Here is a 114,102-nt window from a genome sequence, read left to right as displayed (position 1 = left end):
CGAATGTCAGCGACCGCTGGGTGGTGCTCAAGGGGTTGCAGAACCCGCAGGATTTCGAGGCGCACGTGGTGGCGCTGGCCGAGCGGCAGTTCCTCTCCGAGATCACCCATCCCGGCGTTGTGAAGATCTACAACTTCGTCAAACACCGCTCCCATCGCGAAATCGCCGACGGCTATATCGTCATGGAGTACGTCGGCGGGCGTTCGCTGAAGAAGATGCTGGATATGACGGCCCCGGAACGTATTCCGGTGGCCGAGGCGCTGGCCTACACCATGGAGGTGCTGCCCGCCCTCGACTACCTGCACTCCTTCAACCTGGCCTACAACGATCTCAAGCCGGACAACATCATGGTCACCGACGACGAGGTCAAGCTCATCGATCTGGGCGCCGTGGCGGCGATGGAGTCCTACGGCAGTATCTACGGGACACCCGGCTACCAGGCTCCGGAGATCATCGAGACCGGCCCGACGGTGGCCTCGGATATCTACGCGGCGGGTCGTACGCTGGCCGCGCTGGTGCTGGACCTGCGCAAGGACGCCCAGGGCAACTATCGCCCGGACGCGCCGACCGCGGAGGACTATCCACTGCTGCGGCGGCATCCGTGCCTGCAGCGGCTGCTGGTCCGCGCCACCCATACCGATCCGGGCCGCCGGTTCCCGTCCGGCTACGCCATGTACTGCCAGCTCGCCGGGGTGCTGCGGATGGTGCTGGCCGCCGACTCCGGCCGCGAACACCCGCAGGCCTCGGTCGAATTCGGCTCGCTGCGCGGTGATTTCGGTATCGACACCCTGATCGGCCAGACCGACGGGATGGTCGACGGCGGCCATCGCAGCCTGGGACTCGACGCGGCGGCCGTGGTGGCCGCGCTCCCGGTCCCGCTGATCGACGCCGACGATCCCAGCCTCGAACTGCTGGCCCCGCTGTTGCACGGGGACGCGCGCCAGACCCTGGACTCGCTGCGCCAGACCTCCGAGCGCATCGCCGCGGGCACGATCGACGCGCCCGAGACCTTCGAGGTGGAAGGCGCGCTGGCCGCGATCCGCGCGCATCTGGACCTGGGTGATCTGGATACCGCGCTGGCCCTGCTCGACGCGCTGCGGCCGCGCGCGGTGACCGACTGGCGTATCGAATGGTTCTCCGGGGTGACCGCCCTGCTGAACGGGCGGTACGAGGACGCGTACCTGCACTTCGACGAAGTGCACACCATGCTGCCCGGGGAGATCGCGGCCGCGCTGGCCCTGGCGGCCACCGCCGAGCTGGTGCTGCAGTCGCTGTCGGATCCCGCCGACTCCGAGCGCTGGCACCTGGCCGCGACCGAGTTCTACCGGCTCGTCTGGCAGACCAACCACGGCGTGGTGAGCGCGGCCTTCGGCCTGGCGCGGCGCCTGGCCGCCGATGGGGAGCTGCTGCAGGCGGTACAGGTACTCGACGGCGTCCCGGATACCTCCCGTCATCACGGCACCGCGCGGATGACCGGCAGCCTGCTGCTGGTATCGCGGCCGCACCGTGAGATCACCGAGGTCGACCTGCTCGAGGCCGCCTCGCGGCTGGAACTCCCCGACGAGCCCAGAGCCCTGCAGATGCAGGTGGTCGTGGTGGGGGCGGCCCTGGAATGGCTGCGGTCGCGGTTGCGCCCGGCCGCGGCCGACACCACGCTGCTGGGCTACCCGCTGACGGTCGCGGGCCTGCGCGGGGGCCTGGAATCACGGTTGCGCGCCCTGGCGCGCACGGCCCCGGGCAAACTGCATCGCTACCGCCTGGTGGACCTGGCGAACAGCGTGCGCCCGCATACCCGGTGGTAGCGGGTCAGAGCTGCCCGGTCGCCCGGCGCCGATGCAGGACCGCGGGCAGCAGCGGCGCGGAGACCAGCACGATCACCAGGAGCAGCAGCCACAGCCACCCCCCGAACACGAGAGCGAGAATCAGCGCGAAAACGGCCGCGATCCCGGCCATGACGGCGAACCCGGCCGCGGGATCGGCCGCCGGCGGCGGGGCGGCCGGAGCGGGCGCGGCCGGAAGATCGGTGAACAGCGAGGCGAGTTCGGGGGTGGTGGTGGCGGCCGTCGCGGCCGCCGATCGTTGTTCGTAATCGGTGAGTGTCAACCGGCCTGCCCCCAGATGCTCGGCGAGTTCTCGTAGCGCCCGATCGCGCTCCGTGACGGTGATCCGTGCCCCCGGTAACTCACTCATACCCGCAGCATAGGACGGTTTCCGGGGTCCGGGCCGGGCCGGTGTTCGCCACTGCCGGGAAGCCCCGGCGCCCCGCTGTGGACCCGATTCCCAGATATGGGGAGTAATTACGCTGACCTTGGAGATCCGGCGGCAGAGGAGTTGTGTATGACGACCGTGACTCGGCATCGGCGTCCGGCCGCCGAGGCCTGGGACTGGCAGTTGTCCGGCTCCTGCCGCGGACTGGAGTCCACGGTGTTCTTCCATCCGGAGGGCGAACGGGGCCGGGCCCGGGCCGCGCGGGTGCGGCGGGCCAAGCAGATCTGCGATTCCTGCCCGGTCCTGGACCGGTGCCGCAACTACGCGCTGGCCGTGGGGGAACCCTACGGTGTCTGGGGCGGTATGTCCGAGGACGAGCGTCGCACCCATACCGAACGTGCCACCGTTTCGCGATCGACGAATTAGCAAATCTCGCACCAACTTGCGCTGAATCGGACGTTTCGGTCGTGTCCGCCGCCGGTCGCGACCCCCGCCGTGTGGTTTCCTTGATATATGGCTGCTGGTGACGAGTACACGATCGATGAACTGGCGCGCGCTGCCGGTACGACCGTGCGCAGCCTGCGGGTTTATCACGAACGGGGGGTTCTGCCCCCACCGCAGGTCAAGGGGAGGACGGGCTACTACAGCCCGGAGCATCTCAACAGGGTGCGAACGATCAGCCGGTTACTGGATCGGGGGATCAAACTCAACGGGATCAAAGAACTGCTCAACGCCTGGGACCGGGGCGACGACCTCGGGGACATCCTGGGTGTCGGCTCGTTGCTCAGCGGTTTGGAACCGGGTGAACCGCCGGCCGGCGAACCGGTCGCGGCCGGGGATACGATTCCGGCCACCGAGCTGCAGGAACGCTATGCGTCGGTGCCCAACGGCCTGGCGCGTATCGTCGCCGCCGGTTTGTACGAGCCGGTGGATGCCGTCACCTATCGGCCCGCCGACCGGCAGCTCGTGCGCATGGCCGACCAGCTGGCCGCCGCCGGTGTCCCGGACGCCGAGGTACTGGGCGAGCTCGAGCGGATGCGGGCCGACTGTGACCGGATGGCGCGCCGGTTCGTCGACCTCTTCCACCGCACCGCCTGGCAGAAGTACCGGGAATCCGAGCGCAGTTCGGCGGATCTGGCCGAGCTGACCGGTCAGCTGCAGCTGGCCCGGACGCTGCCCGGTAAGGCCGCGGCCGAGCTGGTCAACCGGTTCGTCGCGCACTACATCGAAAGCGACAGCGAACTGTCCGAGGTCGCCACCGAGGGCTGAGGCCCCGCATCGCGCGGGTTGCCCGCTGTGGGAAGTCACGATCGGATATTTCGCCGGATAACGGTACATTCGATGGCGGCTCTTCCACCGGCCCCTGAATGCCCGGTGAATTCCTACCTAAGTAGGTTTATCGCCCATTACCGATGCGCGGCGCCCGGTTCGGATGCAGAATCTGCTCCTTGGTACCTGACGCGGTAGATGAGGCTGGGCATGGGAAGCGTGACACTCTGGATGCAGATCTCACTCGACGGATTCGCCGAGGGGCCGGACGAGGCGGTGCACTGGCCGGTGGTCGACGAGGAGATCTGCACCGAGTACCTCGATGAACTCCGGCGGGCCGATGTGCTGCTGTGCGGCCGGAAAACCTACGACATCATGGCGGCCTTCTGGCCCACCGCCGATCTGACGCCCGTCTCCCCGTTCTATGTCGAGTTCGCCCGGTTCTGGCGGGCGGCGCCGAAACTGGTCGTCTCCCGGACCCTGCGCGATCCGTCCTGGAACACCCAGGTGATCGGACCCGACCTGGTGGAGGAGGTGACCCGCCGCAAGGCCGCGGGCCAGAACATGGTGCTGCTCGGCGGGGTCGAGACGGCGGCGGCCTTCCTCGAACACGATCTGGTCGACGAGTTCCGGCTCTTCGTCCACCCGCTGCTACTCGGCGGCGGTGTGCCGCTGTTCCGCTCGCCGGTCGACACGACCGGTCTGCGGCTGCTGGACGTGCTGACATTCGACAGCGCCGTGGTCCAGATGCACTACCGGCAGACCGCGCACGCCTTGTGCTGAGCGGTACCGGGATTCGGGAAACCGGTGCGTCCGGAAACTCCGCCGCCGGACGGTGAATGAACGGGTTCACCCGACGGCTGTCGGTGACGTGCACTAATTTACGTTCCTATGGCGGTGATCTACCCGGACGGTGCGGCACCCGCCGCGCCCCCGGCCGAGTTCTTCGGCCGGGACCGGGAACTCGTGCGCCTCCAGGACCTGCTGCGACCTGGGCGGGCGCGCCTGGTCACCCTGGTCGGGCCCGGCGGGATCGGCAAGACCCGCCTCGCGGCCGAGGCCCTGCGCCGGGCGCAACGTGACGATCCGGCCCGGCCGGTCTACTGGGCGCGGCTGGCCGAACTCGAACACGATTGCGACGAATCCCCCGAAAGTGTGCTGCGGTCGGTGGTCCGCACCGATATCAGCGATCCCAGCGCCCCGGATGTGGCCACCGGCGCCTCCGCGGCGGTGGTCGCCGACCGGGCGATCCTGGTGCTGGACAACTGCGAACATGTGCTCGCCTCGGTGAGCCGGGTCGTGATCGACCTGCTCGCCACCACCGCGGGCCTGACCATCCTCGCCACCAGCCGCGAACCCATCGGCTGGGCCGACGAATACATCCTCACCGTGCCGCCGCTCTCGCCCTTCGAGGCGCTGGAACTGTTCCGGCAGCGGGCCGAACTCACCGGCCGGCCGGTGCCGGACGAACCGGCCCAGCTCGCGGTCGTACGGCGGATCTGCCGCCGGGTCGAGCACAGTCCGCTGCTGATCCGGCTGGCCGCGGCGCGGTTGCGGCACCGGCCGCCGGCGATGCTGCTGACCGAACTCACCGGCGATGCCGACGACCAGCGGATGCGCTGGTCGCACGGCGACCGGTCGGGAACCGAGCGGCGCCACCGCGGGGTGTTCGATGTGATCGCCTGGTCGTTCGACCTGTGCGATACCGAGGAACAGTTGCTGCTGGCACGCCTGTCGGTGTTCGCCGCCGGGTACGAGACCGACGGTGTGGAACCGCAGCGCAACGGCGTCGAATTCGCCGCCGTCGTCGCGGTGTGCGCCGACGAGCGCCTGCCCGAATCGCGGCTGGCTCCGCTGCTGGAGCGGCTGGCCGAGCGCTCCCTGGTCTCGACCTTCCGCACCGCGACGACCGTGCGCTGGTACCTGGTCGAGAGCGTGCGGCTGTTCGCGGCGGACCGGTTGCGGGCCGATCCCGGCGAGGCGGCCCGCCTCGCCGGACGGCACCGCCGCTACCACCGGGATCGAGTGGTCGCGGCCCGGACGCTCTGGTTCGGGCCGGGGGAGCAGTCCTGGATCGATTGGGCGCGCACCTCGTGGGACGACATCCTCATCGGAATCGAGTCCGGGCTCACCGATCCGGACGAGGCGCTCATCGGGCTGGAGACGGCGTCGGTCCTGCTGTCGGTATGGGTGCCGTTCGCCAACGGCGGCAGCCGGATCCTGATCCGGCTCACCGAAGCGGCACTGGAGGTCACCCGGGAGACCGCGTCCGGGGCGACCCGGCATCACATCCGGGCGACGGCGCTGCTCGGCTGGTACCACCTGTGGCAGGGCGCGGACGAACGCGCCGCCCGGTTGCTCGACGAATGCGTGGCCGGCTGCCTTCCCGGCGGTATCGCCGGCGGTTCCTGGCGGGACTCGCCCGAGACCGATACCGGTCTGCCGGCCTCGGTCGAATGGATCTGGGGATTGGAACTCATGCTGTTCCGCCGGGATCCGCGAGCGATCCGGGTCCTCGAGCGCGCCGGGCACAAGTTCACCGCGATGGGCGACCGGGTCGGCGTGGAACGCGGCTCGGTATTCGCCGCGCTGGCGGCGTCGATGCTCGGCGAACCGGCCGAGGCCGACCGGATGACCCGGCGCCATCTGGATCGTGCGCTGGCCTCGGAATCGGCATTGTCCGCGCATTGGGCCCGGGTGGCCCGGGCGCTGGCGCTGGCCCGGTCCGACCGGCCCGCCGCCGCCCTGGAACCGGCGCGGGAGGTGCTGTCGGGTCCGTGCGCGGTTCGCGACACCTGGATGACGTCGTGGTCGGTGGCAGTGTGCATGGTGGTGCTGACCCAGGTGCTGGCGGGCGATCCGGCCGCGGTGGGCGCGGTGACCGGGTTGCGGGTGCGGGCCACCGAGCTCGCCTGGCTGACCGGTGTTTTCCGGGCCTGCCATCACTCCATGGGGGTGTGCGTCGAGCGGGTGCCGATGATGGTGCTGGGAGTGCGGCGCGCGACCGAGGTGGCCGCCGCGATCATCGGTCCGGCGGAATTCGCCGCCGCCCAGGAGCGCGGCGGCGAATTCCGGCCGGGAACCGGTGTGGTCGAGCGGTATCTGCGGGACCGCTGGCCGATGCGGGAGGCCGAGCTCTTCCCGCCGGCCGCCGGAGGCACGTCACGCTGGGATGCCCTGTCCCCGGCCGAACGCGAGGTCGCGCTGCTGGCCGCCGCGGGGTGGCCGAACAGCGCTATCGCCGAACGCCGGAAGAGTTCGGTGCGGACCGTGGACGCGCAGGTCGCGAGTATCCGGCAGAAGCTGCTGATCTCCTCCCGCCGGGATATCGCGGGCCATGTCCCGGCGGAACTGGCCGATGCGGTCGGGGCGGAACGCGCGTCCACCACCGGTAACCGGCGGTACCGGCGGCGGACGGCGGGGTAGCCCGGCCGCGGGGATTACCGGCAGGCGTAGAAGAACGGCTTGTAGGCGCAGACGTCGTAGTAGCTGCCGTTGCCCTCGTAGGTCTCGCTGCGGTTGGCCGGGATCGCGTGCACCGGTTCGCTGCGGTTGCTCGGATCGCTGGGGAGGCTGTGGGTGTCGTTGTACGTGCCGTTACCCGGGTGGCTGTCGCCGCGGGTGCTGTGGCCGACGTCGGCGGAGGCCATCTGGGGGGCCAGGGCGGCCGGGGCCACGGCGAGGGCGCCGACGAGGGCGGCGGCCGCGGCGAACTTCTTGGCCAGGGCGTGGGTGCGGGTGATGGTCATGGTGGGCTCCGTTCCGTTCGGTTCGGCGGCTAGAACTTCTACGGCGGATCAATGTCTGTGGGTCCGTAGTTCTATGTGCCGCTATGTAACGGTACGGTACACGAGTGTTCGTATTCGGGCGGTTTGGTTTTTCTCCGTGGTGGGAATAGTTGAAATCAGCGCGGTTCGATTGCCCGACCGCCGCGGTGGTCCGTGAATGCCCAGGTAGTGGGCTTCTGTCCGGTCGTCACCGCGATCGGTCACCGGGGCGATTGCCCGGCAGGGCGGTCACACGCAAGGTCCCGGAGCGCACCGCGCACCGGGACCTTCCCGCTGAGTGTTGGTTTGTTCGGATGGGTCGGCCGCCGAAGGTCAGGCGGGCCAGCTCCAGTTCGCGATCTCCGGGATGTCCTCACCGTGGGCCCGGGTCCAGGTCCGGGCCCGCAGCCGCGCGTCCACCATCTCCTGGCGCAGCCCCGCCGCCTGCTGACCCAGCGCGGGCACCCGGTCGATCACATCCATCACCAGGTGATACCGGTCGAGGTCGTTGAGCATGACCATATCGAAGGGGGTGGTGGTGGTCCCGCGCTCCTTGTAGCCCCGGACGTGCATTCCGGCGTGATTGGTTCGGCGATAGGTCAGCCGGTGCACCAGCCACGGATAGCCGTGGAAGGCGAAGATCACCGGCGACTCGCGGGTGAACAAGGTGTCGAATTCGCTGTCGGGCAGACCGTGCGGATGTTCGTCGGCCGGTAGCAGCCGCATCAGATCCACCACATTCACCACCCGGACACGCAGCCACGGCAGTTGCTCCCGCAGGATGGCCGCCGCGGCCAGTGTTTCCAGCGTCGGGACGTCGCCGGCGCAGGCGAGCACCACATCCGGCGTGGTGGCCGGTTCGTCACGGTTACCGGCCCAGCCCCAGATACCGATCCCGCGCGCGCAGTGCAGGGCGGCCTCGGTGGCCGGGAGCCAGTCCGCCTGCGGCTGCTTACCCGCCACCACGACATTGACGTAGTGCCGCGACCGCAGACAGTGGTCGTAGACCGAGAGCAGCGTATTGGCGTCCGGCGGCAGATACACCCGCACGATTTCGGGCTTCTTGTTCAGGACCACATCGAGGAATCCGGGATCCTGATGGGTGAACCCGTTGTGGTCCTGGCGCCACACATGCGAGGACAGCAGATAGTTCAGGCTCGCCAGCGGCCGCCGCCACGGCACCTCGGCGCTGGCGTCGAGCCATTTGGCGTGCTGATTGAACATGGCGTCGACGATGTGGACGAAGGCCTCGTAGCAGGTGAAGACCCCGTGCCGGCCGGTGAGCAGGTACCCCTCCAGCAGGCCCTGGCACATATGCTCCGACAGCACCTCCACCACCCGGCCGGCGCGATCGAGTTTCTCGTCGTGGACACCGATCTCGGCCTGCCAGTTCCGGCCGGTGACCTCGAGGATGTCCTGCAGCCGGTTGCTCGCGAGTTCGTCGGGGGCGAAGGTCAGGAAGTTGTCCGGATTGCGCGCGGTGACCTCGCGCAGCCAGCCGCCCAGTACCCGGGTCGCCTCGTGCGCGGTGCGGCCCGGCCCGGGAACCTCCACCGCGTATTCGCGCCAGTCGGGCAGCCGCAGATCGCGTACCTGTTCGCCGCCGTTGGCCACCGGGTTGGCGCTCATCCGGCGGATACCGAGCGGGACCAGCTCCAGCAGTTCCGAGACCGGCGCACCGGATTCGTCGAACAACTCCTCGGGCCGGTAGGAGCGCAGCCACTGCTCGAGTACCGAGCGGTGCGCGGCATCGTCGCGGGCGGCGGGCAGCGGAACCTGATGGGCCCGGAAGGTGCCCTCCACCGGCTTACCGTCCACCCGCGGTGGGCCGGTCCACCCCTTCGGGGTACGCAGCACGATCATCGGCCAGTGCGGACGGCTGGTATCGCTGCCGTCCCGGGCGGCCCGCTGGATCTGCGCGATCCGCTCCAGGCAGGCGTCCATCGCCGCGGCCATGTCCTGGTGCACCTGCGCGGGCTCGCGACCCGCGACGATCAGCGGTTCGTATCCGTTGCCCCGCAACAGCGAAACCAGCTCGGACTCCGGAATCCGGGCCAGCAGGGTCGGATTCGCGATCTTGTACTCGTTGAGGGCGAGGATCGGGAGCACCGCGCCGTCGCGGGCCGGATTCAGGAATTTGTTGGCATGCCAGCTGCCCGCCAGCGGGCCGGTCTCCGCCTCGCCGTCCCCGACCACGCAGAACACCGTCAGCTCCGGATGATCCAGCGCCGCGCCGAACGCGTGCAGCAGGGAATAGCCCAATTCGCCGCCCTCGTGGAACGAACCGGGCGTCTCCGGGGCGCAGTGACTGGGCACCCCGCCGGGGAAGGAGAACTGGGCGAACAGCGCCCGCATCCCCTCACCGTCGCGCGGGATATGGCTGTACAGCTCCGAATAGGTGCCCTCCAGCCAGGCGCAGGCATTGGGGCCCGGGCCGCCGTGACCCGGCCCGGCCACGAACACCGCGTCCAGGTCGCGCGCCAGGATCGCCCGGTTCGCGTGCACCCAGGCGAGATTCAGCCCGGGAACGGTGCCGAAATGGCCGAGCAGCCGCGGTTTGATGTGCTCCGGCGCCAGCGGTTCGCGCACCAGCGGGTTCCCCATCAGATAGATCTGCCCCACCGACAGATAGTTGGCGGCCCGCCACCACGCGTCCAGTGATTCGAGTTCGTCGGGATCCAGCGGGCCCGTCGCCGCCGCGGACAGGACATAGGGCCGGGGTGCGAGGGATTCGCCGCCCCCCGCTTCCACATTGTCGGCGCCCGTATCCCCGCCGCCGTTCGCCAACTGCGTCATACGCCGAACCTCCTGGAGGTCGTATCGCAACAGCCGCCCCACCCACCGAGTGCGGTATTGCCACCACGATAGCTGGAGGTGTGCCGCGACGTGCCGTGTTCGGTGCCCGTGAACGGCGGCGTTGCCCTCGAATCGCTCTCGCGCGGCGGCATACCCACCCCGCGACCCGGTAATCGGCCCGCCTGCGCACCGCCGGGCCCGGCGCGGTGCCGCGCCGGGCGGCGGATTAGGGTCCCCGCATGCAGACAATCGGCAGGATCATCGCCGTCGCCGCGGTCGGCGCGGCCGCGCTCGGCCTCACCGGGTGCGGCTCGGACGACAGCTCCGAGAGCAGCACCCCGACCACCACCGCGGCCGCCCCGGCGACCGCCCCCGCCCAGGCCGGGCCCACCACCTCGAAGGGGCGGGAATGCGGCGCGGACGATATCGGCGTCACCGGCGGATACGGCGAGGTCCCGCAGATCACCCTCCCCGACGACTGTGACCCGCCGAAACAGCTGATCGTCAAGGATCTGGTCCCCGGCACCGGCCCGGGCGCCGCCGCCGGCCAGCAGCTGACCATGAACTACGCCCTGGTCACGTGGTCGGACGGCCAGACCCTCGACTCATCGTTCGAGCGCGGTGAGCCCTTCGAGCTGACCCTCGGCTCGGGCATGGTGATCCCCGGCTGGGAGCAGGGTCTGGAAGGTATGCAGCAGGGTGCCCGCCGGTTGCTGATCATCCCGCCGGAGCTGGGCTACGGCGCCGGCGGTAACGGCGTGAAGCCGAACGAGACGCTCGTCTTCGTCACCGACCGGCTGTAATACCGCCACCGGCCTGCAGCGCGGGCGGGCCGGTCAACTACCCTGGTCGGGATGCGTATCCCGGGCGCGTGAAACCGCAGGTGCTCGCCGCTTCGGACGGTACGCCGAGGGCGCGTACCCGCGTGCCGTCGCCGACCACGCGCCATCATCCGGTGACCAGCACGTATACGTGCGGGGCCGGTGAGAACACGAACCGACGAGAAACAAGGAGCATGTCCGTGAAGAGCACCGTCGAGCAGCTGAGCCCGACCCGGGTCCGGATCAATGTCGAGGTGCCCTTCGAGGAGCTGAAGCCGGACTTCGATCGCGCCTACAAGGCCCTGGCCAAGCAGGTGCGCATTCCCGGCTTCCGTCCGGGGAAGGCGCCGGCCAAGCTGCTCGAGGCGCGCCTGGGCCGCGGCGCGGTGCTGGAGCAGGTCGTCAACGACGCGCTGCCCGGTCGCTACAGCGAGGCCGTCACCACCTCCGAGGTGAAGGTGATCGGCCAGCCGGAGATCGAGATCACCAAGATCGAGGACGGCGCGGAGCTGGCCTTCACCGCCGAGGTCGATGTCCGCCCGGAGATCACCCTGCCCGAGGACTACAGCACCATCGCGGTGACCGTAGACGCGATCGAGATCACCGACGCCGATATCGACGAGCAGCTGCAGTCGCTGCGGCAGCGTTTCGGCACCCTCACCGGTGTCGAGCGCGCCGTGCAGGACGGCGATTTCGTCTCCATCGACCTGTCGGCCACCGTCGGCGGCGAGGAGGTCCCGGAGGCCGCGACCACCGGGCTGTCGCACGAGGTCGGTTCGGGCCAGCTCATCGAAGGCCTCGACGAGACCCTGATCGGGATGTCGGCCGGTGAGTCCAAGGAGTTCACCTCCACCCTGGTCGCCGGTGAGCACGCCGGGCAGGAAGCGACCATCACCGTCACCCTCGGTTCGGTGAAGGAACGCGAACTGCCCGAGGCCGATGACGAATTCGCCCAGCTCGCCAGTGAATTCGACACGATCGACGAGCTGAAGACCGATCTGCGCGCCCGCGTCGAGCGGGTCAAGAAGGTCACCCAGGCCGGCGAGATCCGCGACAAGGTCCTCGAGCAGCTGCTCGATACCGTCGAGGTGCCGCTGCCCGAGGCCGTGGTGAAGGCCGAGATCGACGCTGTCGAGCACGACGCCGTGCACGGTTTCGATCACGACGAGGCCAAGTTCGCCGAGGCGCTCGAGGCCCAGGGCTCCAGCCGGGAAGAGTTCGACGCCGACACCAAGGAAGCCGCGGAGAAGTCGGTGAAGACCCAGCTGCTGCTGGACGCCGTCGCCGAGGCCGAGGGCACCCAGGTCGGCCAGGAAGAGCTCACCGAGCGGATCCTGTTCCAGGCCCAGCGCTACGGTATGGCCCCCGAGCAGTTCATCCAGCAGGTCCAGCAGGCCGGTCAGCTCGGCGCCGTCTTCGCCGACGTCCGCCGCGGCAAGGCCCTGGCGGAGGTAGTGCTCCAGGTGACCGTCACCGACTCCGAGGGCAACACCGTCGACACCGACGAGATGTTCGGCACCAAGGCCGACGAAGACGCCGACGCCACCACCGAGGAAGCCACCACCGAGGCGGAGTAACCCCTCGCGGGGAGCGCGCAGAGGAGCCCTGGGACCTGAGGCGGTGTTGGCCATCCGGAGACAGCAGACGAACGACAGCTGTCCTCGGTATGCCCACACCCCGAGGCCCGGGGCTTCTGTCGGCTCCGGCCGGCCGCATCCGGTCATCGGGGCCCGCCCCGGAGTCGGAGCGACCGAGCGAGGAAGCGCAGCGACATCCCGCGTTCATCCGTATGGTCAGCATGCGAGGTTCGGGGCCCGTCTCGGTTCTGGAGCGACGGAGCGAGGGAGCGCAGCGACTGAGCGCAGGAGTGAAGAACCGAGACACAAGGGGGCCCCGAACCCCCGCGCCGCCGGAGGCGGCGCCATAGATATTGCGCTCTGAGCGAATCGGGGTGGTACCGGAAGATCGGTGCCGCCCTGTTTCGTTAGTGTTTGTGACAGCAACGAGCCGGCGAAGAGAAGGCAGGTATCCGTGACAATCAACAAAGCCGAGGTCATGACAGCTCCGACCGCTGGGCTCAATCTCAGTGATTCGGTGTACGAGCGCCTGCTGCGTGAGCGCATCATCTTTCTCGGCACCCAGGTCGACGATGACATCGCGAACAAGATCTGCGCGCAGATCCTGCTGCTGTCGGCCGAGGACCCGACCAAAGATATTTCGCTCTACATCAACTCGCCGGGCGGCTCGGTGAACGCCGGTATGGCCATCTACGACACCATGCAGTACGCGGAATGCGATATCGCCACCACCGCGATGGGGCTGGCGGCCTCGATGGGGCAGTTCCTGCTGACCGCCGGCGCGCCCGGCAAGCGTTTCGCGCTGCCGCACACCCGGATCATGATGCATCAGCCGTCGGCCGGTATCGGCGGTTCGGCCGCGGATATCGCGATCATGGCCGAGCAGTTCGCCTACACCAAGCGTGAGCTGAACGAGTTGCAGGCACAGCACACCGGTAAGCCGGTGGAGCAGATCAATGCCGACGCCGACCGCGACCGCTGGTTCACTCCCGAGCAGGCGCTGGAGTACGGCTTCATCGACCGTGTGATCAGCAATGCCCGTCAGGCGGGCGGCACGGGCAGCAACTAGGGCGTCGCCGCGAACGCGGACCGGTTGCGGTTCGATTCGCGAATCCGTCCGGCGGAAAGCTCACTCACAGACTTGGAGACGAATATGGCCAACCCGATCGATCCTCGCGGCCTGGGCGGTGTCGCCCCGGCGGGTCCGCAGTCGCGCTACATCCTGCCGTCGTTCATCGAGCATTCGAGTTTCGGCGTCAAGGAGTCCAACCCGTACAACAAACTGTTCGAGGAGCGCATCATCTTCCTCGGTGTACAGGTGGACGACGCCTCGGCGAACGACATCATGGCGCAGCTGCTGGTGCTCGAATCGCTGGATCCCGACCGCGACATCACCATGTACATCAATTCGCCCGGTGGTTCGTTCACCTCGCTGATGGCGATCTACGACACCATGCAGTACGTGCGCGCCGATGTCGCGACCGTCTGCCTCGGGCAGGCCGCGTCGGCGGCGGCGGTGCTGCTGGCGGCGGGTACACCGGGTAAGCGGGCCTGCCTGCCGAACGCGCGGGTGCTGATCCATCAGCCCTCGGTCGAGGGCGGCATCCAGGGTCAGGTGTCGGATCTGGAGATCCAGGCGGCCGAGATCGAGCGGATGCGCCGTCTGATGGAGACCACGCTGGCCCGGCATACGGGTAAGGAGGCGGACACCATCCGCAAGGACACCGATCGCGACAAGATCCTGACGGCCGAGGAGGCCAAGGAGTACGGGATCATCGATACGGTGTTCGACTACCGCAAGCTCAGCGCCCAGAAGTAGGGTGCGTCCGGGTCCGGCGGCCGCGCGAGCGCGGTACGCCGGACCGGCCGGGGTGGGCCTGCGGCCTATTCGGATACCGGGGCGCGTCGCCCGACACGCCCCATTCGGCGCGGCGCGCGAAAAAAGGCACCGCGACGAGGTATCCGCGTGAATCCCCGCACAACCGCGACGAGAAACCTGCCCGAGTTGTCGACCTCCATCGCGCACACCGGGTACGGTCAAACACAGGGACCTTTGTTCCCGGTTGACAGCACCGCCCACAGATCCGGGTGAAACCGCCGGATTCGCTCCACCTCAGGCGGCGGCCGGCTGACAGCTGGACGGATGGTTGCACGCGAACAAGGAAGTAGGGACCCACGAGATGGCGCGCATCGGCGACGGCGGCGATCTGCTGAAATGCTCGTTCTGCGGAAAGAGCCAGAAGCAGGTCAAGAAGCTCATTGCGGGACCAGGGGTGTACATCTGCGACGAGTGCATCGATCTGTGCAACGAGATCATTGAGGAAGAGCTGGCGGAGTCGAGCGAGGTCAAACTCGACGAGTTGCCCAAACCCGCGGAGATCCGGGATTTCCTGGAGAATTACGTGATCGGGCAGGACACCGCCAAACGCACCCTCGCGGTCGCCGTGTACAACCATTACAAGCGTATTCAGGCCGGGGACAAGGGCCGTGATGCGCGCGGGGAGAGCGTCGAGTTGGCGAAGTCCAATATTCTGATGCTCGGTCCCACCGGTTGCGGTAAGACCTATCTCGCACAGACTCTGGCGAAAATGCTGAACGTTCCGTTCGCGATCGCCGATGCCACCGCGCTCACCGAGGCCGGTTATGTGGGTGAGGATGTCGAGAACATTCTCCTCAAACTCATCCAGGCCGCCGATTACGACGTGAAGCGCGCGGAGACCGGGATCATCTATATCGACGAGGTCGACAAGATCGCCCGTAAGAGCGAGAACCCGTCGATCACCCGTGATGTCTCCGGGGAGGGTGTGCAGCAGGCCCTGCTGAAGATCCTGGAGGGTACGCAGGCCAGCGTGCCGCCGCAGGGCGGGCGTAAGCATCCGCATCAGGAGTTCATCCAGATCGATACGACCAACGTCCTGTTCATCGTGGCGGGTGCGTTCGCGGGTCTGGAGAAGATCATCTCCGATCGGACGGGGCACCGCGGAATCGGTTTCGGCGCCGAGGTCCGGTCCAAGGCCGAGATCGACACCACGGATCATTTCTCCGAGGTGATGCCGGAGGATCTGATCAAGTTCGGTTTGATTCCCGAGTTCATCGGGCGTCTGCCGGTGGTGGCGTCGGTGACCAACCTGGACAAGGATTCCCTGGTGAAGATCCTGTCCGAGCCGAAGAACGCGCTGGTCAAGCAGTACATCCGGCTTTTCGAGATGGACGGGGTGGATCTGGAGTTCACCCGGGACGCGCTCGAGGCCGTGGCCGATCAGGCGATTCTGCGGGGCACCGGTGCGCGCGGGCTGCGCGCCATCATGGAAGAGGTGCTGCAGCAGGTCATGTTCGATATCCCGAGCCGCGACGATGTGGCCAAGGTCGTGGTCGACGCGGATACCGTGAACGACAATGTGCTGCCCACCATCGTGCCGCGTAAGCGGGAGCGCCCGGAGCGCCGGGACAAATCCGCCTGACGGCACTCGCAATCGTTCCGATGCCGGATCGGGGCATTTCCGGATCCGGCCCGCAGTACTCTCGGTGACCACCCGGCATTCGTGCGATGTAGGAGCAGGTCATGGCGATGCAGCGACGATACGCACCCACACGGACGACCCGTGTGGGTGCTTTCGTATCGGTGCTCGGCGCCGCGGTGGTGGCGGCGACGCTCGCCGCGCCTCCGGCCGGCGCGACCGTGCGCCAGGTGAGTGTGGCACCCGATATGAACGCCGGCATCCGGACCAACTACGGCACCGGCTGCACCTATACCGTGCGGGCCTGGCTGAGCGAGGCGGTGTCACCGGTGACGTTCTTCGACAACGGGGTCCCGTTCCTGACCGTTCCGCCTCTCGGGGGTGGGCTGGCGCTGGCGCACTGGGTGCCAGGGTACGAGGGTGATCACACGCTGTCGGCGGTGCAGGCCGGCGGTGACGGCGGGGCGCCCGGTGTGCGGGTCTTCGTCGGGCGCGGCGAGCATATCGGCTACGCCTGCTGGGTCATCTGAGGTCAGGCCCAGGGCACCCGGCAGGAGTCGGTGCTGAACCCTTGAGCCGTGATGCCGAGGGCGTGGTTGCCGCGGGCGCGGGAGTTCTCCAGCGCGATCTGATAGGTCAGTTCGACCACGCCCGGCCGGCCGAATCGGCGTTCGAGATCGGCGACCTGCTCGTCGGTGACCGTCATCGGGGTGGCGGTCATGGCGTCGGCGTAGGCGATGGCGGCGCGTTCGTCGTCGGTGTAGTGCGGGGAGGTCTCGTAATCGGCGATGTGCTGGAGTCGGTCGATATCCAGGCCGTCCAGGCGCTGCAGCATGGTGCCGAAATCGACGCACCACGAGCAGCCGACGGTCCAGGCCGTGCGGTACACCGCGATCTCGCGGATATTCGCGGGCAGTTTCCGGGAGACGCGCTCGACGAGAAGTTCGTGGACACCGTTGGCGACCATGATGCCCTGGTGGTGGGCGGCGACCGCGAACGGTTCGGGGACTTCGCCCATCCTCCGGCGGGCGAACCAGTACATCACCCGGGCCAGCGGTCCGGCGTCCTGCGGTGCGACTGCGGGGATGCGGGTTGTGCTCATCGGTGCTCCTCGTGCCGGTGGTTATCGGTCTACAAGGGGGACGAGGCGGCGGCGCCCGGCGTGACGCGTCGGGACCGGCAGCGTGACGTGCTCCACACGTCCGGCGCGGAATCGGGTTGTGGCGCCCGGGACGCCCACGATCTCGGCCCGACGCAGCCGGGACTTGTGGGCAGGTACCGGCTGCGTGATGGGGGCCAGGGCCGGTCGTGGGCGACCCGGGCAAGCGATGCGGACGGCTCAGCGCAGTCGAGTCGCCGCACCGCCGCTCATTCGGGTTCGACCGACATATCGTCGGCGCCCCAGTAGGCGCGCATCCGGATGATCCGGCCTTCGTCGTCGAACTCCATGGCATCGATCGGGCTCAGCGTCATGCGCTGCCCGCCGGCCCGGGTGACCAGGGTGAAGACGAAGGCGGCATGGCGTCCGGCGATGCGGACGGTTTCCGGGGCGAGGCTGGTCTCCCGATCCAGGCTCGCGATCACGTTGTAGAACTCGCGGATGGCGTCGTGGCCCTGTTTCGGCTCGGTGCCGATGGGATCCTCGACGATGGCGTCCGGAGCGTAGAGAGCGACGATCTCCTCGGTCGGACCCGAGCCGACCAGTTTCACATACTGCTCGACCACATCGCGGATCTCGCGTGCCATCACCACTCCTACCGAAATGAAACGTGTTCTAGGTCCGGCAGCGTAGCAGTTGTGTCGGGATTCGTCAGTGGAAACGCGGTGCGCGACCTCGGGCCCGGTAGCGGCCTCCGCCTCGTTGTCAATGGAAAACTGCAGGTGGACGCGGTTGCCGCTGCCGACGGGCGGGTATCGCCGCTGACTCCCTCGATTCGCCGTTGAATCGCCGCCGTGCAGAGTATGCGTCTGCCCGGATTGTCGGTATGCCGGCTGTGAGTGTTACGTGTTCCAGTATTGGATCGCGCAGAATTCCCGATCACCTGCGGGCGTTTCCGTGGCCCGCGGCGCGGTCATCAGTGAGAAATCATTGCTATGACTGCAGGTCCGGCCGGTGTGTCTGCGGTTCGGTGTCGGTATTGTGATGTTGAATCGACCCGATCAACCAGATGTTCGAGCGACAAGTGGAAGCGGAGGAAATATGGCACTGCCAACGATGACCGCGGAACAACGCACGGAGGCTCTGGCCAAAGCGGCGGCGGTGCGCAAGGCGCGCTCCGAACTGATCGGTCAGGTCAAGGACGGCAAAGTGTCCGTCGCCGACCTGCTGCGCAAGGCCGACAGCGACGAACTGGTCAAGAAGACCAAGGTGGTCGCCGTGATCAAGGCACTGCCGGGCGTCGGCCCGGTGAAGGCCGCCAAGCTGATGGATCAGGCGGATATCCCGGAGGATCGCCGTATCGGCGGCCTGGGTGCCCGGCAGCGCGCCGCGTTGCTGGAGGCGCTGGCCAACTGAGGAGTAGGGAGCGTCCGGCGCCGGACGCTCCGAACTCCGGTCGCGGGCCGAGCCGGTCGTCTCGAAACGACCGGCATGGCCTGGGCGGGAGCGGGGGAAGGGGTGGTTACTGTGGCGGTATGGCCGTTCGTGACGAAATCGAATCGTTCCTGGACGAGTACCAGTCCACGCTGAGCAATTACGACGCGGAACGCGCCGCGTCGCTGTGGGGGACACCGGGCACCATCGTCGGAGACGAATTCGTCGGCGCCCTGCATTCACGCGAGGATATGGCCCAGGGACTGGCCCAGGCGTATCCGGTGTATCAGATGCTCGGGCTGGCCCGCGTCGATCACACGGTCGTCGAACTGGCCGAATTGACTCCCGCGCTGGTCCGGGTCCGGGTGCGCTGGCATTTCTTCGACGGTGACGACACACTGCTCACCGATAGCGATTATGAATATGTGCTGCGCCGTGATGACGAGGGGTGGCGCGCCTACGTCGCGATCGACATCGACGCCGCGGAGAAACTGTCCCGGCTGGCCGCGGAGAAGGGGGTCCGGCTGCCGGGAATGTGACCGTTCTCGGGGTCGGCCGGATTCACGACCCGCTGTCACAGCGTTCGGCCAGCAGCGCCGCGACGCCGTCGAGAATCCGGTCGATGCCGAATTCGAGGGCGGCGTCCTGGCCGGGAGCGCCCGCCGCCGGGGGTTCCGAGAGTGCGGCGAGGACGGCGGGGAAGCGATCACCGGCCAGGTCCAGGGAGGCGGCGATGCCCTGGGCGAAGATCTTCTCGTTACCGCCGGGGCTCATCAACTGCTGGGCCAGGCTGCGCACGTGGCCGTTGAGAACGACCAGGGTGTCCAGGCGTTCCGGCCCGGTCAGGGCGGTGCCGGCCAGGGTCCGCAGGGCGAGATCCATCCAGCCGAGTTCGCAGGGGCCGATCGGCCGCGCACCGGTCAGCAATTCCATGGCCCAGGGGTGGCGCCGGTAGCGCTCGAAGGTGAGCAGCGCCCAGGACCGCAGACCGGACCGCCACCCGGCCGCCTCGTCGATAACCGATTCCGGTGGTGGCCCGAGTGCTGCCTCGAGCATCAGCGCGGTCAGTTCCGATTTGCCCGGTAGATGGCGGTACAGCGACATCTTCGTATAGCCGAGCCGTTCGGCCAGGCGCTGCATGGAGAGCCCGGCCAGGCCTTCGGCGTCGGCCAGCTCGATCGCCTCGGTGACGATCGCGGCGCGTGTGAGCGTGGGTTTAGGGCCCCGGGTGGGTCGCCGGTCGATCCCCCAGAGCAGCTCCAGTGCGGTCGGGGTCGCCATCGCGGGCCCTTTCGAAAAGTTGTTGACGTGCCACTGTGTCTACCATACGCTGATCGGCGTCCGACGGAAACAGTTTACGTCGGACGCAAATTGGAAACGGAGTACGTCATGCAGAACCGCACCGTTCTCGTATCCGGCGCGAGCATCGCCGGTCCCGCGATCGCCTACTGGCTCGACCGCTACGGCTTCGAGGTCACCGTGGTCGAACGCGCACCCGCCCTGCGCCCGGGTGGGCAGGCCGTCGACTTCAAAGGATCCGTGCAGCGCACGGTGCTCGAGCGTATGGGCGTCTACGAGGAGATCCGGCGGCGCAGTACCGGGGCCACCGATATGGTCATCATGGATACCGAAGGCCGGGAGCGGGCGCGCATATCCGGCGATTTCACCGGCGGTGATATCGAAATCCTGCGCGGCGATCTCGCCGAGATCCTCCACGGGCTCACCGCCCGGCGCTGTACCTATCTGTTCGGCGATTCGGTCAGCGCGCTGCGGGAGACCGACGGCGGTGTCGAGGTCGAATTCGAACACGGTCCGGCGCGCCGGTTCGACCTGGTGATCGGTGCCGACGGTATCCATTCGCGGGTGCGCCGCCTGGTCTTCGGGCCGGAAGCCGAATTCGTACAGCATCGCGGGTACTACTACGCGATCGCCGGGGAACCGCCGGCGAATGAGCGCGCGGACGGTCCGCGCCGCGGAATCGCCTATGCCTACAGCGCCCCGGGCCGGCTCGCGGTACGGGGCGGCCCGAAGGCGCAGCACATGTACCTGTTCGCGGCACCCGAGACCGGGTTCGCCGACGATGCCGCGAAGCGTCGCCTGCTGGTCGACCGATTCACCGGAATGGCCGGGGCGGTACCCGAGATGCTCGCCGAACTCGCGGACTACGACGATGTCTACCTGGACGCGCTGGCCCGGGTGCGCATGCCCGCCTACACCTCGGGGCGGGTGGCGCTGGTCGGCGACAGCGCGTACGGGAATACGCTGGCCGGGTTCGGAACCGGTCTGGCGCTGGTGGGGGCCTATGTGCTGGCCGGTGAACTCGCCGCGGCCGCGGGCGATCACAGCACGGCGTTCGCTCGCTACGAGCGAATCATGCGCCGGTACGCGAAACTCGGCGGCAGCAGCAGCCCGGGGCCGTTCCTGGCGCCGAAAACCGCGTGGGGCCTGCGATTGCGGAACTGGTTCCTGGGGTCGCGGTGGTTCGGCCTGATGGACAAGTTCGCCGGAGACGCCAAGGACGATATCGAGCTCACCGACTATGCCGCGGTCGCGCCGCGATAGCGGCCGGGGTCAGCCGGCGAGAGCGGATCCGCGGATCCGCTCGGGATGGGTGTAGATGTTCATGGTGTCGCCGCGGACGAAACCCGCGAGGGTGAGACCGGATTCCTCGGCCAGATCGACGGCCAGCGAACTGGGCGCCGATACGGCGGCCAGGACCGGAATTCCGGCGAGGACCGCCTTCTGCGCCAGTTCGAACGATGCCCGCCCGCTGACCACCAGGACGAGATCGGACGCCGGGACGCGGTTCTCCCGCAGCGCCCAGCCGATCACCTTGTCCACGGCATTGTGGCGGCCGATGTCCTCGCGCACGGCGAGCAGGGTGCCGTCCGGGGAGAACAGCCCGGCGGCGTGCAGACCCCCGGTGGCGTCGAACAGCGACTGCCTGGCGCGCAATATCTCCGGAAGCCCGGCCGCGACGGCGGCGTCGAGCAGCGGTTCCGGTGGCGGGATGGGATGGCGGCTGCGCAGCCGGATCTCCTTGAGCGCGGTTCGCCCGCACAGCCCGCAGGCGCCGGTGGTCAGGAAGGGCCGGGCCGGAAGCGCGACCGGCGCGCGCAGATCCACGTCGAGCACGTTGTAGGTGTTGCGGCCCTCGTCGTCGGTACCGGCGCAGTAGCGGGCGGCCCGGATATCGGCCGCGTCGGCGATCAGGTTCTCGCCGAACAGGAAACCGTGCACCAGGTCGATATCGTTGCCCGGGGTGCGCATCGTGACGGTGAGCGATTCCCCGCGCACCCGGATCTCCAGGGGTTCTTCGACGGCCAGGGTGTCGGGGCGGATGATCTCGCCGGACGGCGTGATGCGCCGCATCCGGCGTCGCGCGGTGACTCGGCTCATCGCGGCCCGGGCCGGTGGATATGGGCTTCGAGCCGGACGGTGACGGCCTTGGACACCGGGGTATTGGACCGTGCGGCCACATGGTCCAGCGGTACCAGCGGGTTGGTCTCGGGGTAGTAGGCGGCCGCGTTACCGCGCGGAGTGGAGTAGGGGACCACCCGGAAGCCCTCGACCCGGCGTTCCACGCCGTCGGACCATTCCGACACCAGATCGACGAGATCACCGTCGTGGAAACCGAGTTCGGCGATATCGGCGGCATGCACCAGCACCACCCGGCGGCCGTGGTGCACACCTCGGTAGCGGTCGTCGAGCCCGTAGATCGTGGTGTTGTACTGGTCGTGGCTGCGCAGGGTCTGCAGCACCAGCCGGCCCGGCGGGACCGGGACCCAGTGCAGGTCGTTCACCGCGAAATTCGCCTTTCCGGTGGCGGTGCGGAACTCGCGGGCGTCGCGCGGCGGATGCGGGAGAACGAAACCGTTGCGCTGCCGGACCCGCGCGTTGTAGTCCTCGCAGCCGGGGACGACCCGGGCGATCGCGTCGCGGACGCGGTCGTAGTCGTCGCGGAACTCCTCCCAGGGCACCGGATGATCCGGGCCCAGCACGGCGCGGGCGAGTTCGCAGACGATCGCGACCTCGCTGCGCAGTTCGGGCGACACGGGGGTGAGGCGGCCGGTGGACAGATGCACCATCGACATCGAATCCTCGACCGAGACCTGCTGGCGGGCGCCGTCGCGCAGGTCCAGATCGGTGCGGCCCAGGGTGGGCAGGATGAGCGCGGTGGCGCCGTGCACGATATGGCTGCGGTTCAGTTTGGTGGACACCTGGACGGTGAGCGCGCAACTCCGCAGCGCCGCTTCGGTGACCGCGGTGTCCGGGGTGGCGGCGACGAAATTGCCGCCCATCCCGAAGAACACCCTGGCCCGGCCGTCCCGCAGGGCGCGGATGGCGGCCACGGTGTCGTAGCCGTGCGCGCGGGGGCTGGTGATATCGAATTCGCGGTCCAGGGCGGCGAGGAAGGATTCGGGCATCTTCTCCCAGATGCCCATGGTGCGGTCGCCCTGCACATTGGAATGCCCGCGTACCGGGCACACCCCGGCGCCCGGTTTGCCGATCATGCCGCGGGCCAGCAGCAGGTTGGTGGCCTCCTCGATGGTGGCGACCGCATGGGTGTGCTGGGTGAGGCCCATGGCCCAGCACAGGATGGTCTTACCGGATCCGGCCAGCAGCGCGGCGGTGCGGTCGAGGTCGGCCCGGGTGAGGCCGGTCGCCTCGAGCACCGTATCGAGGTCGACGGCCCGGATATGCCGCTCGTATTCGTCGAATCCGGCGGTGTGCGCCTCCAGGAAGGCGCGGTCCAGGACGGTGCCCGGCGCGCGGTCCTCGGTGTCGAAGAGCAGCTTCGCCAGACCCTGGAACAGCGCCATATCGCCGCCGAGCCGGATCTGCAGGAAATCGTCGGCGATATCCACGCCGGTGGTGAGTCCGCGCACGGTCTGTGGATCCCGGAAGCCGATCAACCCGGTCTCCGGCAGCGGATTGATCGCGATGATGCGGGCGCCGGCCTTCTTGGCGTCGGCGAGCGCGCTGAGCATCCGGGGGTGATTGGTGCCCGGGTTCTGCCCGGCCACCAGGATCAGATCGGCGGCGGCGAAATCGTCGATGGTGACCGACCCCTTGCCGATCCCGATCGACGCGGTCAGCGCCGTCCCCGAGGACTCGTGGCACATATTGCTGCAATCGGGCAGGTTGTTGGTGCCGTAACTGCGGACCAGCAGCTGGTACAGGAACGCCGTCTCGTTCGCGGTGCGGCCGGAGGTGTAGAACACCGCCTCGTCCGGAGATTCCAGCTCCCGCAGCTGACCGGCGATCAGGCGGTAGGCGTCGTCCCAGGAGATCGGGGAGTAGTGGGTATCGCCGGGACGCAGCACCATCGGGTGCGTGAGCCGGCCCTGGCGGCCCAGCCAGTAGCCGCTCTTCCCGGCCAGGTCGGCGAGCGAGTGCTCGGCGAAGAATTCCGGCCCCACGGTCTCGAGGGTCGCCTCCTCGCCGACCGCCTTCGCGCCGTTCTCGCAGAATTCGGCGGGCCGGCGGTGGCCGGTCGGTTCGGGCCAGGCGCAGCCCGGACAGTCGAAACCGTGCACCTGGTTCACGCGGGCCAGCGAGCGGGCGGTCCGGACCACCCCCATATCGGAGACGGCCCGCTGCAGAGCGACCCCGACCGCCCGCAGGCCCGCCGCCTGCGTTTTCGGCGGTGTGACGGTGAGTTCCGTCTCGTCGATATCGTCGGCCGGGCTGTTGCGGTGCATACCGCCATTGTGCCCCGGACCCGCCGGCGGCGCGGCCGGGGCACCGCTCAGGACGAGGTGCTGCCGGAATCCTGGTAGGTCAGGACCTGTTCGCTGATCCGGATCCGGCCGCCGGGCGGCAACTCGGTGGGCGACTGGCTGATCCTGGTCCACCGGGGTTCGCCCGGGGTGGAGACGAAGGTGCCCGCGGCGGTCCCGGCGTCGCGCAGGAAAACTTTGCCGGCGTCGACCGCGAGGTAGGCGTGCACCCGGGAGATATGCCGGTCCCGCTGCAGGACCAGCGGCGCGGCCGTGTTGCGGCGCACCGATTCGTCGACCGACGGGCCGCGTCCGATGACGTAGGCGCGATCCAGTGGGTAGGCGGTCCCGTCCTCGGCGACCAGGACCGGGGCGGTGGGGTGCCCGTCGTCGCTCCCGCGCGCACCGTACGGGCGCTCCCGTTCCTTACCGAGCCGGACGGGTTTCGCCTCCGCGCCCGACCGACCCGGCGCCGCCTCCGCACCCGATCGACCCGGCTTCGCCGATACACCGGCCCGGCCCGGGTTCGGCTGCGGGCCGGAGCCGTACGCCTTCGCCGTGGTGCCGGTGCGGGACCGATCGGGCTCGGGGTGGATCCGGACCGGTTCCGCCTTGGCGCGCTGCGCCGGGGCGGCGGACCAGGCCCGGGTCCCCGGTAGCGGCTCCGCGGCCGATTCCGCGAGCCCGGTCGGCGGACCGGAATCCGACTCCGGCTCCGGTTCGGCGGCGGCCAACCCGGCCGGGGCCGTGGCCGCGGGTTCGTACGAGGCCGCGCGGGCCGGCGCGGCGGGCTTGTCGGCGCGTTTGGCGCGGCGCACCGCGGCGTGGATCACGAACCCGCCGCCGGGCACCACCCCGGCGCGCAGGTCGGTGCGCGGATACGGGGTGACTCGGGCCTCGGAGCCGGGACCCACCGCGAGCGTGCGCACCGGATCGCGCAGGATCTCGTCGACCCAGGTGAAGGCGCGCGCACCGACCAGGATCCGCGTGCCCTCGGCACCGGAGACGGCGGCCGACACGGGACCCCGGAGCAGCACGAGCGTGCCGTCGGCGGCCGGGGCCACCAGGCCGAACGGGGGCGGTTCCGATCCGGTTCCGAACACCACGGACGCGAGCCGCTGCGCGATGGCGGCGCCCGGATGTTCCGCGTCCGCCACGGCCTCCACGGCGCCGAGTATCCGCTCGGTGGACGCGTTGGCGCCCACCAGATAGATCACCACCTCACCGAAGCGCGCGACCAGGCCTTCACCCGGCGCGATACCAATGGTGGACGTATCGACGCGCACCCGCGGCTCCTTCCTGGCACAGCACCGGATCCAGCATAGATGCGAACCCGTTACCGGGCGTGTGAGATGGGGGACGACAGGAGCGCCGGTACCGGGCAGGATCACCGCATCGGTCCGGCTCGGGAAAGAGGAGATATGCCGTTCATCGCCGCGAGTGCCGACGGCCGGGCGGGCGCGGGGCGGGGTGGCCGAATCGTCCGATTCGGGACCGGCCCCCGAGAACCGCGGTGCCCCGAGCGGACCGCCTCGTGATCCGCGAGGCGACCGTCACGGATATACCGGTCCTGCGGGATATCGAGGTGCGTGCCGGGCGGCCCTTCGCCGAGGCGGGGATGCCGGCCGTGGCGGACGACGAACCGTTGCCCGCCGAGACGCTGGGCGAATTCGTCCTCGACGGCCGGGCGTGGGTATGGGATCCCGGTGACGGCGTACCGGTGGGGTATCTGATCGCGAGCGTCGTCGACGGGATGGCCCATATCGACCAGGTGTCGGTATCGCCCGAGCTGCGCGGCGCCCGGATCGGGCGGCGGCTCATCGATCACGCGGTGCGCTGGGCCGTCGCCGGGGGACTGCCGGCGATCACTCTCACGACGTTCACCGAAATACCGTGGAACGGGCCCTACTACCGGCGTCTGGGATTCCGGTACCTCGATCCGTCCGAGGAGACACCGCGGCTGCGCGCCCTGCGCGCCGAGGAGGCCGCGCACGGTCTGGACACCTGGCCGCGGGCCTGTATGCGGGCCGAAACCGCGACCTGGCACTACGCCTGATCAGCCGGTCCAGCCGGCCACGGCGGCCTCGGCGGCGGCCTCGGCCGCCGCGCGGTCGGCGGAGACCAGCCCGATCCTGGTGCGGCGGTCCAGGAGATCGCCGGTATCGAGGGCGCCCTCCTGGGTGAGCGACCAGGCGAACTCGGCCCCGATCACATCCAGCCCCGGCGCCACCGGTCCGGCCAGTTCCGGATTCGCCGCGGCCAGCGCGGCCACCGCGGGAGCCTCGGCGCCGTACCGTTCGATCAGCAGCTGCGGCGCTTCGAGCCGGTCGCGGGCGGCTCCGGCCACCGCGCCCGCCAGCGGCAGATCGGTGGTGCGGCACGGTCCGGCGACCAGCCCGCGCCCGGTGACCGCCGCGTCGACCGCGTCCTCGGCCATCTTCCGGTAGGTGGTCAGTTTGCCGCCGACCACCGTGATCACACCGTCCGGAGAGGTGAGTACCGCGTGCTCGCGGGAGATATCGGCGGTGCTGTCGCCCGCGGTCCGCAGCAGCGGGCGCAGGCCGGCGTAGGAGCCGCGGATATCGCTGTGGGTCAACGGGATACGCAGGACTGTGTTCACCGTTTCCAGCAGGAAGCCGACCTCCGATCCGGACGGGCGCGGTGCGTCGGATACCGGGCCCGGCGCGTCCTCGTCGGTCAGTCCCAGATACACCCGGCCGTGCGGGGCGGGCAGCGCGAAGATGAAGCGCCCGACCGTCCCGGGCACCGGAACCGTCAGCGCCGCGGTCAGTCCGCCGAACGCGGCGGCGTCGAAGACGAGATGGGTACCGCGGCTGGGCCGCAGCCGGATACTGGGGTCCACCTGATCCGCCCAGACTCCGGTCGCGTTGATCACCGCGCGGGCGCGGACGGCCAGCGTCTCACCGGTCAGGGTGTCGCGCAGAGTGGCCCGGTCCCCGTGGACCGATTCGGCCGCGACCCGGGTCAGTACCGTCGCGCCCCGCGCCGCCGCCGTCCGCGCCAGCGCGACCACCAGGCGCGCGTCGTCGACGAGCTGTCCGTCCCAGGCCTGCAAACCCCCACGTAACCCGTCGCGCCGCACCGTGGGCGCCAGGCGCAGCGCTTCGGCCCGGGTGACCCGGCGCGACCGCGGAAGCAGCGCGCCCGGCGTGCCCGCACCCGCCCGCAGGGCGTCGCCGGCCAGGAAACCGGCGCGGATGAGTGCGCGGGCCGGGAGGCCGATATCGGGCAGCAGCGGAACCAGTTGCGGGAGCGGCCGCACCAGATGCGGGGCGTTACGGGCCAGCAGGATCCCGCGTTCCACCGCGCTCTCGTGCGCGATCCCGATCTTGCCGCTCGCCAGATAGCGCAACCCGCCGTGCACGAGTTTGGAACTCCACCGGCTGGTGCCGTTGGCCAGATCGGATTTCTCCACGAGAACGGTGCGCAGGCCGCGCGCGGCCGCGTCCAGGGCGACTCCGGTGCCGGTGACGCCGCCGCCGATGACCAGCAGGTCGATCTCGGGGGCGTCGCCGAGGGCGGCGAGTTCGCGGCGGCGGCGCCCGGCGTTGAGCGCGGGACCGGTGTGCGGGGGCGTGGTGTCTGACATCTGCTGGCGGCACGGGGCGGGTCGCCGGACCCGTGCGCTACTCCTTCCGGGACGAGGGGGTGTCGGCGACCGGTGCCGGGGGAGGCCCGGGCGCGAGATAGGCGTCGAGGGCGTGGCGGAGCTCGGTATCCATGGCGTCGTCGTCGAGCAGTTCGGCCACGGTGGCCGCCGACTGCACCGCCGACTGGGCGATCAGCAGCACCATGGCGGCGAGCCGGGCGGGATCCCCGGCCCGGATCGACCCGTCGGCCTGGCCCTCGCCGATCCCGGTGGTGAACAGGTCGAGCAGCTGGCGCTGGTTACGGCCCAGCCGGCCGAACACATAGGTCAGCATCAGATCGGTATCGGTGCGGAAGATCTTGCCGAACAACGGATTCGATCTGACCTCCGCGGCACCGGTCACCACGCCGGTGATCAGCCGCGTACGCGCGGGCCCGGATCCGGGCATGGCGGTGGCGATAATCGCCCGCAGTTCCCGGACCAGGAGTTCACCGATGAGGGCGCGGCTGTCCGGCCAGCGCCGATAGACGGTGGGGCGGCTCACCCCGGCCCGCCGGGCCACCTCGGTGAGTGTCGTTCGCCGGACCCCGAATTCCGCGACGCACTCCCGGGCCGCGTCCAGGATCGTCTGATCGACGGGCGCGGGGCCGGGGTCCGGGAGACCGGTGCCGGTGGACACGGATTCCGCCCTCACTTTCGGGACCGCTGAGTTACTGCTTGACAGAATATGTCAAACTGTAACGCATGACCACACGGCGCGGCCAGACCGAGCACGACCCGAGTGACGCCGACGGGCCCCACGGCACCGACCGGCCGGATATGGTGTGGGATGCCTGGGGCGTCCCTGCGGGCCGGACCACCTTGTCCGAGCAGATCCGCGGTCTGCTCACCCAGGTGTTCGGAGTCTCGGGGGAGCTCGCGGCGCGTCGCGATGAGGGCGACGTGGCGCTGCGCCCGCTGGTCCTGTCCGAGGACCGGCGGGCCGGTCTCACCGATATCGTCGGCGCCGGGCATCTCGGCACCACCGCGGCCGAACGACTCCGGCACGCGGGCGGGAAGAGCACACTCGACCTGCTGCGACGCCGCGAAACCTCCCCCCAGGACGCACCGGACGCGGTGGTGTACCCGGCCGATCACGGGCAGGTGGCCGCCGTGCTCGCCTACTGTTCCGAGCAGGGGATCGCCGTGGTCCCGTTCGGCGGCGGCACCAGCGTGGTCGGCGGGGTGGACCCGGTGCGCGGGCGGTTCGACACCGTGATCGCGCTGGACCTGCGCCGCCTCGACGCGCTGCTGGCCTGCGACCCGGTCTCCGGGACCGCCACCTTCGGCGCCGGCGTCACCGGTCCGCGCGCCGAGGAACTGCTCGCCGCGCACGGACTGTCCCTGGGACACTTTCCGCAGAGCTTCGAATTCGCCAGTATCGGCGGGTTCGCCGCGACCCGGTCCTCAGGGCAGGCGTCGGCCGGATACGGGCGTTTCGACGATATGGTCCAGCACCTCGTGGTCGCCACACCGACCGGAACCGTGGAGCTGGGCCGCGGGCCCGCCTCCGCCGCCGGTCCGGATCTACGGGAGCTGTTCGTGGGCTCCGAGGGCGCCCTCGGCGTGCTGACCGAAGTCACCGTCCGGGTGCATCCGCGTCCCGAAACCACCGCGCATATGGCCTGGTCGTTCCCTGATTTCACGACGGGCGCCGCCGCCCTGCGCAGCGTGGTGCAAACCGGCGCGGCCCCGACCGTGCTGCGGCTTTCCGACGAGGCCGAAACCGGGCTGAACCTGGCCCGCGCCGGCGATATCGGCGGCGCGCCCGTCGCGGGATGTCTCGCGGTCACCACCTTCGAGGGCACCGAAGCGCATGTCGCCGCGCGCAGCGCGGAAGCGGCCGAGGTGCTGCGTGCTGCGGGCGCAACGGAATTGGGTCCCGGGCCCGCGCGGGACTGGGAGCACGGGCGCTTCGCCGCCCCCTACCTGCGCGACGCGCTGCTCGACGCCGGGGTGCTGTGCGAAACCCTGGAGACCGCCACCACCTGGGCCCGGTTGAGCGAACTGAAAGCCGGGGTCACCGCCGCGCTCACCGAAACACTCACCGCCCAGGGAACTCCCGCGCTGGTCATGTGCCATATCTCGCATACCTACCCGACCGGCGCGTCGCTGTACTTCACGGTGGTCGCGAAACTGCTCGACGAACCGATCGCACAGTGGCGTGCCGCGAAACAGGCGGCCGGAGACGCCATCGCCGCGGTGGGCGCGACCATCACCCACCACCACGCGGTCGGCGCCGATCACCGGGCCTGGCTGCCGGGCGAGATCGGCGACGTGGGTATCCGGATCCTGCGCGCGGTGAAACGCGAAATCGACCCGGCCGGAATCCTCAACCCTGGCACACTGCTGCCATGAGCGACGCCGATCGCCCCGGGGCCGATACCCGTACCGTGCGCTCGGTCGCCGTGGTGACCAACCCGTCGTCCGGCCAGGGCAGGGCCCGGGAGGCCGCCGCCACCGTGATCGAGCGGCTCGGCGGCGCCGATATCGACGTCCTCGAAATCCACGAACCCTCCGCCGCGGGCACCCGCCGCCGGGTGGGGGAGATCCTCGCCGGCGATGCCCCCGATGTGGTGGTGTGCGTCGGCGGCGACGGCCTGGTCAACACGATCCTCGAACCCCTCGCGCACAGCGGCGTCCCGCTGGCGCTGGTCCCGGCCGGTACCGGTAACGACCTGGCCCGCGAACTCGGAATCGGCGACGACCCGCATCCGGCCGCCGATCTGATCCGGTACGGGCGGACCCGCACCATCGACCTGGGCCGGCTGGAACCCGCGGACCACGAACCGATGTGGTTCGCCACCGTCACCTGCACCGGTTTCGACGCACGGGTGACCCTGCGCGCCAACCGGATGCGCTACCCGCGGGGCCGGCTGCGCTACACCTTCGCCGCGGTCGCCGAGATCGCGCACGGAACCGCCGTCCCCTACCGGATAGAACTCGACGGCGGCGATCGATCCGGCGCCGTCATCGAAACCGAGGCCCTGCTGGCGGCGGTCGGCAACACCACCACCTACGGCGGCGGCATGCTCATCTGCCCCGATGCCCGGTGCGACGACGGCCTGCTCGACCTGACGGTCGTCGGCAAGGTCTCACACGCGGAAATGCTGCGGATCCTGCCCGCGCTCTCGGCGGGCAAACGGATCGAGCACCCCGCCGTGAGCCAATACCGGGCGCGGTCACTCCGGCTCGACGCCCCCGGCGCCCCGGCCACCGCCGACGGCGAACCCGCGGGCCGGCTACCACTGACGGTGCGGATCGCACCGGCGGCGCTGACGGTCCTCACCCCCTGACCCCGGTCAGGCGGCGAACCGCACCTCACGCAACCGGTCGGCCGCACGCCGGTCCAGCAGCACCACCGACGCCGGCGCCGGATGCAGCCCGGTACCGTCCTCCACCCTGCGCACCAGGCGTCTCCACCGCCACACATGCCAGTGGAACGAGGCCCGCCCCACCCGCCGCCCGCGCGCGAACTGACCCGCCCGCGCCGATTCCGCCGGCACATCGAGCAGCACCATATGCAGTTCACGCCCGTGCCGCAGCGCCCAGCGGGCCAGCATCCGGCGCGTGAAATCGACAGTGCCGCAATCGTGGATCACCACCGGGCCGTGATGGTCACGCAAAGCGATCCAGATCCGGTTGAAATGCACCACGTGCACCACCGGACGCCACAGCGGATAGGGCAACCACGACAGCCGGGGCCGCCACGAGTTACGGGCCTGGATCGAATCGAAAACCAGCGACCCGTCCGGCCCTGGAGAAGCGTGCTCGGCATCCGGCCCGGCACCGAAAAGCCTGCGCAACGCGGTGCTCTTACCGGCACCGGGTATACCGGCGAAGATCACCGCCGCGGACGCCGGATACCGCAGCGACCCCGCGTGCCGGCCGCGTAGATCGTCGAGGCCACAGGGGCGGAGGATTTCCGAATCCGATTCCGGTAGGACGGATTCGGTCGGATACAGCGGCACTGAATCGAGCGGGGGGTTCACCCCGTCCAGGGTCCCCAGTGTGACCGATTTCGGCAAGATGTGAGCTTCCACCGGACATTCGGACCCTTCTGTGGGGCCCCGCGGTCCACACCCCTGGCCCGTCCGTGACCTGAGAATATCCGTGCTCAAGCTGAGAATTGCTTATGGATTGGCGGCGATGGCCCGGAACGGCGGTAGTCTGTCTGGTGTAGGCGGAGTCTTCGGTGTCCCTCATCCACCGAAGGCTCCGCCTCTCTGTTACATGGAGCGGCTCCGCCGCTCGAGGTTCGGCCCTCCTGAGCGTCTGCTGTCAGCGCTCGAGACTCGTGGCTTCGCCACATGCGCTTCGAGCGCTGACAGCAGACGCGGGCCGAACCTTTTCTCGAACCGGTAGGCCCAGGGCAGTCACCGGTAGGCCCAGGGCAGCGACCCACGGCCCGGGAAGGCGACAGCTGAGCGGGTCACCAGGATGTGACGTTCTGGAAGGGTGTGGATTCCCGAGCGCGTCCTCCACATTTACCTCCGGGGTCACCTACGCCGGGGCGGGGCCCGCCCCGGTTCTGGAGCGACCAGAGGGAGGGAGCGCAGCGACCGACCGCCGGGAGTGAAGAACCGGGGTTAATAGGGCCCCGCCCTCGAGGCGCGGAGCGTCTCCAATATTCCAGCCCCCGATCTGCCGGTCTTCTGGCGGGGCCAATACCATTAGGCGCGTGACCAGCGCAGCCCCTGACAACACGCGTAATCGTGCCGATGCCCTCCCCAAGAGCTGGAATCCCGGCGAGGTGGAGGCCGACCTGTACGAGCGCTGGGTAGCGGCGGGTTATTTCACGGCGGACCCGGGCAGCGACGCGCCCGCGTATTCGATCGTGCTGCCGCCGCCGAATGTCACGGGGACCCTGCATATGGGGCATGCCCTGGACCACACCTTGATGGACACCCTGGCTCGCCGGAAGCGGATGCAGGGGTTCGAGGTGTTGTGGCTGCCGGGGATGGACCATGCGGGGATCGCCACCCAGACGGTGGTGGAGAAGCAGCTCGCGGTCGACGGTAAGACCAAAGAGGATTTCGGGCGCGAACTGTTCGTGCAGAAGGTCTGGGACTGGAAGCGCGAATCGGGTGGCGCGATCCAGTGGCAGATGCGGGCCCTCGGCGACAGTGTGGACTGGTCGCGGGATCGGTTCACGATGGACGAGGGTCTGTCGCGGGCCGTGCAGACCATCTTCAAACGGCTCTTCGACGCGGGCCTGATCTATCGGGCCGAGCGGCTGGTGAACTGGTCGCCGGAACTGCGTACCGCGATTTCCGATATCGAGGTGAAATACGAAGAGGTGCCGGGCGAACTGGTGTCGCTGCGGTACGGGTCGCTGGACGATTCCGAACCGCATGTGGTGGTCGCCACCACCCGGGTGGAGACCATGCTCGGTGATACCGCGGTCGCGGTGCATCCCGAGGACGCGCGCTATCGCGCGTTGATCGGCACCACGCTGGAGCATCCGATCACCGGCCGGCGGATCCCGATCATCGCCGACGATTACGTCGATCCCGAGTTCGGTTCCGGTGCGGTGAAGATCACGCCCGCCCACGACCCCAACGACTTCGAGATGGGGCTGCGGCACAACCTGCCGATGCCCACGATCATGGACGAACGGGGCCGGATCACCGGTACCGGTACCGAATTCGACGGAATGGATCGTTTCGAGGCCCGGGTGAAGGTCCGCGAGCGGCTGGCCACCGAGGGCCGGATCGTCGCGGAGAAACGTCCTTATCTGCACAGTGTCGGGCATTCCGAGCGCAGCGGGGAGGCGATCGAGCCGCGGCTGTCCATGCAGTGGTGGGTGAAGGTCGAGGAACTGGCCAAGGCCGCGGGCGACGCGGTGCGCAACGGCGATACGGTGATCCATCCGCCGAGCCAGGAACCGCGCTGGTTCGACTGGGTCGACGATATGCACGACTGGTGTATCTCGCGGCAGCTGTGGTGGGGTCACCGCATTCCGATCTGGTACGGGCCCGAGGGCGAGGTCGTGTGCGTCGGACCCGACGAGGAGGCGCCGCAGGGATGGGTGCAGGACCCGGATGTGCTCGACACCTGGTTCTCGTCCGGGTTGTGGCCGTTCTCCACCATGGGCTGGCCCGACGCGACCCCGGAACTGGCCAAGTTCTATCCGACCAGCGTGCTGGTGACCGGCTACGACATCCTGTTCTTCTGGGTGGCCCGGATGATGATGTTCGGCACGTTCGTCTCCGGCGACGATGTCGTCACCACCGGTAAGGGTGGGCAGTATCAGGTTCCGTTCAAGGATGTGTTCCTGCACGGCCTGATCCGCGACCAGTTCGGCAAGAAGATGTCGAAGTCGCGCGGTAACGGCATCGACCCGCTGGACTGGATCAACGATTACGGCGCCGACGCGCTGCGTTTCACCCTGGCGCGTGGTGCCCAGCCCGGCGGCGATCTGTCGGTGGGCGAACCGCATGCGCTCGCGTCGCGCAGTTTCGTCACCAAACTGTTCAACGCCACCAAGTTCGCGCTGATGAACGGCGCCCGCCCCGGTGATCTGCCGCCGCGCGATTCGCTCACCGACGCCGACCGCTGGATCGTCGACCGGCTCGGTGAGGTGCTGGCCGAGGTGGACGCCGCGTTCGACGCCTACGAGTTCGGCAAGGCCTGCGAGGCGCTGTATCACTTCGCCTGGGACGAGCTCTGCGACTGGTACCTGGAACTGTCGAAGGTCCAGTTCGCCGAGAGCGAGGAGCGGGCCGAATCCACCCGGGTCGTGCTGGGCGCGGTGCTGGACTCGGTGCTGCGGCTGCTGCACCCGGTCATCCCGTTCGTCACCGAATCGCTGTGGCTGGCGCTGACCGGGGCCGAATCGGTGGTGATCGCCGACTGGCCGCAGCCGACCGGCGTGCCCGCCGATACCGCCGCCACGCAGCGGGTCACCGATCTGCAGCGGCTGATCACCGAGATCCGCCGCTTCCGCAGCGATCAGGGGCTCAACGACAAGCAGAAGGTTTCCGCGCGGGTTCTCGGACTCGACGCCGCCGGTCTGGCCCATCTGCATCCCGAGGTGAGCGCGCTGGGCCGGCTCACCGAGCCGGCCGCGGATTTCGCGGCCACCGCCTCGGTGGAGGTGCGGTTGAGCGCGACGACGGTAACCGTCGAGGTGGACACCTCGGGCACGGTGGACCTCGAGGCCGAGCGGCGGCGCCTGGAGAAGGATCTGGCGGCCGCGCAGAAGGAACTGAGCGGCACCGACGCCAAGCTCGGCAACGAATCGTTCCTGGCCAAGGCGCCCGAACCGGTGGTCGACAAGATCCGTACCCGGCGCTCGGTCGCCGCCGCCGAGGTCGAGCGGATCGGGGCGCGGCTGGCCGAACTGAGCGGCAAATGAACGCCGGCGAGGATTATCCCGAGGGCGGCCAGGGCGGCGCCGGGCTCGGCACCGGTCCGTCGCCGGTGGAGCTGGCGGAGATGGCGCTGGTCGAGGCCGAACTCGATAAGCGGTGGCCGGAAACCAAGATCGAACCGTCGCTGACCCGGATCGCGACCCTGATGGATGTGCTGGGGTCGCCGCAGCGCGGCTATCCGGCGATCCATATCGCCGGCACCAACGGCAAGACCTCGGTCACCCGGATGATCGACGCCCTGCTCACCGCGCTGCACCGCCGGACCGGCCGGTTCACCAGCCCGCATCTGCAGCTGGCGACCGAGCGGATCAGTATCGACAACCGGCCCATCTCACCCGCGCAGTACGTGGAGCTGTACCGGGAGATGCAGCCCTATATCGAGATGATCGACGCCCAGTCCGAAACCGCGGGCGGGCCGCCGATGAGCAAATTCGAGGTGCTCACCGCCATGGCCTTCGCGGCGTTCGCCGAGGCGCCGGTGGATGTGGCGGTCGTGGAGACCGGGATGGGCGGCAGCTGGGACGCCACCAATGTGATCGACGGACAGGTCGCGGTGATCACCCCGATCGGCCTCGACCACACCGACTACCTGGGCCCGGACCTGACCTCCATCGCGGGGGAGAAGGCCGGAATCATCAAACGCGCCACCGAATCGCTGGTGCCCACCGATACCGTCGCGATCATCGCCGAACAGGACCCCGAGGCCCTGGAGGTGCTGTTGCGCCGCGCTGTCGAGGTCGACGCCGCGGTGGCCCGCGCCGGTTCGGAGTTCCGGGTGCTGGGCCGCAAGATCGCCGTCGGCGGTCAGCAACTCGAACTGCAGGGCCTCGGCGGGGTGTACGACGAGATCTTCCTGCCGTTGCACGGCGAGCATCAGGCCCACAACGCGGCCCTCGCGCTGGCCGCCGTCGAGGCGTTCTTCGGGGCCGGCGCCCAGCGTCAGCTCGATATCGAGGCGGTCCGGGCGGGCTTCGCCGAGGTCAGCAGCCCTGGACGGCTGGAACGGATGCGTAACGCGCCCACCCTGTTCATCGACGCCGCCCACAACCCCGCCGGCGCCGCGGCGCTGGCGGCCACCCTCACGGCGGAATTCGACTTCCGGAAACTGGTCGGGGTGGTCGCGGTGCTCGGTGACAAGGACGCCGCCGGAATCCTGGACGCCCTCGAACCGGTGTTCGACGAGATCGTCGTCACCACCAACGGCTCGCCCCGTGCCCTGCCGGTCGAACGGCTCGCCGATCTCGCGGTCCAGCGCTTCGGCGACGAACGCGTGGTCACCGCGGCCGGTCTGCCCGATGCCCTGGAAACTGCCGTGGCCCTCGCGGAGGAGGTCGGTGACTCCGGGGAGATGGTGTCGGGGGCCGGTGTCGTCGTCACCGGCTCGGTGGCCACGGCCGGCGCCGCCCGTGCCCTGTTCGGTAGGACACCGGCGTGAAGACCCGAGACCTCGGGGGCTCCGATCCCGCGGCGCCGGAGGCGCCGCCAGAACTAAGGACCGCTGTATGAGCCAGCCCGACCCCGGCTCCGAGCCGACGGCCCCGGCCCCGCCCGACCCGTGGAAGGGACTGCGCGGGGTGATGGCGGGGACGCTGGTGCTGGAGGCGATCACGGTGCTGCTGGCCCTGCCGGTGGTCGCCGATATCGCCGGGGGGATCACCTGGGTGTCGGGGACCTATCTGGTGGTGCTGGCGGTGGTGATGTTCGCCGGCGCGGGGCTGCAGCGGCGGTCGTGGGCCATCCCGTTCAACCTGGGACTGCAGGTCCTGGTGCTGGCCGGTGGGGTGTTCCATGTGTCGATCGCGGTGATCGGGGTCGTCTTCCTGCTGGTGTGGGCGATCATCCTGCTGTTGCGCGCCGATGTGAAGCGCAGGCTCGAGGAGGGCACGCTGCCGAGCCAGCGCACCGGGGGCGCCGCACCCCGGTGACCGGCCGCGCTCCTCGGCGGGGCGGGCGGATGCGGGCCACCGGGCCGGTCTGGTTAGGCTGACCGCGTGACAGAGCAGACATTGATTCTGATCAAACCGGACGGCGTGGCTCGCGGGTATGTCGGCGAGGTGCTGAGCCGGGTCGAGCGGAAGGGTCTCACCATCGCGGCCCTGGAGCTCAAGCAGGTCTCCGAGGAACTGGCGGGCGCCCACTACGCCGAGCACGCCGAGAAGCCGTTCTTCGGTTCGCTGATCGAGTTCATCACCTCCGGCCCGGTCGTGGCCGCCGTTCTCGAGGGGCCGCGGGCGATCGCGGCGTTCCGGCAGCTGGCCGGCGGTACCGATCCGGTGGAGAAGGCCGTGCCCGGCAGTATCCGCGGTGACCTGGCTCTCGAGACCCAGTCGAATCTGGTCCACGGATCGGACTCGCCCGACTCCGCCAAGCGTGAAATCGCGCTCTGGTTCCCCGAATTCCCCCTCTGATCACTGCCCGGTGACGGGCGGGCAGTCCCCGTGCGAGTGCCTCGCGCAGCGCCATGGCGAACACCTGGCGCACGGTGTGGGATACTGGTACTCGGCCGTACTCGACAGTGGGTTCGGCCGGATGACACACTGCGGAACGATGCCGCCATCGCTGCCGCGGACGTACGGCCGGATTTCTCGGCCGCGTCTGCCCGGCGCGCTGGACGAGTGCTCGCCCCGCGGAGTTCAGCCATATGCCAGGCGCCGCGTGGCCAGTTAGCCCGTCCGACGTTCGATAGTGGAGATAACCGGGCACGCGGGGCGAGACCATTGACTTCGTGCCAACCGCGCGAGGCAGACGGATAGCGCCCCCGCGACGGCCGCGTCACTCGATGAGGAACGCGCCCGGGGGCCCGAGGAGACTTCGTGGCCGATCAAGAGCCGCTGGACACAACATCACAGGACGACGATCACTTGCCGGAGCGAATCCGAGTACATGCCCTCGCCAAGCGTCTGGGCGTGACCAGTAAACGCATCCTGGCCAAACTCAGCGAACTGGGGACGGAAGTTCGTAGTCCGCAGTCGAGCGTGGACCGGGCCGTCGCGGAGTCGGTCCGCGAATCACTGACCACCCCCAACCTGACCCCCGCCGAGCCGGGCCTGTTCGACGCCGCCGGCGCTTCCGCCGACAGCGTTCCCGCGGGTACCCCGGCCGCCGCGGCACCGGAGCCCGCGCCCGAGCGGACTCCCGCCGCTGCGCCCGGCACCGGGTCCGGGCAAATCCCGAGCATCGGCACGGCCTCCGCCGGAGCACCCGCCGCCGCTGCGCCCGAGGCCGGGGTGACGCCGGACGCTCCCGCACGGGAAACCACCGCTGCCGGGTCCGCGGAGCCGCCGGCCCCCGCAGCGGCCGCCGCCGAACCCACGGCCACGGGTACGGCCGCCCCGGCGGACCGTCGCACCGGGACGGAATCGGCCGCGCCCGCGCCGGCGGATACCCCGGGCGAGGCGACCTCCGTATCCGCGTCGGCCACCGAGACCGGCGCACCGGACGCTCCCGCCGCACCGCCGCCGCCCGCGTTCACCGCCGCGAACCTGTTCGCCAGCCCGGTGCCCGAGACGTCCGCGATCACCGAACCCGTCGTGTTCGAAGCGGCTGTCGTCGCGGCCCCGCTGTTCCTCTCGCCGGATGCCGCGGCGGTCCAGGAACTGCGCCGGCGCCGGAAGGCCGAACAGGAGCCCGAGGCCGAGCCGGAGCCCGCCGGCAGCGATACCGAATCCGAATCCGAGTCCGATGCGGACGATCAGTCCGAGCAGGGCGACGGCGACTCCGACGATCAGCCGCGCCGCCGCCGCCGGGGCCGCCGTGGCCGGGGCCGGGGCCGGGGCGAACAGCAGTCCGATTCCGAGGGCGATGCCGATTCCGAGGGTTCGGAGCCGGAGGGCGATACCGCCGAGGAGTCCGACGAGAAACAGGCGAGCGCCGAGGACACCGGGTCCGAGGAGTCCGGCGCCGACGAGTCCGGTGGCGGCGACGAATCCGACGGTGGCGGCAGCCGCCGCCGGCGCCGGCGCCGGCGGCGCAAGGTCGCGGGCGAGTCCGGGGAGTCGGAATCCGCCGACGACGACCCGCCCAACACCGTCGTCCACGAGCGCGAACCACGGAACAAGACCCGCGCCCGCGCGGCCTCCGACGAGGTCCAGGGCATCAGCGGGTCCACCCGGCTGGAGGCCAAACGCCAGCGTCGCCGCGACGGCCGCGAGGCCGGCCGGCGCCGCCCGCCGATTCTCACCGAATCGGAGTTCCTGGCACGGCGCGAAGCCGTGGACCGGGTGATGGTGGTCCGGGAGAAGGAGTTCCCCGGGCATCCGGCGGCCACCCAGGTCGCGGTGCTCGAGGACAACATCCTGGTCGAGCACTTCGTCACCAGCACCGGCTCGGCGTCCATGGTCGGCAACGTCTACCTGGGCAAGGTGCAGAATGTGCTGCCCAGCATGGAGGCGGCGTTCGTCGATATCGGCCGCGGCCGCAACGGTGTGCTGTACGCGGGTGAGGTCAACTGGGAGGCCGCCGGGCTCGGCGGCCGGGAACGCAAGATCGAGCAGGCCCTCAAACCCGGTGATCAGGTTCTGGTCCAGGTGAGCAAGGACCCGGTCGGGCACAAGGGCGCCCGGCTGACCACTCAGATCAGCCTGGCCGGCCGGTTCCTGGTGTACGTACCGGGCGGCACCTCCACCGGGATCAGCCGCAAACTGCCCGATACCGAGCGCAAACGGCTCAAGGAGATCCTGCGCGAGATCGTGCCCGCCGACGCGGGCGTCATCATCCGGACCGCGTCGGAGGGGGTCAGCGAAGCGGAACTGACCCGCGATGTCGAAAGGTTGCAGGCCGCCTGGCGCACGATCACCGCGGCCGCGGAGGGCGAGTCGAACGCGCCCAAGACCCTCTACGAGGAGCCCGATCTCCTGGTCAAGGTGGTCCGCGACCTGTTCAACGAGGATTTCTCGAAGCTGGTGATCGAGGGCGAACGGTCCTGGAACACGGTCGAGAGCTATATCGGCACCGTCGCGCCGGACCTGCTCGCCCGGGTCTCCCGGCACGACAGCGCCGGTGCGGATGTCTTCGAGACCTACCGGATCGACGAACAGCTGGCCAAGGCGCTGGATCGCAAGGTGTGGCTGCCCTCCGGCGGCACGCTGGTGATCGACCGTACCGAGGCGATGACGGTGGTCGACGTGAACACCGGCAAGTTCACCGGTTCCGGCGGCGGCAATCTCGAGGAGACCGTCACCCGCAACAACCTGGAGGCCGCCGAGGAGATCGTGCGGCAGATGCGGCTGCGCGATATCGGCGGCATGATCGTGGTCGACTTCATCGATATGGTGCTCGAGTCCAACCGCGACCTGGTGTTGCGGCGGCTCACCGAAGCCCTGGGCCGTGACCGCACCCGGCATCAGGTATCCGAGGTGACCTCGCTGGGCCTGGTGCAGATGACCCGCAAGAAGCTGGGGACCGGGCTGGTGGAGGCCTTCTCCACCACCTGTGAGCACTGCCACGGGCGGGGCATCCTGGTGCACAGCTACCCGGTGGAGACCGGCGGCTCGGAGGACGGCGGCGGCCGCGGCCGTGAATCGGGTTCGCGCCGGCGCCGCAACCGCGACAAATCCGCCGCCGCACCGGCCGCTCAGGCCGCGGCGCCCGCACCGGCCGCCGAGGTGTCGGAGGAGGACGCGGCAGCCAAGCGCGCGCATCCGGTGGCGCTGGCGATGGCGGCCCACCACGACGACGACACGGACGGGTCCGGCTCCGAGACGGCCGGACGGCAGGTCGCGGAGACCGGAGCCGATACCGCCGGTGGCGCCGAGACCACGTCCGAGGCCACCGGATCCGGCCCGGCTCCGGCCACCGAGGGCGCGGCCGAAGCGGCTCCCGAACCACGGCGCCGCCGCGGCCGGGTCCGCCGGTCCGCCGGGGCCGCGGGCACGTCCGCCGATCGCCCGGCCGCCGAGCGCAACGGCAGCGGAGCGCATACCGACACCGCGGCGGAGGCGCACCCGACGGCCGCTTCCACGGACAGGGAGCCCGCGGCCGCTACCGCGGTAGAGGCGGTTGCCCCCGCGACCGCTTCGGCGGAAGCGGAGACCGTCACCCGGGCGAGCGACGAGACCGACTCGTCCCTCGCCTCGGAACCGGCGGCCGAACCCGTCCGGGAGACCGCCGCTCCGGAAACCGCTCCCGCGGAGTCCGGTGCCGCCGCCACCGCGGTCGGCTCGAACGGTGTGGCGTCCGCTCCCGCCGCGGCGCCGGAAACGGCCGTCACCGAGCCGGTGGAGCCGGTCGCCGCACCGGCCGCCACGGAATCCGGGCAGGCCCCCGCCGCCGGCGCCCGGCGGGGACGCCGCCGGGTCGCGCGCTCGACCTCCGCTCCGGCCGCCGACAGCGCGGGCGCGGTGTTCGTGCTCTCCGCGCAGGAACAGCCGGCGGCGCCGGTGGTCGATTTCGCAGCCGAGCCGGTCGAGGCCGAGGTGCCCGCTCCCCGGGTACGCCGCCGGGCCGCCGGTCGTCCGGCCGGGCCGCCGGTCGACGAGGACTGAACGCGGCCGCCGATTCGTCACCGGCAGCGCCCGGCCCGGAAGGGGCCGGGCGCTGCCGCGTTCCGCCCGGTAGGGAGACCTGCGTCACCCCAGTGCGCGCCCGGCCGGGATACCGCGCGGGCTCGGCGGCGGCACAGGGGGACCGGTTTGGCCGGGAGAACCGGCATCGGGTAATCTTGGCCAGTCGTTGCCCGGCGACAGCGGTGTGCTGTTCCGTGGCCGGTTCCCGATACCGGAGCCACCAGGTGCTGAGGCGGCGGTTTTATCAGACCAGTCGTGCGGTGCATCCCGGTGCGAACCGAGGATGCCTCCGCATGAGACGAGTGCCTAGCACTAAGAGGAAGAAGGGTAGCCGACCGATGGCAACGTACGCGATCGTCAAGACCGGCGGAAAGCAGTACAAGGTCGCGGTCGGTGACCTGGTGAAGGTCGAGAAGATCGAGGGTGCGCCGGGCACCTCCGTGGCACTGTCGCCGGTGCTCGTCGTCGATGGCGCCGAGTTGACCACCGCAGCCGACAAGCTCGCGAAGGTTTCGGTGTCGGCCGAGGTGGTCGAGCAGACCAAGGGCCCGAAGATCCGCATCCACAAGTTCAAGAACAAGACCGGATACCACAAGCGCCAGGGTCACCGTCAGCCGCTGACGGTCCTGAAGGTCACCGGCATCAAGTAACCACCCCGCAGGGCTTCGCAGCCCGCGCTGAAGGAGTATCAGCAATGGCACATAAGAAGGGTGCATCCAGCTCCCGGAACGGCCGCGATTCCAATTCCAAGCGGCTCGGCGTGAAGCGCTTCGGCGGGCAGACCGTCAAGGCCGGCGAGATCCTGGTCCGCCAGCGCGGAACCCACTTCCATCCCGGCGTCAACGTCGGCCGCGGCGGGGACGACACCCTGTTCGCGCTGGAAGCCGGTGCCGTCGCGTTCGGCACCAAGCGTGGTCGCAAGACCATCAACATCGTGGTCCCGGAGCCGGTCGAAGCCTGACCGGCTGACGACTCCACCACAGCGAGCGGGTCAGGGTGATACACCCTCGGCCCGCTTTCGCGTTTCCGGGGCACCCGAATCACCACCGTGTCCTCCCCGCCCGCCAATCCCCAGAGAGGATGATCCGGCCATGGCCAAGTTCATCGACCGTGTCGTTCTTCATGTGCGCGCCGGAAAGGGCGGGCACGGCTGTGCGTCGGTGCACCGGGAGAAGTTCAAACCGCTCGGCGGGCCCGACGGCGGCAACGGTGGCGGCGGCGGGGATGTGATCCTCGAGGTCGACGCCAATGTGCACACCCTGCTGGACTTCCATTTCCATCCGCACGCCAAGGCCGGTAACGGCAAACCCGGCGAAGGCGGCAACCGGGACGGGAAGAAGGGCGGCGAACTGCTGCTGAAGGTGCCCGACGGCACCGTGGTGCTCGATGCCGGCGGTGAGGTCCTGATGGATCTGGTCGGGGTCGGCAACCGGTTCGTCGTGGCCAAGGGCGGCCGCGGTGGGCTGGGCAACGCCGCGCTGGTGTCGCGGGCGCGTAAGGCGCCCGGTTTCGCGTTGCTCGGTGAGGAGGGCGAGACCCGCGATGTGGTGCTCGAACTCAAATCGGTGGCCGATGTGGGCCTGGTGGGTTTCCCGTCGGCCGGTAAATCGTCGCTGGTGTCGGTGCTCTCCGCCGCGAAGCCGAAAATCGCCGACTACCCGTTCACCACACTGGTGCCCAACCTCGGCGTCGTGCACGCGGGGGAGACCACCTTCACCGTCGCCGATGTGCCCGGCCTGATCCCGGGCGCCAGCGAGGGCCGGGGGCTGGGCCTGGATTTCCTGCGGCATCTGGAACGCTGCGCCGTACTGGCGCATGTGGTCGATCTGGCCACTCTCGAACCCGGCCGCGATCCGCTCTCCGATATCGACGCGCTCGAGGCCGAACTCGCGGCCTACAAACCGGCGCTCAGCGGTGACGCGAGCCTGGGCGATCTGGCCGGCCGGCCGCGCGTGGTGATTCTCAACAAGGCCGATGTGCCCGACGCCGAGGACCTCGCCGAGCTGGTCACCCCCGATCTGCTGGAGCGGGGCTGGCCGGTCTTCCTGATCTCCGCGGTCTCTCACGCCGGACTGCGGCCCCTGACCTTCGCCCTGGCCCAACTCGTCCAGCAGTACCGCGACGACCATCCGAAGGCCGCGCCGAAACGGCCGGTGATCCGGCCCATCGCCGTGGACGAATCGGGCTTCACGGTGGTGGCCGATCCGGAGGAGCCGGGCGGGTTCCTGGTACGCGGTACCCGGCCCGAGCGCTGGGTCCGCCAGACCCAGTTCGACAACGACGAAGCGGTCGGCTATCTCGCCGACCGGCTGGCCCGGCTCGGCGTCGAGGACGAACTGGTGCGCCTGGGTGCGCAGCCCGGCGCCCCGGTGACCATCGGTGAGGTGACCTTCGAATGGGAGCCGCAGATCACCGCGGGCGCCGATATCGTGCCCACCGGTCGCGGCACCGATATCCGGCTGGAGCAGACCGACCGCGTGAGCGCGGCCGAACGTAAGCACGCCTCGCGGGTGCGGCGTGGCCTGGTGGACGACGAGGACGGAGAGTAGGCAGGTGAACCTGGGTAACCGCGGAGCGGGAGCACGGCCGTGACCCGCGCTCCGCTCGAACTCGGCGCGGCCCGGCAGGCGATCGCCCGAGCCCGGCGGGTCGTAGTGAAGATCGGGTCGTCCGCCCTAACCAGCCTGCACGGCGGGCTCGATATCGACCGCCTCGACCGGCTCGCGGACGCCATCGAGGCACGTATGCGGGCCGGGTCCGATGTGGTGGTGGTGTCCTCCGGTGCGATCGGCGCCGGGCTGGCGCCGTTGGGTCTCACCCGCCGGCCCCGCGATCTGGCGACCAAACAGGCCGCCGCCAGTGTCGGTCAGCTCGCGCTCGCGCACGCCTGGGGGACCTCCTTCGCCCGCTACGACCGCACGGTCGGTCAGGTCCTGCTCAGTGCCGACGATTTCGCCCGCCGCGAGCATCACCGCAATGCCCAGCGCACCCTGGACCGGTTGCGGTCGCTGGGCGCGGTGGCCGTGGTGAACGAGAACGACACCGTGGCGACCGAGGAGATCCGGTTCGGCGACAACGACCGGCTCGCCGCGCTGGTCGCGCATCTCGTGGGCGCCGATGCGCTGTTCCTGCTCTCCGATGTGGCCGGTCTCTACGACGGCGACCCGCGGAAGGGCGATGCCAATTTCATCGCCGAGGTGCGCAGTAGCGCCGATCTCGACGGGGTCATCGCCGGCAGCGGCGGCGTGCTCGGGACGGGCGGGATGGCCTCGAAACTGTCGGCGGCCCGGCTGGCGGCCGACGCGGGGGTGCCGGTGCTGCTCGCGGCCGCCGCGGATGCCGGGCAGGCGCTCGAAACGGGCACGGTGGGAACGGCTTTCGCGGCCCGGCCGGTCCGGCTCTCGGCGCGCCGGTTCTGGGTGCGGCACGCGGCCGACAGCCGCGGCGCCATCCTCATCGACGCCGGGGCGGTATCCGCGGTGGCGGGCGCCCGCCGTTCGCTGCTCGCCGCCGGGATCGTCGGTGTGCGCGGCCGTTTCCACGGTGGTGACGTGGTCGATCTGATCGGGCCGGATCGATCCGTGGTGGCGCGGGGAGTGGTGGAATACGATGCCGCCGAACTCGCTACCATGCTCGGCCGGTCCACCCGGGAACTTCCGGACGGTATGCAGCGGCCCGTGATCCACGCCGACGATCTCGTCCGGGTCTGAGGCGCCGGGTCCGGGCGGTCAGGCCAGGCGGCCGAGATGATCGGCGGTGCGGGTGGTTTCCGGCAACCGGTAGCGCGGCGCCAGCCGCAACACCAGCGCGCACGCGGTATCCAGGGTGAAGCGGTGCCCGACCGAGACGAAGACCGGTTTCACCCCCGGCTGGGTACGCAATGCCCGGCCCACGGTCTCGCCGTCGTCGAGCAGGGCGCTCCACTCGCCGCGGAGCGGGCCGGGTTCGGTATGCGGACCGTGGAAATTCTTGGCGACGCCGATACTGGGCAGATCGGTGAGCACGCCCAGATGGGCGGCCAGACCGAAACGGCGTGGATGGGCCAGTCCGTGCCCGTCGCAGATCAGCGCATCGGGTTCCACGCTCAGGGTCTCCAGCGCCCCGGTCAGCGCGGGCACCTCCCGGAACGCGAAAAGTCCTGATATGTACGGGAATTCGATCCGTTCGCGGACCACGGCCCGATCGACCACCTCCAGCGAGTCCGAATCCAGCACCGTCACCACCCCGACCGCGATATCGGGATCCCGGTACGCCACATCCAGGCCGGCGACCCGGCGGATCGGACCGTGTTCGTCGGCCACCCGGACCCGGTCCCGGAGCCGCCGCTGGATGGCGACGGCTTCCTCCTCGCCGACCGCCCATTCGTGCATACGCCGAACCCGAACCATGCGGGGAGCCTAGCGGGGCGGCGCGCCGCGACCACGGCACCGGGTCGCGGGAGCCCGATCGGGACCCGGGGTCCCCGCCGGGCTAGACGGAAACGGGGGCGATCGCACCGGGTTCCGGGTCGACCAGCGCATAGCCGCGCAGCCGCTGCACGGCGCGTTCGTCGGAGAGTTCGGCCCGGGCGTCGGGGTGATCGCGGTAGTAGCGGATCAGCCAGTAGGTGGCGGAGGAGCCGATCGAGAGTTTCTCCGCGTGGATCCGTTTCGTGCTCGCGCGTCCCGGCCGGCGGCCCGGCAACCCGATCCGGATGGTGCCCTTGGAGTTGTTCCGCGACACCACCGTGATCGATTCGATCGCGGTCCAGCTCACGCGGTTGCCGAAGGAGGTCTTGGTCGGCAGCACGATATGCATCGGCGTCAGCACCAGCCGCCGGATCTCCGGGCGCCGGGCGTAGAGGCACAGATAGGCCAGCAGCAGCGCGGCCACCGTGATCGCCAGCCACGGGGGGATCGGCGGATGCAGGGGGAGCGTGAGGGTCTCGGTCCAGGTGCCGATGCCGAAGATCGCGCACAGCGTGGCCAGCGAGAGGAAGCAGGTCACCAGGGCGACCTCGTAGCCGAGGGAGCGGCGAACCACCAGCGCGCCCTGATCGGTCGCGTAGCGCGCGCCCTCGATCTGGATCCGTGACCGTCCGCGCGAGGTCGCCGACAGCATCGGCAGATACGAGGCCACCCAGGCGGCGGTCGCGAGATTCACGGCGATCCGCAACGGTTCCCCGGAGTCCAGCGACAACACCGCTTGCGCCAGCAGGAATGTCGCCAGGACGGCGACCAGGAAGACCGCCGGATAGGTCCAGCCGTTGAGGTTGCCGCGAAGTTCACGAGGCGGTGGAAAATAATCCCGCGAGTTCGCCGGCCGCGAATCGGCCACCTCGCCCGGCCGTTCATCGGCCTGCGGCGGATCGGGGACAACGGTGTGCGGCTGGCGTGTCATCGGTACTACCTGTACTTCAGGAATACATCGGGCGCCTGCGATGATATCGGCAATCGGAGGGCAACTCCGCCTCGCGCGGGCAGGCTGACCCGTCTGCGTCACTCCTGCCGCGCGCGGGGCCGCAACCGGTCGATCGCCGCGACCACGACCAGCGAGATCGCGCCCCAGATCACGAAGGTCGTGAGCCGGCTTCCGACGATATCGGCGTCGAAATACAGGATGGAGCGGGCCGATTCGACCGCCGCCGGCATGGGCAGGACATCGTGCAGCGTCCGGAAGAGGGCCGGTTCCATATAGATCGACATCGCCCCGTTGGACGCGGGTACGCCCAGGAACATCAGCACGGCGATCACCGGCAGTACGGCCAGCATGCCCAGTATCCGCACGAAGATGGTCGTGAACAGGGCGGTGCTGAATATCGCCACCGCGCCGACGCCCCACAGGGGCAGGAAGTGACCGTGGATCGCCCCGACGATCGGGCCCGCGATGGTCCACACCACCGCCGACATCGCGAGCGACCAGCCGGCCAGGATCGGCAGCAGGGTCCGCAATCCCATCACCATCGGCGCCGCGGTGGCGCCCACGATGATGATCATGAATCCGGCCATGATCCAGCCCATCGCCAGATACATCGATACCGACCCCATCGAATCGTCCGCGCTCAGGGGCGTGACGTTCTCCACCTCCAGCGGCAGCTGCTGACCGGCCGCGACCTGGCCGAATACCGTTCGCACCACCTGCTGCTGGCTGACGCCGGCGGCTTCGTTGGTGATCAGCGTGGCGTGCGGGTCCTGCGCCGAGGGCAGCAGGTAGGCGGCCGATACCGTGCGGTCGCGGACGAGTTCGCGGGCCTGGTCACCGTCGGTGAGACCGCGCAGTTCGAACAGGCCGGACATGTTCTGCTCCAGGCCGTGCACCACCTGCCCGGCGGTCTGCTCGTCGGCGGCGACCACGGCCACCGGCATCTTGTCCGGCGCGGGCTGGTACATGGCGCCGAGCATGGTGGTCATCATCATCGCGACCATGGCCAGCGGGAAGAACGCCAGCAGCGCGTAGTGCACCCGGGTGCGCGGCCGGGGGCCGGGCAGCAGGGATTCGACGGTGCGCGCGGGCAGCGGCGCATCGGGATCGCGGCGGCGCTTCAGCGCGTCGATTCCGAGTGTCGCGAGCAGGGCCGCCGCGGCGCCGATCGCCAGGACCAGCAGATGCCCACCGAGTCCGCTGCCACCGAAATACAGAGCCGACCGCAGCGATTCGCCGGTGGCGGCGGCGGGCAGGAAGCTGTGCAGAATCGGGTAGAGCGAGGGCAGTGTGTACACCGACATCCCGAGATTCGAGGCCGGTACACCCAGCACCATCAGGAACAGCATGCCCACCAGGACGGCCATCGGGCCCAGGATCCGGGTGAGGAAGAGCTGCACCGACCCGACCGCGAAAACGGCCAGCCAGCCGATACCCAGCACTTCGGCGGTATGTCCTTCGATGGCGCCGAGAACCGGATCGGCCACCGTCCAGACCAGGCCCGCCATGAGCGCGGCCCAGCCGACCAGCAGCGGGACGAACCGCCGGAACCGCAGCAGTTCCGGGGCCGAGGAGAGCATCAGGCTCAGCGGCATATAGCCCGCGAGCATGAGCGCGGTCGTCATGAACATGACGGCCAGACCGGCGGTGTCGTGCGCGGGCAGCGGTGCGAGGTCCTCGGCCTGCGCGTGCCCGCCCTCCGCGATCACCTGTGCCGTGAGCACCTGGCCGACAGTGGACGCCTGGGAGGCGCCGGCGGCGCCCGCGGTGTAGATCGTGGTGGTGGCGCCCTCCGCCGGTGCGGACAGTGAGACGGCTCCGGCGACCTCCCGGTCCAGCACGAGAGCGCGGGCCTCGGCGTCGCTGCCGGTCACCCGGACGTCCACCGCCGCGCCCTGATCGGTTTCCAGCGCTTCGGCGAACGCCGCGGCGCCCGGTCCGGCCACGGCCACCGGCATATTGTTCGGCGCCGGTGCGTGCATGGCGGCCAGATAGCCGGTGATCATCATGGAGACCAGCAGGAACGGGAATACGAACATCCCCGCGATGCGGCCGATCCGTTCCTTCTTCGCCCGCGCGAGTTCCTCGGCGTCGGGTTCGCCGGGTGCGGGCGGGTTCGGGGTTTCGATGGGGGCAGCGGTCACCGCCGGACTCCTCGCTCTGGGCAGGCCCGGACGCGCGATCCGGTACGGGCAGGTGGGTCAGGAGCGGCAGGGCAGCGTCATCGGTCCCCGCAACCGCTCACCCGGTATGCCGACCAATTTACGCCACGTGACTTAAAATGGCGGGTTCGGAGTGGTGTGAGGCTGATCGCACCGGACGACTCGGCAGTATGGGACCGACGAGACCGGCGAGAGGAGAACACGGTGGGACGGCGTGGCGATCTGGCCCGGCAGGCGCTGTTGGACGCCGCCGAAGAACTGTTCGCCACGCACGGCATCGATTCGGTGTCCAACCGCCGGATCGCCGAAGAAGCGGGCCAGTCCAATCATTCGGCGGTCACCTACCACTTCGGCGGACGCGATGAGCTGCTGCGCGCCCTGATCGATCGGTACAGCGAACCCGTCGGGCGGTCGCGGGCCGAACTCGTCGACCGGTTGCCCCCCGACGCCGGCCTCACCGAATGTCTGCAGTGCCTGATCCTGCCGGTGACCGATCACATCGCGTCGCTGCCCACGCCGACCTGGCGGGCCCGGTTCCAGCGGCAGCTCGCGACCACGCCGTCTACGGCCGCCATGCTCGCGGACCGGGCCCGCGCCGACGCGCTCTCCGATGTACTCATCGCCCGGATCGACGCGTCGCTGGCCTCGATACCGCGATCGGTGCAGGAGGGTCGCGAGCGGATCGTGGCCCGGATGATCACCGATATCTGCGCGGAGTACGAGACCCGGGTCAATGAGGGATCGCAGCCCGCCCAGTGGCGGGCCCTCGGCTATTTCCTCACCGACGCCTGCGCCGGGCTGCTGAGCGCGCCCGTGAGCGATCCCGGGTTTCCGGGACTGTAGGTCCGCACCCGAACGTCACGGCGGTTTTCTGCCAGCGTGCCCCGGGGTGTTCACCGATGCTCGTTGTACGACAGCGGAATCGCGTCGTGACACGGGGTTCACGGAAGGAACGAGATGTCGGAGAACACAGTGCTGATCACCGGGGCCACCCGGGGGATCGGGCGGGCCACCGCGACGGCTTTCGCGCGCAAGGGCTACCGGGTCGTCGTGACCGGGCGGCGCCCGGAGGCCGTCGACGGTGTGGTCCGGGATCTGCGCGCGGAGGGGTTCGCGGTGGAGGGCGAACTGCTGGATGTGTGCTCGATCGACAGTGCGCGGTGCCTGGCCGAATCGCTGGGCCGCCGCCACGACCACCTGGATGTGCTGGTGAACAATGCGGGAATCCTGCCGGAGGCGACGGCGTCGGGGGCGGTGAACTTCGCCCATCTCGGTGCGTTCACCGACACTCTGATGACCAACACGTTCGGTCCGGTGAACGTGATCGAGGCCCTGCTCCCGCTGGTGCGGCAGGCTCCGGCGGGCCATATCGTCAATATCTCCACGGAGATGGGTTCGCTCACCGAGCAGCGCAACCCCGGGTCGGCGTACTTCCCGATGGTCGTGCCGGGGTATCAGGCGTCGAAGGCCGCACTCAACAGCCTGACGGTGGGGCTGGCGAAACAGCTGGCCGGGACCGGTGTGCGGGTGACCTCGGTCTGCCCGGGGTTCGTCGCCACCGAACTCGCTCCCGCCGCCGCCGACGCGCCGACGAGCCCGGAGGAGGCGGCGCGGCTCGTCCTGGCGGCGGCGGAATCCGCGGCGCCCACGGAGGCGGGAGCGTTCGTCGGCGCCGCGGGGCCGATCGCCTGGTGAGCAGGGCGTGGCGCGGCTACGCGGTGGTGTTCCCGGCGCAGGCCGACCGGATCCGGCCGGCCGCGTAGTGGGCGAAGGCCGTCACCTCCGCGCCCCGGCCCGTCCAGTCGTCGGCCAGGTCGCCGAGGTATCCCGCCCGTGCGTACCGGAGGGTCGCGGCGTATCCACCGGGGATCCGGGTGGCCAGCCGGTCCGCGGCCGCTGCCTTGGAGACCAGTGCGCCCGTTTCGGCCGTCACCCACATCCGGGCCAGGGTGAGCACGGTATTGCGTTCGTCGCCCGCGATACCGGTGAGCAGGGTGGGCAGGCTCGCCTCGATCGCGCGCACGATATCGCCCGGCGGGACCGGCGCGAGAATCCGGTGTGCGGGTGGCCCGTACAGTGCTCGCGACGATTCCCGCGCCATCGCGATCAGGATCGTCAGATCCGGGTCGGGTTCGGGTGCGGGGCAGTGCCCGCGTTCGAGGTCCTCGCGTAGCCATTCGCCGTACACGTATTCGGCGCGCGGGGGGAATCGGGCGGGGGACAGGCCGGCGGCGGCCACGACGGTGAGTTCGACGGGTCTGGCCCCATCGGTGCGGGGCCAGCGCCCCGAGGCGCGTAAAAGACGGCCGGTCAACGATTTACGCTCGCCTGTTCCGAGCTCGGCGCCGGTGACCGCCAGGAAATCGAGATCGCTGTCGTGGTGCAGACCGCCGGTCACCGCGGAGCCGTAGAGATACAACGCCGTGAGTTTCGTGCCCAGTACCTCCGCGGCGATGCGCAGGATCGCCGTGTACTCGGTGACGGTGTCGCGCGAGTATTCCTCCACCCCGCACACGATAGGGGTACACCCCGGTGGCGGTGTCCTTCCGGCGGAGGACATGGAAATCGGGGTTTTCATGGAGGTACCCGGGTGGGGGTACCCCCTAGGTTCGTGTGGTGAGGTCCCGGCGGGGACGCGGGGTATCGGGCGTGGCCCGGGAACAGTGAGGTGCGGTGTGGGCGGGGTCGATTCACAGGTCTCCGGAAGCGGCGGGATCACCGTGGCCCAGACGGTGCCGGATACCGGCGGTGTGGTGGTCGAGTCCGATACCGCACCGGCGCGGTGGCCGTGGCCGCTGCGGGTGGCCCTGCGCTTCGCCGTGGTCTACTGCGCGCTGTTCTGTGTGCTGATCGGCCAGATCCTCTTCGCCTTCGCGGGCGTGGTGTACGACCTGCTGCCGGATCAGGCGCCGATCTGGCCGCTGCTGCGGCTGGCTCCGCTGCTGGAATGGGTGGGCCGGACGGTGTTCGGCGCCGAGGCCGTGTTCCGGGAGGATTCCGGTAGCGGTGATCAGGCCGCCCTCTGGGTGCTGATGTTCTGCCTGCTGGTGGTGTCCGCGGTGGTGACGCTGGTGTGGTCGGTCCTGGACCGCCGCCGGCCCGCCTATCCGCGGTTGTCGGCCTGGTTCCTCACCGGTCTGCGGTGGTGCCTGGCCGGGCAGATGCTGTTCTACGGTATCGCCAAGGCCATTCCGACCCAGATGCCGCCGCCTTCGCTGTCGACGCTGCTCCAGCCGTTCGGGGAGATGACCCCGATGGCGGTGCTCTGGCTGCAGGTCGGCAGTTCGCCGGTGTACGAGATCCTGCTCGGGACAGCGGAACTCCTCGCCGGCCTGCTGTTGCTGGTACCCCGCACGGCGACCCTCGGCGCGCTGCTGAGCCTGGTGAGCATGGCGCAGGTGTTCGTCCTGAACATGACCTTCGACGTCCCGGTCAAAATCCTGTCGTTCCACCTGATGGTGTTCGCGCTGATCCTGCTCGCGCCGCAGGCGCGCCGCTTCCTGGACTTCTTCGTCCTGGCGCGGCGCGCCGACCCCGCCGTGCAACCGCCGCTGTTCACCGGACGGCGGGCCAACCGCTACGCCGGGATCGCGCAGGCGCTGCTCGGGGTGTGGCTGGTCGCCGGGATCGTGCAGATCGGCTGGTCGAGCTGGGACGAATTCGGGGGCGGGGTACCGAAACCGCCGCTGTACGGGATGTGGGAGGTCACCGAGTTCCGGGTCGGCGGAGAACCGGTCGCTCCGTTGACCACCGACGAGACCCGGTGGCGGCGGGTCGTCGTCGAGGCGCCGGGCGCGGTCACTCTGCAGTCCATGGACGGGGGTCTGGTGACCGTCCCGGCGACCGTGGATACGGCCGCGCGCACCCTCGCGATCACCATGCCGGCGGCCGGCCCGGAGGCGCCACCGGTGGTGTTCACCTATACCGGGCCGGACGGCGGCCGGTTGCGTTTCGACGGCGAACTCGACGGCCGCGCGGCCGTTGTCGAGATGCGCGCGGTGGATCCGGGCGAGTTCCGGTTGAACGGGCCCCGATTCCACTGGGTGCAGGATTATCCCGCGCTGTCGTGAGCGGCGCGGCCCGGCGGTGATCCACGTCAGGACCGCGGGGGAATCACTCCGGGCTGGTCGGGCGCACGCTGACCGGGGACGGGACCGGTGATACCCGGCTGACCCGCCGGGTCCGACAGCGGCACGCCGGTGGGATGCCGGCCCGGTGGAGCGGCCTGGGGTTGTTCCTCCGGTTCCGGCGGGGTGGCCGGTGGGTCCGGGGGCGCGGGGGGTTCCGGTGCCGCCGGGGGTTCGGAAGGCGCGGGCGGCTGTTCGGCGGCGGGCGGCGGCGCCGGGGCCTCCGGAGCGGGGGCCGCCGGCGGGGCGGTTTCGCCGGGAGCCGAGCCCTCGGGCGCGGGGTGCTCGGGCGGTGCCGGGGTTTCGGTGGGGGCGGGAGCTTCGGTGGGAGAGGGGGTTTCGGTGGGCCGCGGGGCCTCCGAGGTGGGTGGTCGCGCGGGGTCGTCCCCGGGTGCCGGGGATTCGGTATCCGGCTCCGCTTCCGGCGGTTCCGGTGCCGACCCGTTCGGTGAGTCCGGTGCCCCGGAATCGCCGCCCGCTCCGGCCGAATCCGGATCGGTGGCGGCGGCCGGGGCATCGGGTTCGGGCACCGCGGCCACCTGGGGCCGGGTCGGCGGGGCCAGCGGCGGCAGCGGGCCGGGCGCGGCCGGTGGCGCGGGCAGGGCCGGAACACCGGTGCCCGCGGCCGTATAGGCGGGTTTGTAGACCATGTTCATGGTGAGAACCGCTTCCTGGCGCAGGACCTCCTGCACCAGTTGCGCGTCGATCACCTTGGCCGCCTCCAGCATCCGGGCCAGCGCCCCCACCGGACCCGAATCACCGGGCGGTACCACCGCGATCTTCACCGCTTCGGCGGCCGCGGCCACCGCGCCCAGCCGTACCCCGACCTGGCCCAGGACCGCGGCGAGTTCGTCCACCGATTCGGCGAAACTGCGGGTACTGGCGAAGGCGGCGTCGGCGGCCTCACCGTCCCATTCCATCGCGTTCATCACCCGGTCGGTACCGGCGCGGGTGAGCGGAAAGGAGGTCTGCAGGGTGGTGGCGGCGTGCACCCAGGTTCCCGACAGGCGCAGGATCTCACCGGCATCGATCTGCTGGGTCGCCGCGTAGATGTCCTCGTGGCGCATGGCCTCGAAATGCTCCATGGCGCTGATGTATTCGGGATCGACCCCGGTCATCTCGCCTCCTTCCTAGGGGATACATGCCGTCCGCCGAGGTATGGCCTCACGGCACGAATCTCGCCTCCACCGCCCGCACCGCCGCGGCGCCCGCGGCGTCGGCCTCCTCGTACAGACCGCCGCTGACCAGGAACGCTTCCTTCATCCGGTAGGCGGCCTCGATGTAGTGGTCGAGCAGGGCGGCCGCGTCGCGCGCCTTGTGCCCGAAACCGGCCTCGAGCTGGCGGGCGGAGATCAGGCCGCCGAATCCGTGTGGCTCGGAGGCGTCTTCCAGTCGTTGCCGCAGGTAGATCAGGCGGTCGGCCTGCCGGTCGTAGAATTCCGCGCACCGCCGGGCCGCTTCCGGATCGAACTTGACGGTTCCGGCGTGGGCTGCCTGGCGGAACCGGACGATCTCGGCTCGACTGTCTTCGATCTTCATGACTGGCGTACCCCTCCGTCGGTCCCGCTCAGCGTAGCCGCAACACCGGGTCCGGGGCAGCCGGTCGGCGCGACCGGCGGCTCAGCCCGGAATCCGCTTCTGCAGATGCGCGGCGAGCTGTTCCGGTGAGGCGGCCACGATATGCACCGCGTCGTCGGTGCGCAACAGATAGCGCCCGTCGTTCTCGACGTCGAGCCAGGTGTAATGGATGGCGGGGGTCTCGGTGGGCCGATCGAGATGGGGTTCGATCCGGATATGGCCCTCGGCGGTATGCGGGGCGCACAGCAGTTTCCGGATGAGCGGCGCGGCGCGCTCCTCCTGGACCACGGTTTCGGTATCGCGTACCGCGGCGGCCGAGGCGGTCCGGGCCGGATGCCGCCCGGCGGGTGTGGTCGGCAGCAGCGACGCCAGGCGGGCGCCGAGTTTCGCCCGGTGACCGATCGCCAGCCGCACCGGTCCGCCGAATTCGGCGGTGCGCCCCGGCGCCTGCACCGCGAGCACCGCGCGGTCGTACACCACGCACCCCAGGACCCGGATTTCGCGGCCGGGTTCGGGACCCGCGCCGACGGCGATCACCCGCGTCTGCGGTTCGGCGAGAATACGCAGGCAGGTATCGAGATCGGGGTCGGGCGGCAGGCGCCGCACCAGCTCGGCACGCAGGATCTCGGCGTCGCGCTCGGTACGCGGCGATTCCAGAACCCGCAGCGGATACGGGAGCCGGTCCAGGTCGGCTTGGCGCCACACGTGCGCGAACTCGTCGGGGGTCAGGCTCCAACTCACGCGGAATCACATCCTCACCGAAACCTGCGCGGGCCACAACAGACTATCGGTTGTTTCGCAGCCCGCTGACCTCGGGCGGCGACGGGCGCCGGTATCCCGCGCGCTGACACAACCCCCGAATACGCGGTGGGCAGGCGGTTTCTCGGGTTTACTCGTGCGCACCGGCAACAGTGCTGTTGTGACGGAAGGGGTTGGAGGTCGGTTCGTGCGAGTACTCCGAACGTTGTGTGCGCAGGCCGATACCGCGGGAGCGGAGGCCGTGGGGCCCGCCCCGGCGACGGCCGCGGGGCGGCCGTGATCCGCGGCGCGGGCGAACCGGTGCCCGCGGGCGTGCCCCGGATCTGGGACGATTCCGGTATCGCCGAGGGAGTGCGGGGAATGACCTCGCCGCTCACCTTCACCCTGGTCGCCGGGATTCTCGACCGGGCCTGCCGGGAGTACGCCCGATCGCTGCGGGTCCCGGACGCGCAGGTGCGGCAGATGTCGGATTGGACTCCCTATCTGCTGGGGAGTTTCCACGGCCGGGTGTACCACAACCTGCTGCACTGGTATCGGATCGCCGGTATCGGGCCCGGCTACGCGCTGAGCCGCCGGGGCCTCGGCGCCGCGGCGCCCGCCGGGCCGCTGGCCGACGATATCGCCGGACCTCTCCGGCCCTTCACCTTCGCTTCCCGGCTTCGCGCCGCGGTCGTCCGGACCCGGATCGCGGCCGTCTACCTGCGCCGGTTGTCCGGTATCGAGGCGGTCGTGCGGGATTTCCGCGCCGGGTTCGAGCATTTCCGCGGCCGCTACGAGGCGATGGAGTATCTGCACGGTGAGCACGCGTACGCGATGTTCCGGCGTGCGGAGCGGGAGCTGGCGCTGCAGTGGGGCGCGGCGATGGTGCTGGACGCTGTCCTGATGTCACTCACCGGCGCGGTGGTGGCCGCGCGCGGCACGCCGGGGCGGATGTCGTGGACGTTCCCCGCGGGGCCGCCCGCGCCGGTGGTCGCCGGCTCCGGCGACCCGGCCGGCGCGCCCGCCGAGTTCGCCCTGCGCGAGGACGACCCGGACGCGGCGGACCGGTCCGGGGCACGGGAACTCCCCGTTTTCGAGGCCGCGCTCGATCCCGGCGGTGCGGACGCCGGCGGCGCGGGCGTGCTCCGCCGGTGGCTGACGGGGCGGATCCGGGACCGGGCGGTGCGATGCGCCGCGTATCGCGAAGAGCTGCGATCGTGCCGGTTGCACGCGTACCGGATTCTCGGCCGGATGATCCGGGTGATGGGGGAGGATCTGGCCGCGCGCCGGATCCTCGACGCTCCCGGCGATATCTACCAGCTGACCGTCGCCGAGCTGTACGCCTGCTACGACCGGGTGCCGATGCCGGATCTGCGGTCGCGGATATCGGAGCGGCGGGCCGACCGGGCCGTGGACCTGGGACTGGTCGCGCCGGCGCGGTTCGCCACCGTGGGCGCCACCTACTCCGACGCCGCGCTGGCGGCGGCGGGCTGGGTGCCGCGGACCGGTCGCCCGGGGACCTGACTCCGCGCCCGCCCGGCCGCGGCGGGGCCGCCTGCCTGCGAGAATGCCGGGGTGGATATGGCGATAGGTCTGGTGGTGCTGGTGGCGGCGGCCGCGGCGGTCGCGGGGCTGGCCCGGCGGTTCGGGGTGTCCGAGCCGCTGGCACTGACCCTGGCCGGGGTGGCGGCGTCCTATCTGCCGTTCGTCCCCGAGGTGCATCTCGAACCCGAGATCGTGCTGCTGGGGTTGCTGCCGCCGCTGCTCTACACGGCGGCGTTGCGGACCTCGCTGGTGGATTTCCGGGCCAATATCGGCGGTATCGCGCTGTTGTCGGTGGGGCTCGTGCTGTTCAGCACCTTCGCCGTGGCGGCGGTGGTGTGGTGGCTGCTACCGGTGCCGTTCGCGGTGGCGGTGGCGCTGGGTGCGGTGGTCGCGCCGCCGGACGCGGTGGCGGCCACCGCGGTGGCGCGCCGGATCGGCATGCCGCGCCGCATCGTGACCATTCTCGAGGACGAATCGCTGTTCAACGACGCGACCGCGCTGGTCGCGCTGCGTACCGCGATCGCCGCGTCCGCGGGGGCGGTCTCGCTGTGGGACGCGGGCTGGGATTTCCTGCTCGCCGCGGGCGGCGGCGCGGTGGTCGGGATCGCCGTCGCCTACCTGCTCGCGATGCTGCGGCGGCGGATCACCGATCCGGTGCTCGATACGACGCTGTCGTTCCTGGCGCCGTTCCTGGCCTATCTGCCCGCCGAGGAAATCCATTCCTCCGGCGTGATCGCGGTCGTCACCTGCGGAATGATCCTCGGTCACAACGCTCCGGTCTGGCAGAGCGCGGCCTCGCGCACCGCCGAACGCATCAACTGGCGCACGGTGCAGTTCATCCTGGAGAGCGCGGTGTTCCTGGTCATCGGGTTGCAGGTGAGCGGCATCGTCGAGGGCGCCTGGGAAAGCGGACTCGATCACACTCTGCTGATCGTCACCGCGATCGCGGTGCTGCTGGCCGTCATGCTGTCGCGGCCGGTGTGGGTTTTCGGGTGGGCGCTGGCCACCCGGCTGACCGGGCGTTCGGATGTTCCGCTGACCCACCCCGCGGTGGTCTCCTGGGCGGGTATGCGCGGTGTGGTGACGCTGGCGGCGGTGCTGCTGCTGCCCGCGAACACCCCGCAGCTGCCGGTACTGAAACTGCTGGCGCTGGTGGTGGTGGGCGGCACCCTGCTGCTGCAGGGCACATCGCTGCCCTGGCTGGTGCGCCGGCTGCGGCTGCGGGGGCCGAGCCGGGCCGAGGACGCGCTGCAGAAGGCGAACCTGCTCACCCAGGCCTCCAACGCCGGATTGACCGCCCTGGACGAGGCGATCGACTCGCATACCCCGGAGGAGGTGGTGCGCTCGCTGCGCGACCGGGTCACCTGGCGGACCAACGCCGCCTGGGAGCGGCTCGGACGCCCGGAGTCCGAGCTGGCCACCCCGACCGCGGAGTACCGGCGGCTGCGGCTGGAGATGTTGCGTGCCGAACGCGATACCGTCCTGCGGGTCCGGGACGCGGGCGGCGCGGACTACGAGATCCTGCAGGCGGTGCTGGCCCGGCTCGACCTGGAGGAGTCCATGATCGACCGGTTCGACGAGGGCGAGGACGATCAGGGCGCCGAGACGCTGGCCGGTCCGGTGGGCCCGGCCGCCGATTGCGCCCACCTGCGGGCGGCGCCGCTGGTCTGCGAGTCCACCGAACCGGATGTATGCGCCGAATGTGTGGCCGAGGGCCTGACCTGGGTTCATCTGCGCATGTGCCTGACCTGCGGTCATATCGCGTGCTGCGATTCCTCGCCGGGTAACCACGCGACCCGCCACTACGGTTCCAGCGGGCATCCGGTGATGCGCAGTGTCGAACCCGGCGAGGCGTGGCGCTGGTGCTACGTCGACGAACTCCTCGGCTGACCCGGCCGGCGCCGGGCGCGGACCCCGTGTCGGTGGTGTCGGGCAGGATGGCGGTATGACGACAGCACCGGGCAGCACCGTGGGCGGGGCCGGCGAGGTCGCCGGCGAACTCCGTGAGCACGCCGAAGCGCTCCTGCGCGAACTCGCCGGGCCCGGCGCCCGCCTGCGGGAGGACCAGTGGACCGCGATCGAGGCGCTGGTGGTGGGCAAACGCCGGGCGCTGGTGGTGCAGCGCACCGGATGGGGTAAGTCCGCGGTCTACTTCATCTCGGCGAAACTGCTGCGGGCCCGGGGGCGCGGACCCACCGTGATCGTCTCGCCGCTGCTCGCGCTGATGCGCAACCAGGTGGCCTCCGCGCAGCGGGCCGGGGTGGTGGCCGCGACCATCAATTCCGGGAACGTCACCGAATGGGACGAGATCCACCAGCAGGTCGCGGCGGGCACCGTGGATGTGCTGCTGGTGAGTCCGGAGCGGCTGAACAACCCCGATTTCCGCGACCAGGTGCTGCCCCGGCTGGCGGCCGATGCCGGACTGGTCGTGATCGACGAGGCGCACTGCGTCTCGGACTGGGGCCACGATTTCCGTCCGGACTACCGGCGTATCCGCACCCTGATCGCCGAACTCGGTAGCGAGGTGCCGGTCCTGGCCACCACCGCGACCGCCAACGACCGGGTGGTCACCGATGTGGCCGGGCAGATCGGCACCGACACCCTGGTGCTGCGCGGCAGCCTCGACCGGGAATCACTGCGGCTGTCGGTGGTCCGGTTCGACGACGCGGTGGAGCGCACCACCTGGCTCAGCGGCACTCTCGACGATCTGCCCGGTTCCGGGATCGTCTACGCGCTCACCGTCGCCGGCGCGCACGATCTCGCCGACGTGCTCACCTCACACGGTCACCGGGTCGCCGCCTACACCGGCCAGACCGATCCGGCCGAACGGGAGGCGCTCGAGGCCGCCCTGCTCGGCAACGAGGTCAAGGCCCTGATCGCGACCTCGGCGCTGGGCATGGGGTTCGACAAACCCGATCTCGGCTTCGTGGTGCACCTGGGTGCGCCGTCCTCGCCGATCTCCTACTACCAGCAGGTCGGCCGTGCCGGGCGTGCCACCGAACGCGCCGAGGTCGTACTGCTGCCCGGTCCCGAGGACACCCGGATCTGGAGCTACTTCGCCTCGGTCGCCTTCCCGCGCGAACATATCGTGCGATCGGTGCTGGAAGCCCTCGACCACGAACGCCCGCAGTCCACGGCGGCCCTGGAACCGCTGGTGGAGCTGAACCGGTCGCGGCTGGAGATGGTCCTGAAGGTGCTCGATGTCGACGGCGCCGTCCGCCGGGTACGGGGCGGCTGGCTGGCCACCGGGATGCCCTGGACCTACGACGCCGAACGCTACGAACGGCTCGACGCCGCCCGCACCGCCGAACAGCAGGCGATGCTGGACTACGAGCGCACCACCGCCTGCCGGATGGAATTCCTGCGCCGCCAGCTCGACGACCCCGCCCTCACCGCCGCCGCGCCCGGCACCGGCGCCTGCGGCCGCTGCGACAACTGCACCGGTGAACACCGCACCGCCGCGGTCGACACCGAGGCCGTGGCCGCCACCCGCGCCCGGCTCGACCGGCCCGGTGTCGACCTCGCGCCGCGTAAACAGTGGCCCACCGGCATGTCGAAACTCGGTATCCCGCTGTCCGGCAAGATTTCCGAGGGCGCCGAGACCGGCCGGGTGCTGGGGCGGCTCAACGCTCTGGGCTGGGGCCGGCGGCTGCGCCCGATTCTGGACGGGCCCGACGGCCCGGTTCCGGACGAGGTGGTGGACGCCTGCATTCCGGTACTGCGCGAATGGGACTGGGCCGTGCGGCCCACCGCGGTGCTGGCGCTGGAATCGGCCACGCACCCGGTGCTCACCGCGTCGCTCGCCGAACGCCTGGCCGGGATCGGACGCCTGCGCAACCTCGGCACACTGCACATCCGGCCGGATCGCCCGCCGGTATCGGCGGTCAATTCCGCTCATCGCGTCGCCGCCCTCTACGACTCCTGGGAGGTGCCGGATCTGTCGGCCGCCGACGGTCCGATCCTGCTGGTGGATACGCTCACCGACTCCGGCTGGACCCTCACCGTCGCCGCCTGGACCCTGCGCCGCGCGGGCGCGCCCGCGGTACTGCCGTTCGCCCTGGCCACCCCGACCTGATCGGCGCCGGGCCCGTCCCGGGCCGATCAGCGGAAGTCGGCGGCATGGTCGCGCGCCCATTCCGCGAAGGTGCGCGCGGGCCGGCCGGTGAGTTCCTCGACGATTGTGGAGGTCTGCGGCGTAGTGCCGGTACCGGTCTCCCAGCCGGCGAGCACCGCCGTCACCGCCTCCGGTGGCATCGTCTCGCCCATTTCGCGCCGGGCCCGTTCCGGGGAGATCCGCTCGGTCTCGACGGTGCGGCCGATGGCCCGGCCGATGAGTTCGACCTGGCGGCGCAGCGTGAGTGCCTCCGGCCCCCAGACGGTGTAGGCGCGGTTGCGGTGGCCCGGTTCGGTCAGTGCTGTCACCGCGAGCGCCGCCAGGTCCTTCTCGTGGATCGGTGCGGTCAGGGCGTCGGGATAGGGCAGCCCGACCGGGCGTCCGCTGCGCACGGCCCGCTGCCACACCCACACCGAGTTGGTCGCGAATCCGCCCGGCCGGAGGAAGGTCCAGTCGAGTCCGGATTGCTCCAGGGCCGCTTCGACGGTGCGGTGGGCGCGGGCGATCGGGTTGTGCTCGGGGTCGGGGAGCAGCACCGCGCCGGACGACAGGAACACCACCTGGTGTACCCCGGCCGCGCGGGCGGCGGCGACGAAACCGTCGATACCTTCGGGCTGGGCGTACAGGAAGACCCGGCGTGCTCCGTCGAGGGCGGCGGGCAGGGTTTCGGGACGGAGCAGATCCGCCGCGACCGACTCGGCGTCCGGCGGGAACCCGGCCGCGCCGGGCCGGCGGCTCACGAGCCGGATCCTCTCACCCTGCGCCCGAAGGGTTTCCGCGATATTGCGCCCGACATTGCCGCCGGCGCCGAAAACGACTGTGACCATGGCCGGAGCCTAACCAGCAGGCTTACTATCGGTAAGTACATACCTCGAGGTAAGCTCCTGAAGCGATGGTAGGTGCACAGGCCCGGCGCGGCGACCGGCAGGACCGGAGTGACGCATTCAACAGCGACTGCCCGGCGCGCGAGATCCTCGATCACATCACCAGCCGCTGGGGTGTGCTGATCCTGACGGCCTTGCGCGAAGGCCCGTTACGGTTCTCCGAACTCCACGGCTATATCGGCGGTATCAGTGAGAAGATGCTGTCGCAGACACTGCGCACCTTCGTCCGGGACGGTCTGGTCGCGCGTTCGGTGGCGCCCACGGTGCCGCCGCGGGTCAGCTACGAGCTCACCGATCTCGGCCGCGGCCTGACCGAACCCATGCACGAATTCCTCGGCTGGATCCGGGTGCACACCGCCGAGGTGGTGCGGGCGCAACAGCGGTTCGACGACCGGAGCGGTGGCTGACGTCGGCCCCCGTCACGCGGCCGGGTCGTTACACATTTCCTCGATGCTACCAGTGGTAGCATTCTGGTCATGAGTGGGAGCAGGAAGTACTCGGTCAGCCTGCCCGAGGAACTCGCCGAATCGGTTCGTGCGCAGGTCGGGCCCGGAGGGTTCTCGGCCTATATCGCCTCCGCGCTCGAACATCGGGTGGCGATGGACAAATTGCGTGAAATCGTCGACGACTACGAACAGGGCAACGATCCGCTCACCCGGACAGAAATCGATCGTGCGAAGGCCGAGCTCCGCCACGACAAGAACGGATCGGCCGCTGCCTGATGCCGGGAACACTGTTGCTGGATTGTGCGGGATTATCGAAGCTGTACCTCGGCGATCGCGCGATGATGGTCCGAATCGAGGCGGCACGCCAGGAGAACATACGGGTTGGTACCACCGCCATGACACGACTGGAGGCGGAGTACGACCGCATCCAGCCCGCCCGGATCGCGTGGGCGCTCTCGCGAATCGACGTGCATGAAGTGACTCGCGCGGTCAGCGATAGCGCGGCCGCGCTGTTACGGGCACACGGATTGCACGGTCGCAAGTACGCGATCGACGCGGTGCTCGCCGCCGTCGCCCTGGCGGTCCAGACCCCGGTGACGATCGCGACATCGGACCCTGAGGATCTGACACTGCTGTGCGGTGAGCGGGCCGCGATCGTCAAGGTGTGACGGTGCCGTGTTCAGATCGCGGCGCGGAGCCGGTCGAAGGTTCGCGGCGGGGTTGCCCGGTCGATGACACGCAGCCGGTGACGTCACCGGTGCGGGTGTCGACGAACAGGGGTTGCCGTCGCGGTCTGTGATGGGGACGAATGGCGGCACCAACAATTCGCCGGCCGATCCCGCGGGTTCGGCAGTGAGAGCGACGGGGTCGAATGCGGCCGCGTACTCAGGGGTCCGTCGTTGTTGATCGGCGTCGATATCGAGCCACATCGCGCGGATCTGCTCGCTGCGCGCCGCGGGTGGCACCGGCCCGCCGCAGGATCCGGCCGTATATGCGGCAGTTGATGCTGAGGTTCCCTGGGGCGGTACTCCACGGCAGCCTGTCGACCCGGGCTGCGTTGGACGAGGCGCTGTTCAACGATCCGTCGATGGCGGCGGGCAACAAACCACCGCGTACCAGAGGCCCTTCTCGGATTCCGAAAAGGGCCTCTGAACCGAAACCGTGATGACTCGCTGTCGTATGGCTATTTCAATAGGCTTCCGGCGTCAACGGGCAGCGGCAGGCCGGTGATGTAGCGCGCTTCGTCGGAGGCGAGGAACAGTACAGCGTTGCTGATGTCCACCGGTTCGACCCATCCCACCGGCAGAACATGCATGAGCTGGGCGACCGGAGCGAAGTCGTCGGGGCCGGGGTTCTCGAGGTCTGGCCGGAACAGTTTCATCGTTCCTTCGTTCATGAACATCGGGGTATTGACGTTGGTCGGCAGCACCGAGTTGACTCGGATGGAGTGCTGGCCCAGTTCCACGGCGAAGCTGCGCATCAGTCCGATCACCCCGTGTTTGGCGGCGATGTAGTGGCCGGTGTTGGGGTAGGCCTTCATGCCGCCGACCGAGCTGGTGAGGACGACCGATCCGCCACCGGCTTCCAGTAGATGCGGCACGGCGGCCTTCACCGTTTTCCAGACCCCGGACAGGTTGATATCGATCATGGTCTGCCAGTCGGATTCACCGGTTTTGTCCAGCGTTTCGCCGCCGTTGCCGATACCGGCGTTCGCGACGACGATGTCGAGGCGGCCCAATTGCTCGACCCCGTTGTCGAGAGCGGTTTTCAGGGCGTCGTAGTCACGCACGTCGACCTGTTCGGTCACGATGCGCCGACCGTGGTTCTTGACCAGCTCGGCGGTCTCGGCCAGGTCTTCCGGTGTCGAAGCGGCGATATCGTCGCTGCCACTGACCGGTTTGCACACGTCGATGGCGATGATGTCGGCGCCCTCCTGCGCCAGCCGGACCGCATGGCTACGGCCTTGTCCGCGTGCTGCTCCCGTGATGAAGGCGACCTTGCCTTCGACCCGCGCGCTCATGAACCACCTCAATCTGTCGCTGAACGATCACCGCGACAGCGCGCCGCGATCGTGAGAATCGACCAACTACTGATCGATCGATAAAACTGTGACAGCGGCGGCATGAACTGTCAACGGCAAGACGAGTACTGCAACCCGATGATGTGCCCGTTCCCGGTCGGTGCGCAGATCGTCCAGCCTTTCGTTCACGCACAGGACCCGATCCAACTGATCAAACCAAGGAAAGAAACAAAGGACGCCCTCACTCGCGGAGGCCGGTGGGTGGGCGCGTCTCGGCCTCCAGGCGGTACCGGCCCATCAGGTCCTCGACGAATGCGCGCAGCTCGGCATGTCCTTGCCGCATCCCGACAGCGCCTTCATTGCACAGGATCCGGGCCGCGCCGGTGAGCAGCATCGATACGACCACCGGCGGAAATTCGGCGATATCGACCCCGCGCGAGCGCAACACCACGGTGACGGCGGCGGTTTCGATATCGCGGACGCGTTCGGCGAACACCTTCAGCTCGGCCCCGACGGGCTTGCGATGATTGGCCAAGGCCATGAATTCGGTGTTCAGCTGGGTGAACCTGGGGTCGGTGTTGATCTCCCACAGCACCTGCAGTGGATCGTCGGCGGTGAGGGCCTGACGCATCCGGTCCAGTGCCCTTTCCCCACCCGCGCGCATCACCGCGACGAACAGGTCGTCCATCGTCGGGAAGTAGTAGTACACCAGGGCGGATTTGACACCGGCCACGGCTGCGACCCGCCGCGAGGTCGCCGCGGCGTAGCCCTCCTCGCGGATGATCTGAGCGGTCGCCTCCATAAGCCGCAACCGCGTGCCCGTGTCGTCGGCCTTGGCGGCACGTTTCGTCGGCATTCAGCAGCACCGCCCAGAGGCGCTGGTCATGGACCGGTCCGCGAAGATCTCCGGATCTCTTGACTGGCCGAAATGCCTCATGGTAGTCATGGTCCACCTTAACATTTTATCGATCGATCAACTTGTGGCGGTGTCGACAGCGGACACCCGTTTCCGGATCGATCCGACAGTGACGAGGCTCCGCAGCGGCGCGGCGGAGACCTGCTTCGAAAGGCTGCGAGCCGATGACCGACCTTGCCTCACGAGACTTCTTCTCCGATGAAGCCATCGCCCAGGACCCCTACGACTACCTGGACTACCTGCGCAGCCGGAACCCGGTGTTCCGCGAGCCCCACTACGGAGTCGTCGCGGTAACCGGATATCAAGAGGCCAACGAGGCATTCCGTAACACTGCGGACTTCTCGGCCTGTATCTCGATCGGTGGCCCGTTCCCGCCGTTGCCGTTCGAACCCACCGGAGACGATATCTCCGCGCAGATCGCCGAACACCGCCATCGATTCCCGATCTTCGAGCACATGGTGACCATGGACCCCCCGGAACACACGCGCGCGAGATCCCTGCTCAACCGCCTGCTCACGCCGAAACGGCTCAAGGAGAACGAGGAGTACATGTGGCGGCAGGCCGACCGCCAGCTCGACGAGTTCCTGGATGCCGGCCGCTGTGAGTTCCTCGAGGACTACGCGAAGCCGTTCGCGACCCTGGTGATCACCGACCTGCTCGGTGTACCCGAAACCGATCGGGAGAGATTCCGCCGGACCTTGGCCGGGAACGGCAATCAGGTGGGATCGCTGGATCACGAACCGGTCGGTATCAACCCGCTCGAGTGGCTGGACGAGACGTTCGGCGGCTATATCTCCGAGCGTCGCCGCGAACCTCGCGCCGACGTTCTCAGCACCCTGGCGACGACCAACTACCCCGACGGAACCTTGCCCGAGGTCATCGAGGTAGTGCGTCCTGCCACCTTCCTGTTCGCGGCGGGGCAGGAAACCGTCACGAAACTGCTCAGCTCCGCGGTGCGGATGCTGGCCGAACATCCCGAATTCCAACAGCGACTCCGTGCGGACCGCAGCCTGGTCGGCAATTTCATGGAGGAATCGTTGCGCACCGAGAGCCCCACCAAAGTCGACTTCCGGCTGGCCCGCCGATCCACCACCCTCGGCGGCGTCGATATCCCGGCGGGCGCCGTGCTCATGTTGTGCATCGGCGCCGCCAACCGCGACCCCCGGAAGTTCGAGAACCCCGACGAGTTTCGGCTGGACCGCCGCAACGCCCGCGAACACATCGCATTCGGGCGTGGCGTGCACACCTGCGCCGGGGCGCCGCTGGCGCGGGTGGAGGGCCAGGTCACGCTCAACCGGATGCTGGACCGGATGAGCGATATCGCGATAGACGAGAACGCACACGGATCCGGGGGCGCGCACCACTACGAGTACGAGCCGACTTTCCTGCTGCGCGGGCTGCGTGACCTGAACATCACATTCGTGGCCGCCTGACCTGTTCCCGTCGAGCTCCGAGCGAGACAGCCCACCCCGCCAGTCAGGGCAGTGCGCGCAGAGGGGGCTGTTCGACCTGAGATACCTCGAGCGAGTCGAGCGTCTCGGCCGAGGGAGGCGTGGACAACAAAGCCACTAGCGTATCCAGCAGTTGACTGACATGGACGGCGAACGGCGCCACGACCGATCCCGCCCCGCGCATGCGGTGGCGATCGGCGCACACGTGCAGGCAGATCGACGATGCCTGATGGATACGGATGTCCCGTAGCGGCTGGGGTACATGACCGATGAGTGCCCCCACGCGCGCGTAGTAGGCGCGTTCGGAATCTCGGTGGGTGGTGGGCAGTTTGTCCAGCGGGTGGACGTCGCGCACGAGTTGTTCGAGAAATGACAGGTAGTAGCAGTTCTCGTCCTCGGCCAGTTCCATCACCGGCAGCTGGTGAGCCTCGACGACGCGACGCAGATCCCCTGGCGGTAGGCGGGCCTCTAGCAGGCGCCGTCGCCGCGTCAGGTCTTCGACGCGATTGAGCAGGATCGCATCGATCAGGCCCTGTTTCGACCCGAAGTGGTACTGCACGGCCGATTTGTTGCCCATTCCGGCTTCGTCGCCGATCCGGCGCAGCGGCACCCCGTCGAGGCCGTGCACCGCGTAGAGCCGTTCCGCGGTGAGCACGAGCTGCTGCTTGGCAGAGAGGCCAACGGGGGTTGCCGGTTCGGTCATGGATCAATCAAACCACCCTGGACAATGGTAAGTCTTCTGCCTTAATGTTGCGGTCATCACATTAAATATCAGGAGATAGGCAGACCTATGGACAGCTACCGGTCCGTGATGACCGTCGACCCACCCGCAGCGGCGGCGACACCGTTCGAGCGCGCGGCCCGCGATTTCGTCATCGACCAGGTGTGGTCACGGCCGGGACTGACGCGCCGCGAACGACGCTTGGTAACACTGACCTGCGTCGGCGCCGCGGACGCACCGCAGCCGATCGAGGACCAGGTCTTCGCCGCACTCAACAGCGACGACATCACCATCGACGAAATGCTGGAATTCGTCCTGCACTTCGCGGTCTACAACGGCTGGCCCAAGGCCTCGCATCTGGAAGGTGTGATCCGCCGGCAGTGGGCCGTCATTCAGAACACCCGTGGTCTCGATGCCGCGATCCGGCCGCCGGACAACGCCGCCCTGGGGTCGGCCGACTGGACCGAACGCATCGCCGAAGGGACCCGGGAGTTCATCGAGGTCAACCTGATCGAGGCGCCGTCCCCGGCGACCCCCTACATCCACGCCGGGATCCTGAACTTCGTATTCGGGCACGTGTGGCAGCGCCCCGGACTCGGCCGCCGTGATCGCCGGTTCATCACTGTCGCCTCCGTCGCGGTCTGCGATTCGGCCCTGCCGCTGGCCTCGCATGTCGGCTCCGCCCTGGAATCCGGCGACATCACCAAACCGGAGATGGACGAGGTCGTCCTGCAACTCGCGGCCTACTCCGGCTTCGCCAAGGGCGAGGCGCTGCACTCCACCGCCGAAGCGGCCTGGACCCGACTGGGTCACTGAGAAAGGACAAGAATCATGCCAGGACTGGACGGACGCGTCGCACTCATTACCGGCGCCGGCCGCGGCCAGGGCCGCGCCCACGCGATACGGCTGGCCCGCCAGGGCGCCGACATCATCGGCGTCGACATCTGCGAGAACGTGATGTCGATGACTTACCCCAATGCCAGCGAAGCCGACCTCGCCGAAACCGAGAAACTGGTGCGCGAACACGGCCGCACCATGATCGCCCGCAAAGCCGACGTCCGCGACTATGACGCCTTGTCCACGGCGTTCCAGGACGCACACGAGCACTTCGGCCGCCTCGACATCATCATCGCCAACGCCGGCATCATCCGGATGGGCCCCGAATCCGACGATTTCCTCGCCGACTGGAACGACGTCATCGATACCAACCTCACCGGCGTCTACCACACCATCCGCGCAGCCCTACCGGCCATGCGCGAAGGCGGGCGCGGCGGATCCATCGTCATCACCAGCTCCACCGCCGGCCTCAAGGCCTCACCTTCCCTGAACGCCAGCGGTAACGCCTACGCCGCCGCCAAACGCGGTGTGGTCGCGCTGATGCAGGGCCTCGCCGGATATCTCGCACCCGAGTGGATCCGCGTGAACACCATCCACCCCACCGGCGTCGCCAGCGGTATGACCCACAACGACGCCATGCGCGAACTCATGGAACAGGCCGCGGCCGGCGGCCAGAACTCGATCTCCGGCATGCAGAACGCCCTCCCCTTGCAGATGCTCGAAGCCGAGGACGTCGCGAACGCGGTCGCCTACCTGGTCTCCGACGAAGCGAAATTCATCACCGGGGTCCAATGGCCCCTGGACGCCGGCTTCATGATCCGCTGACCGCATATCGCACGAGGATCAGAGAATTCGATGACATCCAGCCCCGCCACTCCGGCCCCATCCGATGCCCTGCCCACCGGCCTGCTCATCGCGGACGAGTGGGTCCACGGCTCTTCCGGAGGCACCCACCAGCACATCTATCCCGTGAACGGCCGCCCCAACGCCATCGTCGAAATGGCCGGTGCCGCCGAGATCGACAGGGCGGTCCGTGCCGCAGCCGAGGCGCAACGCGAATGGATCTCCTTCACCCCGGAGCGCCGGCGCGACCTCATGATCGACCTCGCCGACGCGCTGCACGCCGACACCACGCACCTGGCCCGGCTCAACGTGCACGACTTCGGCGTGCCGATCTCGATGAGCCCAGGACACGCCGCACTCGCGGAGAAGTTCATCCGCTACTACGCCGGCTATATCGACAAACCCAACGGCTCCAGCACCCCGGTCTCCGATAAATTCGATGTCAACCTGATCGAACGCGAACCGTATGGTGTAGTCGGTGTGATCGCCCCGTGGAACGGGCCATTGGTGGTAATCGGGCTCAATGTCGCGGCCGCACTGGCCGCCGGAAACGCCGTCGTGCTCAAACCTTCCGAGATCTCCCCCTTCACACCCCTGCGGTTCGGATAGCTCTGCCTCGACGTCGGAATGCCGCCGGGCCTGGTCAACGTCGTGCCATCGGGGCCGGAAGGCGGAGAAGCGCTCGTCCGCCACCCCGGAATCGGCAAGATCCATTTCACCGGTGGTGGACACACCGCCCGCACGATCCTCGCCGCCGCCGCACAGAACCTCACCCCCGTCGCCACCGAACTGGGTGGAAAATCAGCGAATCTCGTCTTCGCCGACGCCGACCTCGACCGGGCGGCGCAGCTGGCGGCATTCCAGGGACCACTGGGACAGTCCGGGCAGAGCTGTGCCTGCGGCAGCCGGATCCTCGTCCAAGACACGATCTATGACACCTTCATGGAGAAGTTCCTGAACGTGGTGCACTCGGCCCCCATCGGCGACCCGTTCGACCCACAGATCCTCGTCGGCCCCGTGGTCAGCCAAGCCGCGACCGACCGGATCCTCGACATCATCGACCGCGCCGCCACCGACGGAACGGGCGAGCTCGTCACCGGCGGCCACCGAATCGGCGGCGATCTCGCCGCCGGTTACTACCTCGAACCCACCGTCTTCACCGAGGTCGACAACCGCTCGCCACTGGCCCAGAACGAAACATTCGGGCCTGTGGTCTCGGTCCTGAAATTCACCGACGAAGACCATGCGATCGCCCTTGCCAACGACACCGCCTACGGACTCAACGCCTATATCCAAACCCGCGACCTCACCCGCGCCCACGGCGTCGCCCGCCGCCTCACCGCCGGATCCATCTGGATCAACCGCAACAGCGACATCGCACCGCAGAGTCCCTACGGCGGATACAAGCAGAGCGGCACCGGCCGGGCGGGGGGACTCGAAGGACTCCACGAGTTCCAGCAGGTCAAAAACATTCGAATCGCTATGCCCTGAGGAACGAACAACCCGAATCCGACAATCGGCCAATGGTTGCGATCGACCACCGGGGCAATTCACTCCGCCGCGCAACCCTGCCGTTACCTGCGTGCCCAGAGCCCGGCTACCCTCGGTCGAACCTGCCGCTCTGGACGGCTGTGGTGAACGCATCCCACTCGGCCGGAGCGAAAACCAGGGCCGGAAACCCTGCCGCGAAGGGGAGTACGGATCGCCCTGGCGGTTCAGGCTCCGGTGACGATCGTGACATCGGACCCTGAGGATCTGACACTGCTGTGCGGTGAGCGGGCCGCGATCGTCAAGGTGTGACGGTGCCGTGTTCAGATCGCGCGGCGGAGCCGGTCGAAGGTTCGTGGCGGCGTTGTCCGATCGATGAACTCCACGATTCGGGCCGAACAGGTTTCGGGAGTCGCGAAGGTGGTTTCGACCTCGAGGTCGTAACCGCCGTGGGCATGGACGTGGCCGAGTTGGCTTTCGGCGGTGCCGGGTTCGCGATCGCCGCGGGCGGTTTCGCGTCGGCGCAATTCCTCCGGGGCGCAGTGTACGCCGACGAACAGGACATCGAGGCCGGTCATGACGTCGAGGCAGTCCCGCAGCCGCCACGGCTCGGACAGGACGTGGTCCATGACGATATCGTTGCCCGCCCGGGCCATACCCGCGACCGCGCGGTGGAATCCGGCCCGGGTGCGCCGCAGGACCGTCCGCTGTGCGGCGTCGTCGAGGGCGTGAGTCGCGGCCTCGGCTCGCATCGCGCCGAACATATCGACGCTCATATGGAAGTAGGGGCTCGCCAGATCGGTCAGGAGTTGCCGGGCGAGGGTCGTTTTTCCCGCGCTCGATACCCCGTTGAGCAGGATGATCCGGCCCAGTGGTGCGGTGTAGGTTCTCGAGAGTCGTCGCATTCGGCCTGTCGATACTGGGACCGTCTCACCGGACGGCCACCGCCTCCGGTCTCAAATCTGTGGCATTTCCCGAGGATACGGCTCGCCGGTCTCGTTTGCGGGTCGTCTGGCTCTGTTACTACTGCGCGGCGGAGCGCTGGATCGTCGTGGTGGCAGGATTCGGCCGGCGATGGCGGGGATGATCAGCAGCAGGATGGGGTCGATTGCTTGGATGGTGATCGCGACCCCGAGGGGCAGGGTGTCGCGGCTGAGCGCCAGTAGTAGTGCGAGCAGGACGAGTTGGGCGGCGCCTGCGGCCAGGATCTGGGTGGCCAGGATCGGGTAGCGGAGTTTGCCGGGGCCGTAGCAGGTGGTGAAGATCCACACCGACAGCGGGATGAACAGTACGGCCGAGGTCAGGGTGCCGGGTGAGTAGCCCATGGGGGTGAAGGCGCCGAGGATGTGGCTGAGTGCGTTGGTGAACAGCAGCGCGGCGCCGGTGAGGCCGACGGCGGGGTTGCGCCGGCAGAGGAGTGCGGCGATTGGGAGGACGACCCAGACGAAAGGGATGTTGACCGCGACGAAGAACGAGGGCGTGAGCGGGCAGGGCTGTCCGGGGTCGAATCCGTAGGTTTCACACGCGGTGGCGGGGAATTGGAAGCTGCGGCCGCGGGCGTCGATGCCGTATTCCTCGAAGTTGTGCAGCAGGTAGGCGGCCACGGTTGCCCAGGCCAGCCATACCGGGTCATGCCGGCGTGTGTGTTCGGGCCGGGATCGCAGAACGTCGGTGAAGAACAGCAGGGCGAGTAGGACGAGGGCGGCGCCGAGTCCGACCGAGCTCCAATATTGTTCGAACCATTGCCACATGTTCGGGTGTCCTCAACTTGTTGCCGCGGCCCGGAAGCTTCGGGGCCCGGGGCCGGGTTGCTCACCACTCCGGGGCCGGCCGGGGTGGTGAGCGGTTGCGCTGGTTTGTCTAAGTGCTGAGCGCGGCGTCGAATTCGACGAATTCGTTGATGCCGAGGCTGCGCATCATCGCGGCGATGGGTGCGGGGAGGTCGCGGTCGGCTTCGCGGCCGCGGCGGCGGGGGTTGGTAAGGGTGTAGTGCCTACGGGCGCGGGTGATTTCGCCGTGGCCGGAGGTGAGGATGTTGCGTGCCCAGTTGGCGTTGCTGTTGTAGGCGAGGCCGACGATGAATCCGGTGTCGGTGCGGAAGGCTTGTACGGGGGTGGCGTAGGTGCGTCCGCTTTTGCGGCCCTGGTGGTGTAGGACTGCCAGGGGTGGCAGGGTGCGGGCGAGTGGGGTGAGGACGGGGTTGAGGCGGCGGGGGAGTCCGGGGAAGCGGCTCAGGGCAGACATGATGTTTCCTCGCAGGGGGTTAGATGACATCGCGGCGGCGGAAGCCGGCGAAGCCGATGGTCAAGAAGGCGATGGTGAAGAGGGCCAGCCAGCCGAGGCCCGCCGGATCGGGGGAGGGCGCGTTGATGTTGGGGATGTGGTGCAGGGGGCTGATGCCCAGGATCGCGTCGGGCAGTTTGAAGGTGGGGCCCAGGATGGTCAGGCCGAAGGTTGCGACGATCCCGAGCCAGGCGATCAGTCTTTTCGACGGCACCGCACCCACCGCGGCCAGGGCGAGGGCGACCAGCGTCCAGACCGCGGGCACGGTGGCGAGCGATTGCGCGATCACATCGCCGAGGGCGATGGTGTCGTCCTTGGCGGAGGCGACCAGCCCGAGCGCGATTCCGGCGACGACCATCGCGGCCGCGGATCCCGCGAGTGCGATGACGGCGTTGCTGGCCAGATAGGTGGGGCGGCGCAGTGAGGCGGCCAGTAGCGGTTCGACGCGGTAGTCGGTTTCCTCGGCGTAGACGCGTAGGACGACCTGGACGCCCATCACGGCGGCGATGACGGCGATGATCTGCAGGACGGTGACGATGAACGCGAAGGTGATATCGGCGGGGTTCGCGGCGCCGGCGGCCAGGATTTCGGCCATGGCGGGGTTGTCGGCGACGATATCGGTGATGGAGCTGGCGAGGTTGCCGAACAACAGTCCGAGCCCGGCGAAGCCGATCAACCAGGACAGCATCGCGCCTCGGTGCAGCCGCCACGCCAGCGTCCAGATGTTCGCGCCGGGTGCGGCGGCGGGTCCGGGACGGCCCGCTATCATGCCTTGGCCGAAGTCGCGGCGGCCCTGCAGTACGAACGCGGCGGCCACCAATGCCACCGCGAGCGCGAGGCACGCCAGTAGCGGCCAGGGGTTGTTACCCGTGGCGGGCTGGGTTTCCTCCAGCCAGCCGAGCGGAGTTGTCCAGGTCAGCCAATCGGGGACCTCGCTGGAGTCGAGGTAGCCGCGTACCACGAAGCACAAGCCGAGCCCGGCGATGGCGATGCCGGAGGCGGTGCGGGCTTCGGATCCGACCTGGGCGGTGACCGCGGCCAGGCCGGCGAACATCAGGCCCGAGGCAGTGAAGGTCGCCGACAGGATCAGGGTGGCAGTGAATCCGCCGCCGACGGCCATGGTCAGCGCGAAACACACCACCCCCAGGGCCAGTGAAGCGATGGCGGCCATCGAGACCGCGACCGCGAGCCGTGACCCGCGGGCGATGACTCCGGAGGCGATGAGTTCGGCTTGTCCGGAGTCCTCGTCGGCGCGGCTGTTCCGGACCACGATCAGAATCGCCATCATCGCGGCGAACAACGCGCCGAGTTGCCCGGCGCGCCAGGCGTTGAATCCGTCGGCGGTCATCAGATCGCGGGCGGGCCCGAAGATCAGCGACAGCGCAGGGTTCGCGCCCAATGTCTCGGCCAGCTCGGCGCGGTCCTCGGTGTCGGGGAACACCAGCGCGTAGGCCAGGATCGACGACGCCGACAGCGCCGAGATCAACACCACCCACGGCGCGATATTGCGGGCGTCCTGGCGCAAGGCGACTTTCAGCAGCGGCCGGGTTCCGGTGAAGGCCGTGGTCACGAGCGACGCTCCCGCCCGGTACCCGCGACCGCGGGGTCGTCGATGTAGTTCTGCAGGAACAGATCCTCCAGCGAGGGCGGTGACACCGTCAGCGCCGACATCTCGTAAGGGACCAGCGCGGCCATGGCGTCGTTGACGCGGTCGGGTTCCACCGTCGCGGTCAGCCGGTGGTGGTCGTCGAGGTGGATATCGTGCAGGACCGACAGGCTGCCGGGGTCGGCCGGTGGGTGTGCCAGGGTCGCGGTGATCGTGACATGGGTGCGGCCCCGCAGTTCGGTGAGGGTGCCGGTCTCGACGATGCGGCCGGTGCGGATGATGGAGACCCGGTCGGCCAGCGCCTCGACCTCGCTGAGGATGTGGCTGGACAGCAGGATGGTGCGGCCTTTGGCCTTCTCTTTTGCGATCTCGTCCTGGAACACCGCCTCCATCAACGGATCCAGCCCAGAGGTCGGTTCGTCCAGGATCAGCAGTTCGACATCCGCGGCCAGCGCCGCCACGATGGCGACCTTCTGCCGGTTGCCTTTGGAGTATTGGCGGCCGCGTTTGGTCGGATCGAGCTCGAACCGATCGATCAGCTCGTCACGCCGCCGCCGGTCCAGGCCGCCGCGCAGGTTGCCCAGCAGGTCGATCGCCTCGCCGCCCGAGAGGCCGGGCCACAGCACGACATCGCCGGGCACATAGGCCAGCCGGCGATGCAACTCGACCACGTCGGTCCAGGGGTCGCCGCCGAGCAACTCCACCGCGCCGGCGTTGGCGCGCAGCAACCCCAACAGCACCCGGATCGTGGTGGATTTCCCCGCACCGTTGGGGCCCAGGAATCCGTGCACTTCCCCACTGGCCACGGTGAGGTCCAGCCCGTCGAGTGCGGTGAACGACCCGAACTTCTTCACCAGCCCCTCGATACGGATCGCTGGTGTGGAGGTGGATGTCATCTGCCTACTTTCTGCGAAAGGACTGCTCGCGACCGATGGTCGGCCGGTCGGGCGGGTGTGTCGTGACCGTGCTGCCGCAGCACCGGCAGCGCCAGGTCCTCGACGATTTCGGTGATCCGTTCGGCGCTCAACGTGCCGAGGATCAGCAGGTCGTGGCGGGCCAGATCCATCGGCAGCGACAACGCATGCTCGGGAATCTCCCCGGTGCCGAGCTCACCGCGCGCCCGGGCCCGGGCCACCGCCGGGCGCAACAGGTCGCCCCCGCGCGCGAACAACAGCGGGGGTAGCCGTTGGATCATCTCGTCGTCCAGTTCGGCGAGCAGGCCCATCATCGTGGACCTCGCCGACCCGGGTAGCCACTCGCGGAGCACGGTCAACATCGCGGTGATATCGCCGGCCAGCGAGCCGGTGTCGGGGAACTCCACCCCGACCTGCCTCGACTTGGCCACCAGTGCGGCCAACACCATCTCGGCCTTCGTCGACCACCGGCGATACAGCACCGGAGTACTGGTGCCTGCCCGGCCGGCGATCCCCACGTAGGTCGTTTCGCCGTACCCGCGTTCGAGGACCTCCTCGAGCACGGCCTCGTGGATCGCCTGCTCGAGCTCCTCGCCGCGTCGCCGCGTGTCGCCCACCACTCCTCCTAAGATTCATTGTGCTTCTTATTTCTACACCCAGTTGTGCAAATAAGAAATACAGTGCTTCTTAGATATGAGGAGGATCATGGCGCCGAACGCCACACGTACCCCCGGATCCGGCGCCTGAGTAGCAAGGATCGCCGCCGTAGCCGTTAACTCACCGTGCCCGCGGCCGCGGTCTCTCGGATCGTGCCGGGTGCTCGCCGCCGGCTCGTCGGTAGTGCCGCGACCGCGCGGTGAAAGCGGGCCCGGGCGCGCCGCGGTACGGTTTGCGGTGCGGCGTTGTCGAGCGTGCGAGTCGCGGCCTCGGCCCACATCGCGCGCCGAACACATCGACGCTCCGGCTCCTTGGGCGCACGGCTACGGATACGTCATCGGTGCCACTGCCTGTGAACCCAGCGCGCGGCCTACCCTCGGTCGAACCTGCCGTTCTGGACGGTTGTGGTGAACGCGTCCCACTCGGCCGGAGTGAAAACCAGGGCCGGGCCGGTGGGGTTCTTGGAGTCGCGCACGCCGACCGCGCCACCGTCGAGGAAGGCGGCTTCGACACAGTCCTTACCGCCTCCACTACGGCTCGACTTGAACCATTCGGCTTTTGCCAGGTCGATGTTCATGTGGGGTACTCCGTTGCCGCGATCTGCCTGATGAGGCGTTTGCTGGATGCCATGTCCAGCGAGGATTGCCGGATGTCATCGTATGCCTGAACATACCGGCTTACATCCTTGTCTCGCTCCAGATACATGTCACCCGCGTATGACTCGATATAGACCACTGTGGGCGAGTTCGCCCGGCCCTTGGTGTTCCGGCCGAAATCCAAGATGGTGAAGGGGCCGGTCGGGAGACCGGTCGGAAACCCTGCCGCGAAGGGGAGCACGGATACCGTGACATTGATGGGCATATTCGCCAAGTGGTGCAGCTGCTCTCGCATCACTTGTGCCCCACCGACGACGGTGCGCAGGACCGACTCGTGAACCACCAGGTCCGCACCCGCGGGATTGGTCCTGCGGGTGATCAGCGCCTGGCGCTTCTTCTTGAGTTGGATGCGTCTGTCCCGCACATCCTCGGGCTCGTCCGGCATGAAGCCGCGTTCGACAGCCCGGGCGTAGTCGGGAGTTTGAAACAGGCCGGGCACGATATCCGGCCGATAGACCGTCAGCTGCCTGGCCGATGATTCGAGTCCGACATACAGGTTGAAACCGCGGAACATGACATCGTCGAATTCCTGCCACCAATTCTTCACCGCCGACTGTCTCGCCAGACCGACAAGGGCGGCAACAACTTCGGCGTCGTCTATTCCGTAGATCCGGCAGAGCGCTTCGACATCGGGAACACGCACACCCGTGAGACCGCGTTCGATCCGGGACAGTGTGCTGACCGACAGTTGGAGCAGCGGAGCCACATCTTCGAGGTTCATATTGATACCCTCCCGGGCTTCCCGGAGGTATCGGCCGAGCTGGCGGCGCGGCAGGGTGGTCGAACCATCGTCCGGCACGGGGTTCCTCGCTTTTGCGTAATGAGCGACGATCGTTTGCGCGTCGCAAAGATCCGCGCGCCGCGTGACAACCGCTCTGGGCCATTGGGAATAGTTCCGCGCAATTGCGGATCTCGCTTGTATCGACTGTTCTTCCGGTGGTGTTCTGGATTCACCCCGGCAGCCAGAAACTCGGATCAGAAAGCCGCCCAACGAGATCCCCATCCCAGGTGCGACTGGTTCGACAGTACCGCGATTCATCAGGCGATCAAGCGGTAAGGACGCGATGTCGTCTTCTGGCCACCGGGCCCATCACCCATCCCGACGGAGAGTCGCAACGATGACATGTGACGTGCGCGCGTGGGCCGGAAATCCCCGCGACCGGTCGATATCCGGTGTCCGGTGCCGCGAGGTCGAGGCCCGGTGAGGCCGCCGATCGCGTTCGGCTGGATCGATGTGGAGGTCAGCCGGTCGTGGGAGTGGGAATGCGCCCAGGTGCGGCGGCTGGCGCGGCGATTGGGTTATCGGCTGGTCTGGGCGCGAGCGGAATCCGTCCTGCCGGTCGCCGAGCAGGTCCGCGGCGCCGGCGCCGAGGCGGTGATCGTGCCCGCGCCCGACCATCTGGGGCCTAGAGCGTTGAACGCGGTCATGGCGGTCGCGGATGTGGAATCGGTCTTGCCGCGTCTGAGTTTCGCCCGTTGGACGCTGACCGAGGAGGCGCGGTCGTGAGCGCGACGGTGATTCTCGGGTACGCGATCGCGATCGGGCTGCCGCTCGGGGTGATCGCGGCGACGATCTGGTGGCCGCGGTAGCCGGTCGGTGCGCCTAACCCCCGGAATCCGCGTCCTCGTCGAGATCCACCTCGTCCCGGTCGGCCCAGTCGATCAGCGTCGACAAGTCGAAGACCGCGTCGTCGATACCGGCGTGCAGGTCCCCGAGGCGGCGATAGCGGTCGGGAACGGTGGCGATGGTGAAATCCCGGGGTTCGATATCGGGGATCTCGTCCCAGCCCACCGGGGTGGAAACGGTCGCCGCCGGAACGCCGCGCACCGAATAGGCGGCGGCGATGGTGTGATCGCGGGCGTTCTGGTTGTAGTCGACGAACAGCAGGCGCGGATCGCGATCGCGGCGCCACCAGGTGGTGGTCACATCGTCGGGGGCGCGGCGCTCGACCTCTTTCGCGAAGGCCAGCGCCGCGCGCCGTACCTGCTGGAAACCGAACTCGGGCGCGATCCGGACATAGACGTGCAAACCCTTACCGCCGGAGGTCTTCGGCCAGCCCACCGCCCCGATCTCGTCCAGCACCTCGCGCACCACCCCGGCCACCCGCCGCACCCGCGACCACGGGCAGTCCGGCATCGGATCCAGGTCGATCCGCCATTCGTCGGGGCTCTCGGTATCGGCGCGCCGGGAGTTCCACGGATGGAACTCCACCGTGGACATCTGCACCGCCCACACCACATCGGCCAGTTCCCGTACGCAGAGTTCGTCGGCGTGCCGGTTGTAGCGGGGAAAGAACACCCGCACCGTCGGTACCCAATCCGGTGCACCGGCCGGTAACCGCTTCTGGTGCACTTTGTCGCCCGCGAGCCCCTTCGGGAACCGGTGCAGCATGCAGGGCCGGTCCCGCAGCGCGTTGACGATTCCGTCGCCCACGCTCAGGTAGTACTGCACCAGATCCAGCTTGGTGGCCCCCGATTCCGGGAAATACACCCGGTCGGGGTTCGAGATCCGCACGACCCGGTCCCCGACCTCGAGTTCCACCGCGCGCGTGCTGCCGCCCATGGTCCGACGATAGCCCGGCACCCGGACACCTGCCGTTCGACGCGCGTGGTTGCCCGGCGCGGATCATTTGCCCAGCGGAGCCCGTTTCCACCACTGGTCGAGCAGGGTATCGACCGTATGACCGGGCCATCGGGCGACGACCACGAACCGGGTGTAGGCGGGGCCGGGGAAATAGGTCCAGACGTAGGTCGAGGTGTGGGTATCGCGGTGGTAGTCCACACCCGCGCAGGTCACCACCCGCAGGGTTTTGCCGGTTCGCGGGTGGTCCACATTCTGGTCGCGCGGCTGGCAGCCCTCCGACATCGTGGTGATCAGCTGATCCAGCTTCTGACCGGCCTGTTCCGTCCCGGCCCGGTCGAGAATATCGAAACTCAGTGTGTCGGTTTTGTTCTCGCTCATCGGGAGATAGCAGGAGATCCGGGCGAAGTCCTGGTAGGCGCGTCGCTCCGCGGATCCGGGGTCGTTCTCGGTGCAGGTCGCGCCCTGCCAGCCGGTATTCGCGTTCTTGTCGCCGACCAGATCCGGGAAGGCGGTGGCGGCGGCCGCGTGCCGGTCGTCCCAGCCGGGTGTCCTGTCCCCGCCCGGTACCGCGGACCCGCCGCCCGCGTCGCCACCGAACGTATCCGTGCCGGCGATCAGGAACCCGGCCACCGCGATGATCACCGCCGCCACGGCCGCCGCGACGACGACGAGCGGGGAGGTGCGCCGGGACCGGTGACCCGCCGCTTCCGGCGCCGTCGCCGGTGACACCGCGGTCGTATCGGCCGGCGCGGGTGCGGGCCGGACGGCCGCACCGGCGGGCGCGGACGTGGCCGGTGACGATGAGGTGGGCGGGGTGGGCGCCGACACGGCGGTGGTATCGGCCGGCGGTGACACCGGGGGAGTCGGCGCCGATTCGGGCGGGATCGGCAGCGCCAGCGCGCGGTGGGCGTCGGCGACGAACTCGGCGCAGGTGGGGTAGCGATCGTCCGGCTGCTTCGCCAGCGCCTTCGCGAACACCGCGTCCAGGACCCGCAGCCGCGGGACCAGCTCGCCCGGGAGCATGGGCGGCGAATACACATGGGCGTGCGCCAGCGCGATGGGTTCGCGCACCGGATACGGCGGCTGCCCGGTGAGCAGGACGAACAGGCTGCAGGCCAGCGAATACTGATCCGCCCGGTGATCGACCTCCTCGCCGGAGACCTGTTCCGGTGAGATGTAGGCGGCCGTACCGGTCACCGAACCGGTTCTCGTCAGCCGGCTGGTGGCGTCGCGCAGCCGGGCGATCCCGAAATCGGTGAGCAGTACCCGTTCCGGTGTGCCGGGCTCGGCGGCCGTGATCAGGAAGTTGGACGGTTTGACGTCGCGGTGCAGCACCCCGGCCCGGTGCGCGTGGTCGAGGGCGTCGGCGATCCGCGCCCCGATCCGCAGCGCGCGGTCCGGGTCGATTCCGAGCAGCGCCGCGGCGTCACCGCCCGGGACGTACTGCATGGCGATCCAGGGGATCTCGCCCTCGATACCGCGGTCGTAGATGGTGATGATGTTCGGGTGATCCAGCCGGGCGGTGAGATCGGCTTCCAGTTCGAAGCGGTGCCGGGCCTCGTCGTCGGCCATGGTGGGGTCCAGCAGTTTCAACGCCACGGGCCGGGGCAGACGGGGATCGCGGGCCAGGTAGACGATGCCCCAGCCGCCCGCGCCGAGCCGATCCTCGATGGTGTATCCGGCGAAGACCTCACCGGTGCCGAGATCGTTCATCGTCCCCTCGGGTCCGGACGATTCGGTTCGAACAGCGCGGCGCCGCCGCGACGATCGTGAATCGGCCACGTGTGCGGAATTTGCATCGTGCAATATAGCAGCGACGATACGGGCGGTCGCATCGGGTGTTCATCGTATTGTCTTGGTGCGGAACACTTTTCGTTCAGGAGGCGGCGGCCGGGGTGTCGCCGATCACCGTCGATGTCCCGGTGAGTGGGCCCGGGCCGGGTGTATCGGTGCCGGGTGTATCGGTGCCGCCGCTGCGCGGTGCGGCCGCGGGGGCGCTCGTGATCAGGCTCCCCAGCAGGGCCAGCGATCGCTGCGACGGCGAGCCCGGCTCGGCGTGGTAGACGATCAGCAGCTGTCCCGGAGCGCCGTTCACGGCGAAGCTCTCGTAGGAGAGCGTGAGGTCGCCGACCGCGTCGTTGTGGAACTGCTTCACGCCGGAGGTCTTGGCGCGCACGTCGTGGCGCGCCCACAACTGCCGGAACTCCGCGCTCTTGAGGGAGAGTTCGCCGACGAGCTCGGTGAGTCGCGGATCGTCGAGATCGGCGCCGGCCGCGGCGCGCAGACTCGCCACCGTCTCCGCCGCGATCCGGCGCCAGTCCGGGTAGACATCGCGCGCCCGGGGATCGAGGAAGACCATCCGGACCTGGTTGACCCCGGGCACCGAGCACGCGTTCACCGCGGCGGCCAGCGGATTCGCCGCCAGCACGTCCAGATGCCGGCCCAGGACCAGGGCGGGGGTGTGCGACCACGCCGCCATCAGCCGGAGCAGACCCGGCGTCACCCGTTCGGGGCGGCGCGGCGTCCGGGCGCGCGCGGGGGCCGGCCGGGCCAGTTCGCGCAGATGGGCACGACCGTCCTCGTCCAGGGAGAACACCCGGGCGAGCGCGTCGACGACCTGGTCGGAGGGGTGCCGGTCGCGTCCCTGTTCCAGCCGTATGTAGTAGTCGGCGCTGACTCCGGCGAGCAACGCGATCTCCTCGCGCCGCAACCCGGCGACCCGCCGCTGCCCGCCGGCCGGTAGCCCGAAATCCTCGGGCCGGACCAGCTCCCGGCGGGCCCGCAGGAACGCTCCCAGGCGGTTGTCCGATTTCATGGTCTCCAGGGTAGGGACGAGCCGTTCGTCGCGGGTGGCCCTGCGACTACCAGGATGTCCGCGACCTGGCAGCGGGTCGCGGTGGCGCCGAACGTAGTGGTCATGACGACATACGAGAATCTCGACGGCCGGGTGGCAGTGGTCACCGGAGCTTCCAGCGGCATCGGCGCGGCGACGGCACGCCGATTGGCCGCCGACGGCGCGAAGGTCGCGCTGCTGGGGCGGCGCAAGGAACGTATCGAGGAACTGGCGGCGGAGATCGGCGGCGACGCGGTCGCGGTGGTCGCCGATGTGACCGACCGGGATTCGGTCCGCGACGCGGCCGCCACGGTACGCGCGGCGCTGGGCCCGGCCGACCTGGTGGTGGCCAATGCGGGGGTGATGCTCGGCGCGGCGTTCGACTCGGCGGAGGTCGGTGAATGGGAGCAGATGGTGGGCACCAATATCACCGGGCTGCTCTACACGGCGCGGGCGTTCATCGACGACCTGCTGGCGGCGGCGGGTGAGGGCCGGGTGGCCGATCTGGTGCTGGTCGGTTCGGTGGGCGGCCACGCGGTTTTCCCGGAGTACGCGGTGTACTGCGCGACCAAGGCCGCGGTGGCGCATCTGACCCGTAATCTGCGGGCCGAGTTCGGGCCGCGCGGGGTGCGGGTGAAGAACATCGAGCCCGGATTCGTCGGTACCGAACTGGGCGCGGGTATGAGCGATACGAAACAGCTCGCCCAGCTGGAGGAATGGCGGACGGGGTTCACCATTCTCGAACCCGCCGATATCGCCGATGCCGTCGCCTTCGCCAGCTCGGTGCCCGCGCGGCTGAATGTGGCCGAATTGATCCTGGTCCCGACCCCGCAGGGCTGATCCCCGGGACGCGACGTGGGGCCCGCTCCGGCCGGAGCGGGCCCCACATCGTATCGGTCAGTGCCCGGCGGCTACGGGGTGTGTCACCGTGCTGTCCTGGTCGCGCTTCGCGAGCGGGAGTACCCGCGCGACCCACAGCGCCAGGGCGAAGTACACGATCTGTTCGGGGATCCGGAACCACAGCGGTGTGGCCGGATCGCCGTTGAGCGGGATGTCCTCCAGCGCCGCATGGATATTGGCCGGAATCATCACGACGAGCAGGGCGGCCAGGCCGATCCCCGCGTACCGCCGGGTGGCGGCGAAGACCAGTCCGGCCGCGCCGGCCAATTCCAGGACCCCGGTGGCGTAGACGGCGAAATCGGCGAACGGGATAGCCGGCGGCACCATCGCCACCAGGTCGTTGTGGCTCGGCATCACGGTGACCGAATCGGGCATGAAATGCGCGAGCCCGGTCATGGTGAACAGGAATGCCAGGCCGTGGGCGGCGCTCACCCGCCAGGTGCGGAACCGGCGGACGCCGAAAAGGCCCAGCAGGCGCAGCGCGAGGGTGGGGACGACGAAGAGCATCAGGGTGTCGAACATGGGGTTCTCCGAACCGGGAGTCGGGTCTCGGCAGGCGTCGGGACGGTTTGTGGTTATTGACTGATAACATACTGTATGCATCGACTGATAACAAGTGGGTGCCGGTCGACCTCGACAGTGACATGCGCCTATGCGCCCGGCCACGATGGTGGACCGTCGGTAGGTTCGGGGTATGGACAGGTCTGCTGTCGAGACGTGGGTGTCGGGGTACGAGCGCGCGTGGCGGTCGCCGGGCGCCGCCGGGCTCGCGGCGTTGTTCACCACGGAAGTGGAGTACGTCGTGTCGCCCTGGGCTCGCCCTGTGCGGGGGCTGGAGGCGCTGGCGGCATTCTGGGAAAGTGGGCGCGATGGCCCGGATGAGCCGTTCGCCATGACCTCGGAGTTGGTGGCCGTCGACGGCGATACCGCGGTCGTGCGGGTGGCGGTCCACTACGAGCACGATGATCCGGCCCGCTGGCGAGACCTGTGGGTGCTGCGGTTCGACCCGAACGGGCGCTGCGCCCGGTTCGAGGAGTGGCCGTTCGCTCCCGGCCAGCCGGACGGCCATTGACATTCGGTGGGCCGGGGAGCGCAGGCCGGCCATGCCCGGCGCTTCGGGCCGGCGGCGGGAGGATCGCGAGCGGTCGAGCGGGTCGTGGGCCCGAAAACCGCCCACGACCCGCCCGACACTTCTAGCCCTTGACGCAGAGCACCTGCCGCAGCGTCGCCACCACATCGACCAGATCGCGCTGCGCGTCGATCACCTCGTCGATGTTCTTGTACGCGGCCGGGATCTCGTCCAGTACACCCGCGTCCTTCCGTGACTCCACGCCTTCGGTCTGGGCGACCAGATCCGCGACGCTGAACTGCCGCTTCGCCGCATTACGGCTCATCCGGCGGCCCGCCCCGTGGGAGGCGGACATGAACGAATCCGGATTGCCCTTACCACGCACCACATAGGAGCGTGTTCCCATCGAGCCCGGGATGAGAGCCATATCGCCCGGGCCGGCCCGGACGGCGCCCTTACGGGTCACGAGCATGGGCACGCCGTCGATCTTCTCCTCGGCGACATAGTTGTGGTGGCAACTGATCGGAGTATCGAAACCGACTTCGCGCGTGGGGAACTGATCGCGCACGGCCCCGCAGACCAGCGCCAGCATGACCGCGCGGTTGCGGGCCGCGTACTCCTGCGCCCAGGTCAGATCGTGCCGGTAGGCGGCCATCTCCGGGGTGTTCGCCAGGAACACCGCCAGATCGCGATCGACGAGGTTCCGGTTGTGCGGCAGCGTGCGGGCCACCGCCATATGCCGTTCCGCGATCTCCTTACCGATATTGCGGCTACCGGAGTGCAGCAGGATCCAGACCTGGTCGTGTTGGTCCAGGCACACTTCGATGAAATGGTTGCCACCGCCCAGCGAGCCCAGCTGCTTGTGCGCCTTGGATTCCCGCGGCGCCACCGCCTGATCGAGGTCGCCGAAAGCCGACCAGAAGCGGTCCCAGCCGGTGCGCAGGGTCGGGGTGGCGACCCCGGACGGTCCGGGAGCGAGCTTGTTCACCTGCACCGGACTCCGGTGAGCGGCGAAACCGACCGGAACCGCGGCCTCGATCGCCGAGCGCAATGCCCGCAGATCGTCGGGCAGATCGGTGGCTTTCAGATCGGTACGAACGCTCTCCATCCCGCATCCGATATCCACCCCGACCGCCGCCGGCGCGACCGCGTCCCGCATGGCGATGACCGATCCGACGGTGGCTCCCTTACCGAGGTGCACATCCGGCATGACGCGGACGCCGTGAACCCATTCCAGCCGGGCGATATTGCGCAGCTGTTGCAGCGCCGCCGCGTCGATCTCGTTCTCGTGGGCCCACATCAACGTCCGTGCCCGGGTCCCGGACAGCTCGACGGGAAACATCGTCTCGTTCCTCTCCTCCGCGGCGGACCGATGCCCGCCGCCCCCTTTTCACGGTATGCCGCGAGGAACGGAACGGCATTCGAATTTCGGGCCGGTGGACGGGCCGATCGGTCAGCGTGACAGCGCGGCGTCGATCTCGGCGCGCCACGGAATCGAGGCGCTCGCGCCGAGCGTGGTGGTGGCCAGCGAGCCCGCGACGCATGCGAATCGCAGTGCCTCGGCCGGCCCCTCGCGCCACCGGGCGGCCAGCGCGCCCGTGAACGAATCGCCCGCCCCGGTCGTATCGATCACCTCGACCCGCGGTCCGGCGACGGTGGTCTCCGCCCCGCCGGGGCCACGGTAGCGGGCGCCGTCACCGCCCAGGGTCACCACGAGATGCGGTACCGGGTCCAGGTCGCCGCCCAGGTGGGCGGCCTCGTCGCGGTTCACCACCGCGATATCCACCTGGGCCCACAGGTCCGGTGCGAGGCGCTGCACCGGCGACGGGTTGAGCATCACGGTGGTGCCGTGGGCGCGGGCATGGGATACGGCCGCCGCGACCGTCGGCACCGGGACCTCCAGCTGGCACAGCAGGAGATCGGCGGCGGCGATCGCGTCCAGATCGGCGGGGGTCGGATCGGTCATCCCGGCGTTGGCGCCGCCCACCACGATGATGGAGTTCTCGCCGCTCCCGTCCACCACGATCGAGGCGATCCCGCTGGGGCCGTCGAGGGTGCGCAGCCCGGTGGTGTCCACCCCGGATTCGGTCAGTACCGCGCGCAGCCGTGGAGCGAACACATCGGTGCCGATCGCGCCGAGGAACAGCACACGGCCACCCGCCCGGCTCGCGGCGATCGCCTGATTGGCGCCCTTCCCGCCGGGCACCATGGTGAAGCCGTCGCCGAGCACCGTCTCGCCGGGTGCGGGACGCCGGCCGGTGGTGGTCACCAGATCCATGTTGATACTGCCGAGAACGGCGATCAGCGGAGTGCTCACGAGGGAGAACCTAACCCGCCACGGCCCGCCGAAACCGCTTTTCGAGGTGCGTAGGCTGGAGGCCATGACGGCCGAGAACACCGCTGTGTCCGATAACGCTGCGCCCGCGGGGGCCGACCCGGCCGCGCCCGGCGGAACCGAACCGGCCGTGGAGCAGGCAAACCCCGATATCCGGGAGGCCGTGCACGCTGCCGCGCGCCGCGCCCGCGTCGCCTCCCGGGTGCTCGCCCAGCTCACCACCGACCGCAAGAACGAGGCGCTGCACGCCGCCGCGGACGCGCTGCTGGCCGCCGCCGATACCGTGCTGGAGGCCAACGGCGAGGATCTGGTCGCCGCCAAGACCGCGGGGACCGAGGATTCCCTCCTGGACCGGCTGCGGCTCACCAAGGACCGGATCGACGGGATCGCGTCGGGACTGCGCCAGGTAGCCGGTCTCCCGGATCCGGTCGGCGTGGTCGAACGTGGGTCGACCCTGCCCAACGGTCTGGAGATCCGGCAGGTCCGGGTGCCGCTCGGAGTGGTCGGGATGGTCTACGAGGCCCGGCCCAATGTCACCGTCGACGCGTTCGGGCTCGCCCTGAAATCCGGGAACGCGGCATTGCTGCGCGGGTCGTCCTCGGCGGCGCGGTCCAACGCGGCGCTGGTCGAGGTGCTGCGCACCGCGCTCACCTCGGTGGACCTGCCGGCCGATGCCGTCCAGCTGCTGCCCAGCCGCGACCGCTCCAGCGTGACCCATCTGATCCAGGCCCGGGGCCTGGTCGATGTGGTGATCCCGCGCGGCGGCGCCGGCCTGATCAACGCCGTGGTCCGCGACGCGCAGGTGCCGACCATCGAAACCGGCACCGGCAACTGCCACGTCTATGTGCACGCGGCTGCCGACCTCGATATGGCCGAGCAGATCCTGATCAACGCCAAGACCCGCCGGCCCAGCGTGTGCAATGCCGCCGAGACCGTCCTCATCGACGCCGCCGTCGCCGAGACCGCCCTGCCCCGGCTGGCGAAGGCACTCGAAGCCAAGGGCGTCACCCTGCACGGTGACCTCGAAGGTATGGTTCCCGCCACCGACGAGGACTGGGCCGAGGAGTACCTGACCCTGGATATCGCGGTGAAGGTCGTCGACGATCTCGACGCCGCCGTCGAGCACATCAACACCTGGGGCACCGGGCATACCGAGGCCATCGTCACCGGCGAGCTGGCCGCCGCCGACGAATTCACCCGCCGGGTCGACGCCGCGGCGGTCATGGTGAACGCTTCCACCGCCTTCACCGACGGCGAACAGTTCGGCTTCGGCGCCGAGATCGGCATCTCCACGCAGAAACTGCACGCCCGCGGCCCCATGGGCCTGCCCGAACTCACGTCGTCGAAATGGGTGGTGCGGGGCTCGGGCCAGATCCGCGCTGTGTAATCCGCGCCGCCCCCGGCGGCGCGGGTTGGCTCCGGGGGACGAGGACCGGTGCAGGCCCGACCGGTAGCGTGGGTAACAGAGTTCGACGGAAGGACGCCCATGGAGCCCGCGAGTTCCCCCACCCCGGCCCAGGAGCCGATCTTCTCGTCGGTCGACGATGTGATCGCCCGTCTCGGCGAGACCGGCTACCTTGCCGACAAGGCCACCGCGACCTCGGTGTTCCTGGCCGACCGGCTCGGTAAACCGCTGCTCATCGAGGGTCCGGCGGGTGTGGGCAAAACGGAGCTCGCCCGGGCGGTCGCGCAGACCGCGGGCGCGGAACTGGTGCGGCTGCAGTGCTATGAGGGCGTGGACGAGGCGCGGGCGCTCTACGAGTGGAATCACGCCAAACAGATCCTGCGGATCCAGGCGTCGAGTGAGAACGATTGGGCCGAGACCAAGTCCGATGTGTTCACCGAGGAGTTCCTGCTCTCCCGGCCGCTGCTCACCGCGATCCGGCGCACCGATCCCACGGTGCTGCTGATCGACGAGACCGATAAGGCCGATGTCGAGATCGAGGGGCTGCTGCTGGAGGTGCTCAGTGATTTCGCGGTCACCGTGCCGGAGCTGGGCACCATCACCGCGTCGCGGCGGCCGTTCGTGGTCCTCACCTCCAACGCGACCCGGGAGCTGTCGGAGGCGCTGAAACGGCGCTGCCTGTACCTGCACCTCGACTTCCCGGACGAGGATCTGGAGCGGCGCATCCTGGCGAGCCGGGTGCCGGAACTGCCGCAGGCGGTGGCGGCGCAGATGGTGCGGGTCGTCCATGTGCTGCGCGGGATGCCGTTGAAGAAGCTGCCCTCGGTCGCCGAATCGATCGACTGGGCCCGCACTCTGCTTGCCCTCGGGTACACCGAGCTGGACGACGCGACCGTCCGCGAAACCCTCGGCGTGGTGCTCAAACACCGCAGCGACCACCAGCGGGCGCTGGCCGATCTGAAACCGGCCTGACCGTGGCGGTCACCGAGGACCGGCCGCTCGCGCCGCACGGCCTGCCTGGGCATCTGGTGGGGTTCGTGGAGGCGCTGCGGGCCCGCGGGATTCCGGTGGGGCCCTCCGAGACGGTCGACGCGGGACGGGTGCTGTCGGTGCTGGACCTGCTGGACCGCGAAACCGTGCGCGAGGGCCTGGCCTGCGCGCTGCTGCGGCGGACCACCCATCGCGCCACCTACGACGGCCTGTTCGACCTGTGGTTCCCGGTCGCGATCGGGGAGCGCGACGCCGCCGCGGAGGTCGAACTGCCGTATCTGCCCGACGGCCGCCTCGACGTGCCGGAACTGCGCCGGATGCTCGCCGAGATGCTCGCCGAGGAGGGGTCGGGACAGCAGCAGGCGCTGCTCGCCGCGCAACTCGTCGAACAGGTCGGCCAGTACCAGTCGGCGCGCGGACCGTCCTTCTCCTCGTACCAGGCGCTCAAGGAGGTGCAGCCGCAGACGCTGCTCGCCCAGATCCTGGCCGCCATGACCACCCCGGGGATGAGCGATTTCGATACCGAGATCGCGCGCCGGACCGCCCGTGGCCGGATCGACAACTTCCGCCGCACGGTGGAGGCCGAAACCAGGCGGCGGGTGGCCGAACGGATCGGCAAGGAGCGGGTCGCTTCCTACGGGGTGGCGCGTCAGGCCGAGGACGTGGACTTCCTGCGGGCCTCGCAGGCCGAGCTGGCCGAACTCAAGCGCAGTACCCAGCGCCTGGCCCGGATCCTGGCCTCGCGGCTGGCGGTGCGCCGCCGGCACGCCAAACGCGGCGAGATCGACCTGCGCAAAACCCTGCGCCGCTCGATGTCCACCGGCGGGGTGCCGATCGACCTGGTCAACCGCAAACCCCGGCCGGGCCGTCCCGAACTCGTCCTGCTCTGCGATGTGTCCGGCTCGGTGGCCGGGTTCAGCAATTTCACCCTGCTGCTGGTCAGCGCCCTGCGGGAGCAGTTCTCGAAGGTGCGGATCTTCGCGTTCGTCGATCACACCGACGAGGTGACCCGCTTCTTCGACCCGCACACCCAGCTCGACGAGGCCATGCAGCGGATCTTCGCCGAGGCCGAGATCGTCGGCTTCAACGGCCACTCCGACTACGGCAGCGCGCTGAAGAGCTTCGCGGAGGATTTCCCCGATGCCGTGACCAGCCGCAGCGCGCTGCTGATTCTGGGCGACGCCCGCACCAACTACCGCGACCCGGAACTGGAAACCCTGTCCGACCTGGTCACCGTCGCCAAGCACGCGCACTGGCTGAACCCGGAACCGCGTTCGAACTGGGGTTCCGGCGACTCCGCGGCCGACCGGTACCAGCAGGTGATCGATATGCACGAATGCCGGTCGGCGTCCCAGCTCACGGCCGTGGTGTCGCAGCTGCTGCCGGTCTGAGCGGAACGCGCCGCGGGCCCACCGTTAAGCTCGACACTCATGCGTGGAACAGGCCGGGGTGGACCCAAGCTCGGGGTGATGGGCGGGACGTTCGATCCCATCCACCACGGGCACCTGGTCGCGGCCAGTGAGGTCGCCCACCGGTTCGACCTGGACGAGGTCGTCTTCGTGCCGACCGGCCAGCCGTGGCAGAAATCCGGCCGGCAGGTGAGCCCGGCCGAGGACCGCTATCTGATGACGGTGATCGCCACCGCCTCCAACCCGCGATTCTCGGTGAGCCGGGCCGATGTGGACCGCAGCAAGGTCACCTACACCGTCGACACCCTGCGCGACCTGCACGAACAGCATCCCGGCGCCGAGCTCTACTTCATCACCGGGGCGGACGCGCTGGCCAGCATCCTGACCTGGCAGGATTGGGCGGAATTGTTCGAGCTGGCAAAATTCGTGGGGGTCAGCCGGCCGGGTTACGAGCTCAATATCGATCATCTCGCCGAACATCTGCGGGGGATGCCCGACGACGCGGTCACCATGATCGAGGTCCCGGCGCTGGCGATCTCGTCCAGCGAATGCCGCCGCCGCGCGGCCGAGGGCCGGCCCGTCTGGTATCTCGTCCCGGACGGGGTGGTGCAGTACATATCGAAGCGGCACCTCTACGTGCCCGCACAAGCGGAAGGTAATGAAAGCGTGAACGAGGTGCTGGCATGAGTGGTGGACGCCCGGAGGCGGCAGCCCCCGTAACCACGGAGGCGGCGGCATGACCGCGACGGACGAGGCGGTGCAGATCGCGACCCTGGCGGCGCTGGCCGCGGACGACAAGCTGGCCACCGATGTGGTGGTGCTCGATGTGTCCGAGCAATTGGTGATCACCGACTGTTTCGTGATCGCTTCCGCGCCGAACGAGCGCCAGGTGAACGCGATCGTCGATAATGTCGAGGAGAAACTGCGCGCGGCCGGCCATAAACCGGTACGCCGGGAAGGGACCCGCGAGGGCCGCTGGGCACTCTTGGACTATGTCGACGTGGTGGTGCACATCCAGCACAACGACGAACGTAATTTCTATGCGCTGGAACGGTTGTGGAAAGACTGCCCGACCGTTGCGGTGGAGGGGATCGGTGCGCCACGCGCCGCCGATGAGGAAAGTGCTGGAGAAACCGAGTGAGAGATAAAACCGGTGTGCGCACGCTGATCCTGTTGCGCCACGGGCAGACCGAGTGGAACGCCACCGACCGGATGCAGGGGCAGATCGATACCGATCTGACCGACCTGGGCCGGCGGCAGGCGAAGGAGGCGGCGCGGGAACTGGTGTCCCACAAGGCCGTCGGCTTGATCTCGTCCGATCTGAAGCGGGCCTACGATACCGCGCAGGCCCTGTCCGAACCGTCCGGCCTCGAAGTGGTCCGGGAGCCCCGGCTGCGGGAAACCCATCTGGGCGATTGGCAGGGGATGGGCGATGTCGAGGTCGACTCCCGCTACCCCGGCGCCCGGCTGGAATGGCGGATGGACGCCACCTACACCCCGCCCGGCGGTGAGTCCAAACTCGAGGTCGGCGCCCGCGCGCTACCCGTCGTGCGGGAACTCTTCGCCGAGCGGCGGGATTGGCCCGGCGCCACTATGATTCTCGTGGCGCACGGCGGGCTGATCGCCGCGCTCACGGCTGCGTTGCTCGATCTGCCGCCCCAGAACTGGCCTGCCCTCGGTGGTCTGGCCAACGCCAGCTGGGTGCAGCTGAGCAGCCACGGCCCGAGCATCGAGAAGCCCGGCTGGCGTCTCGATGTGTGGAACGCAGCGGCGAAAGTAGCACCCGATGTCATCTGACGACCTCAACAGGCAGATTCCGGACGAACTGTTCCGGAAGGTTTCCGCCAAACCGGAACGCGCGCTGCCCGACGCCCTGTTCGGCCCCCCGGCCGGCCGGGAGCCGGGCGGCGATTCCGGAACAGAGGACACCGAGCATCCCGAAGACACCGACGGCGGCGACGTCCGGAAGGCAGTCTGATCACCAGGAGGTTTCCGCAGTGACATCCACGTCGGATCGAGCGAACTCGACAGGTACCGGGGCGGATCCCGCCGCCGATTCCGGGACCGGAACGGACGTGGAGGTCACCACGGGACCGGCGGCCGGCGGCGCGGACGCCCCGCGACCCGTACTGCTGGTGATCGCCGACTCCCTGTCCTATTTCGGGCCGAAGGGCGGCCTGCCCGCCGATCATGCCCGGATCTGGCCCAATCTGGTGGGCGCGGAACTGGATTGGGATGTGGAACTCGTCGCCCGGATCGGGTGGACCTGCCGGGATGCCTACTGGGCGCTGATCGGCGATCCACGGGTGTGGGCGGCCGTACCGCGCGCGGGCGCGGTGGTCTTCGCGGTGGGCGGGATGGATTCGTTGCCGTCGCCGCTGCCCACCGCGTTACGGGAACTCATACGCTACCTGCGGCCGTCCGGGTTGCGCCGGGTGGTGCGCTCGGCCTACCAGTGGATCCAGCCCCGGGCCGCGAAATTGGGCCGGCCGGTGGCGCTGCCACCCGCGGTGAGCGTCGATTATCTGGAACAGTGCCGGGAAGCCCTGGCCCAGTTGCGGCCCGAACTGCCGGTGGTGGCCGTCCTCCCGTCGGTGCACGACTGCGAGGCCTACGGGCGGGTGCACAGCGGCCGGGAACCGGCGGTCCGGGCACTCGCGGCCTGGTCGGCGCGTACCGGCGTGCCGCTGGTCGATCTGAAGGCCGCCGTCCACGACAACATCTTCTCCGGTGACGCCAACCCCGATGGGATCCACTGGGGGTGGGACGGGCATACCGAGGTCGCCAAGGCGATGGTGAAAACTCTGCAAGAGGTGGGGTGAGACGTGGCGGTCGTGGTCGTCACCGATTCGTCGGCCAGTCTGCCCGCCGGCCTCGTCGGCGAACTGGGTATCGACGTGGTGCCCCTGCATGTGCGGGTGGGCGAACTGGAGGTGCGCGAGGGCGTCGATACCTTCGCCATCGACTACGCCGCGGATTCGGTCACCACCTCGGCGCCCTCACCGGGTGAACTGCGCGGCGCCTACGCCGCGGCGCTGGAGCGCAGCGGCGGCGACGGGGTGGTCGGTATCCATCTGTCCCGGCAGCTCTCGGCCACCTGGGAGGCGGGCCGGCAGGCCGCCCGCGATATGGGCGCCGAGGAGTCGGTACTGCTGGTGGATTCGCTGGGCGCGGGCCTGGCGACCGGGTTACCGGTACTGGCGGCCGCGCGCCGCGCCGCCCGGGGCGAACCGCTGGCCGCGGTATACGAATCGGCGGTCGCCGCCGCCCGCCGCGCGCGCACCTTCATCGTCGTGAACCGCACCGAACAGCTGCGCCGGGGCGGCCGGCTCAGCACCGCGGCCGGTTTCTTCGGCAGTGAGCTCGTGAGCAAACCGGTATTGCAGCTCGTCGAAGGACGGCTGGAATTACGGGAGAAGGTGCGCACCCGGTCCAAGGCGTTCGCGACGCTGGTCGCCGCCGCCGAGGAAGCCGCCGGAACCGGTGTGGTCGCGCTGGGCGTGCAGCATCTCGGTGCGCCCGAGGCCGCGGAATCACTGACCGAGCGGCTGCGAGAACGTATTCCGGCGGCGGGCGAAATCCTCACCGCGGAATTCGGCCCGGCGCTCGGGGTACATCTGGGATCGGGCGCGGTCGGTGTGCTGGTGCTACCGGGCGGCTGCGGCGGAGACACCGGCCCCACCGGGTGATCGGCCGGTAATCCACAGGGTGGAGTTGTCCACAGGGTTGTCGAATCCCCTGGTCGGCACCCCCGGTCGTCGGGTAGCGGCGCTCTAGCGTCGCGGCCATGGCACGACACGACGAGCGTGAACATGTACGCACCCGGCTGGGCGGGCATCTCGCGGATACCGCCCGCGCCGATTCCGGCGCCGGATCGCGATGGGCGGATCCGGGAGATCCCGGCGAGGGTGCGGTCCGCACACCACGCTGGCTGGAGGACGAACCGGAACCTCCCACCTGGCGAGACCGGTTGATACCGCGGCGATTCCGGCACGCCCGGCTCGATCCGGGTCGCCGCGGCGCGGCGGCCACGGCCGGTATCGGCCTGCTCGCGGCCCTGGTGACGGCGATCGTGGTGCTGTGGGAACGACCTGCCGCGCAACCCGTTCCACCGCTCCCCGCCGCCGCACCCGTCGCGCTGTCCGCCGACGATTCGGCCTCCGCTCCCGTGGCGGAGGTTCCCGTCTCCGACGCCGGACCCGCCGAGCCGGCCGAATTGGTGGTGAGTGTGGTCGGGCTGGTGCAGCGGGCGGGTCTCGTGCGGCTCGCGCCCGGCGCCCGGGTGGCCGATGCGATCGGCGCGGCCGGAGGTCCCCTGGCCGGCGCCGATCTGACGGGAATCAACCTGGCGCAGCGGCTCGCCGACGGTGATCAGGTGCGGGTGGGGGCCGCCGGTTCCGGCCCGCCGCCGACCGGCAGCGCGACGGTGAGCGGTGGGGGAGGGCAGGCGGCCGCGCCGGGTGGAACGGGTCCGGGGGCGACTCCCGGGGCGCCGGTGGATCTGAACACCGCCACCGAGGCGGATCTGGACGCATTGCCCGGCGTCGGCCCGGTCACCGCCAAGGCGATCATCGGCTGGCGGGAGATCCACGGCCGGTTCACCGATGTGGAGCAGCTGGCCGAGGTCGACGGTATCGGTCCGGCGCGCCTGGCCCGGCTCCGCGAGCTGGTGACGGTGTGACCGGTGTGCTCACGGAGGTGCGGGCCGCCGGGGAACACCGGTGACCGGTCATCGCGGCCCGGGGGAGGGCGCGCCCGGCGAAGGGCCGGAGGAGGTATCGGGTCCGTCCCTGCCGGTGCTGGACGCGCGATTGCTTCCGGCGGCGCTGGTCTGCTGGTCGGTCACCGTCGTGGCGGTCGGGATGGGCTGGGCCGCCGGTGTGGCTGTGGGGCTGGCGCTGATCGTGGTGGCGCTGGGTTCGTGGGTGTTGTTGTGGACCGGTCTCGCGCATCGCGCCGAACGCCGCCGGGTGGTCGCGACCGCGGTGGTGGGTGTCTCGCTGCTGGGTGCGGCGTTCGCCCTCGCCGGGGCCTGGCGGGAACACCAGGTGAGTGCGCACCCGCTGCGCGCGGTGCCGGCCGCGGCGGCGGTCCGGGTGGTGGTGACTCCCACCGATGATCCGAAGCCGGTGCGCGGCAGCGGTTCCGGTTCCGGGAGGCTCTGGGTGCTGCGGGCGGAGCTGCGTGAGTACGAGTACCGCGACCGGGTGGTGCGCGGCGGCGGGAGCGTGATTGTGCTGGGCGCCGGCTCGCGGTGGGGTGCGTTGCTGCCCGGCCGTCCTCTGGAGTTCCGGGCCCGGCCCGCGCCACCGCGGCAGCACGACCTGACCGTGGTCACCCTGCGGCCGGTCGGCGAGCCGGTCGCCGTGGGACCGCTGCCGTGGTGGCAGGCGGCGGCCCATGCGGTACGCACCGATCTGGCCGAGGCGGCGGGCGGCGCGCTCGCGCCGGATGCGGCGGGGGTGCTGCCCGCGCTGGTCGTGGGTGACACCTCGGGTCTCACCGATCGGGTGCACGCGGAGTTCGCCGCGGCCGGTTTGCAGCACCTCACCGTGGTGAGCGGGGCGAATTTCACGATCGTTCTCACCGGCGTGCTCGCGCTGACCCGGCTGCTCACCCTCGGTCCCCGGCCGTCGCTATGCGTCGCGGCCGGCGCCCTGGTGTCCTTCGTGATCATCGCCCGCCCCGACCCGAGTGTGCTGCGGGCCGCCGCGATGGGATCGGTGACCCTGCTGGCACTCGTCACCGGCCGTCGTCGACAGGCTCTACCGGCGCTGTGCGCGGCGGTGATCGGCCTGCTGCTGTGGCGCCCGGAACTGGCGGTGCAGGCCGGATTCGCGCTCTCGGTACTGGCCACCGCGGGATTGCTACTGCTCGCTCCGAGCTGGACCGACTATCTCCGGGAGCGCGGCTGGTGGCGCCTGCCCGCCGAACTGGTCGCGGTGGCCGCCGCCGCGTTCGTGGTCACCGCCCCTGTCACCGTCGCGCTGTCCGGCCGGCTCGGGCTGGTGGCCGTTATCGCGAACATCCTGGTGGCGCCGGTGATCGCACCGGTGACGATTCTCGGCGCGGTAGCCACGTGCCTGGCCACCTGGGCGTCCGCGCCGGCCGAACTGATTCTCCGCCTGGCGGCGCCGCCGCTGTGGTGGCTGCTGACCGTCGCGCACCGGGCCGCCGCGGTGCCCGGCGCCACGATCACGGTGCCTACCGGGATACCGGGTGGGCTGCTGGTGGCAGTCGTCGTCACGGCCGGGATCTGCGCACTCCGGGCACCTCCGATACGACGGGCCGCCCTGGCCGCGACCGCCGGTGTGGTCGCGGCGCATCTGCTGCTCTCGCTCTGGTTGTCACGGTGACGGGTATGGGCCGGGTCGCGCGCGTGCGCGGCCGACCGCGGGTGGGTCTGCCGGTGTGGTTCCGGATCCGGCGCGCCGACCGGCCGGAGGCCACCGATCAGGGATCGGGCGGGGAGTCGGCCGTACGATCGGAGCCGTGAGCGAACGACCTGCGGCGGTGCATCTGGTTCTCGGGGAAGAGGAACTGCTGATCCAGCGGGCGGTGGCGGAGGTGACCGCCACCGTGCGGGCGCATGCGCCGGCCCCGGACGCGGTGCCGGTGGACCGGATGCGCGCCGGCGACGCCGGTACCTCGGAGCTGGCCGAACTGTTGAGTCCCTCGCTGTTCGCCGAGGATCGCGTGATCATCCTCGAGGCGGCGGACCAGGCCGGTAAGGATGCCGTCGCGGTTATCTCCGATGCGGCCGCCGCACCGCCGGAGGGCGTGGTGCTGATGGTGGTGCATTCGGGCGGCGGCCGGGCGAAGGCGCTGGTTCCGGCGCTGCGCAAGGCCGGAGCGCAGGTGCACGAATGCGCGAAGCTCACCAAGGCGTCGGAGCGGGCGGAGTTCGTCCGTTCCGAATTCCGGGCCGCCGGTGTGCGGGCCTCGGGCGAGGTGGTGCAGGCCGTTCTCGATGCGGTGGGTTCGGAGCTGCGTGAACTCGCGGCGGCCTGTTCGCAGCTGGTCGCCGATACCGGCGGCAAGGTCGATATCGCGGCGGTGCGCCGGTACTACTCCGGGAAGGCCGAGGTCTCCGGGTTCGAGGTCGCGGACTTCACCGTCGCCGGGAACCGCGCCGGCGCCGTCGAGGCGCTGCGCTGGGCCCAGGACCGCGGGGTACCGCATGTGGTGCTGGCCGACGCGTTGGCCGATTCCGTCCACACCATCGCGAAGGTGGGGTCGGCCGGCCGGGGTGATCCGTTCAAACTGGCGGGTCCGCTGGGGATGCCGCCGTGGAAGGTGAAGAAGGCCCAGGCGCAGGCACGAGGCTGGACACCGGCCACGATCGGGTCGGCGCTGCAGGTCGTGGCGACGCTGAACGCTGATGTCAAAGGTGGGGCCGCGGACTCCGGGTTCGCCCTCGAGGACGCCGTACTGAAGCTGCTGGCCCTGCACGGGCGCAGCTGACGGGCGGGAACGGTCCCGTGTGAGGGCCGGCGGCGCGGGCTGCTGTCAGTCGACGGCGCTGAGTTCCAGCGCCTCCTCCGCGACCTCCTCGTAGCGGCCCTCCCACTCCTCGTAGACGGGGGTCTCCTCGTCCCGGGTGACCATCCAGGCCATGACCTGAGTGCCGTCGTCGTCGGCGGGGACGAGCACATTCTCGATCTTCACACCGAAACCGAGCACCTCGGCGGCGCGGATCACGCCGGGCAGGTCCTCGGCATGGACTACCGATTGGTTCGCATACACCGTAACCATGCGCCGCATGCTACGGCAGGTGGACGACGATCCTGTCGGCGCCGTCCGGACGTGCGGAGAAATAGCCCCCTGACCGGGCTCCGGACACACCAAAAGCCGCCGTGGTCATCGAAGCCCGCGGCGGCTGTTCGTCGAGAGATCAGAAAATCAGAGCTTGTTGAGCGCGGTGGCCATCGCCGACTTCTTGTTGGCGGCCTGGTTCGCGTGGATGACGCCCTTGGAGGCGGCCTTGTCCAGCTTGCGGCTCACGACGCGCAGGCGCTCGACCGCGGTGTCCTTGTCACCGGCCGCGGCGGCGGCCCGGAAGGCGCGGATATGGGTGCGCAGCTCGGATTTGACCGACTGGTTGCGCTGGCGCGCCGCCTCATTGGTGCGGATCCGCTTGATCTGGGATTTGATATTGGCCACGCCGGTATCCTCTGGTTCCTGTCTGGTTCGGTCGGAAAGTCTGTGTGCGCCACCCGGCCCTGGATTCGCCGGATCGAGAATTCTCCGGGCACGGGGTACGGCAACGCCGATGGGCCAGATTACCAGCACGTGGCGAGGTCACGAAATCGCGGGTGCGACGGGCCCGGTCGCGAGGTCTTTATCACACACCGGCCCGGCCGGATGGCGTTGAGAAGATCTTTAGGCCAGCGTAACGTCCGACGAAATCTCCGCACATATTTCCCCGCAGGACCCAGGAATTATCCGGTGTGCGCCCCGTGGCGCGGTAATCCTCTCGGAAGGCGGTCTCTTATGTCCTCCAGTGCGCAGGAAGCGGTAGTCGTCCTCGATGTCGAGGAGGCTGCGATCCCCGATACCAAGAAATGGGCGGCCGAGGCCCTGGGCACATTCGTCCTGGTGATGGGTGGTGTGGGGACGGCGGTGCTGGCAGGAGACCAGGTCGGCCCGCTCGGTATCGCCTTCGCCTTCGGTCTCGGCCTGCTGGTGCTGGTGTACGCGATCGGGCCGATATCGGGATGTCACGTCAACCCGGCGGTCACGCTGGGGCAGTTGATCATGGGCCGGCTGTCGCCGGTCAGCGCCGCGGGATACATGGTGGGGCAGGTCGTGGGTGGTCTGCTGGCCGGTCTGGTGCTGTTCGCGGTCGCCAAGAACCTGCCGTCCTACGACCGGGCGGTGGACGGGCTCGGCGCCAACGGCTGGGGTCCGCACAGTCCGTCGGCGGTGACCGGACCCGCCGGGAACATCGTCATCCAGGACGGCTACGGATCGGCCGCGATGATCATCGTGGAGGTGATGCTCACCGCGCTGCTGGTCTTCGTCGTGCTGGCCTCCACCGATCAGATCTCGGACAAACCGCTGGCGGGTCTGTCCATCGGCCTGACGCTCACCGTGATCCACCTCATCGCCATTCCGGTCGACGGTACGTCGGTGAACCCGGCGCGCAGTATCGCCGTCGCTCCGTATCAGGGCGGCGCGATGGGCCAGCTGTGGGCGTTCATCCTGTTCCCGCTGATCGGCGGGGTGCTGGGCGCGCTGGTGTACGGAACGCTGTTCGGGCGGTCGCGGGACCCGAAGGCCTGAGTTCCGGCCCGTTCAGCTCCAGTGGTACTCGCGGACCAGCCGGTGCGCGACGCGGTCGAAGAGATCGCGCGGCAGGATGGCGCCCTCGCGCCGGATACCGTCCTCGGGGACATCCAGGACCCGGTCCAGCCGGACCCAGCTGGGCCGTCCCTGGTGGTCCCAGATTCCGCCGCCGATCCCGACCCAGTCCGGATCGTGCTCGCGGTCGGCGTTCGAGCTGAGCATGAGCCCGAGCAGGGTGTCGCGGTCGCGGCCGACCACGAGGACCGGGCGGTCCTTACCGTTGGCCGGATCCTCCTCGTAGGGGACCCAGGTCCACACGATCTCGCCGGGGTCGGCGCGGCCGTCCAGTTGCGGGGCGTAGACGAGCCGGCGGGCCCGCTGCCCGGTGGGCACGGGGGTGGAGGCGGCGGGACGGACGGCGATACCCGGGGAGCCGGCGGCGGGGCGGGCGCCGCGGCGGGCCCGGCCGCGGCGGTCGAGCAGGGCCTCGACCAGGCGCGGCGCCTGGCGCTGCACGATCTTGGGCCCCTGCTGTTTCGCGATCGCGGTGAGTTGCTTGCCGAGACTGTTCCAACTGCGGGCCATCCCAGGAGGATAACGGCCCGTGGCGGCCGGTGATATCGCTCCGGTTGCCGCGGGTGGGTGGCGGCGGCGCCGGACCTGGGGGACAGCGGGCCGGGACCAGCATGGGACGATGGTCGCCAGTACGCCCGATACTCATTGAGGAGTGGAGTGCCCGCCAGCTTCGCCGATACGACGTTCACCGATCCGTCCCGGATCCGGAACTTCTGCATCATCGCGCATATCGATCACGGCAAGTCGACGCTGGCCGACCGGATGTTGCAGCTCACCGGTGTGGTGGAGGAACGGCAGATGCGCGCGCAGTATCTGGACCGGATGGATATCGAACGCGAACGCGGTATCACCATCAAGGCCCAGAACGTGCGGTTGCCCTGGAAACCGGAAACCGGCGCGCACGCGGGCGAGGATTTCGTCCTGCACCTGATCGATACGCCCGGCCACGTGGACTTCACCTACGAGGTGTCGCGGGCGCTGGAGGCCTGTGAGGGCGCGGTGCTGCTGGTGGACGCCGCGCAGGGTATCGAGGCGCAGACGCTGGCGAATCTGTATCTGGCGCTGGACAAGGACCTGGAGATCATCCCGGTCCTCAACAAGATCGATCTGCCGGCCGCCGATCCGGACCGCTATGCCGCCGAGATCGCCCATATCGTGGGGTGCGAGCCGGAGGATGTGCTGCGCGTCTCGGGTAAGACCGGAGCCGGTGTCACCGAACTGCTGGACCGGGTGATCGAGCGGATTCCCGCACCGGTGGGCGACGCCGACGCCCCCGCCCGCGCGATGATCTTCGACTCGGTCTACGACACCTACCGCGGTGTGGTGACCTATGTCCGCGTGGTGGACGGCAAACTGACCCCGCGCGAGAAGATCAAGATGATGTCCACCGGCGCGACCCACGAACTGCTGGAGATCGGCATCGTCTCGCCGGAGCCCAAACCCACCCAGGGGCTGGGTGTCGGCGAGGTCGGATACCTGATCACCGGGGTGAAGGATGTCCGCCAGTCGAAGGTCGGCGATACCGTCACCGCGGCCCGCAACGGCGCCACCGAACCGCTGACCGGGTATCGCGAGCCCCGGCCGATGGTCTACTCGGGCCTGTACCCGGTGGACGGTTCGGACTACCCCGACCTGCGGGACGCACTGGACAAACTGCAGCTCAACGATGCCGCGCTCACCTACGAGCCGGAGACCTCGGTGGCGCTGGGCTTCGGATTCCGCTGCGGCTTCCTGGGACTGCTGCATATGGAGATCACCCGCGAGCGGTTGCAGCGCGAATTCGGCCTCGACCTGATCTCCACCGCGCCCAACGTGGTCTACCGGGTGGTGATGGAGGACGCCGCGGAACATATCGTGACGAATCCGTCCTACTGGCCGGAGGGCAAGGTCCGCGCGGTGTTCGAGCCGGTGGTCAAGGTCACCATCATCGCGCCGAGTGAATTCATCGGCGCCATCATGGAACTGTGCCAGTCGCGGCGCGGCGACCTCGGCGGTATGGACTATCTGTCCGAGACCCGGGTCGAACTGCGCTACACCCTGCCGCTGGCCGAGATCATCTTCGATTTCTTCGATTCGCTGAAATCGCGGACCCGCGGTTACGCCTCGCTGGACTACGAGGAGGCCGGCGAGCGGGAATCGCAGCTGGTGAAGGTGGATATCCTGCTGCAGGGTGAGGCGGTCGACGCGTTCAGCGCGATCGTGCACCGCGACGCCGCCCAGGCCTACGGGCACAAGATGACCACCAAACTGCGCGAACTCATTCCGCGCCAGCAGTTCGAGGTCCCCATCCAGGCGGCCATCGGATCGAAGATCATCGCCCGCGAGAACATCCGCGCCATCCGCAAGGATGTGCTCGCCAAATGCTACGGCGGCGATATCAGCCGTAAGCGCAAACTGCTGGAGAAGCAGAAAGAGGGCAAGAAGCGGATGAAGACGATCGGCCGGGTGGACGTCCCACAGGAGGCGTTCGTCGCCGCGCTGTCCTCCGACGCGCAGTCCGACAAACCGAAGGACAAGAAGTAGGGCCCTCCACCCCGGAGAAACCGGCCCCGCTCTTCCCACGGCCCCGCCCTCGCACGGTCCCGGCGGCGATCCGGCCTCGGATATTCGCTGATAACGAAAATGTGACAGCTGTGGATGTCGACAATAGGCTGATAACGGATCCGCGCCGGACCGATGGCGGTGCGGGCGCTGGTGGACCCGAGAGTGGAGTAATGGAATGGCGCGTGATCTGCCGTTCGACGGTGACGGTGAGCTGCCGTTCGAGGGTGACGACGAGGTTGCCGGACGCAGCGGTGATACCGCCTACCGTATCGCCAGTGCCGCGTCCCGGGTCGCCCGTGGCGGCGCCTATGTGACGGGCGGCGCGTTGATCGCCGCCAACGGCGGCGGTGTTCCCGCCCACCCGGGTGAACTGGACAGCCGTAATGCCGGGTGGGCGCGTAACGCCGACCCGGACCCGGATGTGCCGAGTCCCGTGGTCACCTTTCCCGATCCCGAGCCGGCGGCCCCCGAGGACATGCCCTTCGGGTCGCAGGGGGACGCGAGCGTCACCATGCCGCTCCCGCACGGCACCCTCGATATCCAGGTCGGTCATCCGGGCGAGTTCGACTTCGACGATATGGGCCCGTACGGGGTGCCGTATATGGAAGAGGTGCCGGGTCTGTCGCTGGTGCCGGGCGGCGCCGAATCCGGGGCTCCGAACGCCGGTTTCATGCCGGGCACCGGTGTACCCGAATCGGTGGTTCCGGGGATGCCCGACTTCGGTATGCCGGACGCGGGATCCCAGCCCTCCGGCGGTATTCCGGGGCTGGACGGGATTCCGGGCCTGGGCGAGGAGTTTCCGGCTCCGGGCGACGAAGGTTTCGGCATCCCGGACGATTTCGGGCTGCCCGCCCCGGGTGACGCGTTCCAGACCGATATCTTCGATCTGCCCAACCTCGGCCAGAGCCCGGACTGGGGGCCGAAAACCGTGGCGCAGGAACCGGGATCGGACTGGGGTTTCGATCTCGCCGGTCTCTTCGGCCGGCCGGAGCCGGTGGTGCGGGAACGCGACGAGCGCGATGACCGCGACCGCGACGAGGACGACAGCGACGTACACGACGCCCCCGACCTGAACGGTTTCGACGCCGGTGGTTTCGATACCGGCTGGTTCGACGGGTTCTCCGACGGCGGGATCGGCGGCGCCGTCATCGTCGACTCCGACTGGACCCTCGATGTGTCGGTGGGCCCCAACGGCGTGTGGGTCGACAGTGATTGGGATCTCGACATCACCGTCGGCGACGCGAGCCTGCTCGACGATCACCTGGACCAGTACCTGGACTGGGCGCAGCAGCCGGGCAACACGGCCGGGGACCCGTTGCAGGCCGCCGGCCGGCCGGGCTCACCGGATACCGGGACGCCCGCCGAGGCGGCCGCGGCCGAGGGCGTCGCGGCACTCGCCGGGAGTCCGGGTGCGGCGACCGCTGCCGCCGGGGCACCCGGTACCGCCGGTGCCACCACCGCGGCCGCCACACCCGGCGCGGTACCGGGAGCACTCGGCGCGCCCGGCGCGCCGGCGCCGATGACGACCGCGTCGGTGGCTCCGGCCCCGGCTCCGGCCGCCTTCGCGCCGCCGCCGATGCCCGCGCCCGCGGTGGCGCCCCCCGCGCCCATGGCACCCGCGCCCGTACCGCCCCCGGTGGCTCCGGCGGTGCTGGCTCCGGCCGTGCAGCCCGTGGCGGCCACTCCGCTGCAGAGCACCGTCCAGCCGGATATGGCGACCACCCCGATGGCGCACGTCTTCCATCCGCCCGCGGGTCCTTCGCCGCTCACCGCCCCGAAGGCGCAGCTGCCCGACCTGTTCCAGCGGCCGCCCGCCGCACCGGGCCGTGAGCCGCAGGCGCCGGCCGAACCGGGGCGTCCGGACGGAACCACCGCCGTGGTGCCCACCACCACGGCCCCGATCACCACCGGCGCCACCACCACCCCGGACACCACGACCACCGGGCCGGACGGGTCGACCACCACCGGCACCGACGGCAGCACCACCACCTCGGTGGACGGCAGCACCACGACGGGCCTCGACGGGAGCTCCACCACCTCGCCCGACGGTTCCACGACGTCGCCGGAAACCACCACCGGTACCGGCGGATCGACCACCGGCTCCTCGACGGAATCGACCACCCCCACCGGTGACTCCACCTCGTCGACCGGTGAGTCCGGCGGCGTGACCACCACCACGCCGATCCCCTCCGCCACCACCGGTGACGGCGGGACCACCACCGATCCCATCGGTGAAACCGGGACGGGCAGCCCGTCCACCGGCGACCAGGGTTCCGGCGCCACGCCGTCCACGGTGGACGTGCCCTCCCCGGAGGTCCCCACCGTCGACCAGCCGTCACCGCAGGTCCCGACGGTGAGCGTGCCCACCCAGCAGCCGAGTGTGCCGGACGCGACGCTCCCGACCGTGCCGCATCAGGTCCCCACACCGATCCCGACACCACAAGTGCAGCCGATTGCCGACCATCACTCGGTGGTCGTTCCGTACGATGTCCACGGGGTGGCTGTCGCGACCTATGCCGATCACGCGGTGTACGGACTCGCCGGTGGCGACCCGGCCGGGGAGCTGTCGCCGGGTTTGCTGCCGCATGCGGCCGTGGTGACCCACGACACGATCGCCGATCCCGGTCACTGGGTAATCCTCTGACCGTTCCCGACCTGCGCCGGTAGCTTCCCCGCCGGTGGTCGGGCGACGTTCGGCCACCGGTCTTCGGTGGGTATGCGGCCGCTCGCGGCCGGGAGAGTTTCGGCCGCCCGCGGTCGAGAGAGTTTCGGCCGCCCGCGGCCGGGGAAGTTTCGGCCGCTCGCGGTCGGTGAACGTGTAGTAGTGACCAAGAGTGAGGAGCTGGGCTTTGTCTGCCGTAGCCGGACCCCGGGCCGCCACGGTGAAGAATCCGGATGTGATGGCCCCGCTCATCCAGATCATCGATGAGCTGCGCGACGTCACCCGGACCGCGAGCCGTAACGACCTGCGTGGCCGCCTCGGTATGGTCCGGGCCCGGGTCGCCGACAGCCGGGTACGCCTGGTGGTGGTGGGCCCGCCCAAGAGCGGGATGAGCACGCTGGTGAACGCGTTGGCCGAAGCGCCGATCAGTGCCACCGACGCGCCGATCAGCGTGCCGGCGATCGTCGAGTACGGCCCCGATCCCAGCGCCACCCTGATCCGCCGGGAGGGCGGCGGACGGATCCGCCGCCAGCCCGTCGATCCGTTGAATCCCGGCCCGGCGCTGATGGCCAAGGGCGTGATCCGCGCCGATTTCACCCAGCCCAGTTCACTGCTGGCCGAGGGAATCGTGCTGATGGACGCGCCCGGCGCGGCCCTGCAGGAGCGCACGACCTGGTCGATGATCGCCGCCGCGGACGCCGTGCTGTACGTGAGCGACGCGTCCGCCGAGTACACGCACGACCAGATCGCGCACCTGCGCCGGATCGGTCAGGTCTGTCCCACGGTGATCTGCGTGCTCAACAAGATCGACCGCAATGCGCACTGGGCGCATGTGCAGGAACGTAATCGCGCGTTGCTGGACGGGGCGGGGCTGGGTTTCGCGGTGGCGCCGGTATCGGCGCAGATCCACCACGAGGCGTTGCGGTCCGGTAATCAGCAGCGGGCGATCGAATCCGGGGTGCCGCAGCTGGTCGAGCATCTCCGCGAATACGTGGTGGCCCATGCCGACGCGACGGCGGTGAAATCCGCGGTCCGCGATATCCAGCTGGTCGGCGATCATCTGGGCGTGGTACTCCGCACCGAGGCCGACGCGCTGCGCGATCCGCGCCGCCGCGCCCATGTGACCCAGCAGCTGGCCACCGCCCGGGATCAGGCCGATCAGCTGCGGCAGCGGACCGCCACCTGGCAGATCACCCTCGCCGACGGCAGCACCGAACTGATGGCCGATATCGAACACGATCTGCGGCACCGGCTGCGGACCCTCGCGCGCGACGCGGAGACCGAGATCTCGCGCACCGATCCGGCCACCCGCTGGACCCGCTTCGGTGAACAGCTGGAGGGACGTATCGCCGAGGCCGTGGCGGAGAATTTCGAGACGGCGAACTACCGCGCCGAGGAACTCGCCGAACAGGTGGCCGCGCGGTTCCCGGCCGATCACCGCCGGCCCGATCTGCCCGATATCCGGCCGCAGTACCCCTCCGACCTGCTGGAGAACGTGGCCCCGCTGGAACCGCTGCAGAGCGCGAAGGCCGGTGTGGCGGAGCAGTTCCTGTCGGCGCTGCGCGGATCCTACGGCGGTATCCTGATGGTCGGCCTGGCCACCAGCCTGCTGGGGATGTCGCTGGTGAACTGGTATTCGGCCGGTGCGGGCATCCTGCTCGGCCTGCACGCGCTGTGGGAGGACCGGCGGGCACGCCGTAACCGCCGCCAGGCCGAGGCCAAGGTGGCGCTGTCGCGGCTGATGGACGATGTGGTCTTCCAGGTCGGCAAGGAATCGCGGACCCGGCTGCGCGACGTGCAGCGGGTGCTGCGCGACCACTTCACCGATATCGCCACCGATGCGCTGCGCGCCGCCGAGGAGGCGTTGCGGGTGGCCGAGGAAGCGGGCGCCCAGTACGGGGACAGAGGCGTCGAACGTCTCGCCCGCCTGGACACCGATCTGGGCAAACTCCGCGACCTGCGGCGTCAGGCGGATACCTTCTCCGCCGCCTGACCGCCCGGTTCAGCGCGGCCGGCTGCGCCAGGGGGTTCCGCTGTTCTTGGCGTGGGCCGGCCGGAAACTCCCGGCCGGCTGCGAGCCCTCGGCCCGGATCAGGTGGGTGACCGCGTTGATGAGGGCCAGGTGGGTGAACGCCTGCGGGAAGTTGCCCAGATGCCGCCCGGTGTAGGCGTCGATCTCCTCGGCGTAGAGCTTGAGGGGGCTGGCATGGGTGAGCAGCCGTTCGCACAGGCTCCGGGCCCGGTCCACGTCGCCGATCTCCACCAGCGCCGACACCAGCCAGAACGAGCAGATGGTGAAGGTGCCCTCGGTACCGGACAGACCGTCGTCGGTGGTGTCGGTGCGATAGCGCAGGACCAGGCCGTTCACGGTGAGTTCGTCGGCGATCCCGCGGACGGTGGCCCGGACCCGGGGATCGTCGGGCGGCAGGAACCGGAGCAGCACCACCAGCAGCAGCGACGCGTCGAGCGAGGTACCGCCGTACACCTGGGTGAAGCGGCCGCGTTCGTCCACGCCGTGCGACAGGATGTCGGACCGGATCTCGGCGGCGATCGTGCGCCATTTCCGGGCGATCTCCGCCTGGCCGTGCACATCGGCCAATTTCGCCCCGCGGTCCAGGGCGACCCAGCACATCACCTTGGAGGAGGTGAAATGCTGCGGCTCGCCGCGCACCTCCCAGAGGGAGCGGTCGGGTTCGCGCCAATTCGCGATGGCCGCGTCGACCTGGCGTTTCAGCATGGGCCACAGGGTCTCCGGGACATGCTGGCGCGATTTCACATGCAGGTAGACCGCGTCGAGCATGGTGCCCCAGATATCGTGCTGCTCCTGGTCGAAGGCGCCGTTGCCGATCCGTACCGGGCGGGCGCCGCCGTAGCCGGACAGATGGTCGAGGGTGGTCTCGGTGAGCTGGCGTTCGCCGCCGATGCCGTAGAGCACCTGCAGCGGTACCGGGTCGCCGTCGGGGCCGGTGGTGGCGTCGTGCAGGAAGGCGAAGAAATCGTCGGCCTCGCGGTCGAGCCCGAGGGTGTACAGACCCCAGAGCGCGAAACTGGAATCGCGCACCCACGAGTACCGGTAGTCCCAGTTGCGTTCGCCGCCCGGGGTCTCGGGCAGCGAGGTCGTACCGGCGGCCATCAGCGCGCCGGTGGGGGCGTAGGTGAGGCCCTTCAGGGTGAGGGCGCTGCGCTGCAGATACTTGCGCCACGGATGGTCCGGGAAATCGCCGAGGGTGATCCACTGCCGCCAGCATTCGACGGTGGTCCACATCTTGTCGGCGGCCTCGTCGAAGGTCTGCGGCGCGGGTAGTTCGGACCAGGTGAGCGCGACATAGGCGCAATCGCCCTCGGTCATCCGGGTGCGGGCGCGCGCCTCCCGGCCCTCCAGGCCGAGCCGCAGATCGGTGGTGAGCACCAGGGTCGGGCCGGCGGTCGCGTCGGCCGAGCAGAACGCGGTGGCCTCCTCGTACACCTTGCCGGTGTACTCCCACTGCGCGGCCGCCCGGTGGTAGTCGAACGAGGGTTCGCAGCTGAGTTCCAGCTCCACGGTGCCGCTCACGCATTTCACCGTGCGCAGCAGCATATGGCCGGCATCCCAGTCGGTCGGCGTGCGGCGATGCGTGCGACTGCGCTGGTCGGTGCTGTGCCAGGGGCCCAGGACCAGCGCGTCACGGATGATGAGCCAGCCGGTGGCGGTCTGCCAGGTGGTCTCCAGGATCATCCCGCCGGGAAGGTAGCGCCGGGCGGCCGGCACCGTGTGCCCGTACGGGCCGAGCCGGAAATGCCCGGCGCTGCGATCCAGCAGGGCACCGAAAACGCTGGGCGAATCCGGGCGCGGGACGCACATCCACTCCACCGACCCGTTGCTGGCGATCAGGCAGGTGGTCTCGCAGTCGGACAGGAACGCGTAGTCGTCGATGGTCGGGAAGTTGTTCTCCGGCCGTCTGGGCTCCGACGGGAAAGCGCCGGTCCCGCTGTGGGCGGGTGCGTGCTCGGGAGTCGGCATAACCCATCATGTGTCGCCGGCGCCCGGATCGTCCACCTCATCCGGCGGTGCGGCGGATACGGGCCAGCCACGCGGCGAGTTCGACCTTGCCGGAGGCGTCGGTGGTGAGCTCGCCGGCCCGGTCGGCAACGGCCTCGGTGATCCGGCCGTAGTAGTGGTCGGGCCGCAGGTCCTCGACCTCCCAGTCCGGGCCCGCGAACGCGTCGCGGATGAGCCCGGCGCCGATCCGCGGCCCGAATCCGGGTTCGGCGTCGGAGAGCGCCAGCACATGCACCCGGCCGCCCGGTACGCACAGCAGGCCCAGGGTGCGCACATAGGCGGCGCGCGCGTCGGCGTCCTCCAGGAACACGTGGAACAGGGCACTGTCGACGACGGTGTCGAAAACGCCGAGCGAGCCGGTCCCGGATTCGGCGAGCGCGACCATATCGGCGACCTCGAACCGTGCTCGCGGCACACCCTTGGCGGCGGCATTGCGGCGGGCGTAGGCGACCGCGCTGGGGGAGAGGTCGACGCCGAGGACGTCGTATCCGAGTGCGGTGAGAGCGATGGTGTGCTCACCGGCGCCGGTACCGGGGTCGAGCACCCGGCCGCCGATCAGGCCGGCACGTTCCAGCCCGAGGATCGCCGGCTGGGGTTCGCCGATGATCCACGGCGCGGTGTCGTTGTCGTAGGCGGAGTTCCATACCTCGGTGGTCTCTGTCATGTATCCAGGCTGCAACCTCGACCCCGCTCGAGGTCAAGGCGGGACGCGGGTGGTGACAACCGGGTGTTCTACGCTGGTCGCCGTGGAGCGTATTGCCGACTGGTGGGACGGGTTCGAGATGTGGGTGGCGGGGCTGCCCTTCATACCCCAGTTCCTCGTGGTGCTGGTCGGCATGGTGCCGATCAGTTTCGGCATCGCCTATCTGATCGACCGGGTCCTGCGGCTGGCCGCGGCCGCGCTGGGCCGTGGTGAAGACCGCGACTCCGGAAACGAGGCGTGCTGATGCCGCGCTCACGGGTACAGCTGGCGCTGGTGGCGCTGCTGGCGCTGGTGCTCATCGCCTGGCTGCTGACCAGGTGAGGCCCGCCATGCCGGCCGTCCGCCGCCGCTTCCTCGCCGCCGTGGTGGCGCTACCGCTGCTGGTGTCCGCGTGTGCGGGCGGGTCCAGCGATGTGGTCGGCGGTAGCAGCGCCGACGGCAGCGGCGGCACCGTCGATCTCTATGCGTACGCCATTCCCAAACCGGGCTACGACCTGGTGATCCCCGAATTCAACAACACCGAGGCGGGCGACGGTGTGGAGGTGCGCCAGTCCTACGGCGCCTCCGGCGACCAGTCCCGCAAGATCGCCCGCGGGGCGCCGGCCGATGTGGTGAGTTTCTCCCTCGAACCCGATATCACCCGGCTCGTGGACGCCGGGCTGGTGGATCCGGACTGGAACGCCGACGCCACCCGCGGGGTGCCGTTCGGTTCGGTGGTATCGCTGGTGGTCCGGACGGGCAACCCCAAGGGCATCCGGGGCTGGGACGATCTGCTGCGCCCCGACGTCGAAGTGGTCACCCCGAATCCGTTCAGCTCCGGATCGGCGAAATGGAATCTGCTGGCCCCCTATGCCGCGGCCAGCGGCGGCGGCAGCAATCCGCAGGCCGGGATCGATTATCTGAATCAGATGCTCACCCACGTCCGGGTGCAGCCGAAATCCGGCCGCGAGGCCACCGAGGCGTTCCTGCAGGGCACCGGCGACGTGCTGATCAGCTACGAGAACGAAGCGTTGTTCGCGCAGCGGCACGGCGACCCGGTCGAGCACATCGTGCCGGATCAGACGTTCAAGATCGAGAATCCGGTCGCCGTGCTCGAACACGCCCAGCATCCGGACCAGGCCCTGGCCTTCCGCGATTTCCTCTACACCCCGGCCGCCCAGAGGGCCTGGGCCGAGGCGGGCTTCCGGCCCGTCGATCCGGGGGTGGCCGCCGAATACGCCGATGTGTTCCCGCGGCCCGCGACCCTGTACACCATCGCCGACCTGGGCGGCTGGGAAACGGTGGAGGACGAACTGTTCGCGCCGGACTCCGGATCCATCGCCGTGGCCTACGACAACGCGACCGAGTAGCCGGGTGACCCGGACCACACGCGATACTCGATACTCGTGACCGAACACAGCCCCGCCGCAGCAGCCGCGCCCGCCGGCTCCGCGGACCCCTCCGCTCCACCCCGCCGGCCACTGCGGTCCCGGCTGGGCTTCTCCGGTTCGGTCGGCCCGCTCGGTATCGCGACCGCGATGCTGTGGCTCAGTGTGATCGTGCTGTTGCCGCTGGCCGCGCTCACCGTCAGCGCGTTCGACGACGGCTGGGCCGGTTTCTGGGGTGCGATCACCGATTCGTCGGCCCTGGCCGCGCTGCGGGTGACGGTCGCGGTCTCGGTGGTGGTCGCGCTGATCAATGTGGTGATGGGAACGCTGATCGCCTGGGTGCTGGTGCGCGACGATTTCCCGGGCAAGGGGGCGGTCAACGCCCTCATCGACCTGCCGTTCGCGCTGCCCACCATTGTCGCCAGTATCGTGCTGCTCGCCCTGTACGGCCCGCGGAGCCCGGTGGATATCCATCTCAACGCGACCCGGCCCGGGCTGGTGGTCGCGCTGGCCTTCGTCACGCTGCCCTTCGTGGTGCGATCGGTGCAGCCGGTGCTCATCGAGGCCGACCGGGAGGTCGAACAGGCGGCGCTCTCGCTGGGCGCCGACAACTGGACGACCTTCCGCCGGATCGTGCTGCCCACACTGGCGCCCGCCATCATCAGCGGCGGCGGGCTGGCCTTCGCCCGGGCGATCGGCGAATTCGGATCGGTCGTGCTGATCGGCGGCAATATCCCGCGGGACACCCAGGTGGCCTCGCAGTACATCCAGCAGCAGATCGAGATCGACCGGCCGGTGAACGCGGCCGCGGTCTCGGTGGCGCTGCTGGTGATCGCCTTCGTGGTGCTGCTGGTGTTGCGGATCTTCGCCGAACGCACCTCGCGCAAGGAACGCGAGGCCCGATGAAACTGTCCACACCCGGGCGGGTGGCCCTGCGTGTGCTCGCCCTCGGCTACCTGTTCGTCCTGCTGGTGCTGCCCCTCGGGATCATCCTGTACCGGGCCTTCGAGCACGGTATCGGCGCCTTCGTCGACCAGATCAGCACACCGGCCGCCATCTCCGCCTTCAACCTGTCCATGATCATCCTGGCCATCGTGGTGCCGGTGAACGTGGTCCTCGGCGTCGTGATCGCGTTGGCCCTGGTCCGGGGCAACTTCCCCGGCCGGCGCCTGCTGCAGGGCGTCGTGGACCTGCCCTTCGCGGTATCGCCGGTGGTGGTCGGCGTCGCGCTGATCATGCTGTGGGGGGTCGGCGGCTGGTTCGGCGTGGTCACCGAATGGGGTTTCCGGGTGATCTTCGCGCTACCGGGCATGGTGCTGGCGACCATCTTCGTCACCATGCCGTTCGTGGTCCGCGAGGTGGAGCCGGTCCTGCACGAGATCGGTGACGATCAGGAACAGGCCGCCGCGACCCTCGGCGCCTCGGGCTGGCAGACCTTCTGGCGGATCACCGTTCCCGCCATCCGCTGGGGTCTCACCTACGGCGTGGTGCTCACCGTGGCCCGTGCGCTCGGCGAATTCGGCGCGGTGATCATGGTGTCGTCCGGTTTCCCCGGGGTCTCGCAGACGCTGACCCTGCTGGTGCACGAACGCTATATCAACGATCACAACGATTTCGGCGCCTACTGCGCCGCAGTCCTGCTGATGGGCCTCGCGCTCATCACCCTGCTGTTGATGACGCTCCTGGAACGAAAGCGGGATGTGTCATGACCGTGCATGCCGGAGGCCGCCCATGATCACCGTGACCAACGCGCGCAAGAACTACGGTTCCTTCGCCGCTCTCGACGATGTCAGCCTGGACATCCCCTCCGGCGAACTGACCGCGCTGCTGGGCCCCTCCGGTTCCGGGAAGTCGACCCTGCTGCGTTCGATCGCCGGGCTGGAGAACCTCGATTCCGGCCTGGTGACCATCGGTGGCCGGGATGTGACCCGGGTGCCGCCGCAGAAACGCGATATCGGTTTCGTCTTCCAGCACTACGCGGCGTTCAAACATATGACGGTCCGCGACAATGTCGCCTTCGGCCTGACCATCCGCAAACGTCCCAAGCACGAGATCGCGAAACGGGTCGACGAACTGCTCGGCATCGTCGGCCTCGACGGCTTCCAGCACCGGTATCCGGCGCAGCTGTCCGGCGGCCAGCGGCAACGGATGGCGCTGGCGCGGGCCCTGGCCGTGGACCCGCAGGTACTGCTGCTGGACGAGCCCTTCGGCGCGCTCGACGCCAAGGTCCGCGCCGATCTGCGCACCTGGCTGCGCCGCCTGCACGAAGAGGTGCACGTGACCACGGTGCTGGTCACCCACGACCAGGAGGAAGCCCTCGACGTCGCGGACCGGATCGCGGTGATGAACGCGGGCCGCATCGAACAGGTCGGTTCCCCCGAGGACGTCTACGACCGCCCCGCCAGCGAGTTCGTGATGACCTTCCTGGGCGCGGTGGCCCGGCTCAACGGGCATCTCGTACGGCCGCACGATATCCGGGTCGGCCGCGACCCGAGCATGGCCCTGGCCGCCCACGAGGGCACCGCGGAATCGGCGGGGGTCACCCGGGCCACCGTCGAGCGGGTGGTCCGGCTCGGATTCGAGGTCCGGGTGGAGATGCGCAACGCCGCCACCGGCGATCTGTTCGTCGCCCAGGTGACCCGCGGCGACGCCGAAGCGCTGCGGCTGGCCGAGGGGGAGACGGTCTACGCCCGCGCCACCCGAATCCCGGAGTTGTAATTCTGGAGCGGCGGCTGTGATGTTGGAGCGGCTCCGCCGCTCGAGGGCGGGGCCCTATTAACCCCGGTTCTTCACTCCCGGCGGTCGGTCGCTGCGCTCCCTCCCTCTGGTCGCT

104 protein-coding genes and 1 pseudogene (1 of these 105 only partly in view) are annotated in these 114,102 nt (G+C 69.4%); 63 read left to right on the top strand and 42 right to left on the bottom strand.

The genetic code is table 11. From position 1 onward, the window contains the following. Positions 1-1,802, top strand: the 3' portion of a protein-coding gene (locus ACZ6SF_RS27300) for a serine/threonine-protein kinase (RefSeq protein WP_466065743.1). 856 nt of this gene lie to the left of the window's left edge; the window shows 1,802 of its 2,658 coding nt (coding positions 857-2,658); its start codon lies beyond the left edge, outside the window; its stop codon occupies positions 1,800-1,802. Positions 1,803-1,806: 4 nt separating this feature from the next. Here ACZ6SF_RS27300 and ACZ6SF_RS27295 read toward each other — a convergent pair whose 3' ends face one another. Further along, positions 1,807-2,190 carry a DUF1707 SHOCT-like domain-containing protein gene (locus ACZ6SF_RS27295; protein WP_466065741.1) on the bottom strand — a complete coding sequence of 128 codons (384 nt, stop codon included), beginning with the start codon at positions 2,188-2,190 and terminating at the stop codon, positions 1,807-1,809. 147 nt (positions 2,191-2,337) lie between these two features. Here ACZ6SF_RS27295 and ACZ6SF_RS27290 point away from each other — a divergent pair, with 147 nt between their 5' ends. The 4 genes from ACZ6SF_RS27290 to ACZ6SF_RS27275 all read left to right on the top strand — a co-directional run bounded on the left by ACZ6SF_RS27290 (position 2,338) and on the right by ACZ6SF_RS27275 (position 6,903). Next, positions 2,338-2,634, top strand: coding sequence for a WhiB family transcriptional regulator (locus tag ACZ6SF_RS27290; protein ID WP_466065740.1), 297 nt, complete (start codon positions 2,338-2,340; stop codon positions 2,632-2,634). Between the two features lie 87 nt (positions 2,635-2,721). Continuing rightward, a complete protein-coding gene (locus ACZ6SF_RS27285; RefSeq protein ID WP_466065738.1) occupies positions 2,722-3,477 on the top strand; it encodes a MerR family transcriptional regulator in 756 nt (251 codons plus the stop codon). A 210-nt stretch (positions 3,478-3,687) separates the two neighbouring features. After that, positions 3,688-4,260, top strand: coding sequence for a dihydrofolate reductase family protein (locus tag ACZ6SF_RS27280; protein WP_466065736.1), 573 nt, complete (start codon positions 3,688-3,690; stop codon positions 4,258-4,260). 108 nt (positions 4,261-4,368) lie between these two features. After that, complete coding sequence (locus ACZ6SF_RS27275) at positions 4,369-6,903, top strand: ATP-binding protein (RefSeq protein ID WP_466065734.1); 2,535 nt, start codon at positions 4,369-4,371, stop codon at positions 6,901-6,903. Between the two features lie 14 nt (positions 6,904-6,917). On the opposite strand, the gene ACZ6SF_RS27270 is transcribed toward ACZ6SF_RS27275, so the two are convergent. Both ACZ6SF_RS27270 and ACZ6SF_RS27265 read right to left on the bottom strand, forming a co-directional pair. Further along, entirely contained in the window at positions 6,918-7,226 is a 309-nt protein-coding gene (locus tag ACZ6SF_RS27270) for a hypothetical protein (protein ID WP_466065732.1), read from the bottom strand. A 351-nt stretch (positions 7,227-7,577) separates the two neighbouring features. After that, positions 7,578-10,040, bottom strand: a complete 2,463-nt coding sequence (locus ACZ6SF_RS27265; RefSeq protein ID WP_466065730.1) for a phosphoketolase family protein — start codon at positions 10,038-10,040, stop codon at positions 7,578-7,580. Positions 10,041-10,279: 239 nt separating this feature from the next. Here ACZ6SF_RS27265 and ACZ6SF_RS27260 point away from each other — a divergent pair, with 239 nt between their 5' ends. The 6 genes from ACZ6SF_RS27260 to ACZ6SF_RS27235 all read left to right on the top strand — a co-directional run bounded on the left by ACZ6SF_RS27260 (position 10,280) and on the right by ACZ6SF_RS27235 (position 16,426). Beyond that, positions 10,280-10,843 carry an FKBP-type peptidyl-prolyl cis-trans isomerase gene (locus tag ACZ6SF_RS27260; protein ID WP_466065728.1) on the top strand — a complete coding sequence of 188 codons (564 nt, stop codon included), beginning with the start codon at positions 10,280-10,282 and terminating at the stop codon, positions 10,841-10,843. Positions 10,844-11,061: 218 nt separating this feature from the next. Then, the gene (gene tig / locus ACZ6SF_RS27255) at positions 11,062-12,438 is read left to right on the top strand and encodes a trigger factor (protein ID WP_466065726.1); all 1,377 of its coding nucleotides are present in this window, start codon (positions 11,062-11,064) and stop codon (positions 12,436-12,438) included. Positions 12,439-12,916: 478 nt separating this feature from the next. Then, positions 12,917-13,507, top strand: a complete 591-nt coding sequence (locus ACZ6SF_RS27250) for an ATP-dependent Clp protease proteolytic subunit (RefSeq protein WP_466066161.1) — start codon at positions 12,917-12,919, stop codon at positions 13,505-13,507. A gap of 84 nt (positions 13,508-13,591) precedes the next feature. Beyond that, the gene (locus ACZ6SF_RS27245; protein ID WP_466065724.1) at positions 13,592-14,257 is read left to right on the top strand and encodes an ATP-dependent Clp protease proteolytic subunit; all 666 of its coding nucleotides are present in this window, start codon (positions 13,592-13,594) and stop codon (positions 14,255-14,257) included. 361 nt (positions 14,258-14,618) lie between these two features. Continuing rightward, a complete protein-coding gene (gene clpX, locus ACZ6SF_RS27240) occupies positions 14,619-15,899 on the top strand; it encodes an ATP-dependent Clp protease ATP-binding subunit ClpX (RefSeq protein ID WP_058856531.1) in 1,281 nt (426 codons plus the stop codon). A gap of 143 nt (positions 15,900-16,042) precedes the next feature. Further along, on the top strand, positions 16,043-16,426 hold the full coding sequence (locus ACZ6SF_RS27235; RefSeq protein WP_466065722.1) for a hypothetical protein: 384 nt from the start codon (positions 16,043-16,045) through the stop codon (positions 16,424-16,426). Between the two features lie 2 nt (positions 16,427-16,428). Here the strand turns inward: ACZ6SF_RS27235 and ACZ6SF_RS27230 are convergent, their stop codons facing one another. Beyond that, positions 16,429-16,998 (bottom strand): carboxymuconolactone decarboxylase family protein, encoded by a 570-nt coding sequence (locus ACZ6SF_RS27230; protein WP_466065721.1) that lies wholly within the window; start codon positions 16,996-16,998, stop codon positions 16,429-16,431. Between the two features lie 266 nt (positions 16,999-17,264). After that, positions 17,265-17,642 carry a nuclear transport factor 2 family protein gene (locus tag ACZ6SF_RS27225; RefSeq protein ID WP_466065719.1) on the bottom strand — a complete coding sequence of 126 codons (378 nt, stop codon included), beginning with the start codon at positions 17,640-17,642 and terminating at the stop codon, positions 17,265-17,267. A gap of 454 nt (positions 17,643-18,096) precedes the next feature. Here ACZ6SF_RS27225 and mihF point away from each other — a divergent pair, with 454 nt between their 5' ends. Together mihF and ACZ6SF_RS27215 are read left to right on the top strand one after the other, a co-directional pair. Next, entirely contained in the window at positions 18,097-18,411 is a 315-nt protein-coding gene (mihF, locus tag ACZ6SF_RS27220) for an integration host factor, actinobacterial type (RefSeq protein ID WP_030523251.1), read from the top strand. A 119-nt stretch (positions 18,412-18,530) separates the two neighbouring features. Then, positions 18,531-18,968 carry a nuclear transport factor 2 family protein gene (locus ACZ6SF_RS27215; RefSeq protein WP_466065717.1) on the top strand — a complete coding sequence of 146 codons (438 nt, stop codon included), beginning with the start codon at positions 18,531-18,533 and terminating at the stop codon, positions 18,966-18,968. A gap of 22 nt (positions 18,969-18,990) precedes the next feature. Here ACZ6SF_RS27215 and ACZ6SF_RS27210 read toward each other — a convergent pair whose 3' ends face one another. Next, entirely contained in the window at positions 18,991-19,710 is a 720-nt protein-coding gene (locus ACZ6SF_RS27210; RefSeq protein WP_466065715.1) for a TetR/AcrR family transcriptional regulator, read from the bottom strand. A gap of 108 nt (positions 19,711-19,818) precedes the next feature. Here ACZ6SF_RS27210 and ACZ6SF_RS27205 point away from each other — a divergent pair, with 108 nt between their 5' ends. Then, the gene (locus ACZ6SF_RS27205) at positions 19,819-20,991 is read left to right on the top strand and encodes an FAD-dependent monooxygenase (protein WP_466065714.1); all 1,173 of its coding nucleotides are present in this window, start codon (positions 19,819-19,821) and stop codon (positions 20,989-20,991) included. Between the two features lie 9 nt (positions 20,992-21,000). Here ACZ6SF_RS27205 and fdhD read toward each other — a convergent pair whose 3' ends face one another. From fdhD to ACZ6SF_RS27190, 3 genes are read right to left on the bottom strand one after another with little or no spacing between them, the layout of a single operon-like run. After that, positions 21,001-21,828 carry a formate dehydrogenase accessory sulfurtransferase FdhD gene (fdhD, locus tag ACZ6SF_RS27200; protein ID WP_466065712.1) on the bottom strand — a complete coding sequence of 276 codons (828 nt, stop codon included), beginning with the start codon at positions 21,826-21,828 and terminating at the stop codon, positions 21,001-21,003. After that, on the bottom strand, positions 21,825-24,134 hold the full coding sequence (locus tag ACZ6SF_RS27195) for an FdhF/YdeP family oxidoreductase (RefSeq protein ID WP_466065710.1): 2,310 nt from the start codon (positions 24,132-24,134) through the stop codon (positions 21,825-21,827). Before ACZ6SF_RS27195 ends, fdhD begins: the two co-directional genes overlap by 4 nt. A 47-nt stretch (positions 24,135-24,181) precedes the next feature. Continuing rightward, complete coding sequence (locus tag ACZ6SF_RS27190; RefSeq protein ID WP_466065709.1) at positions 24,182-25,438, bottom strand: FHA domain-containing protein; 1,257 nt, start codon at positions 25,436-25,438, stop codon at positions 24,182-24,184. A 248-nt stretch (positions 25,439-25,686) separates the two neighbouring features. Here ACZ6SF_RS27190 and ACZ6SF_RS27185 point away from each other — a divergent pair, with 248 nt between their 5' ends. Next, on the top strand, positions 25,687-26,208 hold the full coding sequence (locus ACZ6SF_RS27185; protein ID WP_466065707.1) for a GNAT family N-acetyltransferase: 522 nt from the start codon (positions 25,687-25,689) through the stop codon (positions 26,206-26,208). Here the strand turns inward: ACZ6SF_RS27185 and ACZ6SF_RS27180 are convergent, their stop codons facing one another. Both ACZ6SF_RS27180 and ACZ6SF_RS27175 read right to left on the bottom strand, forming a co-directional pair. Continuing rightward, on the bottom strand, positions 26,209-27,762 hold the full coding sequence (locus ACZ6SF_RS27180) for a glycerol-3-phosphate dehydrogenase/oxidase (RefSeq protein WP_466065705.1): 1,554 nt from the start codon (positions 27,760-27,762) through the stop codon (positions 26,209-26,211). It lies immediately after the preceding gene. A gap of 37 nt (positions 27,763-27,799) precedes the next feature. Then, positions 27,800-28,441 carry a TetR/AcrR family transcriptional regulator gene (locus tag ACZ6SF_RS27175; RefSeq protein WP_466065703.1) on the bottom strand — a complete coding sequence of 214 codons (642 nt, stop codon included), beginning with the start codon at positions 28,439-28,441 and terminating at the stop codon, positions 27,800-27,802. 140 nt (positions 28,442-28,581) lie between these two features. Here ACZ6SF_RS27175 and ACZ6SF_RS27170 point away from each other — a divergent pair, with 140 nt between their 5' ends. Further along, entirely contained in the window at positions 28,582-30,159 is a 1,578-nt protein-coding gene (locus ACZ6SF_RS27170) for an FAD-binding oxidoreductase (protein ID WP_466066159.1), read from the top strand. Continuing rightward, a complete protein-coding gene (locus tag ACZ6SF_RS27165) occupies positions 30,156-31,097 on the top strand; it encodes a diacylglycerol kinase family protein (RefSeq protein ID WP_466065701.1) in 942 nt (313 codons plus the stop codon). Before ACZ6SF_RS27170 ends, ACZ6SF_RS27165 begins: the two co-directional genes overlap by 4 nt. Positions 31,098-31,103: 6 nt before the next feature. Here ACZ6SF_RS27165 and ACZ6SF_RS27160 read toward each other — a convergent pair whose 3' ends face one another. Further along, entirely contained in the window at positions 31,104-31,829 is a 726-nt protein-coding gene (locus ACZ6SF_RS27160) for an AAA family ATPase (RefSeq protein WP_466065699.1), read from the bottom strand. Positions 31,830-32,482: 653 nt separating this feature from the next. Between ACZ6SF_RS27160 and ACZ6SF_RS27155 the strand changes: the two genes are divergently transcribed. From ACZ6SF_RS27155 to proB, 9 genes are all read left to right on the top strand, one after another. Beyond that, positions 32,483-35,161 carry a valine--tRNA ligase gene (locus ACZ6SF_RS27155; RefSeq protein ID WP_466065697.1) on the top strand — a complete coding sequence of 893 codons (2,679 nt, stop codon included), beginning with the start codon at positions 32,483-32,485 and terminating at the stop codon, positions 35,159-35,161. Further along, positions 35,158-36,612 carry a bifunctional tetrahydrofolate synthase/dihydrofolate synthase gene (gene folC / locus ACZ6SF_RS27150; RefSeq protein ID WP_466065696.1) on the top strand — a complete coding sequence of 485 codons (1,455 nt, stop codon included), beginning with the start codon at positions 35,158-35,160 and terminating at the stop codon, positions 36,610-36,612. Before ACZ6SF_RS27155 ends, folC begins: the two co-directional genes overlap by 4 nt. Positions 36,613-36,679: 67 nt before the next feature. Next, positions 36,680-37,102, top strand: a complete 423-nt coding sequence (locus tag ACZ6SF_RS27145) for a DUF4233 domain-containing protein (protein ID WP_466065694.1) — start codon at positions 36,680-36,682, stop codon at positions 37,100-37,102. A gap of 66 nt (positions 37,103-37,168) precedes the next feature. Then, positions 37,169-37,585 (top strand): nucleoside-diphosphate kinase, encoded by a 417-nt coding sequence (ndk, locus tag ACZ6SF_RS27140; RefSeq protein WP_466065693.1) that lies wholly within the window; start codon positions 37,169-37,171, stop codon positions 37,583-37,585. Positions 37,586-37,990: 405 nt separating this feature from the next. Beyond that, positions 37,991-41,659: a translation initiation factor IF-2 N-terminal domain-containing protein gene (locus ACZ6SF_RS27135; RefSeq protein ID WP_466065691.1), complete on the top strand. Its 3,669-nt coding sequence runs from the start codon at positions 37,991-37,993 to the stop codon at positions 41,657-41,659. A 359-nt stretch (positions 41,660-42,018) separates the two neighbouring features. Beyond that, on the top strand, positions 42,019-42,330 hold the full coding sequence (gene rplU, locus ACZ6SF_RS27130) for a 50S ribosomal protein L21 (RefSeq protein ID WP_068046299.1): 312 nt from the start codon (positions 42,019-42,021) through the stop codon (positions 42,328-42,330). 44 nt (positions 42,331-42,374) lie between these two features. Further along, positions 42,375-42,641, top strand: a complete 267-nt coding sequence (gene rpmA / locus ACZ6SF_RS27125) for a 50S ribosomal protein L27 (protein ID WP_357428832.1) — start codon at positions 42,375-42,377, stop codon at positions 42,639-42,641. Positions 42,642-42,771: 130 nt separating this feature from the next. Continuing rightward, entirely contained in the window at positions 42,772-44,229 is a 1,458-nt protein-coding gene (gene obgE / locus ACZ6SF_RS27120; protein WP_466065689.1) for a GTPase ObgE, read from the top strand. Positions 44,230-44,268: 39 nt separating this feature from the next. After that, positions 44,269-45,390: a glutamate 5-kinase gene (gene proB, locus ACZ6SF_RS27115; RefSeq protein WP_466065687.1), complete on the top strand. Its 1,122-nt coding sequence runs from the start codon at positions 44,269-44,271 to the stop codon at positions 45,388-45,390. Between the two features lie 18 nt (positions 45,391-45,408). On the opposite strand, the gene ACZ6SF_RS27110 is transcribed toward proB, so the two are convergent. From ACZ6SF_RS27110 to ACZ6SF_RS27100, 3 genes are all read right to left on the bottom strand, one after another. Then, a complete protein-coding gene (locus tag ACZ6SF_RS27110) occupies positions 45,409-46,068 on the bottom strand; it encodes an endonuclease V (protein ID WP_466065686.1) in 660 nt (219 codons plus the stop codon). 82 nt (positions 46,069-46,150) lie between these two features. Continuing rightward, entirely contained in the window at positions 46,151-47,059 is a 909-nt protein-coding gene (locus ACZ6SF_RS27105; RefSeq protein WP_466065685.1) for a hypothetical protein, read from the bottom strand. A 98-nt stretch (positions 47,060-47,157) separates the two neighbouring features. After that, positions 47,158-49,224 (bottom strand): ABC transporter permease, encoded by a 2,067-nt coding sequence (locus tag ACZ6SF_RS27100; protein WP_466065684.1) that lies wholly within the window; start codon positions 49,222-49,224, stop codon positions 47,158-47,160. 222 nt (positions 49,225-49,446) lie between these two features. Between ACZ6SF_RS27100 and ACZ6SF_RS27095 the strand changes: the two genes are divergently transcribed. Further along, positions 49,447-50,085 carry a TetR/AcrR family transcriptional regulator gene (locus tag ACZ6SF_RS27095; RefSeq protein WP_466065683.1) on the top strand — a complete coding sequence of 213 codons (639 nt, stop codon included), beginning with the start codon at positions 49,447-49,449 and terminating at the stop codon, positions 50,083-50,085. Positions 50,086-50,199: 114 nt separating this feature from the next. Continuing rightward, on the top strand, positions 50,200-50,937 hold the full coding sequence (locus ACZ6SF_RS27090; protein ID WP_466065682.1) for an SDR family NAD(P)-dependent oxidoreductase: 738 nt from the start codon (positions 50,200-50,202) through the stop codon (positions 50,935-50,937). Positions 50,938-50,953: 16 nt separating this feature from the next. On the opposite strand, the gene ACZ6SF_RS27085 is transcribed toward ACZ6SF_RS27090, so the two are convergent. Beyond that, entirely contained in the window at positions 50,954-51,748 is a 795-nt protein-coding gene (locus ACZ6SF_RS27085; RefSeq protein WP_466065681.1) for an aminoglycoside adenylyltransferase family protein, read from the bottom strand. Between the two features lie 169 nt (positions 51,749-51,917). Between ACZ6SF_RS27085 and ACZ6SF_RS27080 the strand changes: the two genes are divergently transcribed. Further along, positions 51,918-53,312, top strand: coding sequence for a DoxX family protein (locus ACZ6SF_RS27080; protein WP_466065680.1), 1,395 nt, complete (start codon positions 51,918-51,920; stop codon positions 53,310-53,312). Positions 53,313-53,338: 26 nt separating this feature from the next. On the opposite strand, the gene ACZ6SF_RS27075 is transcribed toward ACZ6SF_RS27080, so the two are convergent. From ACZ6SF_RS27075 to ACZ6SF_RS27065, 3 genes are all read right to left on the bottom strand, one after another. Further along, positions 53,339-54,487: a hypothetical protein gene (locus ACZ6SF_RS27075; RefSeq protein ID WP_466065678.1), complete on the bottom strand. Its 1,149-nt coding sequence runs from the start codon at positions 54,485-54,487 to the stop codon at positions 53,339-53,341. A gap of 46 nt (positions 54,488-54,533) precedes the next feature. After that, positions 54,534-54,908 carry a hypothetical protein gene (locus tag ACZ6SF_RS27070; protein WP_466065677.1) on the bottom strand — a complete coding sequence of 125 codons (375 nt, stop codon included), beginning with the start codon at positions 54,906-54,908 and terminating at the stop codon, positions 54,534-54,536. Positions 54,909-54,989: 81 nt separating this feature from the next. Beyond that, positions 54,990-55,688 carry an ESX secretion-associated protein EspG gene (locus ACZ6SF_RS27065; RefSeq protein ID WP_466065675.1) on the bottom strand — a complete coding sequence of 233 codons (699 nt, stop codon included), beginning with the start codon at positions 55,686-55,688 and terminating at the stop codon, positions 54,990-54,992. A 294-nt stretch (positions 55,689-55,982) separates the two neighbouring features. On the opposite strand from ACZ6SF_RS27065, the gene ACZ6SF_RS27060 reads away from it, so the two are divergent. The 3 genes from ACZ6SF_RS27060 to ACZ6SF_RS27050 are packed head-to-tail and all read left to right on the top strand — an operon-like array spanning position 55,983 to position 61,305. Next, positions 55,983-57,209: a hypothetical protein gene (locus ACZ6SF_RS27060; protein ID WP_466065673.1), complete on the top strand. Its 1,227-nt coding sequence runs from the start codon at positions 55,983-55,985 to the stop codon at positions 57,207-57,209. 57 nt (positions 57,210-57,266) lie between these two features. Continuing rightward, complete coding sequence (locus ACZ6SF_RS27055; RefSeq protein WP_466066157.1) at positions 57,267-59,120, top strand: Na+/H+ antiporter; 1,854 nt, start codon at positions 57,267-57,269, stop codon at positions 59,118-59,120. 55 nt (positions 59,121-59,175) lie between these two features. Further along, positions 59,176-61,305: a RecQ family ATP-dependent DNA helicase gene (locus tag ACZ6SF_RS27050; RefSeq protein ID WP_466065671.1), complete on the top strand. Its 2,130-nt coding sequence runs from the start codon at positions 59,176-59,178 to the stop codon at positions 61,303-61,305. A 26-nt stretch (positions 61,306-61,331) separates the two neighbouring features. Here the strand turns inward: ACZ6SF_RS27050 and ACZ6SF_RS27045 are convergent, their stop codons facing one another. Next, positions 61,332-62,171 carry an NAD(P)H-binding protein gene (locus ACZ6SF_RS27045; RefSeq protein ID WP_466065669.1) on the bottom strand — a complete coding sequence of 280 codons (840 nt, stop codon included), beginning with the start codon at positions 62,169-62,171 and terminating at the stop codon, positions 61,332-61,334. A 65-nt stretch (positions 62,172-62,236) separates the two neighbouring features. Between ACZ6SF_RS27045 and ACZ6SF_RS27040 the strand changes: the two genes are divergently transcribed. The 3 genes from ACZ6SF_RS27040 to ACZ6SF_RS27030 all read left to right on the top strand — a co-directional run bounded on the left by ACZ6SF_RS27040 (position 62,237) and on the right by ACZ6SF_RS27030 (position 63,342). After that, complete coding sequence (locus ACZ6SF_RS27040) at positions 62,237-62,635, top strand: winged helix-turn-helix transcriptional regulator (protein WP_466065668.1); 399 nt, start codon at positions 62,237-62,239, stop codon at positions 62,633-62,635. A 69-nt stretch (positions 62,636-62,704) separates the two neighbouring features. After that, positions 62,705-62,950, top strand: a complete 246-nt coding sequence (locus tag ACZ6SF_RS27035) for a hypothetical protein (protein ID WP_466065666.1) — start codon at positions 62,705-62,707, stop codon at positions 62,948-62,950. A gap of 119 nt (positions 62,951-63,069) precedes the next feature. Next, complete coding sequence (locus ACZ6SF_RS27030) at positions 63,070-63,342, top strand: DNA-binding protein (RefSeq protein ID WP_466065664.1); 273 nt, start codon at positions 63,070-63,072, stop codon at positions 63,340-63,342. A 515-nt stretch (positions 63,343-63,857) separates the two neighbouring features. Here the strand turns inward: ACZ6SF_RS27030 and ACZ6SF_RS27025 are convergent. Both ACZ6SF_RS27025 and ACZ6SF_RS27020 read right to left on the bottom strand, forming a co-directional pair. Then, entirely contained in the window at positions 63,858-64,694 is an 837-nt protein-coding gene (locus ACZ6SF_RS27025) for a mycofactocin-coupled SDR family oxidoreductase (protein ID WP_466065662.1), read from the bottom strand. Positions 64,695-64,935: 241 nt separating this feature from the next. After that, a complete protein-coding gene (locus ACZ6SF_RS27020; protein WP_466065661.1) occupies positions 64,936-65,550 on the bottom strand; it encodes a TetR/AcrR family transcriptional regulator in 615 nt (204 codons plus the stop codon). A 224-nt stretch (positions 65,551-65,774) separates the two neighbouring features. Here ACZ6SF_RS27020 and ACZ6SF_RS27015 point away from each other — a divergent pair, with 224 nt between their 5' ends. Further along, entirely contained in the window at positions 65,775-67,043 is a 1,269-nt protein-coding gene (locus tag ACZ6SF_RS27015; RefSeq protein WP_466065659.1) for a cytochrome P450, read from the top strand. Between the two features lie 43 nt (positions 67,044-67,086). Here ACZ6SF_RS27015 and ACZ6SF_RS27010 read toward each other — a convergent pair whose 3' ends face one another. Further along, positions 67,087-67,764 carry a TetR/AcrR family transcriptional regulator gene (locus ACZ6SF_RS27010; RefSeq protein ID WP_466065657.1) on the bottom strand — a complete coding sequence of 226 codons (678 nt, stop codon included), beginning with the start codon at positions 67,762-67,764 and terminating at the stop codon, positions 67,087-67,089. Between the two features lie 87 nt (positions 67,765-67,851). On the opposite strand from ACZ6SF_RS27010, the gene ACZ6SF_RS27005 reads away from it, so the two are divergent. The 3 genes and pseudogenes from ACZ6SF_RS27005 (at position 67,852) to ACZ6SF_RS26995 (ending at position 70,953) form a co-directional block, all read left to right on the top strand. Continuing rightward, positions 67,852-68,598, top strand: coding sequence for a carboxymuconolactone decarboxylase family protein (locus ACZ6SF_RS27005; RefSeq protein WP_466065655.1), 747 nt, complete (start codon positions 67,852-67,854; stop codon positions 68,596-68,598). 15 nt (positions 68,599-68,613) lie between these two features. Then, on the top strand, positions 68,614-69,444 hold the full coding sequence (locus tag ACZ6SF_RS27000; RefSeq protein ID WP_466065653.1) for a mycofactocin-coupled SDR family oxidoreductase: 831 nt from the start codon (positions 68,614-68,616) through the stop codon (positions 69,442-69,444). Between the two features lie 30 nt (positions 69,445-69,474). After that, positions 69,475-70,953: pseudogene (locus tag ACZ6SF_RS26995) on the top strand (aldehyde dehydrogenase family protein). Positions 70,954-71,273: 320 nt separating this feature from the next. On the opposite strand, the gene ACZ6SF_RS26990 reads toward ACZ6SF_RS26995, so the two are convergent. The 8 genes from ACZ6SF_RS26990 to ACZ6SF_RS26955 all read right to left on the bottom strand — a co-directional run bounded on the left by ACZ6SF_RS26990 (position 71,274) and on the right by ACZ6SF_RS26955 (position 77,865). Continuing rightward, positions 71,274-71,855, bottom strand: a complete 582-nt coding sequence (locus tag ACZ6SF_RS26990) for a chloramphenicol phosphotransferase CPT family protein (RefSeq protein WP_466065651.1) — start codon at positions 71,853-71,855, stop codon at positions 71,274-71,276. Positions 71,856-71,906: 51 nt separating this feature from the next. Beyond that, entirely contained in the window at positions 71,907-72,701 is a 795-nt protein-coding gene (locus tag ACZ6SF_RS26985) for an HXXEE domain-containing protein (protein ID WP_466065649.1), read from the bottom strand. A 109-nt stretch (positions 72,702-72,810) separates the two neighbouring features. Further along, positions 72,811-73,194 (bottom strand): PNPOx family protein, encoded by a 384-nt coding sequence (locus ACZ6SF_RS26980; protein WP_466065647.1) that lies wholly within the window; start codon positions 73,192-73,194, stop codon positions 72,811-72,813. A 19-nt stretch (positions 73,195-73,213) separates the two neighbouring features. Then, positions 73,214-74,803: an ABC transporter permease gene (locus tag ACZ6SF_RS26975; RefSeq protein ID WP_466065646.1), complete on the bottom strand. Its 1,590-nt coding sequence runs from the start codon at positions 74,801-74,803 to the stop codon at positions 73,214-73,216. Continuing rightward, complete coding sequence (locus ACZ6SF_RS26970; protein WP_466065644.1) at positions 74,800-75,735, bottom strand: ABC transporter ATP-binding protein; 936 nt, start codon at positions 75,733-75,735, stop codon at positions 74,800-74,802. The genes ACZ6SF_RS26975 and ACZ6SF_RS26970 overlap by 4 nt, the downstream gene beginning before the upstream one ends. Then, on the bottom strand, positions 75,732-76,370 hold the full coding sequence (locus tag ACZ6SF_RS26965; protein WP_466065642.1) for a TetR/AcrR family transcriptional regulator: 639 nt from the start codon (positions 76,368-76,370) through the stop codon (positions 75,732-75,734). Before ACZ6SF_RS26965 ends, ACZ6SF_RS26970 begins: the two co-directional genes overlap by 4 nt. Positions 76,371-76,780: 410 nt before the next feature. Next, a complete protein-coding gene (locus ACZ6SF_RS26960) occupies positions 76,781-76,987 on the bottom strand; it encodes a DUF397 domain-containing protein (protein ID WP_466065640.1) in 207 nt (68 codons plus the stop codon). Continuing rightward, entirely contained in the window at positions 76,984-77,865 is an 882-nt protein-coding gene (locus ACZ6SF_RS26955) for a helix-turn-helix domain-containing protein (RefSeq protein WP_466065638.1), read from the bottom strand. Before ACZ6SF_RS26955 ends, ACZ6SF_RS26960 begins: the two co-directional genes overlap by 4 nt. A gap of 402 nt (positions 77,866-78,267) precedes the next feature. Here ACZ6SF_RS26955 and ACZ6SF_RS26950 point away from each other — a divergent pair, with 402 nt between their 5' ends. Further along, positions 78,268-78,573 (top strand): hypothetical protein, encoded by a 306-nt coding sequence (locus ACZ6SF_RS26950; RefSeq protein ID WP_466065637.1) that lies wholly within the window; start codon positions 78,268-78,270, stop codon positions 78,571-78,573. Positions 78,574-78,669: 96 nt separating this feature from the next. Here the strand turns inward: ACZ6SF_RS26950 and ligD are convergent, their stop codons facing one another. From ligD to ACZ6SF_RS26935, 3 genes are all read right to left on the bottom strand, one after another. Next, positions 78,670-79,629, bottom strand: a complete 960-nt coding sequence (gene ligD / locus ACZ6SF_RS26945; protein ID WP_466065635.1) for a non-homologous end-joining DNA ligase — start codon at positions 79,627-79,629, stop codon at positions 78,670-78,672. Between the two features lie 63 nt (positions 79,630-79,692). Further along, positions 79,693-81,363, bottom strand: coding sequence for a serine/threonine-protein kinase (locus ACZ6SF_RS26940; RefSeq protein ID WP_466065633.1), 1,671 nt, complete (start codon positions 81,361-81,363; stop codon positions 79,693-79,695). Positions 81,364-81,526: 163 nt separating this feature from the next. Next, on the bottom strand, positions 81,527-82,465 hold the full coding sequence (locus ACZ6SF_RS26935) for a helix-turn-helix transcriptional regulator (RefSeq protein ID WP_466065632.1): 939 nt from the start codon (positions 82,463-82,465) through the stop codon (positions 81,527-81,529). A 102-nt stretch (positions 82,466-82,567) separates the two neighbouring features. Here ACZ6SF_RS26935 and ACZ6SF_RS26930 point away from each other — a divergent pair, with 102 nt between their 5' ends. Then, on the top strand, positions 82,568-83,323 hold the full coding sequence (locus tag ACZ6SF_RS26930; protein WP_466065630.1) for an SDR family oxidoreductase: 756 nt from the start codon (positions 82,568-82,570) through the stop codon (positions 83,321-83,323). Between the two features lie 57 nt (positions 83,324-83,380). Here ACZ6SF_RS26930 and ACZ6SF_RS26925 read toward each other — a convergent pair whose 3' ends face one another. Beyond that, positions 83,381-83,905 (bottom strand): DoxX family protein, encoded by a 525-nt coding sequence (locus ACZ6SF_RS26925; protein ID WP_466065629.1) that lies wholly within the window; start codon positions 83,903-83,905, stop codon positions 83,381-83,383. 172 nt (positions 83,906-84,077) lie between these two features. Here ACZ6SF_RS26925 and ACZ6SF_RS26920 point away from each other — a divergent pair, with 172 nt between their 5' ends. Then, on the top strand, positions 84,078-84,455 hold the full coding sequence (locus ACZ6SF_RS26920; RefSeq protein WP_466065627.1) for a YybH family protein: 378 nt from the start codon (positions 84,078-84,080) through the stop codon (positions 84,453-84,455). A 121-nt stretch (positions 84,456-84,576) separates the two neighbouring features. Here the strand turns inward: ACZ6SF_RS26920 and ACZ6SF_RS26915 are convergent, their stop codons facing one another. After that, positions 84,577-85,794 (bottom strand): RtcB family protein, encoded by a 1,218-nt coding sequence (locus tag ACZ6SF_RS26915; protein ID WP_466065625.1) that lies wholly within the window; start codon positions 85,792-85,794, stop codon positions 84,577-84,579. Between the two features lie 111 nt (positions 85,795-85,905). Next, positions 85,906-86,769 carry a ribokinase gene (locus ACZ6SF_RS26910; protein ID WP_466065623.1) on the bottom strand — a complete coding sequence of 288 codons (864 nt, stop codon included), beginning with the start codon at positions 86,767-86,769 and terminating at the stop codon, positions 85,906-85,908. Between the two features lie 64 nt (positions 86,770-86,833). Between ACZ6SF_RS26910 and ACZ6SF_RS26905 the strand changes: the two genes are divergently transcribed. From ACZ6SF_RS26905 to holA, 12 genes are all read left to right on the top strand, one after another. After that, entirely contained in the window at positions 86,834-88,174 is a 1,341-nt protein-coding gene (locus ACZ6SF_RS26905; protein WP_466065621.1) for a glutamate-5-semialdehyde dehydrogenase, read from the top strand. Positions 88,175-88,273: 99 nt separating this feature from the next. Further along, a complete protein-coding gene (locus tag ACZ6SF_RS26900; protein WP_466065619.1) occupies positions 88,274-89,164 on the top strand; it encodes an AAA family ATPase in 891 nt (296 codons plus the stop codon). A 2-nt stretch (positions 89,165-89,166) separates the two neighbouring features. Continuing rightward, positions 89,167-90,573 (top strand): vWA domain-containing protein, encoded by a 1,407-nt coding sequence (locus tag ACZ6SF_RS26895; protein ID WP_466065617.1) that lies wholly within the window; start codon positions 89,167-89,169, stop codon positions 90,571-90,573. Positions 90,574-90,612: 39 nt separating this feature from the next. After that, the gene (nadD, locus tag ACZ6SF_RS26890) at positions 90,613-91,278 is read left to right on the top strand and encodes a nicotinate-nucleotide adenylyltransferase (RefSeq protein ID WP_466065616.1); all 666 of its coding nucleotides are present in this window, start codon (positions 90,613-90,615) and stop codon (positions 91,276-91,278) included. Between the two features lie 49 nt (positions 91,279-91,327). After that, a complete protein-coding gene (gene rsfS / locus ACZ6SF_RS26885) occupies positions 91,328-91,732 on the top strand; it encodes a ribosome silencing factor (RefSeq protein WP_466065615.1) in 405 nt (134 codons plus the stop codon). After that, the gene (locus ACZ6SF_RS26880; RefSeq protein ID WP_466065613.1) at positions 91,729-92,388 is read left to right on the top strand and encodes a histidine phosphatase family protein; all 660 of its coding nucleotides are present in this window, start codon (positions 91,729-91,731) and stop codon (positions 92,386-92,388) included. The genes rsfS and ACZ6SF_RS26880 overlap by 4 nt, the downstream gene beginning before the upstream one ends. Then, the gene (locus ACZ6SF_RS26875) at positions 92,378-92,569 is read left to right on the top strand and encodes a hypothetical protein (RefSeq protein ID WP_466065611.1); all 192 of its coding nucleotides are present in this window, start codon (positions 92,378-92,380) and stop codon (positions 92,567-92,569) included. Before ACZ6SF_RS26880 ends, ACZ6SF_RS26875 begins: the two co-directional genes overlap by 11 nt. Before the next feature lie 97 nt (positions 92,570-92,666). Continuing rightward, positions 92,667-93,413 (top strand): diglucosylglycerate octanoyltransferase, encoded by a 747-nt coding sequence (gene octT / locus ACZ6SF_RS26870; protein ID WP_466066155.1) that lies wholly within the window; start codon positions 92,667-92,669, stop codon positions 93,411-93,413. Positions 93,414-93,416: 3 nt separating this feature from the next. After that, positions 93,417-94,280 (top strand): DegV family protein, encoded by an 864-nt coding sequence (locus tag ACZ6SF_RS26865; protein WP_466065609.1) that lies wholly within the window; start codon positions 93,417-93,419, stop codon positions 94,278-94,280. A 98-nt stretch (positions 94,281-94,378) separates the two neighbouring features. Next, positions 94,379-95,272: a ComEA family DNA-binding protein gene (locus ACZ6SF_RS26860; protein WP_466065607.1), complete on the top strand. Its 894-nt coding sequence runs from the start codon at positions 94,379-94,381 to the stop codon at positions 95,270-95,272. Between the two features lie 40 nt (positions 95,273-95,312). Next, entirely contained in the window at positions 95,313-96,947 is a 1,635-nt protein-coding gene (locus ACZ6SF_RS26855) for a ComEC/Rec2 family competence protein (RefSeq protein ID WP_466065606.1), read from the top strand. Positions 96,948-97,083: 136 nt separating this feature from the next. Then, positions 97,084-98,055: a DNA polymerase III subunit delta gene (gene holA, locus ACZ6SF_RS26850; RefSeq protein WP_466065604.1), complete on the top strand. Its 972-nt coding sequence runs from the start codon at positions 97,084-97,086 to the stop codon at positions 98,053-98,055. 45 nt (positions 98,056-98,100) lie between these two features. Here the strand turns inward: holA and ACZ6SF_RS26845 are convergent, their stop codons facing one another. Both ACZ6SF_RS26845 and rpsT read right to left on the bottom strand, forming a co-directional pair. Continuing rightward, positions 98,101-98,346 carry a hypothetical protein gene (locus ACZ6SF_RS26845; RefSeq protein ID WP_466065602.1) on the bottom strand — a complete coding sequence of 82 codons (246 nt, stop codon included), beginning with the start codon at positions 98,344-98,346 and terminating at the stop codon, positions 98,101-98,103. Between the two features lie 147 nt (positions 98,347-98,493). Then, a complete protein-coding gene (gene rpsT, locus ACZ6SF_RS26840) occupies positions 98,494-98,754 on the bottom strand; it encodes a 30S ribosomal protein S20 (protein WP_466065600.1) in 261 nt (86 codons plus the stop codon). 330 nt (positions 98,755-99,084) lie between these two features. Between rpsT and ACZ6SF_RS26835 the strand changes: the two genes are divergently transcribed. Further along, entirely contained in the window at positions 99,085-99,876 is a 792-nt protein-coding gene (locus ACZ6SF_RS26835) for an aquaporin (protein WP_466065598.1), read from the top strand. Between the two features lie 12 nt (positions 99,877-99,888). Here the strand turns inward: ACZ6SF_RS26835 and ACZ6SF_RS26830 are convergent, their stop codons facing one another. Beyond that, positions 99,889-100,464, bottom strand: a complete 576-nt coding sequence (locus tag ACZ6SF_RS26830) for a type II toxin-antitoxin system PemK/MazF family toxin (RefSeq protein ID WP_466065596.1) — start codon at positions 100,462-100,464, stop codon at positions 99,889-99,891. A gap of 147 nt (positions 100,465-100,611) precedes the next feature. Between ACZ6SF_RS26830 and lepA the strand changes: the two genes are divergently transcribed. From lepA to ACZ6SF_RS26815, 3 genes are all read left to right on the top strand, one after another. Next, positions 100,612-102,477, top strand: a complete 1,866-nt coding sequence (gene lepA, locus ACZ6SF_RS26825) for a translation elongation factor 4 (RefSeq protein WP_466065594.1) — start codon at positions 100,612-100,614, stop codon at positions 102,475-102,477. Positions 102,478-102,673: 196 nt separating this feature from the next. Continuing rightward, positions 102,674-105,142, top strand: coding sequence for a hypothetical protein (locus tag ACZ6SF_RS26820; RefSeq protein WP_466065592.1), 2,469 nt, complete (start codon positions 102,674-102,676; stop codon positions 105,140-105,142). A gap of 205 nt (positions 105,143-105,347) precedes the next feature. Beyond that, complete coding sequence (locus tag ACZ6SF_RS26815; protein ID WP_466065591.1) at positions 105,348-107,153, top strand: P-loop NTPase family protein; 1,806 nt, start codon at positions 105,348-105,350, stop codon at positions 107,151-107,153. A 9-nt stretch (positions 107,154-107,162) separates the two neighbouring features. Here the strand turns inward: ACZ6SF_RS26815 and ACZ6SF_RS26810 are convergent, their stop codons facing one another. Next, a complete protein-coding gene (locus ACZ6SF_RS26810) occupies positions 107,163-109,160 on the bottom strand; it encodes a glycoside hydrolase family 15 protein (RefSeq protein ID WP_466065590.1) in 1,998 nt (665 codons plus the stop codon). A gap of 37 nt (positions 109,161-109,197) precedes the next feature. Then, positions 109,198-109,863: a class I SAM-dependent methyltransferase gene (locus tag ACZ6SF_RS26805; protein WP_466065589.1), complete on the bottom strand. Its 666-nt coding sequence runs from the start codon at positions 109,861-109,863 to the stop codon at positions 109,198-109,200. Between the two features lie 82 nt (positions 109,864-109,945). Here ACZ6SF_RS26805 and ACZ6SF_RS26800 point away from each other — a divergent pair, with 82 nt between their 5' ends. The 5 genes from ACZ6SF_RS26800 (at position 109,946) to ACZ6SF_RS26780 (ending at position 113,987) form a co-directional block, all read left to right on the top strand. Then, on the top strand, positions 109,946-110,146 hold the full coding sequence (locus ACZ6SF_RS26800; RefSeq protein WP_466065587.1) for a hypothetical protein: 201 nt from the start codon (positions 109,946-109,948) through the stop codon (positions 110,144-110,146). A gap of 85 nt (positions 110,147-110,231) precedes the next feature. Continuing rightward, positions 110,232-111,251, top strand: a complete 1,020-nt coding sequence (locus ACZ6SF_RS26795; protein ID WP_466065585.1) for a sulfate ABC transporter substrate-binding protein — start codon at positions 110,232-110,234, stop codon at positions 111,249-111,251. Positions 111,252-111,362: 111 nt separating this feature from the next. Next, positions 111,363-112,175, top strand: coding sequence for a sulfate ABC transporter permease subunit CysT (cysT, locus tag ACZ6SF_RS26790; protein WP_466066154.1), 813 nt, complete (start codon positions 111,363-111,365; stop codon positions 112,173-112,175). After that, positions 112,172-112,978, top strand: coding sequence for a sulfate ABC transporter permease subunit CysW (gene cysW, locus ACZ6SF_RS26785; RefSeq protein WP_466065584.1), 807 nt, complete (start codon positions 112,172-112,174; stop codon positions 112,976-112,978). Before cysT ends, cysW begins: the two co-directional genes overlap by 4 nt. 22 nt (positions 112,979-113,000) lie before the next feature. Then, positions 113,001-113,987 carry a sulfate/molybdate ABC transporter ATP-binding protein gene (locus ACZ6SF_RS26780; protein WP_466065582.1) on the top strand — a complete coding sequence of 329 codons (987 nt, stop codon included), beginning with the start codon at positions 113,001-113,003 and terminating at the stop codon, positions 113,985-113,987. The last annotated feature ends 115 nt before the right edge of the window (positions 113,988-114,102 follow it).

It is taken from the genome of Nocardia sp. NPDC049935 (genome assembly GCF_055586645.1).
Note: the sequence above shows the minus strand (reverse complement) of the source record. Positions and strands in the feature narration are given on the sequence as shown.

Coding starts and splice junctions, on each gene's coding strand:
- ACZ6SF_RS27295 (WP_466065741.1), bottom strand. CDS start 2,190: ATGAGTGAGTTACCGGGGGCACGGATCACCGTCACGGAGCGCGATCGG.
- ACZ6SF_RS27290 (WP_466065740.1), top strand. CDS start 2,338: ATGACGACCGTGACTCGGCATCGGCGTCCGGCCGCCGAGGCCTGGGAC.
- ACZ6SF_RS27285 (WP_466065738.1), top strand. CDS start 2,722: ATGGCTGCTGGTGACGAGTACACGATCGATGAACTGGCGCGCGCTGCC.
- ACZ6SF_RS27280 (WP_466065736.1), top strand. CDS start 3,688: ATGGGAAGCGTGACACTCTGGATGCAGATCTCACTCGACGGATTCGCC.
- ACZ6SF_RS27275 (WP_466065734.1), top strand. CDS start 4,369: ATGGCGGTGATCTACCCGGACGGTGCGGCACCCGCCGCGCCCCCGGCC.
- ACZ6SF_RS27270 (WP_466065732.1), bottom strand. CDS start 7,226: ATGACCATCACCCGCACCCACGCCCTGGCCAAGAAGTTCGCCGCGGCC.
- ACZ6SF_RS27265 (WP_466065730.1), bottom strand. CDS start 10,040: ATGACGCAGTTGGCGAACGGCGGCGGGGATACGGGCGCCGACAATGTG.
- ACZ6SF_RS27260 (WP_466065728.1), top strand. CDS start 10,280: ATGCAGACAATCGGCAGGATCATCGCCGTCGCCGCGGTCGGCGCGGCC.
- ACZ6SF_RS27250 (WP_466066161.1), top strand. CDS start 12,917: ATGACAGCTCCGACCGCTGGGCTCAATCTCAGTGATTCGGTGTACGAG.
- ACZ6SF_RS27245 (WP_466065724.1), top strand. CDS start 13,592: ATGGCCAACCCGATCGATCCTCGCGGCCTGGGCGGTGTCGCCCCGGCG.
- clpX (WP_058856531.1), top strand. CDS start 14,619: ATGGCGCGCATCGGCGACGGCGGCGATCTGCTGAAATGCTCGTTCTGC.
- ACZ6SF_RS27230 (WP_466065721.1), bottom strand. CDS start 16,998: ATGAGCACAACCCGCATCCCCGCAGTCGCACCGCAGGACGCCGGACCG.
- ACZ6SF_RS27225 (WP_466065719.1), bottom strand. CDS start 17,642: ATGGCACGCGAGATCCGCGATGTGGTCGAGCAGTATGTGAAACTGGTC.
- mihF (WP_030523251.1), top strand. CDS start 18,097: ATGGCACTGCCAACGATGACCGCGGAACAACGCACGGAGGCTCTGGCC.
- ACZ6SF_RS27215 (WP_466065717.1), top strand. CDS start 18,531: ATGGCCGTTCGTGACGAAATCGAATCGTTCCTGGACGAGTACCAGTCC.
- ACZ6SF_RS27210 (WP_466065715.1), bottom strand. CDS start 19,710: ATGGCGACCCCGACCGCACTGGAGCTGCTCTGGGGGATCGACCGGCGA.
- ACZ6SF_RS27205 (WP_466065714.1), top strand. CDS start 19,819: ATGCAGAACCGCACCGTTCTCGTATCCGGCGCGAGCATCGCCGGTCCC.
- fdhD (WP_466065712.1), bottom strand. CDS start 21,828: ATGAGCCGAGTCACCGCGCGACGCCGGATGCGGCGCATCACGCCGTCC.
- ACZ6SF_RS27195 (WP_466065710.1), bottom strand. CDS start 24,134: ATGCACCGCAACAGCCCGGCCGACGATATCGACGAGACGGAACTCACC.
- ACZ6SF_RS27180 (WP_466065705.1), bottom strand. CDS start 27,762: ATGTCAGACACCACGCCCCCGCACACCGGTCCCGCGCTCAACGCCGGG.
- ACZ6SF_RS27170 (WP_466066159.1), top strand. CDS start 28,582: ATGGTGTGGGATGCCTGGGGCGTCCCTGCGGGCCGGACCACCTTGTCC.
- ACZ6SF_RS27165 (WP_466065701.1), top strand. CDS start 30,156: ATGAGCGACGCCGATCGCCCCGGGGCCGATACCCGTACCGTGCGCTCG.
- folC (WP_466065696.1), top strand. CDS start 35,158: ATGAACGCCGGCGAGGATTATCCCGAGGGCGGCCAGGGCGGCGCCGGG.
- ACZ6SF_RS27145 (WP_466065694.1), top strand. CDS start 36,680: ATGAGCCAGCCCGACCCCGGCTCCGAGCCGACGGCCCCGGCCCCGCCC.
- rplU (WP_068046299.1), top strand. CDS start 42,019: ATGGCAACGTACGCGATCGTCAAGACCGGCGGAAAGCAGTACAAGGTC.
- rpmA (WP_357428832.1), top strand. CDS start 42,375: ATGGCACATAAGAAGGGTGCATCCAGCTCCCGGAACGGCCGCGATTCC.
- obgE (WP_466065689.1), top strand. CDS start 42,772: ATGGCCAAGTTCATCGACCGTGTCGTTCTTCATGTGCGCGCCGGAAAG.
- ACZ6SF_RS27110 (WP_466065686.1), bottom strand. CDS start 46,068: ATGGTTCGGGTTCGGCGTATGCACGAATGGGCGGTCGGCGAGGAGGAA.
- ACZ6SF_RS27105 (WP_466065685.1), bottom strand. CDS start 47,059: ATGACACGCCAGCCGCACACCGTTGTCCCCGATCCGCCGCAGGCCGAT.
- ACZ6SF_RS27090 (WP_466065682.1), top strand. CDS start 50,200: ATGTCGGAGAACACAGTGCTGATCACCGGGGCCACCCGGGGGATCGGG.
- ACZ6SF_RS27075 (WP_466065678.1), bottom strand. CDS start 54,487: ATGACCGGGGTCGATCCCGAATACATCAGCGCCATGGAGCATTTCGAG.
- ACZ6SF_RS27070 (WP_466065677.1), bottom strand. CDS start 54,908: ATGAAGATCGAAGACAGTCGAGCCGAGATCGTCCGGTTCCGCCAGGCA.
- ACZ6SF_RS27055 (WP_466066157.1), top strand. CDS start 57,267: ATGGCGATAGGTCTGGTGGTGCTGGTGGCGGCGGCCGCGGCGGTCGCG.
- ACZ6SF_RS27050 (WP_466065671.1), top strand. CDS start 59,176: ATGACGACAGCACCGGGCAGCACCGTGGGCGGGGCCGGCGAGGTCGCC.
- ACZ6SF_RS27045 (WP_466065669.1), bottom strand. CDS start 62,171: ATGGTCACAGTCGTTTTCGGCGCCGGCGGCAATGTCGGGCGCAATATC.
- ACZ6SF_RS27040 (WP_466065668.1), top strand. CDS start 62,237: ATGGTAGGTGCACAGGCCCGGCGCGGCGACCGGCAGGACCGGAGTGAC.
- ACZ6SF_RS27035 (WP_466065666.1), top strand. CDS start 62,705: ATGAGTGGGAGCAGGAAGTACTCGGTCAGCCTGCCCGAGGAACTCGCC.
- ACZ6SF_RS27030 (WP_466065664.1), top strand. CDS start 63,070: ATGACACGACTGGAGGCGGAGTACGACCGCATCCAGCCCGCCCGGATC.
- ACZ6SF_RS27025 (WP_466065662.1), bottom strand. CDS start 64,694: ATGAGCGCGCGGGTCGAAGGCAAGGTCGCCTTCATCACGGGAGCAGCA.
- ACZ6SF_RS27020 (WP_466065661.1), bottom strand. CDS start 65,550: ATGCCGACGAAACGTGCCGCCAAGGCCGACGACACGGGCACGCGGTTG.
- ACZ6SF_RS27015 (WP_466065659.1), top strand. CDS start 65,775: ATGACCGACCTTGCCTCACGAGACTTCTTCTCCGATGAAGCCATCGCC.
- ACZ6SF_RS27010 (WP_466065657.1), bottom strand. CDS start 67,764: ATGACCGAACCGGCAACCCCCGTTGGCCTCTCTGCCAAGCAGCAGCTC.
- ACZ6SF_RS27005 (WP_466065655.1), top strand. CDS start 67,852: ATGGACAGCTACCGGTCCGTGATGACCGTCGACCCACCCGCAGCGGCG.
- ACZ6SF_RS27000 (WP_466065653.1), top strand. CDS start 68,614: ATGCCAGGACTGGACGGACGCGTCGCACTCATTACCGGCGCCGGCCGC.
- ACZ6SF_RS26990 (WP_466065651.1), bottom strand. CDS start 71,855: ATGCGACGACTCTCGAGAACCTACACCGCACCACTGGGCCGGATCATC.
- ACZ6SF_RS26985 (WP_466065649.1), bottom strand. CDS start 72,701: ATGTGGCAATGGTTCGAACAATATTGGAGCTCGGTCGGACTCGGCGCC.
- ACZ6SF_RS26980 (WP_466065647.1), bottom strand. CDS start 73,194: ATGTCTGCCCTGAGCCGCTTCCCCGGACTCCCCCGCCGCCTCAACCCC.
- ACZ6SF_RS26970 (WP_466065644.1), bottom strand. CDS start 75,735: ATGACATCCACCTCCACACCAGCGATCCGTATCGAGGGGCTGGTGAAG.
- ACZ6SF_RS26960 (WP_466065640.1), bottom strand. CDS start 76,987: ATGAACATCGACCTGGCAAAAGCCGAATGGTTCAAGTCGAGCCGTAGT.
- ligD (WP_466065635.1), bottom strand. CDS start 79,629: ATGGGCGGCAGCACGCGCGCGGTGGAACTCGAGGTCGGGGACCGGGTC.
- ACZ6SF_RS26940 (WP_466065633.1), bottom strand. CDS start 81,363: ATGAACGATCTCGGCACCGGTGAGGTCTTCGCCGGATACACCATCGAG.
- ACZ6SF_RS26935 (WP_466065632.1), bottom strand. CDS start 82,465: ATGAAATCGGACAACCGCCTGGGAGCGTTCCTGCGGGCCCGCCGGGAG.
- ACZ6SF_RS26930 (WP_466065630.1), top strand. CDS start 82,568: ATGACGACATACGAGAATCTCGACGGCCGGGTGGCAGTGGTCACCGGA.
- ACZ6SF_RS26925 (WP_466065629.1), bottom strand. CDS start 83,905: ATGTTCGACACCCTGATGCTCTTCGTCGTCCCCACCCTCGCGCTGCGC.
- ACZ6SF_RS26920 (WP_466065627.1), top strand. CDS start 84,078: ATGGACAGGTCTGCTGTCGAGACGTGGGTGTCGGGGTACGAGCGCGCG.
- ACZ6SF_RS26915 (WP_466065625.1), bottom strand. CDS start 85,794: ATGTTTCCCGTCGAGCTGTCCGGGACCCGGGCACGGACGTTGATGTGG.
- ACZ6SF_RS26905 (WP_466065621.1), top strand. CDS start 86,834: ATGACGGCCGAGAACACCGCTGTGTCCGATAACGCTGCGCCCGCGGGG.
- ACZ6SF_RS26900 (WP_466065619.1), top strand. CDS start 88,274: ATGGAGCCCGCGAGTTCCCCCACCCCGGCCCAGGAGCCGATCTTCTCG.
- nadD (WP_466065616.1), top strand. CDS start 90,613: ATGCGTGGAACAGGCCGGGGTGGACCCAAGCTCGGGGTGATGGGCGGG.
- rsfS (WP_466065615.1), top strand. CDS start 91,328: ATGACCGCGACGGACGAGGCGGTGCAGATCGCGACCCTGGCGGCGCTG.
- ACZ6SF_RS26875 (WP_466065611.1), top strand. CDS start 92,378: ATGTCATCTGACGACCTCAACAGGCAGATTCCGGACGAACTGTTCCGG.
- ACZ6SF_RS26860 (WP_466065607.1), top strand. CDS start 94,379: ATGGCACGACACGACGAGCGTGAACATGTACGCACCCGGCTGGGCGGG.
- ACZ6SF_RS26845 (WP_466065602.1), bottom strand. CDS start 98,346: ATGGTTACGGTGTATGCGAACCAATCGGTAGTCCATGCCGAGGACCTG.
- ACZ6SF_RS26835 (WP_466065598.1), top strand. CDS start 99,085: ATGTCCTCCAGTGCGCAGGAAGCGGTAGTCGTCCTCGATGTCGAGGAG.
- ACZ6SF_RS26830 (WP_466065596.1), bottom strand. CDS start 100,464: ATGGCCCGCAGTTGGAACAGTCTCGGCAAGCAACTCACCGCGATCGCG.
- ACZ6SF_RS26820 (WP_466065592.1), top strand. CDS start 102,674: ATGGCGCGTGATCTGCCGTTCGACGGTGACGGTGAGCTGCCGTTCGAG.
- ACZ6SF_RS26810 (WP_466065590.1), bottom strand. CDS start 109,160: ATGCCGACTCCCGAGCACGCACCCGCCCACAGCGGGACCGGCGCTTTC.
- ACZ6SF_RS26805 (WP_466065589.1), bottom strand. CDS start 109,863: ATGACAGAGACCACCGAGGTATGGAACTCCGCCTACGACAACGACACC.
- ACZ6SF_RS26795 (WP_466065585.1), top strand. CDS start 110,232: ATGCCGGCCGTCCGCCGCCGCTTCCTCGCCGCCGTGGTGGCGCTACCG.
- cysW (WP_466065584.1), top strand. CDS start 112,172: ATGAAACTGTCCACACCCGGGCGGGTGGCCCTGCGTGTGCTCGCCCTC.
- ACZ6SF_RS26780 (WP_466065582.1), top strand. CDS start 113,001: ATGATCACCGTGACCAACGCGCGCAAGAACTACGGTTCCTTCGCCGCT.